Origin of the sequence: Priestia sp. JV24 (assembly GCF_025910025.1) — a bacterium.
GTDB classification, from domain to species: Bacteria; Bacillota; Bacilli; order Bacillales; family Bacillaceae_H; genus Priestia; species Priestia megaterium.
In genome coordinates this window covers 284,831-388,892 of the sequence record NZ_JAPCIN010000022.1, presented here as the reverse complement: position 1 = coordinate 388,892, position 104,062 = coordinate 284,831, and the positions used below count along the sequence as shown (strand labels likewise).

114 protein-coding genes, 1 pseudogene and 2 riboswitches are annotated in these 104,062 nt (G+C 38.4%); of the genes and pseudogenes, 90 read left to right on the top strand and 25 right to left on the bottom strand.

Going from position 1 to position 104,062, the window contains the following annotated elements; all coding sequences use genetic code 11:
* The 13 genes and pseudogenes from OK414_RS21285 to OK414_RS21225 form a co-directional block, all read left to right on the top strand.
* Positions 1-220, top strand: a pseudogene (locus tag OK414_RS21285) (hypothetical protein); the annotation flags it as partial.
* 251 nt (positions 221-471) lie between these two features.
* Entirely contained in the window at positions 472-1,164 is a 693-nt protein-coding gene (locus tag OK414_RS21280) for a copper homeostasis protein CutC (protein ID WP_014458532.1), read from the top strand.
* 262 nt (positions 1,165-1,426) lie between these two features.
* On the top strand, positions 1,427-2,791 hold the full coding sequence (locus tag OK414_RS21275; protein WP_016765332.1) for an aspartate aminotransferase family protein: 1,365 nt from the start codon (positions 1,427-1,429) through the stop codon (positions 2,789-2,791).
* Position 2,792: 1 nt separating this feature from the next.
* A complete protein-coding gene (locus OK414_RS21270; protein WP_263045031.1) occupies positions 2,793-4,313 on the top strand; it encodes a pyridoxal phosphate-dependent decarboxylase family protein in 1,521 nt (506 codons plus the stop codon).
* Complete coding sequence (locus OK414_RS21265; RefSeq protein WP_263045030.1) at positions 4,291-6,045, top strand: IucA/IucC family protein; 1,755 nt, start codon at positions 4,291-4,293, stop codon at positions 6,043-6,045. The genes OK414_RS21270 and OK414_RS21265 overlap by 23 nt, the downstream gene beginning before the upstream one ends.
* Positions 6,042-6,635 (top strand): GNAT family N-acetyltransferase, encoded by a 594-nt coding sequence (locus OK414_RS21260; protein WP_095378698.1) that lies wholly within the window; start codon positions 6,042-6,044, stop codon positions 6,633-6,635. The genes OK414_RS21265 and OK414_RS21260 overlap by 4 nt, the downstream gene beginning before the upstream one ends.
* Positions 6,614-7,903, top strand: coding sequence for a lysine N(6)-hydroxylase/L-ornithine N(5)-oxygenase family protein (locus OK414_RS21255; protein WP_263045029.1), 1,290 nt, complete (start codon positions 6,614-6,616; stop codon positions 7,901-7,903). Before OK414_RS21260 ends, OK414_RS21255 begins: the two co-directional genes overlap by 22 nt.
* Before the next feature lie 3 nt (positions 7,904-7,906).
* A complete protein-coding gene (locus OK414_RS21250) occupies positions 7,907-9,064 on the top strand; it encodes an MFS transporter (protein WP_205661884.1) in 1,158 nt (385 codons plus the stop codon).
* Positions 9,061-10,866, top strand: a complete 1,806-nt coding sequence (locus OK414_RS21245) for an IucA/IucC family protein (protein WP_263045028.1) — start codon at positions 9,061-9,063, stop codon at positions 10,864-10,866. The genes OK414_RS21250 and OK414_RS21245 overlap by 4 nt, the downstream gene beginning before the upstream one ends.
* Before the next feature lie 131 nt (positions 10,867-10,997).
* Positions 10,998-11,156 (top strand): hypothetical protein, encoded by a 159-nt coding sequence (locus OK414_RS21240; protein ID WP_013084700.1) that lies wholly within the window; start codon positions 10,998-11,000, stop codon positions 11,154-11,156.
* On the top strand, positions 11,153-12,055 hold the full coding sequence (gene purU, locus OK414_RS21235) for a formyltetrahydrofolate deformylase (protein WP_013084699.1): 903 nt from the start codon (positions 11,153-11,155) through the stop codon (positions 12,053-12,055). Before OK414_RS21240 ends, purU begins: the two co-directional genes overlap by 4 nt.
* A gap of 457 nt (positions 12,056-12,512) precedes the next feature.
* On the top strand, positions 12,513-13,307 hold the full coding sequence (locus OK414_RS21230; protein WP_013058746.1) for a thymidylate synthase: 795 nt from the start codon (positions 12,513-12,515) through the stop codon (positions 13,305-13,307).
* Entirely contained in the window at positions 13,304-13,789 is a 486-nt protein-coding gene (locus OK414_RS21225; RefSeq protein WP_016765324.1) for a dihydrofolate reductase, read from the top strand. The genes OK414_RS21230 and OK414_RS21225 overlap by 4 nt, the downstream gene beginning before the upstream one ends.
* Positions 13,790-14,065: 276 nt before the next feature.
* Here the strand turns inward: OK414_RS21225 and OK414_RS21220 are convergent, their stop codons facing one another.
* A complete protein-coding gene (locus OK414_RS21220; RefSeq protein ID WP_034649345.1) occupies positions 14,066-14,284 on the bottom strand; it encodes a hypothetical protein in 219 nt (72 codons plus the stop codon).
* Between the two features lie 231 nt (positions 14,285-14,515).
* Between OK414_RS21220 and ilvA the strand changes: the two genes are divergently transcribed.
* The 8 genes from ilvA (at position 14,516) to OK414_RS21180 (ending at position 21,284) form a co-directional block, all read left to right on the top strand.
* Positions 14,516-15,787, top strand: coding sequence for a threonine ammonia-lyase IlvA (gene ilvA / locus OK414_RS21215; RefSeq protein WP_013084697.1), 1,272 nt, complete (start codon positions 14,516-14,518; stop codon positions 15,785-15,787).
* 161 nt (positions 15,788-15,948) lie between these two features.
* The gene (locus tag OK414_RS21210) at positions 15,949-16,200 is read left to right on the top strand and encodes a YpmP family protein (protein WP_013058743.1); all 252 of its coding nucleotides are present in this window, start codon (positions 15,949-15,951) and stop codon (positions 16,198-16,200) included.
* Positions 16,201-16,369: 169 nt separating this feature from the next.
* A complete protein-coding gene (locus OK414_RS21205; RefSeq protein ID WP_013058742.1) occupies positions 16,370-17,212 on the top strand; it encodes a DegV family protein in 843 nt (280 codons plus the stop codon).
* Between the two features lie 150 nt (positions 17,213-17,362).
* Positions 17,363-18,511: a histidine kinase dimerization/phospho-acceptor domain-containing protein gene (locus OK414_RS21200; protein WP_263045027.1), complete on the top strand. Its 1,149-nt coding sequence runs from the start codon at positions 17,363-17,365 to the stop codon at positions 18,509-18,511.
* 38 nt (positions 18,512-18,549) lie between these two features.
* Positions 18,550-18,975 carry an ATP-binding protein gene (locus tag OK414_RS21195; RefSeq protein ID WP_263045026.1) on the top strand — a complete coding sequence of 142 codons (426 nt, stop codon included), beginning with the start codon at positions 18,550-18,552 and terminating at the stop codon, positions 18,973-18,975.
* 24 nt (positions 18,976-18,999) lie between these two features.
* Entirely contained in the window at positions 19,000-19,578 is a 579-nt protein-coding gene (locus tag OK414_RS21190) for an SCO family protein (RefSeq protein WP_034649347.1), read from the top strand.
* A 233-nt stretch (positions 19,579-19,811) separates the two neighbouring features.
* Positions 19,812-20,699 (top strand): SGNH/GDSL hydrolase family protein, encoded by an 888-nt coding sequence (locus OK414_RS21185; RefSeq protein ID WP_234943464.1) that lies wholly within the window; start codon positions 19,812-19,814, stop codon positions 20,697-20,699.
* Positions 20,700-20,711: 12 nt separating this feature from the next.
* Positions 20,712-21,284 (top strand): YpmS family protein, encoded by a 573-nt coding sequence (locus OK414_RS21180; RefSeq protein ID WP_013058738.1) that lies wholly within the window; start codon positions 20,712-20,714, stop codon positions 21,282-21,284.
* 31 nt (positions 21,285-21,315) lie between these two features.
* Here the strand turns inward: OK414_RS21180 and OK414_RS21175 are convergent, their stop codons facing one another.
* Positions 21,316-22,071, bottom strand: a complete 756-nt coding sequence (locus OK414_RS21175) for a DUF4397 domain-containing protein (RefSeq protein WP_034649350.1) — start codon at positions 22,069-22,071, stop codon at positions 21,316-21,318.
* A 214-nt stretch (positions 22,072-22,285) separates the two neighbouring features.
* Here OK414_RS21175 and OK414_RS21170 point away from each other — a divergent pair, with 214 nt between their 5' ends.
* The 13 genes from OK414_RS21170 to OK414_RS21110 all read left to right on the top strand — a co-directional run bounded on the left by OK414_RS21170 (position 22,286) and on the right by OK414_RS21110 (position 35,290).
* On the top strand, positions 22,286-22,447 hold the full coding sequence (locus OK414_RS21170; RefSeq protein ID WP_013084692.1) for a hypothetical protein: 162 nt from the start codon (positions 22,286-22,288) through the stop codon (positions 22,445-22,447).
* On the top strand, positions 22,437-22,862 hold the full coding sequence (locus OK414_RS21165) for a hypothetical protein (protein ID WP_016765317.1): 426 nt from the start codon (positions 22,437-22,439) through the stop codon (positions 22,860-22,862). Before OK414_RS21170 ends, OK414_RS21165 begins: the two co-directional genes overlap by 11 nt.
* Before the next feature lie 91 nt (positions 22,863-22,953).
* A complete protein-coding gene (locus OK414_RS21160) occupies positions 22,954-23,139 on the top strand; it encodes a YjcZ family sporulation protein (RefSeq protein ID WP_075419415.1) in 186 nt (61 codons plus the stop codon).
* A 153-nt stretch (positions 23,140-23,292) separates the two neighbouring features.
* Entirely contained in the window at positions 23,293-24,693 is a 1,401-nt protein-coding gene (locus OK414_RS21155) for an ATP-binding protein (protein WP_013058734.1), read from the top strand.
* 218 nt (positions 24,694-24,911) lie between these two features.
* Entirely contained in the window at positions 24,912-26,381 is a 1,470-nt protein-coding gene (locus OK414_RS21150; RefSeq protein WP_013084690.1) for an NAD(P)/FAD-dependent oxidoreductase, read from the top strand.
* A gap of 605 nt (positions 26,382-26,986) precedes the next feature.
* A riboswitch (cyclic di-AMP (ydaO/yuaA leader) is annotated at positions 26,987-27,141 on the top strand.
* A gap of 180 nt (positions 27,142-27,321) precedes the next feature.
* A complete protein-coding gene (locus OK414_RS21145) occupies positions 27,322-28,557 on the top strand; it encodes a dicarboxylate/amino acid:cation symporter (protein WP_263045025.1) in 1,236 nt (411 codons plus the stop codon).
* Positions 28,558-28,665: 108 nt separating this feature from the next.
* A complete protein-coding gene (locus tag OK414_RS21140; RefSeq protein WP_016765316.1) occupies positions 28,666-30,015 on the top strand; it encodes an aspartate aminotransferase family protein in 1,350 nt (449 codons plus the stop codon).
* On the top strand, positions 30,016-30,717 hold the full coding sequence (locus OK414_RS21135) for a CoA transferase subunit A (RefSeq protein ID WP_016765315.1): 702 nt from the start codon (positions 30,016-30,018) through the stop codon (positions 30,715-30,717).
* Entirely contained in the window at positions 30,702-31,364 is a 663-nt protein-coding gene (locus tag OK414_RS21130; protein ID WP_034649363.1) for a 3-oxoacid CoA-transferase subunit B, read from the top strand. The genes OK414_RS21135 and OK414_RS21130 overlap by 16 nt, the downstream gene beginning before the upstream one ends.
* 13 nt (positions 31,365-31,377) lie before the next feature.
* Positions 31,378-32,643 (top strand): peptidase, encoded by a 1,266-nt coding sequence (locus tag OK414_RS21125; RefSeq protein WP_013084685.1) that lies wholly within the window; start codon positions 31,378-31,380, stop codon positions 32,641-32,643.
* Between the two features lie 25 nt (positions 32,644-32,668).
* Positions 32,669-33,517 carry a putative beta-lysine N-acetyltransferase gene (gene ablB, locus OK414_RS21120; RefSeq protein ID WP_047930734.1) on the top strand — a complete coding sequence of 283 codons (849 nt, stop codon included), beginning with the start codon at positions 32,669-32,671 and terminating at the stop codon, positions 33,515-33,517.
* Between the two features lie 67 nt (positions 33,518-33,584).
* Positions 33,585-34,997 carry a lysine 2,3-aminomutase gene (gene ablA, locus OK414_RS21115; RefSeq protein WP_025750203.1) on the top strand — a complete coding sequence of 471 codons (1,413 nt, stop codon included), beginning with the start codon at positions 33,585-33,587 and terminating at the stop codon, positions 34,995-34,997.
* A gap of 14 nt (positions 34,998-35,011) precedes the next feature.
* Complete coding sequence (locus tag OK414_RS21110; protein WP_013058725.1) at positions 35,012-35,290, top strand: YokU family protein; 279 nt, start codon at positions 35,012-35,014, stop codon at positions 35,288-35,290.
* Between the two features lie 35 nt (positions 35,291-35,325).
* On the opposite strand, the gene dat is transcribed toward OK414_RS21110, so the two are convergent.
* The gene (dat, locus tag OK414_RS21105; protein WP_013084681.1) at positions 35,326-36,171 is read right to left on the bottom strand and encodes a D-amino-acid transaminase; all 846 of its coding nucleotides are present in this window, start codon (positions 36,169-36,171) and stop codon (positions 35,326-35,328) included.
* 121 nt (positions 36,172-36,292) lie between these two features.
* On the bottom strand, positions 36,293-37,330 hold the full coding sequence (locus OK414_RS21100) for an acyltransferase family protein (RefSeq protein ID WP_263045024.1): 1,038 nt from the start codon (positions 37,328-37,330) through the stop codon (positions 36,293-36,295).
* Positions 37,331-37,738: 408 nt separating this feature from the next.
* On the opposite strand from OK414_RS21100, the gene OK414_RS21095 reads away from it, so the two are divergent.
* The 3 genes from OK414_RS21095 to OK414_RS21085 all read left to right on the top strand — a co-directional run bounded on the left by OK414_RS21095 (position 37,739) and on the right by OK414_RS21085 (position 39,279).
* Positions 37,739-37,954, top strand: coding sequence for a YozE family protein (locus tag OK414_RS21095; protein WP_263045023.1), 216 nt, complete (start codon positions 37,739-37,741; stop codon positions 37,952-37,954).
* A gap of 202 nt (positions 37,955-38,156) precedes the next feature.
* Entirely contained in the window at positions 38,157-38,843 is a 687-nt protein-coding gene (locus OK414_RS21090; RefSeq protein WP_013058721.1) for a hypothetical protein, read from the top strand.
* Between the two features lie 265 nt (positions 38,844-39,108).
* Complete coding sequence (locus OK414_RS21085) at positions 39,109-39,279, top strand: YozD family protein (protein ID WP_013058720.1); 171 nt, start codon at positions 39,109-39,111, stop codon at positions 39,277-39,279.
* A gap of 58 nt (positions 39,280-39,337) precedes the next feature.
* Here OK414_RS21085 and OK414_RS21080 read toward each other — a convergent pair whose 3' ends face one another.
* Positions 39,338-40,399 carry a DUF2515 family protein gene (locus tag OK414_RS21080; protein WP_216874390.1) on the bottom strand — a complete coding sequence of 354 codons (1,062 nt, stop codon included), beginning with the start codon at positions 40,397-40,399 and terminating at the stop codon, positions 39,338-39,340.
* Positions 40,400-40,516: 117 nt separating this feature from the next.
* On the opposite strand from OK414_RS21080, the gene OK414_RS21075 reads away from it, so the two are divergent.
* The 5 genes from OK414_RS21075 (at position 40,517) to OK414_RS21055 (ending at position 43,800) form a co-directional block, all read left to right on the top strand.
* A complete protein-coding gene (locus OK414_RS21075; RefSeq protein WP_263045022.1) occupies positions 40,517-40,771 on the top strand; it encodes a hypothetical protein in 255 nt (84 codons plus the stop codon).
* Positions 40,772-40,774: 3 nt separating this feature from the next.
* Positions 40,775-41,611 carry a serine/threonine protein kinase gene (locus tag OK414_RS21070; protein WP_263045021.1) on the top strand — a complete coding sequence of 279 codons (837 nt, stop codon included), beginning with the start codon at positions 40,775-40,777 and terminating at the stop codon, positions 41,609-41,611.
* Positions 41,598-42,368, top strand: a complete 771-nt coding sequence (locus OK414_RS21065; protein WP_016765306.1) for a sporulation protein — start codon at positions 41,598-41,600, stop codon at positions 42,366-42,368. The genes OK414_RS21070 and OK414_RS21065 overlap by 14 nt, the downstream gene beginning before the upstream one ends.
* 235 nt (positions 42,369-42,603) lie before the next feature.
* Positions 42,604-43,230, top strand: a complete 627-nt coding sequence (locus OK414_RS21060; protein WP_013084675.1) for a phosphatase PAP2 family protein — start codon at positions 42,604-42,606, stop codon at positions 43,228-43,230.
* Positions 43,231-43,476: 246 nt separating this feature from the next.
* Positions 43,477-43,800 (top strand): hypothetical protein, encoded by a 324-nt coding sequence (locus OK414_RS21055; protein ID WP_013058713.1) that lies wholly within the window; start codon positions 43,477-43,479, stop codon positions 43,798-43,800.
* Positions 43,801-43,851: 51 nt separating this feature from the next.
* Here the strand turns inward: OK414_RS21055 and OK414_RS21050 are convergent, their stop codons facing one another.
* Complete coding sequence (locus tag OK414_RS21050; RefSeq protein ID WP_013058712.1) at positions 43,852-44,004, bottom strand: hypothetical protein; 153 nt, start codon at positions 44,002-44,004, stop codon at positions 43,852-43,854.
* A gap of 194 nt (positions 44,005-44,198) precedes the next feature.
* Between OK414_RS21050 and deoD the strand changes: the two genes are divergently transcribed.
* Complete coding sequence (gene deoD, locus OK414_RS21045) at positions 44,199-44,903, top strand: purine-nucleoside phosphorylase (RefSeq protein ID WP_013058711.1); 705 nt, start codon at positions 44,199-44,201, stop codon at positions 44,901-44,903.
* Between the two features lie 214 nt (positions 44,904-45,117).
* A complete protein-coding gene (locus tag OK414_RS21040; RefSeq protein WP_263045020.1) occupies positions 45,118-46,566 on the top strand; it encodes a SulP family inorganic anion transporter in 1,449 nt (482 codons plus the stop codon).
* Between the two features lie 243 nt (positions 46,567-46,809).
* Here the strand turns inward: OK414_RS21040 and OK414_RS21035 are convergent, their stop codons facing one another.
* A complete protein-coding gene (locus tag OK414_RS21035; protein ID WP_013084672.1) occupies positions 46,810-47,976 on the bottom strand; it encodes an FtsW/RodA/SpoVE family cell cycle protein in 1,167 nt (388 codons plus the stop codon).
* Positions 47,977-48,682: 706 nt separating this feature from the next.
* On the opposite strand from OK414_RS21035, the gene OK414_RS21030 reads away from it, so the two are divergent.
* From OK414_RS21030 to OK414_RS20970, 13 genes are all read left to right on the top strand, one after another.
* Positions 48,683-49,210 carry a hypothetical protein gene (locus tag OK414_RS21030; protein ID WP_228459496.1) on the top strand — a complete coding sequence of 176 codons (528 nt, stop codon included), beginning with the start codon at positions 48,683-48,685 and terminating at the stop codon, positions 49,208-49,210.
* Between the two features lie 159 nt (positions 49,211-49,369).
* Complete coding sequence (locus tag OK414_RS21025; protein WP_016765303.1) at positions 49,370-49,825, top strand: hypothetical protein; 456 nt, start codon at positions 49,370-49,372, stop codon at positions 49,823-49,825.
* Between the two features lie 140 nt (positions 49,826-49,965).
* Positions 49,966-50,592: an FMN-dependent NADH-azoreductase gene (locus OK414_RS21020; RefSeq protein WP_016765302.1), complete on the top strand. Its 627-nt coding sequence runs from the start codon at positions 49,966-49,968 to the stop codon at positions 50,590-50,592.
* Between the two features lie 130 nt (positions 50,593-50,722).
* Entirely contained in the window at positions 50,723-50,935 is a 213-nt protein-coding gene (locus tag OK414_RS21015; RefSeq protein ID WP_095378684.1) for a hypothetical protein, read from the top strand.
* A gap of 222 nt (positions 50,936-51,157) precedes the next feature.
* Positions 51,158-51,655 carry a PTS glucose transporter subunit IIA gene (locus tag OK414_RS21010; RefSeq protein WP_013084668.1) on the top strand — a complete coding sequence of 166 codons (498 nt, stop codon included), beginning with the start codon at positions 51,158-51,160 and terminating at the stop codon, positions 51,653-51,655.
* A 37-nt stretch (positions 51,656-51,692) separates the two neighbouring features.
* On the top strand, positions 51,693-52,520 hold the full coding sequence (locus tag OK414_RS21005) for a PRD domain-containing protein (RefSeq protein ID WP_034649389.1): 828 nt from the start codon (positions 51,693-51,695) through the stop codon (positions 52,518-52,520).
* A 180-nt stretch (positions 52,521-52,700) separates the two neighbouring features.
* On the top strand, positions 52,701-54,080 hold the full coding sequence (locus OK414_RS21000; RefSeq protein ID WP_034649390.1) for a sucrose-specific PTS transporter subunit IIBC: 1,380 nt from the start codon (positions 52,701-52,703) through the stop codon (positions 54,078-54,080).
* Positions 54,081-54,291: 211 nt separating this feature from the next.
* Positions 54,292-54,564: a hypothetical protein gene (locus OK414_RS20995; RefSeq protein ID WP_013058702.1), complete on the top strand. Its 273-nt coding sequence runs from the start codon at positions 54,292-54,294 to the stop codon at positions 54,562-54,564.
* Positions 54,565-54,585: 21 nt separating this feature from the next.
* On the top strand, positions 54,586-55,404 hold the full coding sequence (gene yidC, locus OK414_RS20990; protein WP_013058701.1) for a membrane protein insertase YidC: 819 nt from the start codon (positions 54,586-54,588) through the stop codon (positions 55,402-55,404).
* 101 nt (positions 55,405-55,505) lie between these two features.
* Entirely contained in the window at positions 55,506-56,711 is a 1,206-nt protein-coding gene (locus OK414_RS20985) for a TolB family protein (protein ID WP_263045019.1), read from the top strand.
* Between the two features lie 35 nt (positions 56,712-56,746).
* On the top strand, positions 56,747-57,256 hold the full coding sequence (locus tag OK414_RS20980) for a GNAT family N-acetyltransferase (protein WP_034649397.1): 510 nt from the start codon (positions 56,747-56,749) through the stop codon (positions 57,254-57,256).
* Positions 57,257-57,376: 120 nt separating this feature from the next.
* A complete protein-coding gene (locus OK414_RS20975) occupies positions 57,377-58,219 on the top strand; it encodes an ATP-binding cassette domain-containing protein (RefSeq protein ID WP_016765297.1) in 843 nt (280 codons plus the stop codon).
* 1 nt (position 58,220) lies between these two features.
* Positions 58,221-58,907, top strand: a complete 687-nt coding sequence (locus OK414_RS20970) for a hypothetical protein (protein WP_034649400.1) — start codon at positions 58,221-58,223, stop codon at positions 58,905-58,907.
* Positions 58,908-58,934: 27 nt separating this feature from the next.
* On the opposite strand, the gene OK414_RS20965 is transcribed toward OK414_RS20970, so the two are convergent.
* From OK414_RS20965 to OK414_RS20955, 3 genes are all read right to left on the bottom strand, one after another.
* The gene (locus tag OK414_RS20965) at positions 58,935-59,753 is read right to left on the bottom strand and encodes a glycerophosphodiester phosphodiesterase family protein (RefSeq protein ID WP_263045018.1); all 819 of its coding nucleotides are present in this window, start codon (positions 59,751-59,753) and stop codon (positions 58,935-58,937) included.
* A gap of 128 nt (positions 59,754-59,881) precedes the next feature.
* Entirely contained in the window at positions 59,882-60,505 is a 624-nt protein-coding gene (locus OK414_RS20960) for a class F sortase (protein ID WP_013084660.1), read from the bottom strand.
* Positions 60,502-61,311, bottom strand: a complete 810-nt coding sequence (locus tag OK414_RS20955) for a DUF4397 domain-containing protein (RefSeq protein WP_095378679.1) — start codon at positions 61,309-61,311, stop codon at positions 60,502-60,504. Before OK414_RS20955 ends, OK414_RS20960 begins: the two co-directional genes overlap by 4 nt.
* A 258-nt stretch (positions 61,312-61,569) precedes the next feature.
* On the opposite strand from OK414_RS20955, the gene OK414_RS20950 reads away from it, so the two are divergent.
* The 5 genes from OK414_RS20950 (at position 61,570) to OK414_RS20930 (ending at position 65,473) form a co-directional block, all read left to right on the top strand.
* Positions 61,570-62,460 (top strand): YitT family protein, encoded by an 891-nt coding sequence (locus tag OK414_RS20950; RefSeq protein WP_263045017.1) that lies wholly within the window; start codon positions 61,570-61,572, stop codon positions 62,458-62,460.
* A 222-nt stretch (positions 62,461-62,682) separates the two neighbouring features.
* A complete protein-coding gene (locus tag OK414_RS20945) occupies positions 62,683-63,438 on the top strand; it encodes an alpha/beta family hydrolase (RefSeq protein ID WP_034649411.1) in 756 nt (251 codons plus the stop codon).
* Positions 63,439-63,543: 105 nt separating this feature from the next.
* Positions 63,544-63,912 carry a GntR family transcriptional regulator gene (locus OK414_RS20940; RefSeq protein ID WP_034649413.1) on the top strand — a complete coding sequence of 123 codons (369 nt, stop codon included), beginning with the start codon at positions 63,544-63,546 and terminating at the stop codon, positions 63,910-63,912.
* A complete protein-coding gene (locus tag OK414_RS20935) occupies positions 63,909-64,778 on the top strand; it encodes an ABC transporter ATP-binding protein (protein ID WP_034649416.1) in 870 nt (289 codons plus the stop codon). Before OK414_RS20940 ends, OK414_RS20935 begins: the two co-directional genes overlap by 4 nt.
* Positions 64,778-65,473, top strand: coding sequence for a hypothetical protein (locus tag OK414_RS20930; protein ID WP_263045016.1), 696 nt, complete (start codon positions 64,778-64,780; stop codon positions 65,471-65,473). Before OK414_RS20935 ends, OK414_RS20930 begins: the two co-directional genes overlap by 1 nt.
* A gap of 40 nt (positions 65,474-65,513) precedes the next feature.
* On the opposite strand, the gene OK414_RS20925 is transcribed toward OK414_RS20930, so the two are convergent.
* Positions 65,514-66,116 (bottom strand): DUF3885 domain-containing protein, encoded by a 603-nt coding sequence (locus OK414_RS20925; protein ID WP_013058688.1) that lies wholly within the window; start codon positions 66,114-66,116, stop codon positions 65,514-65,516.
* A 230-nt stretch (positions 66,117-66,346) separates the two neighbouring features.
* Between OK414_RS20925 and OK414_RS20920 the strand changes: the two genes are divergently transcribed.
* Complete coding sequence (locus tag OK414_RS20920) at positions 66,347-66,715, top strand: hypothetical protein (RefSeq protein WP_013084654.1); 369 nt, start codon at positions 66,347-66,349, stop codon at positions 66,713-66,715.
* Between the two features lie 6 nt (positions 66,716-66,721).
* Here the strand turns inward: OK414_RS20920 and OK414_RS20915 are convergent, their stop codons facing one another.
* Genes OK414_RS20915 through OK414_RS20905 form a run of 3 tightly spaced genes read right to left on the bottom strand, consistent with a single transcriptional unit; the run spans position 66,722 to position 70,401 of the window.
* Positions 66,722-67,849: a Ger(x)C family spore germination protein gene (locus OK414_RS20915; protein WP_263045015.1), complete on the bottom strand. Its 1,128-nt coding sequence runs from the start codon at positions 67,847-67,849 to the stop codon at positions 66,722-66,724.
* Positions 67,846-68,949 (bottom strand): GerAB/ArcD/ProY family transporter, encoded by a 1,104-nt coding sequence (locus tag OK414_RS20910; protein WP_016765286.1) that lies wholly within the window; start codon positions 68,947-68,949, stop codon positions 67,846-67,848. The genes OK414_RS20915 and OK414_RS20910 overlap by 4 nt, the downstream gene beginning before the upstream one ends.
* A gap of 21 nt (positions 68,950-68,970) precedes the next feature.
* Positions 68,971-70,401 carry a spore germination protein gene (locus tag OK414_RS20905; RefSeq protein ID WP_016765285.1) on the bottom strand — a complete coding sequence of 477 codons (1,431 nt, stop codon included), beginning with the start codon at positions 70,399-70,401 and terminating at the stop codon, positions 68,971-68,973.
* 118 nt (positions 70,402-70,519) lie between these two features.
* On the opposite strand from OK414_RS20905, the gene OK414_RS20900 reads away from it, so the two are divergent.
* From OK414_RS20900 to OK414_RS20890, 3 genes are all read left to right on the top strand, one after another.
* Entirely contained in the window at positions 70,520-70,924 is a 405-nt protein-coding gene (locus OK414_RS20900; RefSeq protein ID WP_016765284.1) for a secondary thiamine-phosphate synthase enzyme YjbQ, read from the top strand.
* 102 nt (positions 70,925-71,026) lie between these two features.
* Complete coding sequence (locus tag OK414_RS20895) at positions 71,027-71,152, top strand: hypothetical protein (RefSeq protein ID WP_016765283.1); 126 nt, start codon at positions 71,027-71,029, stop codon at positions 71,150-71,152.
* 447 nt (positions 71,153-71,599) lie between these two features.
* Complete coding sequence (locus tag OK414_RS20890; protein WP_013058681.1) at positions 71,600-71,725, top strand: hypothetical protein; 126 nt, start codon at positions 71,600-71,602, stop codon at positions 71,723-71,725.
* Between the two features lie 150 nt (positions 71,726-71,875).
* On the opposite strand, the gene OK414_RS20885 is transcribed toward OK414_RS20890, so the two are convergent.
* Positions 71,876-72,418 (bottom strand): 5' nucleotidase, NT5C type, encoded by a 543-nt coding sequence (locus tag OK414_RS20885; protein WP_016765282.1) that lies wholly within the window; start codon positions 72,416-72,418, stop codon positions 71,876-71,878.
* A gap of 139 nt (positions 72,419-72,557) precedes the next feature.
* Positions 72,558-73,235: a C40 family peptidase gene (locus OK414_RS20880; RefSeq protein WP_016765281.1), complete on the bottom strand. Its 678-nt coding sequence runs from the start codon at positions 73,233-73,235 to the stop codon at positions 72,558-72,560.
* 345 nt (positions 73,236-73,580) lie between these two features.
* Here OK414_RS20880 and pfkA point away from each other — a divergent pair, with 345 nt between their 5' ends.
* Positions 73,581-74,540 carry a 6-phosphofructokinase gene (gene pfkA / locus OK414_RS20875; protein WP_013058678.1) on the top strand — a complete coding sequence of 320 codons (960 nt, stop codon included), beginning with the start codon at positions 73,581-73,583 and terminating at the stop codon, positions 74,538-74,540.
* A gap of 26 nt (positions 74,541-74,566) precedes the next feature.
* Here the strand turns inward: pfkA and OK414_RS20870 are convergent, their stop codons facing one another.
* Complete coding sequence (locus OK414_RS20870; RefSeq protein ID WP_013058677.1) at positions 74,567-74,710, bottom strand: hypothetical protein; 144 nt, start codon at positions 74,708-74,710, stop codon at positions 74,567-74,569.
* 158 nt (positions 74,711-74,868) lie between these two features.
* Between OK414_RS20870 and OK414_RS20865 the strand changes: the two genes are divergently transcribed.
* From OK414_RS20865 to safA, 5 genes are all read left to right on the top strand, one after another.
* Positions 74,869-75,267, top strand: coding sequence for a universal stress protein (locus OK414_RS20865; protein WP_013058676.1), 399 nt, complete (start codon positions 74,869-74,871; stop codon positions 75,265-75,267).
* Positions 75,268-75,279: 12 nt separating this feature from the next.
* Positions 75,280-75,999 (top strand): NAD-dependent protein deacylase, encoded by a 720-nt coding sequence (locus OK414_RS20860; RefSeq protein ID WP_034649430.1) that lies wholly within the window; start codon positions 75,280-75,282, stop codon positions 75,997-75,999.
* Between the two features lie 114 nt (positions 76,000-76,113).
* The gene (locus OK414_RS20855) at positions 76,114-76,344 is read left to right on the top strand and encodes a hypothetical protein (protein ID WP_034649433.1); all 231 of its coding nucleotides are present in this window, start codon (positions 76,114-76,116) and stop codon (positions 76,342-76,344) included.
* Positions 76,345-76,956: 612 nt separating this feature from the next.
* Positions 76,957-78,321: a hemolysin family protein gene (locus tag OK414_RS20850; RefSeq protein WP_028415084.1), complete on the top strand. Its 1,365-nt coding sequence runs from the start codon at positions 76,957-76,959 to the stop codon at positions 78,319-78,321.
* A gap of 137 nt (positions 78,322-78,458) precedes the next feature.
* A complete protein-coding gene (gene safA / locus OK414_RS20845) occupies positions 78,459-79,082 on the top strand; it encodes a SafA/ExsA family spore coat assembly protein (protein ID WP_080621473.1) in 624 nt (207 codons plus the stop codon).
* Positions 79,083-79,122: 40 nt separating this feature from the next.
* On the opposite strand, the gene OK414_RS20840 is transcribed toward safA, so the two are convergent.
* Entirely contained in the window at positions 79,123-80,229 is a 1,107-nt protein-coding gene (locus OK414_RS20840) for a mechanosensitive ion channel family protein (RefSeq protein ID WP_034649436.1), read from the bottom strand.
* Positions 80,230-80,519: 290 nt separating this feature from the next.
* On the opposite strand from OK414_RS20840, the gene OK414_RS20835 reads away from it, so the two are divergent.
* Complete coding sequence (locus OK414_RS20835) at positions 80,520-81,485, top strand: bile acid:sodium symporter family protein (protein ID WP_034649437.1); 966 nt, start codon at positions 80,520-80,522, stop codon at positions 81,483-81,485.
* Between the two features lie 157 nt (positions 81,486-81,642).
* Complete coding sequence (locus tag OK414_RS20830) at positions 81,643-82,095, top strand: CBO0543 family protein (protein WP_034649439.1); 453 nt, start codon at positions 81,643-81,645, stop codon at positions 82,093-82,095.
* A gap of 62 nt (positions 82,096-82,157) precedes the next feature.
* On the opposite strand, the gene OK414_RS20825 is transcribed toward OK414_RS20830, so the two are convergent.
* Both OK414_RS20825 and OK414_RS20820 read right to left on the bottom strand, forming a co-directional pair.
* The gene (locus OK414_RS20825; RefSeq protein WP_034649440.1) at positions 82,158-83,591 is read right to left on the bottom strand and encodes an alanine/glycine:cation symporter family protein; all 1,434 of its coding nucleotides are present in this window, start codon (positions 83,589-83,591) and stop codon (positions 82,158-82,160) included.
* A gap of 277 nt (positions 83,592-83,868) precedes the next feature.
* Positions 83,869-84,489 carry a LysE family translocator gene (locus tag OK414_RS20820; RefSeq protein ID WP_034649441.1) on the bottom strand — a complete coding sequence of 207 codons (621 nt, stop codon included), beginning with the start codon at positions 84,487-84,489 and terminating at the stop codon, positions 83,869-83,871.
* A gap of 220 nt (positions 84,490-84,709) precedes the next feature.
* On the opposite strand from OK414_RS20820, the gene OK414_RS20815 reads away from it, so the two are divergent.
* The 4 genes from OK414_RS20815 (at position 84,710) to OK414_RS20800 (ending at position 88,132) form a co-directional block, all read left to right on the top strand.
* Positions 84,710-85,192, top strand: a complete 483-nt coding sequence (locus OK414_RS20815) for a GNAT family N-acetyltransferase (protein ID WP_263045014.1) — start codon at positions 84,710-84,712, stop codon at positions 85,190-85,192.
* Entirely contained in the window at positions 85,189-86,115 is a 927-nt protein-coding gene (locus OK414_RS20810) for a DMT family transporter (RefSeq protein WP_034649442.1), read from the top strand. Before OK414_RS20815 ends, OK414_RS20810 begins: the two co-directional genes overlap by 4 nt.
* A gap of 24 nt (positions 86,116-86,139) precedes the next feature.
* Positions 86,140-87,078: an MBL fold metallo-hydrolase gene (locus OK414_RS20805; protein ID WP_034649444.1), complete on the top strand. Its 939-nt coding sequence runs from the start codon at positions 86,140-86,142 to the stop codon at positions 87,076-87,078.
* A 202-nt stretch (positions 87,079-87,280) separates the two neighbouring features.
* Positions 87,281-88,132, top strand: a complete 852-nt coding sequence (locus OK414_RS20800; RefSeq protein WP_016765267.1) for a VOC family protein — start codon at positions 87,281-87,283, stop codon at positions 88,130-88,132.
* 473 nt (positions 88,133-88,605) lie between these two features.
* Here OK414_RS20800 and OK414_RS20795 read toward each other — a convergent pair whose 3' ends face one another.
* Positions 88,606-89,991 (bottom strand): protoporphyrinogen oxidase, encoded by a 1,386-nt coding sequence (locus OK414_RS20795; RefSeq protein WP_034649449.1) that lies wholly within the window; start codon positions 89,989-89,991, stop codon positions 88,606-88,608.
* Between the two features lie 221 nt (positions 89,992-90,212).
* Between OK414_RS20795 and OK414_RS20790 the strand changes: the two genes are divergently transcribed.
* The 6 genes from OK414_RS20790 (at position 90,213) to OK414_RS20765 (ending at position 95,920) form a co-directional block, all read left to right on the top strand.
* Complete coding sequence (locus OK414_RS20790; protein WP_263045013.1) at positions 90,213-91,538, top strand: metallophosphoesterase; 1,326 nt, start codon at positions 90,213-90,215, stop codon at positions 91,536-91,538.
* Between the two features lie 159 nt (positions 91,539-91,697).
* Positions 91,698-92,120 carry a GtrA family protein gene (locus tag OK414_RS20785; protein WP_034649452.1) on the top strand — a complete coding sequence of 141 codons (423 nt, stop codon included), beginning with the start codon at positions 91,698-91,700 and terminating at the stop codon, positions 92,118-92,120.
* 37 nt (positions 92,121-92,157) lie between these two features.
* Positions 92,158-93,843 (top strand): DUF6044 family protein, encoded by a 1,686-nt coding sequence (locus OK414_RS20780; protein ID WP_263045012.1) that lies wholly within the window; start codon positions 92,158-92,160, stop codon positions 93,841-93,843.
* A gap of 12 nt (positions 93,844-93,855) precedes the next feature.
* On the top strand, positions 93,856-94,845 hold the full coding sequence (locus tag OK414_RS20775; protein WP_016765263.1) for a glycosyltransferase family 2 protein: 990 nt from the start codon (positions 93,856-93,858) through the stop codon (positions 94,843-94,845).
* 107 nt (positions 94,846-94,952) lie between these two features.
* Entirely contained in the window at positions 94,953-95,393 is a 441-nt protein-coding gene (locus tag OK414_RS20770; RefSeq protein WP_013084629.1) for a hypothetical protein, read from the top strand.
* 80 nt (positions 95,394-95,473) lie between these two features.
* A complete protein-coding gene (locus tag OK414_RS20765) occupies positions 95,474-95,920 on the top strand; it encodes a GNAT family N-acetyltransferase (RefSeq protein WP_095378670.1) in 447 nt (148 codons plus the stop codon).
* 12 nt (positions 95,921-95,932) lie between these two features.
* Here OK414_RS20765 and OK414_RS20760 read toward each other — a convergent pair whose 3' ends face one another.
* Positions 95,933-96,229, bottom strand: a complete 297-nt coding sequence (locus OK414_RS20760) for a hypothetical protein (RefSeq protein ID WP_016765260.1) — start codon at positions 96,227-96,229, stop codon at positions 95,933-95,935.
* Between the two features lie 121 nt (positions 96,230-96,350).
* A riboswitch (SAM riboswitch) is annotated at positions 96,351-96,452 on the top strand.
* Between the two features lie 69 nt (positions 96,453-96,521).
* Between OK414_RS20760 and OK414_RS20755 the strand changes: the two genes are divergently transcribed.
* The 4 genes from OK414_RS20755 (at position 96,522) to OK414_RS20740 (ending at position 99,919) form a co-directional block, all read left to right on the top strand.
* The gene (locus OK414_RS20755; protein WP_013084626.1) at positions 96,522-96,860 is read left to right on the top strand and encodes a hypothetical protein; all 339 of its coding nucleotides are present in this window, start codon (positions 96,522-96,524) and stop codon (positions 96,858-96,860) included.
* Between the two features lie 100 nt (positions 96,861-96,960).
* The gene (locus tag OK414_RS20750) at positions 96,961-97,119 is read left to right on the top strand and encodes a DUF1540 domain-containing protein (protein WP_016765258.1); all 159 of its coding nucleotides are present in this window, start codon (positions 96,961-96,963) and stop codon (positions 97,117-97,119) included.
* Between the two features lie 315 nt (positions 97,120-97,434).
* Entirely contained in the window at positions 97,435-98,838 is a 1,404-nt protein-coding gene (gene alaP, locus OK414_RS20745) for an alanine permease AlaP (protein WP_013058652.1), read from the top strand.
* A 241-nt stretch (positions 98,839-99,079) separates the two neighbouring features.
* Positions 99,080-99,919, top strand: a complete 840-nt coding sequence (locus OK414_RS20740) for a GNAT family N-acetyltransferase (RefSeq protein WP_263045011.1) — start codon at positions 99,080-99,082, stop codon at positions 99,917-99,919.
* Positions 99,920-99,948: 29 nt separating this feature from the next.
* Here the strand turns inward: OK414_RS20740 and OK414_RS20735 are convergent, their stop codons facing one another.
* Positions 99,949-100,347 carry a GNAT family N-acetyltransferase gene (locus tag OK414_RS20735; RefSeq protein ID WP_034649463.1) on the bottom strand — a complete coding sequence of 133 codons (399 nt, stop codon included), beginning with the start codon at positions 100,345-100,347 and terminating at the stop codon, positions 99,949-99,951.
* 112 nt (positions 100,348-100,459) lie between these two features.
* Between OK414_RS20735 and OK414_RS20730 the strand changes: the two genes are divergently transcribed.
* Positions 100,460-101,863, top strand: coding sequence for a PLP-dependent aminotransferase family protein (locus OK414_RS20730; protein WP_034649466.1), 1,404 nt, complete (start codon positions 100,460-100,462; stop codon positions 101,861-101,863).
* Between the two features lie 28 nt (positions 101,864-101,891).
* Positions 101,892-102,401, top strand: coding sequence for a hypothetical protein (locus OK414_RS20725; RefSeq protein ID WP_263045010.1), 510 nt, complete (start codon positions 101,892-101,894; stop codon positions 102,399-102,401).
* A gap of 60 nt (positions 102,402-102,461) precedes the next feature.
* Here the strand turns inward: OK414_RS20725 and OK414_RS20720 are convergent, their stop codons facing one another.
* Both OK414_RS20720 and OK414_RS20715 read right to left on the bottom strand, forming a co-directional pair.
* Positions 102,462-103,181, bottom strand: coding sequence for a poly-gamma-glutamate hydrolase family protein (locus OK414_RS20720; RefSeq protein ID WP_263045009.1), 720 nt, complete (start codon positions 103,179-103,181; stop codon positions 102,462-102,464).
* 43 nt (positions 103,182-103,224) lie between these two features.
* Complete coding sequence (locus tag OK414_RS20715) at positions 103,225-104,034, bottom strand: class I SAM-dependent methyltransferase (RefSeq protein ID WP_016765251.1); 810 nt, start codon at positions 104,032-104,034, stop codon at positions 103,225-103,227.
* Positions 104,035-104,062 lie beyond the last annotated feature (28 nt).

Sequence of the window (104,062 nt, the reverse complement as noted above, 5' to 3'; positions counted from 1 at the left end):
AATGGGTCAGATGCCGATGCAAGGAGGAATGCCGCCAATGTACGGAGGGATGGGTCAAATGCCGATGCAAGGAGGAATGCCGCCAATGCAAGGAGGAATGGGTCAAATGCCGATGCATGATTGCGGATGTCGCGATTTCTCAGCACCCGTTGGTCATCAGCAGCCTCATTCTTTAAATGAGTGGATGTTCATGCAACAAACAAATCCACGCTCTTTTTAATAAATCCTTTACCCTAGATAAAAGGGATGTATTTTTGGATCTTTAGTATAAATATAGAATTTTATTAATTGAAACGTCATGAGAAAAAGAATAGTTCTTACTCTTTTTCCATGACATTCAATTTTTTGCAAATATTAATCACATCTTTTGGGTGTTTTCTTACATAAGAGAGTTTGGTAGAGTTTTTTAAGTATAAATACAGGGAAAAGAAGGCAAAAGCTCTATATTAAAGGGGAAAGGGTGTTTTTAGAATGATATTAGAAGTCACAGCTGCAACCTTACATGATGCTAAAGTTGCCCAGGAACATGGTGCCGATCGTATAAGTCTTGTAACTGGAATCGGAGAAGGCGGCTTAACCCCAAGCTACGGTTTGATGAAAAAAGTGAAAGAAACGATACATATCCCAATATTTGTGATGATTCGTCCACATAATCAATCTTTTCAATATGATGAAGACGATTTGCAAACAATGATTGAAGATATTCACTATGCAAGAGAAATTGGCATTGATGGAATTGAAATTGGCTGTTTAACAGAGGACAAAATTATCGATGAGCAAGCTTTAAAGCGACTGCTGGATGCGGCAGGAGAAATGAACGTAACGTTCCACTTAGCATTTGATGAAATCAGTGATCAAGAAAAGGCGCTTGAAACGCTTTTAAGCTATAAGCAAATTCAGCGTGTCATGACTTCAGGAGCGGATAAAAGTGCACTAAACGGTATTCCTCATATTAAAAAACTGTTAAGAAGAATGAAAGATAAAGATATTATTTTAATCGGGACAAAAGGGCTGAAACCTGAAAATCTTCAAGCGTTCTTATCCGTTACTCCCGTGAAAGAAATTCGTATCGGTTCAGGGGTTCGAGTGAATTGTCAATATACGAAACCGCTTGACCCAAGGAGTGTAAAAGCTGCAAAAGAAACGATGAATAAGCAAAAGTAACAGAAGTGCTACAAGGAATTGTAGCACTTTTTTATTTGGAAACAGAAAGGGACTTATTACATAGTTTTCCCTAAATGGAAAACATCATAAAACCCTGTGAATCCTTGATACATAAGAGAAATGCTGTGTTTTTTCGACTTTAGAGTGAAATAGGAATAATTTCATATTTTCAGAATAATCATTGACAGTGATAATCATTATCATTTATTGTTGTAATTGTTAATGAAAATCATTATCAATTGAATAAACAGGAGGATATGATATGTCAACGTCAACGAAACAACTTACATCAAACGAAATGCTGCTTGCTATGCAAAATGAACGTGAATCCAATGCAAGGTCTTATCCTAGACGCCTTCCTATTGCAATTAAACAAGCAAAAGGCGCCGTAATCACGGATATGGATGGAAAAGAGTATATTGATTGTTTAGCAGGAGCCGGCACGCTTGCTCTTGGTCATAACCATTACGTAGTCCATGAAGCAATACAAGACGTTTTAGCAAAATCTATTCCTTTACATACATTAGATTTAACAACGCCTGTGAAAGAAGCTTTTATCGATGAAGTATTTGCTAGTTTGCCAGAACAATTTGCAAACAAAGCGAAAATACAGTTTTGCGGTCCAACTGGAGGAGACGCAATTGAAGCGGCTTTGAAGCTTGTAAAAACAGCAACCGGCAACCGAACGATTTTATCTTTTCAAGGGGGATATCACGGCTCCACGCACGGAACGTTAAGCATCAGCGGTACAACGAGTCCCAAAAAGCACATTCATGCGCTAGTGCCCGATACACATTTTCTACCTTATCCATATGAATACCGCTGCCCGTTTGGCGTAGGTGCTGAAGGTCACACTTACATTAGTACATACATTGAAAATATGCTGGATGATCCTGAAAGCGGAATTGTTACTCCGGCGGGTGTTGTAGTAGAAATTGTGCAAGGAGAAGGAGGCTCTGTTCCGGCGCCGATTCCATGGTTAAAAGAGCTTCGCAGAATCACAAAAGAACGAAACATTCCGCTTATTGTCGATGAAGTTCAAACTGGAATTGGACGAACAGGAAAGCTGTATGCATTCGAGCACGCTGATATTCAACCGGATGTATTAGTGCTATCTAAAGCAATTGGAGGCAGCCTTCCTTTATCAGTCGTTCTATATGATAAAAAGCTGGATCAATGGGAAGCGGGTGCACATATCGGCACCTTTAGAGGAAATCAGCTTGCGATGGCTACAGGACAAGCCACTCTGCAATTTATAAAACAAGAAAACTTACCTGCACATGCTCATGAATTAGGAGCTTATATTCAGAGTCAGCTAAAACATATTCAAAAGCAAGTATTCTCAATTGGTGATGTACGCGGAAGAGGTTTGATGCTGGGCATTGAAATCATAGACGCAACAAAGCCGGCTAATAAAATCGGCAGTCATCCTGCAAACGGTGAGTTAGCTAAGCTGATTCAAAAAGAATGTTTCGACAGAGGCGTCATTTTAGAAGTGGGTGGAAGACATGGTGCTGTTATTCGTCTGCTTCCTCCATTAATTTTAACGAAACAACAAACCGACGAAGTGTTGACAAGATTTGAAGAAGCGATAAAAGCAGCAGAAGAGAAGTGGGTGAATAAATAAAATGGCGCCGTTTGAAAAGTGGTTTTTATCATCATCCAAAGAAAGCCTCGAGAATTATGAAGCCATGATGGGCGGAATGACAGAGATGATTAAACGTCACTACCATACACTAAAATCCCCTTATACTCACATAGACGTTGACGAACTATCGAACTTAGTCAATCGTGCGGTCTATTTTAGCGAACACGAACAGCCGCTAGAAGATCTGTTTGATGACGTACAAGCCGTAGTGATGGATCATTCGCTTCATGTTTCGCATCCCGGGGCAATGGCACACTTGCATTGTCCTCCGATTATACCGGCCCTTGCTGCGGAAGTGATGATTTCTGCTTTGAATCAATCTATGGACTCGTGGGATCAAAGTCCGGCAGCTACGTATATAGAAGATCAAGTGATTGATGAGTTAACACAACAAATTGGTTATCCAAGCTCTTCTTCCGGCGTTTTTACAAGCGGAGGGACTCAGTCGAATTATATGGGCCTTCTGCTTGCTCGTAATGAATATTGTCATGCTGCATTTTCAATTGATGTTAGTGAAGAAGGTTTACCGCTCCAAGCTAAAAAACTGCGGATTTTCTGCTCCGAAAAAGCCCACTTTACGGTGCAGCAATCTGCAGCTCAGCTTGGGCTGGGCATGAATGTAGTGGTGAGTGTAAAGTGCAATGAAAGGCACGAGATGGACATAGAAAATTTAGAAGAAGCAATACGGGAAGTTAAAGCAGAGGGAAACCTTCCCTTTGCTGTTGTAGCAACGGCAGGCACGACGGATTTTGGAAGCGTAGATCCTCTTTTTGAAATGAGTAAGCTAGCTAAAAAAGAAGGACTTTGGCTTCATGCTGACGCCGCTTATGGAGGAGCGCTGCTATTTTCACATAAATATCGTGAACGCTTAAAAGCTCTTGAACGGGCAGATTCTATTACGATGGATTTTCATAAGTGGTTTTATCAGCCGGTAAGCTGCGGGGCATTTCTAGTGAAGAATTCAGCTATGTTCAAACACATTCAGCTTCATGCAGATTATTTAAATCCTGAAGAAGATGAGCATGTACATTTGGTAGATCGCAGTATTCAAACGACCAAACGATTTGACGCCTTGAAGCTATGGCTGACTTTCCGTGCAGTAGGTACAAATGAGTATGGAAAAATGGTTGATCATACGATTGAAACGGCTAAGCAGACAGCTGAACATTTACGAAAGCAGAGGAATATTACGGTGTTAAATGATCCTTATATGAACGCGGTTGTATTTCGCTATGTGCCAGATACTTTATATAGTGATTGTCAAAAACAGCAGCACTATGAAAATAAGTTAAATCAGCGTATTCAGCAGCATTTATATGAAAAAGGCACTTTTATCATGGCAAAAACAAAGCATAAAGAGCAAGCTTATTTAAAGCTAACGATGTTAAATCCTATGATTACAGTTGATTCTGTTGCCACTCAGTTAGAGGAAGTCGTGGCTTTAGGAAAAGAGTTGGAGAAAAAGGAGGAGGGATTACGTGAACGCTCAGTTATCGGCTAATTTTATTACAATGCAAAATATTATTAATTGCTATATTCGAGAAACAGGTAAGGGAGTATGGCAGTCCGTTTCAGAAATGAAAAGCGAAGAAACGCTCGTTCTTAGGCTAGAAAAACAGCCGGTAACTCTTTACTTTCCAGTAAAGTACCGTTCAGCTACCGGACGTCACTTGTTCTTTCCGGTCTTTTATTATCGCATTCAGAAAGAGGAGCTCAAGGAGTTAGATGTCGTCACTCTTTTAGCCTTTCTTTTAAAAGAAGTAACAGATCATTTACTACAGGTAAATGAGCTGATTGTACGTGTGCTATTAAGCTACGAAAATATGAAATTGTTCATTGAAAAAAGACAGAAAGAGTTAGAAACGTGCTATAAATGGGACAAAACGTTCTTAGAATCTGAGCAGTCATTGCTTATTGGCCACCAGCTGCATCCGACACCTAAAAGCCGTCAAGGGATATTACCTGAAGAAGAAGAGGTGTTTGGGCCTGAAGTGAACGGCAGATTTCAGCTTCATTATTTTAGAGCACATAAATCGCTTGTTGCAGAACAGTCCGCCGAGAGTCAAACCGCTTCACAGCTTATTAAAGAGCAGTTGAAAAAAGATAAGAAGGCTTCTGAAGAATTCATACAGTCGTATTGCCAAGCGGATGATTATTCACTTATACCTATGCATCCGCTGCAAGCTCGTTATCTTTTAGGAAAAGAAGAAGTGTGTGAATGGATTCAAAAAGGCCGGCTTGCTTATCTAGGGCCACACGGTCAGCCGTTTTATCCGACTTCGTCTGTTCGAACCGTATACAGTGAAGATGCAGATGTGATGTACAAATTTTCTATTCCGGTGAAGATTACGAATTCACTGAGAGTGAATAAACGCAAAGAATTAAGCAGAGGTGTAGAAGTGAGTCGTTTATTGCAAGAAGGATTACAGGCGGAGCTTCAAGAAAATCATCCGGCTTTTCAAGTGATTGAAGATCCTGCTTACATCACGATCGGAAAAAAGGAGTTTGGGTTTGAAGTCATGATTCGAAGCAACCCTTTTCAAGGTGAGCAAGGGAACCGTACAACACTCCTAGCAAGTTTGTGTCAAGATCATGTGTTTGGGAAAGCTTCTCAAATTGAAAATATTATTAATCATATTGTTTCAAGTGAAAATAGTACGAATGAAGACATAAGCAAGCGCTGGTTTAAACGCTATTTAGATGTCTCTTTTCATCCTATGATGTGGCTTTACACTCAAAAAGGAATTGCGCTGGAAGCTCATCAGCAAAATTCCGTTATTAAACTTGATGAAAACGGATATCCATCGGTGTTTTACTACCGTGACAACCAAGGCTATTACTTTATGAAATCAAAGGAACAAGAGCTTCGCAAGCTGCTTCCTTCCTTAAACGGAGAAAGCGATACGGTATGTGATGATGCTGTAGCAGAAGAAAGATTTCGTTATTACGTATTTTTTAATCATATTTTAGGATTAGTTAATGCTTTTGGTGCAGCTGGCCTCGTTCAAGAGTCAGATCTGCTATTGATTCTGCGACAAGAAATAGAGAGGTACAAAGAAAAAGATCATACGGGGCTTGTTTCATCGATGTTAGAAGAGAAAGTGCTTCCTTGCAAAGCCAATTTCTTAACGCGCGTTCATGATATGGATGAGCTGGTAGGCTCTCTTGAAACGCAGTCTGTTTATGTAAATGTTGAAAATCCTCTGTACGAATCTGCAGGTGTACGGGTATGAAATCGGCATTACAAACGCAGTATCCATTTATGATGCAGCAAAAGGAGCAGAGCATCACCTTTCGCTCTGTTTCTTTTGCAAAAGATTTCGAACGGCTGTACAAGTGGATGCATGAACCGCATGTTATTCCGTACTGGAATTTAAATATTTCAAAACAGGCGTATGAACAGCATTTAAAAATATTTCTAGCTGATTCCCATCAAAAACTGCTAATTGGAGAAATTGACGGTGTGCCTATGAGCTATTGGGAATCTTATACGGTTGACGGCGATATTATCAGTAACTATTACCCTTATGAAAAAGGAGACCAAGGGATTCATTTATTAATTGGAGACCCTGCTTTTTTAGGAAAAGGCTATATTTATCCGCTCCTTCTTAGTTTACTAAAGCACAAGTTCGAGGTAGCAGATACTGCTAAAGTAATAGCGGAACCAGATATACGAAATGAAAAGATGATTGCAGTATTTAAAAAATGCGGGTTTCAATTTATGAAAGAAGTGTCGCTGCCTGATAAAACAGGCGTACTGCTGAAATGTGAAAGAACAGTATTTGAAAGAAGGTGGAGCGAATGGAACAACGGGACATTTTAGACGTAATTGGAGTAGGAGTTGGTCCATTTAATTTAGGATTAGCAGCTTTAATTGATAAAACAGATTGTACATATAAATGTTTTGAACAAAAAAAGGAGTTTAATTGGCATCAAGGAATGCTTTTAGAAGGGACAACTCTTCAAGTTCCGTTTATGGCAGACGTGGTCACGATGGTGGATCCGAAGAGTCCGTACACGTTCTTAAATTATTTGCATGAGCATGAGCGCTTGTATCAGTTTTATTTCTTTGAGAAGTTTCACATTCCGAGAAATGAATACAATCATTATTGCCGCTGGGTAGCGAGCCAGCTGAGTGGGCTTGAATTTAACAGCACAGTAAAAGAAGTAAAAATGCATGAAGACGCTAAACCTTTTTATGAAGTAACGGTTGAAAAAGAAGGAAAGCTTCATACCTATTACAGCTATCATCTTGTAACCGGAGTAGGTACACAGCCCGTAGTGCCAAGAGACTTTCAATCAGTAGCCAGCGATACGTTCTATCACTCCGCTCAGTACAAAATGAATCGTGAACAAACGCTGAAGGCTAAAAGTATTACCGTAATTGGCTCTGGTCAAAGCGCAGCTGAAATTGTCTATGACTTACTTCAACAGCAGCCTCAGTTTGACTATAAGCTGAATTGGTATACGCGCTCAAAAGGGTTTTATCCGATGGAATATTCAAAGCTTGGCCTTGAACATTTTTCGCCTGATTATACCCGCTATTTTTACAGATTGCCCCAAGAGAAAAAAGAGAGCGTTTTACGAAATCAAGCTCTTTTATACAAAGGAATAAGCTTTGAAACGATCGGTGATATTTATGATTTGATTTACGAACGAACAATTGGAGGAAAAGAAGTGCCGCTAACGATGCGCGCGCTTACGGAACTTGCAGGCGTTGAAAAGACAAACGATACACATCTTCTTACTCTTCACCAATACGAGCAGGACTCGTTTGAAAAAGAAGAAAGTGAAATTGTCATTATGGCCACGGGCTATCATGCAAAAGAGCCTTCTTTTATGGAAGGTTTAAAAGAACATTTGCTGTTTGATGAAAAAGGACAGCTGAAAATTAACGAACTCTATCAAGTTGAGATGAAGAAAAAAGGCGCCCCGCTATTCGTTCAAAACCGAGAACTTCATACACACGGGGTTGGAGCACCAGACTTAGGTTTAGGCGCTTATCGCAATGCTGTCTTGATTAATCAAATTGCAGGTAAAAACGTGTATAAAATATATAAAAATACTGTTTTCCAAAAGTTTGGGTTTTAAGAGATGATTTCTCCGCGCTTTGTTTTTATCTGTTTATTTATGACCATGACGTCGGAAGTGTTATTATCACCATTTTATCCGCAGTATTTTACAAGTGCTTTCCATGTGGATGGAGTTGCAATGACGTCTTTTTTTATTATTTGCTGCCGGATTGTGGTCATTGTTATGACTCCTTTATGGGGAATGCTGCTTAAGAAGTGGAAAGTAAAACATATAATCGTAGCGTCACTTCTAATGACAGCCTTAGTTAAAGTCATTCTGAGTGAAGTTTCTACTTTTTATGGGTTTTTAGCCACTTCGTTAGTATTACTTGTGTTTCAAAGCAGTTTATATCTTTTATACCCATATTTAGTAGGCGGCATGAAAAATGGACAGAAAAAGGCAGGTGCTGCAACAACCTATGTATTTATTGTTCATACGGCTATTATTGTCGCTAGCTTGTTTGGAAGTGCGATTATTGCATGGGAAATGCCGCTTAAAGTATATCAATACTTTGCTTTAGCTGATATGGTACTGGCCGTATGGCTCGTAACAAGAAAAGCTTCATCTTTAAAAAAAGAAAAAACACCAGCATACACTCAAAGTATAAACGAGCCTATTTTTTTCTATTTGCTGGCTATTTTCTTTTTTCACCTTGGACACAATGTCATTCGCCCTTATTTTACATTGTTTACAAGTGACACATATGGCATGAGCAGTCAAGGCAGCGCTTTGTTATATGTGATGCCGAGTATTATGGCGATCGTCTTAAAGCTTGCGGTACCTACAAAGCTATTTAATAGAAAAGTTATACCGCTTTTTTATAGCGTAACGGGTGCTAGTGCTTTACTGCTATGTTTGCAAGCATATGCCGATCATCTCAGCATGTTTATTATAAGTCGAATTTTATATGGAGCCGGGTTTTATCTCAGCATGGTTATACTTGATATCTACTTATTTCAAAAAAGCAAAGAAGGAGCTGCTTACTATTACAGCTGGCTTATTGCTGTTCAAAATATTGCCCTGCTGATTGCACCGCTTTTAGCACTAGAAATCAGCAAAGTAAATTTAGCGCTTCCTTTAGCAGTTGGTGCCGTTGCTTTGCTAGCTGCTAGCGCTGTAATGCCGTTGCGTAATAAAACAATCCCTATTCTAAGACAAGTAAAGGAGAATGAAGGATGAAAATCAAAGAAACGAATCTTTCCGTATTTAATAAGCAATCATGGGAAAAAGCAAATCGCCAGCTTTTAGCTAAAATGCTGCGGGAATTCATGTATGAAAATATTATTGAGCCAAAACAGCTGCAAAAGCAGGGTGCGCTTGCCACGTATCGATGGGAAGACCACCGAGGCGTTACGTATACATATCAAGCGAAACAGCGATTGTTTGACAGTTTTTCTGTACTGCCAGAAAGTATTAAGCTGACATCTAAAGCGTCAACCCCTACATTTTCAGAAGCGCTGCAGCTGTTAATTAGCTTATCTGAAGACAAAGGAATGTCTAGCTCAACTGCAGGTCACTTAGCAAAAGAATATTTTCATACACTAGTAGCAGATTTGCATTTGCAAAATCGAAAATCAGCGGATGAATTAGCAGATATGGATTATGCAGAGCTAGAAGGTGAAATGACGGGACATCCTTGGATTACGTATAATAAAGGGCGCATTGGGTTTGGCTATGATGACTATCTTCGGTTTGCGCCCGACCAAAAACAAAAAATTCAGCTTTCATGGATTGCTGTAGCGAAGCAAATTGCTTCTTTTCATTCATTAGATAACCTCGGCTTTGATGATGTTATGAAACAGGAGATAAGCGGTGAGACGCTAGCTGAATTTGAAAAAGAATTAACAAGCCAAGACCTTTTAGCAGCGGACTATTACTATATTCCCGTCCATGAATGGCAGTGGATGAACGTGATTGTTCCTTTATTCGCTGAATACATTGCAAATGATTTAATTGTTCCGTTAGGAGAAGGTGAAGATCAATACTTGCCTCAGCAGTCGATTCGGACATTTGTGAATACAACAAATCGAGATAAGTATCACGTGAAGCTTCCCATGAGTATATTAAATACGCTTGTGTACAGAGGCCTTCCAAGTGAGCGGACGGTAATTGCTCCTCAAGTCACTCAGCATATAAAAGGCATAAGAGATCGCGACACGTTTTTAAAAGATACGTGCAAAGTAGGGCTTTTAGGCGAAGTGGCTACGTTAAACGTATCTCAGCCAACGTTTGCTTCTATTAAAAACGCACCTTATCAGTATTTAGAAATGCTTGGAGTCGTTTGGCGTGAAAGCATTTATCAAGAGTTAGAAGAAGGCGAGCGTGCGATTACGCTAGCTGCGTTATTACATGTTGACAGTGAAGGACAAGCTTTAGTTTCGTCATATATAAAAAGGTCGGGCCTGACTCCTAACGAGTGGATTGATGCGCTAACCAGCGCTGTTTTGCCGCCGCTACTTCACTACTTGTATCAATACGGAACTGTATTCTCCCCCCACGGGCAAAATACGGTACTGGTTCTCAAAAATAACAAGCCGGTTCGAATTATTATGAAAGATTTTGTAGACGACGTGAATATTAGTGATCAGCCGTTTGAAGAACTGCAGCAGTTATCTTTTGAATTAAAAGAAGTGCTGCGCAGCGAAGAGCCAGAAGGATTGACGCAGTTTATTTTAACAGGGTTATTTATTTGTCACTTCCGCTATTTAGCGACTATTTTAGAAGAGCATGAAGGTGTAGAAGAAGAGGACTTTTGGAAAAGTGTACGAGCAGAAATTTTACATTATCAGGCATCATTTCCACATTTACAGAAAAGATTTGAATTATTTGATTTATTGCGTCCAACTATTACTAAGTTAACGTTAAATCGAAATCGAATGTTTGATTACGGATACGAAGACGACGGAGATCGTCCTCACGCAAGTGAATATGGAAAGGTACGGAATGCCTTGCATGAAGTTAGTGAAAAAGCTGTTCAATAATAAGGAAAAGCCGCTGGTGTTGTGCCAGCGGCTTTTTTATGGTTAATTCAAAAGCAGGAAGCGAAGGGGATGAGCTGTAGCACTTTAGGAAACACTCATTTTAGGTATGTGTAGAACGTAAAGGTGAGTGAATGAACGATTTAATGGGAGTGGATGTTAAAACAACAAGTACACAAGCTGAAGCAAACGTTTCAGCTTTCTTTTGTCAAAGCACTATTTCAATGTCGCATCGCTACAAGGATAATGGTACAATTGTCTGTATATTTAAAAAAAGAGAGGGAATTACATGAAATCGCATATTCAAAAACATTTAACTTCATATAAAGAGAAATATAAAAATCGCGGTCGGCTGCTAATTAGCTGTCCGGACAAACCGGGTATTGTATCGGCAGTATCTACGTTTTTACATGAGCACGGTGCAAATATTGTAGAATCAAGTCAACATTCAACGAACCACGAAGGGGGGATGTTTTTTATCCGTTTCGAATTTGAATGTGAGGATTTATTAGCTAAAGAAGCAAAACTAGAAGAAAGTTTCAAAAAAATTGCCAATACATTTTCAATGAACTGGCAGTTTACATATGCTCATAATTTGAAAAAAACAGCTATTTTTGTGTCAAAAGAGCCTCATTGTCTGCTAGAGCTGCTGTGGGCATGGGAAAGCGGAGATTTGATGACAGACATTGCTGTCGTTGTGAGCAATCACGAAGATGCGCGCGAAGTGGTTGAATCATTCGGTATACCGTTTAAGCATATACCTGCGACAAAAGACATTCGCCAAGAAGCAGAAGCCAAACAGCTGCAGGTATTAAAAGATTATAATATTGACGTGATTATCTTGGCGCGTTATATGCAAATTTTAACGCCGACTTTTGTGGCTGAAAATCCGTATCGTATCATTAATATTCACCATTCATTCTTACCGGCATTCATTGGAGCACGTCCATATGAACGCGCATATCAACGAGGTGTAAAGTTAATTGGTGCTACGTCTCACTATGTAACAGACGACTTGGATGAAGGACCAATTATTGAACAAGATATTGAACGCGTGAACCACCGTGATGATGCGGATGACTTAAAGAAAAAAGGCCGCTTAATTGAACGCACGGTGCTCGCACGTGCTGTAAAATGGCATTTAGAAGACCGCATTTTAGTGCATGAAAACCGCACAATTGTATTTAATTAACAAAGACTAAGCTGTTAAAAAAGTAGTTTAGCCGAAGGAAGATCCGAACGATGAATCGAGATTCTTGGCAGAGAATCTAACTCGTTCGGATCTTTTTATTTTGATAGTGAACGTAGATTTAATCTATTTAGTTGCTTCTAGCGGTTGATTGGAGGGCAAGGCGAAGACTCCTGCGGGGAAAGCGGAACAGATGAGATCCCCCAAGTGTAAGCGACGAGTAGGCTCATCAGCCGCCCGCGGAAAGCAAAGCCTTGCACGGAGAGCAACCGCGGTGTCATAAGCGATTCATACTCGATTATTTAATTGATTTTGTTAGGTCTCATTCTCGTTTTTTTAGGGGGAATTGCGTATCTAAATGATAAAAAACTTTTCTGCATGAGCTGAGATTTAGTTGTTTACTTAGCTCGTGAACACTTATACAATAGAAAAGGACTTTTTAATAAAGGAAGTGTCGGAAGTGAAACAATATCTTGAACTTTGCGAGCATGTGTTAGCAAATGGAACAAAAAAAGAAGATCGGACAGGAACAGGTACAATTAGCACATTTGGCTATCAAATGCGTTTTAATTTACAAGAAGGTTTCCCGGTATTAACGACAAAAAAACTTCATTTAAAATCAATTATTCATGAACTGCTTTGGTTTTTACAAGGAGATACAAACGTTAAGTATTTACAAGATAACGGCGTGCGCATTTGGAATGAATGGGCGGATGAAAACGGCGAGCTTGGCCCTGTGTATGGGCATCAGTGGCGTTCATGGCCAACGCCGGACGGAGAAAAAATTGATCAGATTACCAATGTTATCAATCAAATTAAAAACAACCCTGATTCTCGCCGCTTAATGGTAAGCGCCTGGAATGTGTCTGATGTAGACAATATGGCTTTACCGCCGTGTCACTGCTTATTTCAGTTTTACGTAGCGGACGGCAAATTGTCTTGTCAATTGTATCAGCGTTCAGCTGATATTTTCCTAGGCGTACCGTTTAACATTGCTTCATATGCGCTACTTACAATGATGGTGGCACAAGTGTGTGATTTAGAGCCGGGTGATTTTGTTCATACGTTTGGCGATGCGCATATTTACAGCAATCACATTGAACAAGTAAACCTGCAGTTGACGCGTGAGCCTCATGCTTTGCCAAAAATGAAAATCAATCCAGACGTAAAATCAATTTTTGACTTTAAATTTGAAGACTTTGAGTTAGTAGACTATAATGCGCATCCTCACATCAAAGGAGCTGTGAGCGTATGATTTCCCTCATTGTCGCAATGGATCAAAACAGGCTGATCGGTAAAGAGAATGATTTGCCATGGCGTCTTCCGGAAGATTTAAAGTATTTCAAGCGCATCACAACGAGTCATACGATTGTAATGGGAAGAAAAACATTTGAATCAATTGGACGACCGCTTCCTAATCGCGAAAATGTGGTTCTTACGCGTCAAAAAGATTATCAGCAAGAAGGAGCAACCGTTATTCATTCAGTTGAGGAACTAGAAGCATTAGATGCTGAAAAAGAAGACGAGCTCTTCGTGATTGGCGGAGCTACTCTGTATGAACAAACATTAGACGTTGCAAACCGACTTTATATTACGCATATTGAAGAATCCTTTGAAGGAGATACACATTTTCCTGCGATTGATCTGAGCGAATGGAAAGTTATTTCGAAGCAGCAAGGAATTAAAGATGAAAAAAATCCCTACACGTATTATTTTACCGTATACGAGCGAAGCTGATCTCTTTTGTTTATAAAAAACGCGAGTCTGGGACAAAGTATGTTAGTCGAAGAAAGATCCGAACGTTGAATCGTTCGGATCTTTTCATTATAAGGATGAAGGTAGATTTCATGTATGTAGGTGCTTTTAGCAGTTGAGTGGAGGCTCACCGGCCGCCCGCGGAAAGCAAAGTCTCGCATGGAAATCAAATGCGGTGTAACAAGCACCCCTTACTAGCTAGCTTCTATACTCCATTTATTCGTCTTTAGATTGATTTCGTTATGTTTCAATCTCTTTTTATATTGATTTTAATTGCTTCATCATTTCGTGAAAAGCCGCTGGGCTCACAAACTGTTCAGGGCTCCAGTTAGCTTCAATCCATTGAATCAGCTCGCTTGGTGTATTAAAAATTTCTCCGCTCGTATCTGCTTTGCGAAGCATGTATCTATCGTTTTCTTCATCTGCAACTATTTCGCACGGAACGGCACTTTCAAGACTTTGAAGTGAAAACTCCATCTATTCCACAACCTTTCTTAATTTATACCTGTTATCGCATCAGCTGCATGTAGAAAGTATGGGCAATTTTGTAAGTCTATTTAGCGTTTGCTAAACATATGTAAAGTATGTGGACAGTAAAATAGTTGGAAAAGTTTTTTTAGTTATTATTAATGAAAAATAATGATTTTTCTAAATTTTTTGTGATATAATGTACAAATTAATAATGGTAGAAGAGGAAGGAAGTTGGTTATGAAACAACAAGTAGATAATCGAACAAAACACGTACATTTAGAGGACATCATGATTGCAAATCAATTGATTAAAGATGTTGTTGTGCATACACCACTACAGCGTAATGACGTTTTGTCTGAACGATATGAATGTAATATCTATTTAAAACGTGAGGATTTACAGGTGGTGCGCTCATTTAAAATTCGCGGTGCGTACAATCGAATCAAAAAGTTATCCCCAGAAGAATTAGAAAATGGAATTGCCTGTGCAAGTGCAGGAAACCACGCACAAGGTGTAGCATATGCGTGCCGTCATTTAAACATCGATGGTAAAATCTTTATGCCGAGCACAACGCCGCGCCAAAAAATTAATCAAGTGAAATTTTTAGGCAAAGATAACGTAAAGGTCGTACTAATCGGAGATACGTTTGATGATTCTTATGAACAAGCTATTGCATGCAGTGAAGAGGAACATCGAACATTTATTCACCCATTTAATGATGTAGACGTTATTGCAGGACAGGGTACAGTAGCCGTTGAAATGTTCAATGATTGTGAAGATGAAATTGACTACGTATTTGCGGGTATCGGCGGGGGCGGATTAATTTCCGGTGTCGGCACATACGTAAAAAGCATCTCGCCTCAAACAGCTGTGATTGGGGTAGAACCAGCAGGCGCGCCTGGTATGCAGACATCTTTAGCAAATGGAAATGTAGTGACGCTACCGGCAATCGATCCATTTGTAGACGGAGCAGCTGTTAAAACAGTTGGAACGCTTCCGTATGACATCAGTAAAGAACTTGTGGATGATATTGTAGTTGTTCCTGAAGGCAAGGTTTGTACAACCATTTTATCTCTATACAATGAAAATGCGATTGTAGCAGAACCAGCAGGAGCTCTTTCGATTGCTGCTCTTGACTCATACCGTGAGCAAATTAAAGGAAAAACGGTTGTTTGCGTCATCAGCGGAGGAAACAATGACATTGGACGTATGCAAGAAATCAAAGAACGTTCAATGATTTATGAAGGATTACAGCATTATTTTATCGTTAATTTTCCTCAGCGCGCAGGAGCTCTTCGTGAGTTTCTAGACGAAGTGCTTGGACCGACAGACGATATTTCGCGCTTTGAGTATACGAAAAAGAATAACAAAGACAGCGGACCGGCACTTGTGGGAATTGAGCTCAAGCATAAAGAAGATTATTATCCACTGATTAATCGTATGGACAAAAAAGGATTCCCTTACACAGAAATTAATAAAGAAAGCAACTTGTTTCACTTATTTATTTAAATAGAAGGTCGTTTTAAAAAGGAATGCTTCATCAACTGTCGAATAAGTTGATGAAGCATTTTTATTTTAAAAAATATTTGTGTTTTCTTTTTATTTTATCAAGACAGAAAGTGCCTGAAGCATTATAATAAAATAAACGGGTAAAAAGAGGGTTGATCGCCTTGCTATTAAAAAGCCTTGAATTTAAACATGTCAGTGGTCAAAAAGTAAAAATTACTGAAATTCCAGTTTTAGAGGAAAATAGCACGTTTCGGTTCATGTTATCTGCAAAACTTGATTTATTTATTAGACAAATCACGAACGAATCAGTTCCGAAGCAAACCTACTCGTTTCAAGAATATTTAAAACGCGTGTTGAAATGGAAAGATTACGAACAGCTCTTTAAGTCTCATGTATTAAAACATAATGCATAAACGTAAAAGTTGACTTTTCTGAATATTTCAGCGGAGTCAACTTTTTTTGTTAATATAAAAGGTTGAACATGCGTTTTACGAATTAGCAAAACTTGCATTCTATTATAACTATATTGTTGTAAGTGTTCATGTTATACTAGTCTGCAATGCATCTTATAGGGGTGAACACATGGCGAAAATTAAAGTGGTAACGGATTCAACAATTGATTTAACGTTGGAAGAAGCTGAAAAATACGGTATTGAGATGATACCTTTATGTATTAACATTGATAATGAAACGTATTTAGATCGCGTAGAATTAACGCCGACAGATTTTATTGAAAAAATGAAAAATTCAAAAGAATTACCAAAAAGCTCTCAGCCAGCTATTGGTTCTTTTGTTGAAGTATATGAACGATTAGTTAGTGAAGGGTATGACGTCATTTCGATTCATATGACTGGAGGAATGAGCGGAACTGTTCGAGCAGCTGAAAGCGCGGCTCAAATGGTAGAAGGAAACATCACCGTTGTTGATTCTATGTACATTACAAAAGCTCTTTCGTTTCAAGTCTTTGAAGCGGTGAAAATGATTGAAGATGGGCATACAGTAGAAGAAATTATCACGCGCTTGGAAGAGGTGCGTCAAAATACGAATCTTTTTGTCGTAGTTGATACACTTGAAAATTTGGTTAAAGGTGGACGTATTGGACGAGGAAAAGGATTGATCGGTTCTCTTTTAAATATTAAGCCAATTGCTTCTCTAGCTGACGGAGTATATACTCCTGTTGCTAAAGTGCGCAGCCATTCTCAAATTGTTAAGTTTTTAACGAAACAGTTCGAAGAGCATACAGAAGGAAAAAGTATTAAAGGAGTAGGGCTTGTACATGCAGATGGATTTGGACTCGCCTCTAAGTTAAAAGAATCAATTGTGAAGGCAAGGGGCTATACGCAATTTTCGATTGAAGATACGACGCCTATTATTTCAACGCATACAGGTATTGGTGCAATTGGTTTTATGTATTTTGCTGAATAAAGTGGGTTGCTTTTTGCAAGTCACTTTTTTGGCTTTCTCTTTTTTGGAAAAAGAGGAAAGAGAAGTGGACCAACGTGTGATATAATAGAATCAACTTTCTACCAGCGAATGCTGTGCTGGTTACTATTCTTTTGAATCCGGAGTATACCGATGAAAAAATATATTCGAAATTTGAGTGTGTTTAACAAAACGGTTTTATTTTCTACTTTAATTGTAGTTGCCCTTGGAGTCATTTCTTTAGCCATTAGCTATCAAGTTCAAAAAAAGATGGCAAAAGAGACACTAACGCAGCACGCGTTAATTATGGCCGATTTATGGAGGGAGTCTTTATCTAAACAAGACGTAATAGCAGCAGTGGATTCAAGGAACGGGACGATTCCTGAAAAAGACGAGCTAGAAAAGCAGTTCAGAAAGATTTACGAATTGCATCCGTCGTACTTGCAGGGATATATTATGACGACCGAAAAATTCCAGTCGCATGGAAATAAGATTATCGTAACAGCGAATAAGAAAATTAAGCAATCACTAGAGCCATCCATGATTTATTATGGAGGAGAAGAATTTTACAAATCATTTAAGCAAGCAGAACAAGAAAAGAAAAATATCGTAACATCTACATACAAAGACGAATTCGGGACGTGGATAACCGTTTTATCGCCTATTACAAACAGCTCCGGAAAAGTCGTGGCTATTCTTGGTGTAGATATAGATGCAAGCGCTATCTATATCTACCAAAAACGTTTAATTGTGGCTTTGGCCGTTGCGTTTACGATTTTGTTTACCTTCATTATTGTTATTCAAGACTGGGGACTAAGGCGATTAATGTCGCCCCTAGGAGAATTAGTAGAAGGAATTCAAGCAGTAAGTCAAGGGAAGTTTGATGTGAAGCTGACATACGAAGATGATTCTGAGTTAGGGAATGTACACACAAGATTTAATGAAATGACCGAGCGGCTTCAGCAGCTTTTTCAACAAGTGTCAGCAACAAAAGAACAGCTGAACGTAGAAACGAATTTCAATCATTCAAAAGATGGAATTGCTAAAGCGATTGATGAATTGGAAGTTATTATGGAAAAAACGAGAATGCAAAAGGAATTGCAGCGAGCAGAGAAAATGAATGCAATTGGTCAATTAGCTGCTTCTGTAGCCCATGAAATTCGAAATCCTATGACGGTGGTAAAAGGGTTTTTACAGCTTTTTCAAGATAACACAAAGCTTTCAAACACTGAATTAAGTTACATTCATCTTATGATTAACGAAATGGACAGAGCGGAAGCGATTATTCATATTTATCTTTAGCCAAGCCGGATGTTCATCAGCATCGTTTTATTAACTGCTTGGAGTGTATTACAAGCTTAGTAGACTTATTATCTTCTTATGCTTTGTTAACAAATAATATACTCATAGAATTAGACGCAAAAGAAGAGATGTATGTTCGCGGCAGCCGAAACGAATTGAATCAAATTCTGCTTAATATTATGAAAAATGGAATTGAAGCCATGAGAGCTGGAGGAACGCTTCGAGTAGGGCTTTACAAGCGAGAAGGACAGGTACATATTCAAATTGAAGATACTGGTATAGGCATGACCAGTGAACAAGTGAACCGGCTGGGAACAGCATTTTATTCTTTAAAAGAAAAAGGAACAGGGATTGGTCTGATGGTGTCTTATCAACTGGTCGAACAAATGAATGGAAGAATTGAAGTGGAAAGCATACCAGGAAAAGGTTCAACGTTTACCTTGATTTTCCCTAGCTATGACTAAACTTTAACCGTGCAGGAGGAACATATGAAAAGCTGGTCTTATAAATTGTTTTTTTTACTGCTTATTAGTTGTATGATGTTAACAGCCTGTGGTTCCAAAATAGAAAATCCTCTCAATTGGAAGATGGACTCTTTTTCTTATGTTAACCAAGATCAAAAGAAAGTAGGGCTAAGTCAGCTGAAAGGGAACGTTTGGGTAGCTAACTTTATCTTCACAAGCTGTGAAACCGTATGTCCCCCAATGACGGCTCATATGGCTAAATTACAAAAAATGGCCAAGGATGAAGGGCTGGACGTTCGCTTTGTTTCATTTAGCGTAGACCCTGAAGTGGACACTCCACCGAAAATGAAGGACTATGCGACTAAATTTGGCGCTGATTTTTCGAATTGGGATTTCTTAACGGGTTATAAACAAGCGGAAATTGAAAAGTTTGCTCTGGACCAATTTAAAACGATTGTGAAAAAGCCGCAAGAAAATCCGCAGGTTATTCACGGTACGGATTTTTTTCTAATTGACAAAGATGGAGTCATTCAAAAATCTTATCAGGGAGTGACTGATCCTCCTTATGAAGATATGATAAAAGATATCAAAACCCTTCAGTAAGAGCTATAAATCCGTCAAATCTATCCGCCAAACACAGCTATCTTTATAGTGATGTGTTAGCGGATATTTTTATGAAAGAAACATGCTTATCCTTTTTTTTACATATACTATATATAAGAAACGTAGTAAAATATCAACTTGACATAGTATGATAAGATATAAAGATATAGTTATTCAGAGCGGTAAGCAGTATTGCTTGTGACAGCGAGAATACAGCATAGTTAGTAGGTGTTATGATGAGAAAATGGAAAAGTATAGTGATAAGCAGTATGAGTGCGGTGGTGTTAGCGAGCTGTTCGACGACGACTTTTTTGCCGACGGACAATAAAGAAGAAGCCGTTCAGAAAGAAGTGGATTTAACACCTAAAAAGCATATTCCGAAAGGCTTTTTTCCTGTAGATTTAGATATTGTAGCCATTGGTGACTCATTAACAGAAGGAGTAGGAGATGAGTCTAAAAAAGGCGGTTATGTACCATACTTAACTAAATACCTTTCTAAACAAAATGAAGTGCAAAATGTACGAACAGAGAATCTAGGCAAAAGAGGAAACCGGACGGATCAGCTATTAGCGAGGTTAAATCAGCCGGGAGTAGCAGCTGAAGTATCAAGAGCAGACATCGTTTTCTTGACGATTGGCGGCAATGACGTGATGAAAGTGGTAAGAGATTACTTTTACAATATCTCAATTAAAACGTTTGAATCACAGCAGTCAAAATATGAAAGACGTCTAAATGACGTGTTTTCACGTATACGTAAGCTTAATCCTAATGCTCATATTTATTTAATTGGTTTTTATAATCCATTCTTTAAATCATTAAGTGATGTGAAAGAAATTAATGTCGTTATTAATGAATGGAATGCGGCAAGCGAGAAAATTGCTTCTCAATATGATAATGTAAGTTATGTAAAAATTGATGATATTTTTTATGATTCTGACGTAAATTTATTAGGGAAAGACGAGTTTCACCCTAATAAAAAAGGGTACAAACTAATGGCTGAACGCATTAGTAAATCAATGGAGGAAGAAGATCCTCTCGTTGGAGATCAGAAAAAGGAAACAGTAAAAGAAGTTACATCTGATGAAAAAGAGAAAAACACGAAAGAGAGTGGGAACGAGTAAGGAGATTGTTATATGAAGAAGTGGAAAACCCTATTTATCGCGTTATTAGGGATTAATGTTCTAGGGGCTATCCTTATTATTGCGTTTATTTTTCAACCGGTTGACAAGGCCAATCCAACTCCCTCTGAAAAAGTAGAAGGAGACGCAGAACTAACTATTTTGGCTAAAAAAGCGGACTTAAATGTACTGATTGATAAATATTTAAAGAAAGAATTTAAGAATCAGCCGCTTAACTACAAAATTACTCTCACCGATGTAGTAAGAGTAGACGGTACGATTCAAGTATTCGGCGATGACATTAATATTCGAATGACATTTGATCCAATCGTACAAAAAAATGGAGATATTGTGCTTGAACAGCAGTCACTTTCTGTTGGAAAGCTGCAGCTTCCTGTCCGCACAGTGCTTCGATACGTAAATAATAACTTTGCGCTACCAGAATGGGTAACGATTGATCCAAAGAATGAATCAGTATACGTAGCGTTACAGCAGATGAAGTTAGAGAGTGATTTTGCTGTAAAAGTACAAAAGTTTGATTTGAAAAATGATGATATTCGCGTACGTTTAATTTCGCGCAGTGAATAAAAAAACCTTCCAATTTGGAAGGTTTTTTTTGTTAACGATCTTGGGAGATCAGCGCTTCTAATGCAGGACGGCTCTTAGCAAATCCGACGGCATATACCGTATATGTTCGATTCGGACGAAGGTTCAGTGCAGGGATTTCGAGTACTACATTTTTGGTTCCTGCTATGCGTACGCTAAGTTGAACATGCATGGGGGACAAAGGCAAATATTTTGTGACTTCTTTAAACTGCACTCCGGAAAAAATGACGTCTCCGCCTCTAGCCGCAATATCTACAGCAGGAGCATCAGGAGAAAGGTGCACAAACCGAAGCTTTGTTTCTCCACTTGGTACATCCGTATTGTCATAGATAAACAATAAATCAAGCTTGTTTAGTTCATCTACCGCCGCTACCGTGTAATTTTGGTTTCCTTCAAATGTAAATGATTCCGTTAAAACAGGTCTTCCGGTTTCTCCAGCGGGATAAATAGAAATTGTATATCTTCCAGGTTCTTGTAATTCAATATAATCTGTTTCTTGTTTATAAGTTAAGTTGCGAATCACTCGTTTGTTGTTAATATAAATATCTACAGATGGAGAATCTGGAGAAGCGTGAAGTATACGAATTTGCGGCGGATTTACGCGCAGATTCGTATTTTCAGAAGAAGTTAAGATGGCCTGCTGGATATAGTACAAATGCTTTTGATAATAATGAATATGCTTAGATGGATCACTATACTTATAGTAGTTAGCTAGAAAATCGTATTTCATTGCTTTTTTAATATATTGATCAAAGGAATAATTAGCCATATGTTCAGCTCCCTTATTGTCGGAGTATAAAAACATTTCCATACGTAACCAAACATATGCTAAAATTCATAATTTATGCCGATCACTGATCACTCCCGAGACCTCCAAGAAGAAACAATGAGCCAAATGCCCTCTATGTGCATATACTGAATCAAATTATTGACTGAAGGCTTATTGTACGACCGAAATTAGTATAGAAAAAAGGAGTGAGAGCATGCGCGATTTTTATGCTCGGATGCTACGGTTAATTATGTTAAGTTTTTTACTGCTGCTACTTTTAATTCAATTTACAGAGCGCTCTACTTCATTTATTCACATTACCCCCGCGCTAAATAAAGTAACCGAGCGAATTGAGCTGATTACCTATGATGAATAAATGTATGTTTTCTGCGTTTCGATATGTACTTGTTCTTTATGCTATCTGCTTTACATTTTTATTTGTTAGTACAGTTCCAAGCCTATTTGGTTTCACCGTGACCGTTCAAGAAACGGATTATCACCATCTGCATCGCGGAGATATAGTTGTCTTTAGAGACGAATTATCTTCTTCAAAGAATGAACTTGTACTGGCCCATAATCCAGAGCTTGATGTACTGGTTACAGCTCAAAGAGATTCTTTGCCTGCTTCTTTTAAAGTGATTGGAAGCTACGCATACCATCTCCCGTATATAGGGGTCATTATTGAGTTTCTGAAAGATTTTACTACGTTACTGGTAATGGGAAGTATTTTACTTTTGTTGTTTTCGTATACGCTGCAGCCCAAAAGGCGAATATGGCGTAAGAGAAAGTAAAAAATGGGCGAATGCACATACAGGACAATCAACTAACGCATATAAAGTACAGTGTACGAAATGAATAAAAAAAACAAGAGGAGAGATTGCTATGTATAACTACGATTGTTACGACCCATGCCATCACGGAGGCTATCACCACCTATATGATACTTGCCACTATCCAATTAGCTATCCAATTGGCGGTTATCATCATTGCGGAACGGGTCAGTCATTTGCATTAATTGTTGTGCTATTTATTTTATTAATCATCATTGGCTGCACCTGTTTTTGCTGATTAGGCCTCATTTGCTCGCATGTGCGAGCTTTTTATAACAGATAGAAAAGGACAAACTTATATATAAATTGTTTAAATAATAAAAAAATTTTGCCAAATCAACATTTACCATATTATACTATAGCTAGTAACTCAATAAGCGAAGGTGAATATATGGAAAAGGAAAAAGTATTTCAACAGCTATTTTCAATGTCATTTACACCAATGCTCGTAATGAATATGGATGGAGATATTCAAATTTTAAATGAAGCGTGCTGCCATCTTTTTAAAACGACGGAAGAACGACTTCTTTCCTGTAATGTATTTGAAGAGCCAAATCGCTTTTTTATTGAAAAGCATGAAGTGGAACCGTTAAGAAAGCAAGAGGAAGAAGTTGTTTTACTTAAGAAAAAAGTAGATCAGCAGTTTCCGATGCACATCCATATTCAACGCACGGAAGGGGATATTCCGCTCTTAGTTGTTCAGTGGAAAGAGTTTTCCTCAAGTATTGAAAAGCAAGAGGAAGTCATTCGAAAAATGAAGCAATATAAGCAGTTTGTCCAGCAAAGTCAAGATGCATTTATTGTAACAAGAGAAGGCAGAATTCAATATTTGAATCCCGCTGGTGTTAAACTTCTTGGCGGCGAGAAAAAAGAAGAGTATATCGGGCGTCCTTGGCTTCATTTTATTCACCCCGAACATTTAGAAATCGTAAAAGAACGAATGGTTCAGCTGATGAATGGAATGTCCGTGAGGCCGCGTGTTGATGTGAAACTATTGACTAAAAAAGGAGTCGTCATTATTGAATCTTCGGCAACCAAAATTAAGTTTGAAGGACAGGATGCCATTCAGTATATTATTCGCGACGTAACGGATCGAAAAAAATATGATGAAATGGCAAGCAAATCTGAAAAGCTTACAATGGTGAGCAAGTTAGCGGCAGGAGTAGCACATGAAATTCGTAATCCAATGACGGCGATTAAAGGGTTTATTCAGCTGTTAAAAGCATCGAAACAGTACAACGAAGAATACAATGATATTATGCTTGAAGAATTGAATCGCGTCGAATCCATTATTCAAGAATTTTTAACGCTGGCCAAGCCTAAAATTGAAAATTCATACCACCCCAAAAGTCTCAATCAAATCATACGTCATGTGACATTATTATTAGATACACACGCCAATTATAAAAACTGTCGTATTATTAATGAGATTAGTGATGAGATTACAATCTTTTGTGAAGAAAATGCGCTTAAACAAGTTTTTATTAATTTAATTCAAAATGCGCTTGAGTCAATGAGCAAAGGGACAGTTAAAGTCACCGTTGAGAAAAGAAATGAATACGGCATGGTCATTATCGAGGATGAAGGCTGTGGAATTGATGAGCAATCTTTAGCTCGGCTAGGTGAACCGTTTTATTCCACTAAACAAACAGGAACGGGGCTAGGGTTAATGATTAGCTACCGAATAATCGAACAGCATCAAGGGCATATTTCATTTGCGAGTAAAGTAGGAGTAGGAACAAAAGTAGAAATTGCTCTTCCGTACATTAAAGAACCAGTGAACATTTCATAGCGCTTGCTATTCGTTCACTGGTTTTTATTTACTTAGAATAAAAACGAATGTTTTTTAAAAATTTTATTTTAATGTTCGTGTATATTGTTGACTAAAGGGTTTGTTTTTGATATATTATCAAATGGCTAGAAAATAACCGAATGATAATAAAAAAAGAAAATTCGGTCAATAACTTTTATCTTTTACCCAAAGAAAAAAAGATGATGGGAGAATGTACAATGAACTCAAATTATGATGTTATTGTGGTAGGGGCAGGACCCGCTGGGATTTTTACTTGCTATGAGTTAACGTTAAAATTACCGGAAGCAACTATTTTATTAATCGATAAAGGACACGATATCTATCGACGTAATTGTCCGATTCTTCAGAAAAAAATTGAAAAATGTCCGCCTGCGGTTGGCAAAAAAGAGTTTGCTGGCTGTTTGCCCGCTTGTTCTATTACAAATGGTTTCGGTGGAGCCGGCGCATATTCAGACGGGAAATTTAATATCACCAGTGAATTTGGAGGTTGGATGACGGATTATCTGTCTGAATCACAGGTGGTAGATTTAATTAAATATGTGGATGAAATTAATTTAAAACACGGAGCAACCGATACGATTACGGATCCGTTAACTGATAAAGTTCGTGAAATTGAAAAACGCGGATACGCAGCAGGATTAAAGCTATTGCGTGCCCAGGTGCGTCATTTAGGAACAGAGCAAAATTTAGAAATTTTAAAAAGCATTTATGAATACTTAAAAGAAAAAATTGATATGCAGTATAAAACGGAAGTAGCCGATTTAATAACAGAAAAAGAAGACGGTCAGCATATCGTGCGCGGTATCGAATTGAAGAATGGTGAAAGAATTACGGCTGATAAAGTGGTTGTTTCACCAGGTCGAGACGGCTCGAAGTGGATGAGCGACTTACTAAAAAAACGCCGTTTAAAAATGATTAACAATCAAGTGGACATCGGAGTTCGAGTCGAAACATCGAACGTTGTTATGGAAGAAATCAACAAGCACTTGTACGAAGGGAAATTCATTTATAATACGTCTGTAGGTACAAGAGTCAGAACGTTCTGCAGCAATCCTTCAGGACATGTGGTAGTAGAGAATCATTCAGGTATTATGTTAGCAAATGGACACGCATACAAAGATCCGAAGCTTGGAAGTCAAAATACGAACTTTGCGCTGCTTGTTTCTCATAAATTTTCGGATCCATTTGATCAGCCGAACGAATATGCGCATGAAGTATCAAGATTAGCTAATATGCTGTCAAACGGGGGCCTAGTTGTTCAAAAGTATGGAGATATTTTAAAGGGCCGTCGTTCAACAGCGACTCGAATTAAAGAGGGCTTTTTAGAACCAACGTTAAAAGAAGCTGTACCGGGTGACTTAGGCTTAGTGCTTCCTTACAATACGATGAAAAGCTTAATTGAAATGACAGAAGCACTGGATCATGTAACGCCTGGGTTAGCATCTGAACATACGCTGTTTTACGGTGTGGAAGCGAAATTTTACTCCGCCCGTCCGAAGTTAAATGATAAGTTTGAAACTGAAATTTCCGGTTTATACGTGGGAGGAGACGGAGCTGGTATTACGCGAGGACTCGCGCAGGCAAGTGCGTGCGGTGTGTGGGTAGCACGTGACATTGTTGAAAAATTAAAGAATCGCAAAGCAAGTTCTGAACCTGTTACTGTATAAAAAAAGAGGCCGTCACGGCCTCTTTTTTTATATGTGTTAAATAACGAAAGCGACTAAGTAAAAAGTAAAGAACTTGTACCGCTCCAACTCCGATAGTTTTATATGATAATTACCCGCTCTTTTTTAAAAAGTATGACGGAATACATCCTTCTATCGTGAGCAGAATTAAATAGAATAAGGCGAATTGACAATGTCCATTTCTTTGCATCAATAAATTCAGTGAAATTTTAGGGAGGGTATATCAAGCAGTACAATAAGGATAAAATCAACAGTTGGAAAGAGTTATTCTTTGATGAATAAAATATTTATGAAAGCAGTAAAGTACGCGAACGTTAGAATAATTATGCAAATTTATGAATGTAATTTAATGAGAAGAAAGTTCACTTTACAAACTATTTTTTGAATTAATTTTTTATCCATTAGATTTTAAGTCTTGTTAAATAACTGTTTGTGGTTTATTGAAATATGATGTAGATATTTTAAAATATAACAATTCTCAACTTTTTATGATAAAATCCTGCATTATTTTTGAATAAAAACTTGACAGAAACATATAAAATGAATTTTAATTAAAGTAAGAATTATTATCATGCAAAAATATTAAAGAAAATTATTTGCTTAATCTCTTTTGTTTTATAAGAGAACGGGGGACCCATATTTGTGCGTAGTGTACTTGGGGTGAATCTTGAATAAATCAAGTAGGGTAACTCACGTACCCGAATCCGACAGCTAACTCCGTAAGCATTCAGTGAGGGAATAACAGGTCTATGAAACCATGATATTCTCATGGTTTTTTGTATAGCTAAAAATATTCCTAAACTATTAATCTGAAAATTTTTAATATATTGTATATTTAGAGTGTTATCGCTCTCAATGCATGGTAAAATAAGTATGGTAGTTAGAATCATTCTAATATAATTTATTTATGGGAGGTAAATCTATGAAGCTATCGACAAAGATTATTATCGCGCTAATTGCTGGTGCTGTTGTAGGAGTGTTGATCAATGCTTTTGCTCCAAGTGCTTTTGCTCCGCTGGACAAGTACTTGTTTACACCGCTTGGCCAAATTTTCTTAAGCTTAATTAAAATGCTTGTTGTACCAATTGTGTTTTTCTCTATCACGTTAGGTGTAGCAGGTTTAGGAGATCCTAAAAAACTAGGAAGAATCGGGGCTAAAACAGTTTCCTACTTCCTAGTTACAACAACCGTTGCGATTATTATTGGTTTAGTTTTAGCATATGCAATTAAACCGGGTACGTTTGGATCTTTTGATACAAAAAACGCTTCTTTTGAAGCCGAAAAAGCACCGCCGGTTGGAGAGACATTCTTAAATATGATTCCAGTCAACCCAATTCAAGCGATGGCTGAAGGGAATATGCTTCAACTTATCGTTTTCTCTATCTTTATCGGTTTTGGTATTACGATGCTTGGAAGTAAAACAAAAGGGCTTTACAATTTACTTGAGCAAGGCAATGAATTGATGATGTATCTTGTAAATCTAGTGATGAAGTTTGCTCCTTACGGAACATTTGGGCTTCTTGCAACCGCGGTTGGAAGTCAAGGCTGGGAGGCAATTAAAGCGATGGGGCTGTACATGATTGTAGTCGTGCTCGCACTGTTTATCCATTCGATCGTAACATATGGGGGATCAGTCGCTCTTATGGCCAGACGTAATCCTATTGAATTTTTTAAAGGTTTTGCTCCTGCGATGACAGTTGGATTCAGTACATCAAGCAGTAATGCAACGCTTCCGATTTCAATGAATGTGGCTCAAAAAAATCTTCGTGTCCCGGAGTCCATCAGCAGTTTTGTCCAGCCATTAGGTGCTACCATTAACATGGATGGAACGGCAATTATGCAAGGTGTAGCGACTATTTTTATTGCACAAGTATACGGCGTTGACCTGTCGCTGGGTGCTCTTGTGACGGTTGTATTGACAGCGGTGCTTGCTAGTATTGGTACAGCAGGTGTGCCGGGAGTTGGTCTCATTATGCTAGCAATGGTATTGAGTTCGGTTGGCTTGCCTGTAGCAGGTATCGGATTGATTATTGGAATTGATCGCTTGCTTGACATGCTTCGTACATCTGTAAATATTACGGGAGACGCTGCGTGTGCCGTTATTGTGGCTGAGTCAGAAGCAAAACGTATCGATAAATCTGTAACGCAATCAGCTTAATAAGCGTAAAAGCTCTAGCTATATGCTAGGGCTTTTTTTATTGGCAAGAAACTCTTCGTTTCAGCATACAGTTTAATAAGAGTGTATGTTTGAAAGGAGAGTGCGGAAATGAATAAAACTCATGTAATAAAGCCGCTGCTCGACGACGACTACCCAGTTATTTCATATGGAAAAGGAATTTATTTGTACGACCAAGATGGAAAAAGGTACATAGATGCTTCGTCGGGGGCAGTTACAGCAAGTATCGGACACGGCGTAAAAGAAATTATTGATGCGATGACCGATCAGGCACAGAAAGTTGCGTTTGTATATCGGTCGCAGTTTACAAGTGATCCAACAGAAGCCTTAGCTAAGAAACTATGTGAATTAAGCAGCAATCATTTCCAGTGGAGCTTTTTTGTTAACAGCGGGACAGAAGCGACTGAAACGGCTATGAAAACGGCAATTCAGCATTTTCAAGAGCAAGGGAAGCCAACCAAAACAAAGGTTTTGTCACGCTGGATGAGCTATCACGGTATTACAATAGGAGCTCTGTCTATGTCAGGGCACGTTGGAAGACGAAAACGCTTCTCGTCTTTGCTTGAAGATTATCCTTCGGTTTCGCCTCCTTATTGCTATCGATGTCCGTTTCATCAAACCTATCCATCCTGTAATCTTGCTTGCGCAAACGAATTGGAAACAGTTATCAAACGAACCGGCCCTGAACATATTGCTGCTTTTATTACAGAGCCCATTGTAGGAGCAGCCGGAGCAGCGCTTACACCTCCTCCCGGTTATTATGAAGTGATAAGAGAAATTTGCGATAAATATGATGTGTTATGGATTGCGGATGAAGTCATGACTGGAGTTGGGCGTACAGGCGTAATGTTTGCGTATGAGCACTGGGGAGTTAAACCAGACATCATGACGCTTGGAAAAGGAGTGGGAGCAGGATATACGCCAATAGCCGTTACGTTGGCTAGCAGCAAAACGATTGAACCTATCATGAACGGATCCAAATTAATTATGAGCGGACATACGCTAAGCGCTAATCCGCTGTCATCCGCTGTAGGGATAGCTGTTTTAACCTATATTGAAAAGCATGATCTTGTTCAAGAAGCAGCGCTGAAAGGAGACTATTTAGTAGGGGAATTGAAGAAGCTTCAACTTCTTTACCCTATTATTGGTGATATACGTGGCAAAGGCTTACTAGTTGGTCTTGAGCTTGTGCAAAATCCAAAGACGAAGGAGCCTTTTTCATCTTCGGAAAATATGACGGCGCGCGTAATAAGTAAAGCCCAAAAAAATGGTCTTCTCCTTTATCCTTCACAAGCAGGAACAGACGGAGTAGAAGGAGACGGTATTATTATTGCGCCGCCATTTACGATTACTCATCGTCAGCTTGATGAAGTGGTCGATCTGCTTTCGAAAACATTGCATGAAGTGCAAAATGAAAAACAGAGAAATGAGGTGAAATGAGTGACAAAGGTCGAAAACTCATTTCAAAAGATCACAACTGTGGAACAAGCGATTGAATACGTGGATCATGCGGCTACGCTGATGATAGGAGGATTTGGAGGAGTAGGCAGCCCGCCTTCTCTCATTGATGGTCTGATTGAAAGCGGAAAATCAAATTTTACATTGATATGTAATGATTCAGGCTTTCCTCATATTGGTGCGGGAAAATTGGTAAGCCAAGGAAGAATTCAAAAGCTCATTGCTTCTCATATTGGATCGAACCCAGTGGCTGGAACGCTGATGACAGAAGAAAAGCTGGAAGTTGAGTTTTCTCCTCAAGGAACGCTTGCTGAACGGATTCGAGCGGGAGGAGTTGGACTCGGAGGAGTACTGATTGATGTAGGAATAGAAAATGACATTATTCAATTTGGAAAAGAAAAAGTGGAAATAGACGGCAAGACATTTTTAGTGGAAAAGCCGCTCACAGCCGACGTTGCTTTTGTGTATGCAAAAAAAGCAGATCCATTCGGCAACTTGCTTTATGATAAAAGCGCTCGAAACACTAATCCGTTAATGGCAATGGCAGGTCGTATAACTATCGCTGAAGTGGATGAAATTGTTCCTCTTGGGGACATTGACCCAGAGAACGTGATGACGTCAGGTGTATTTGTGGATTATATTGTCCCTTCAAAAGGAGTGAATTGGAAATGGGTTTGGGAATAGATATTCGTCATCGTATTGCAAAACGTGCTGCGGCTGAAATCAAAAACGGCATGATTGTTAATTTAGGGATTGGCATTCCTTCTCTTATTCCTAATTACGTACCAAGCGCTGTTCATGTGATGTTTCATGCTGAAAATGGAATTTTAGGGTTAGGATCTTCCCCTCCTTTAGGTGAAGAAGATGAGAATGTTTGCAATGCAGCAGGCTATCCAACAACTACCGTTCAAGGGGCTTCATACTGTGACAGTGCTACAGCCTTCGCGATGATTCGAAAAGGATACGTCGATATGACCATTCTTGGTGCGTTGGAAGTGAGTGAAAAAGGGGATTTAGCTAATTGGATTGTGCCAGGTAAGCGAGTTCCTGGGATAGGAGGAGCGATGGAATTAGCTCAAAAAGCGAAAAAAGTCATTGTGCTAATGAATCATACGAGCAAGACAGGAGAACCGAAGCTGGTTAAGACGTGTTCTTTACCTCTGACTGCTTCGGGCTGTGTGGGATTAGTTATTACAGATCGGGCGGTTTTTAAAGTAGAAAAAGATGCGCTTCTTCTAACAGAGTTAATGTCTCCTTATACTGTAGAGGATATTTTGAGTTCAACAGAAGCGACAGTTCGCCTGAGTGATCAATTGATTACGATACCATAAGGAGGACCATTATATGAACATACAGCAATCTATTCATAACTGGATGACAGAGCATCGTCAAAGTGCAGTGCGTTTACTCAAGCGTTTCGTAGAAGAAGCAAGCGTACAAGGTTCTGAAAAGCATGCGCAGGCAATTGTCATTGAACGCCTTCGACAGCTGCAGTTAGATATTGATATATGGGAACCGGACGAAAAAATACTTCGCAGCCATGAAGCTTTTGCCTCCAACCGTTCTACTTTTCGAGACAGTCCGAATGTGGTAGGCGTGTTAAAAGGGAAAGGCGGAGGGAAATCCATTATTTTGAATGGCCACATTGATGTAGTGCCACCCGGAGATCTTTCACAGTGGACGGAAGACCCTTATACGGCTGTTGTAAAAGATGGAAACTTATATGGACGCGGAGCAACGGATATGAAAGGAGGAAATGTGTCGTTACTTTTAGCTATTCAAGCGTTGAAAGAGCTAGATATTTCACTAAAAGGAGATGTTATTTTTCAAAGCGTAGTAGAAGAGGAAAGCGGAGGTGCAGGAACACTTTCCTGTGTACTTAGAGGGTATAAAGCAGATGGTGCCATTATTCCAGAACCAACCAACATGAAGATCTTCCCTAAGCAGCAAGGCTCCATGTGGTTTCGAGTGACCGTGCATGGAGTAGCAGCACATGGAGGGACTCGGTATGAAGGCGTGAGTGCGATTGAAAAAGCAGCTGTTGTGCTTAAACACATTGAGGGTCTTGAAAAAGAGAGAAACAGCCGAATTACGGATCCGCTCTATAATAAAATCCCCATTCCTGTGCCGATTAATATCGGAAATATACAAGGCGGAACGTGGCCTTCTTCAGTCGCTGATCAAGTAATATTAGAAGGCAGGATAGGAGTTGCTCCGCATGAAAAAATGAAAAATGTCAGAGCAGAAATGAAATCCTGGCTTGAACTTTTGCCTCAGCGTGATGAGTGGTTTGCTGAGCATCCTGTCGACTTGGAATGGTTTGGGGCCCACTGGCTTCCCGGTGAAATTGAATTGGAGCATCCGCTTATGACCTCTCTTTCGTCCTCTTTTTATCAAGTGAAACAGAATCAGCCGATCATTGAAGCATCTCCTTGGGGAACGGACGGAGGGATACTGTCACAAGTAGGGGATATTCCAACAGTTGTTTTTGGACCGGGAGTAACAGAAGTGGCCCACTTTCCGAATGAGTATATTTGTATTCAAACGATGCTTGACGCAGCAGAAATTATTGCTCTCACTGTAGCAGACTGGTGCAGTATTGCGGACTAAGCTAAAAAGGAGAGGATACAAACAAATGGGGAAACAAGAAAATATTTGTCAACCAACCTTTGCTATGACTCTTTTTTTAGATGAACGTAACAAGCGTCTGAGAATAGATGATTACCGGGGAAATGTGAACGATATTTACAGCTATATATATAAAGAAATTGATAAGAAAACGTACGAAAAGTGGATTATAAAAGCACGTGCTGAACATCTGCTGGACTGGATAAGCTTGGGATTTTCTTTAGAAGCAACTGTTCCCTACTATTTTAACGGAAGCGACGCGTATCTTTTATGCTACTATACGTCTCAATCCCGCCGAGACAGCGGGGAGACGTTAAAAGAAACAGAGCTGCTTCAAGATGTGTTGAATTTGCCGACATCTGATTATTCTTCTTTATCGAATCAACTGATCATGCGCCGAGCCATTTCATCTGACGCTAAACAACTTTCTCAGCTCTACCGTCAAATCTTCACAGTGTATCCTACTCCCCTCTACGAAGAAGAGTATCTCTCTAATTTGCTTCAAGAAGATAGCTTGTTTTATATCATAGTTGACAAGAACGATATCGTTAGCGCTGCTTCTGCTGAAATTGACTATGTCTATCACAATGCTGAACTAACGGATTGTGCGACTCTCCCTGCTTACCGAAAGTATGGATTCATGAAGCATTTATTAAACGCACTAGAGGCGGAGCTAAAACAGCGGCATATTTTTTGTGCATATACAATAGCGAGAGCGCTTTCATTTGGGATGAACGCCGCCTTTCAGCAGCTTGGCTATACCTATACGGGAAGGTTAACGAATAATTGTTACATTTATAAATCGTTAGAAGATATGAACGTATGGGTGAAGGATCTGTCAAAAAGTAAAGGGTGAGAAATAATTAACCAATTTATGGGCTGTAACATATAACAATAGTAAATCTTCATAAAGGAGCGATTGTATGTTATATGATTTATATAAGCCGTCCCGACACTGGAAAGATATTGAGTTATGGAAAGATGTTCCTGAAGAAAAATGGAATGACTGGATTTGGCAATTAACAAACACAATTCGAACATTAGATGATTTAAAAAAGGTTATTAACTTAACTCCTGAGGAAGAAGAAGGAGTACGCATTTCAACCAAAACCATTCCGCTCAATATTACGCCTTACTATGCATCTTTGATGAATCCAGATGATCCTCGCTGCCCCGTCCGTATGCAGTCTGTTCCGGTTGGCAAAGAACTTCATAAAACAAAATATGATCTAGAAGATCCCCTAGATGAAGACGAAGATTCTCCAGTGCCAGGGTTGACTCATCGCTATCCTGATCGCGTTTTGTTCTTAGTCACCAATCAATGTTCCATGTACTGCAGGTACTGTACTCGAAGAAGGTTTTCAGGACAAATCGGAATGGGCGTTCCAAAAAAGCAGTTAGATGCTGCGATTGCTTATATCGCCAAAACACCTGAAGTACGAGATGTACTCATTTCAGGCGGTGATGGCTTGCTGATTAATGACAACATTTTAGAATATATTTTGAAGAATTTACGAGCTATTCCCCATGTGGAAATTATTCGGATTGGCACAAGAGCACCCGTTGTGTTTCCACAGCGAATAACAGAAAATTTATGTGCCATTTTAAGAAAATATCATCCAGTATGGTTAAATACTCACTTTAATACATCCATTGAAATTACTGAAGAGACAAAAAAAGCATGTGAAATGCTTGTCGATGCAGGCGTTCCAGTTGGCAATCAAGCGGTTATTTTAGCTGGGATTAATGACAGCGTAGCTATCATGAAAAAGCTTATGCACGATTTAGTGAAAATACGCGTTCGTCCTTACTATATTTATCAATGTGATTTGTCAGAAGGAATTGGGCATTTCCGCGCACCTGTTTCCAAAGGGCTTGAAATTATGGAAGGGCTGCGAGGTCATACTTCTGGCTATGCTGTTCCAACGTTTGTTATTGATGCGCCAGGAGGAGGAGGAAAGATTGCAGTTCAGCCAAACTATATTATTAGTCAAAGCGCAAGTAAAGTTGTTCTGCGAAACTTTGAAGGAGTGATTACGACGTATCCGGAGCCAGAAAGCTATGTGCCTGGGCGTGCAGATGATTATTTTCGAGCTGTTTATCCAGCATCGGATGCTAAAGATTCTTCCATCGGCATCTCGGGTCTTATGAATGATGCTCAATTCAACCTTGTACCGGAAGGGTTAGGGAGAGTAAAAAGACGTAAAACATATGAAAGTGACAGTGCTCACGAAAGTCTAAAAGATAAACGTGAAAAAAGAGATGAATTAAAAGATAAAAAGTTTAAAGCTCAATTGAAAAAAGACGTTAAAAGCGACGATGCTCCATCATCTTAAGGAGGTCCTGTAATATGACTGTTCAATGCGCATGGTGCGAAGAAGAAAAAGCGGTAGAAACAACCAATACCGCATACTGGGAATTGCCAGATGGAACGAGAAGTATTGAAATTACTCATATGCCATGTATCAGCTGTTCAGGTTGCGGGATGTCATATCAAGAAGAAGAGATCATAGAAGAAGTGGAAACACAGCTGCTTCTTGTCGATACAAAAAAACTTGATGAATCCATTCGGTATGATGAGCTATTAAAAGTGCCAAGATTATTAAAGCGCAACTACTTTAAATTCTAAAAAGCCGCCCCTTATTTTGTAAGGGGCGGCTTTGCTTATTGATAAGCCTTTGTTCCAGCAGTGCGCAGGCTGTAGGCGTGTTTTAAAGCCACTGTAACAGGACGGAAAGTTGGAAGTTCGACTTCGTCTATTTTCGAAACGGGCAAGAGACCAACAGACGTGCTCGTAATAAAAACTTCATCCGCGTCTTTTAAAAAGGAAGGAGTCATATTTTGTTCGCGGATTTGAATGGCTTGTTCCTGCGCACATTCCAGCACGTTAGCGCGCGTAATACCGGATAGAATTTTTCTTGTGGCAGGAGTCGTGAACAAGACGTTGTCTTTTATCGCAAATACATTGCTGCTCGACCCTTCGGTTATGTATCCGTCTTTTACTAAAATAGCTTCTTTACATCCTTTAGAAGCCGCAGCTTGTTTGGCAAGAAGGTTAGGAAGAAGGTTCAATGATTTGATATAGCAATTAGCCCATCGTTCGTCTTCCAAAAGAAGCGTGGAAATGCCTTTTTCATAGGCTTCTTCAGGTGTTTGGCGAGGGTGGCGTATTGTGAGTGCTAATTGTGCAGGTACATCGGGAAATAAATGATTTCGAGGAGCAATCCCGCGCGTAACTTGAATATAAATATCAGCGTCTTTTAACGTTGATTTTTCCATTGCTTGATGAATGATGTCCTTTAGTTCTTGTCTTGAAACCGGCAGCTCGATAAAGATTGCCTTTGCACTTCTTTCTAAGCGGTCTAAGTGACGTTCAATTGAAAACGGAACTCCTTTGTATACGCGAATAAATTCATAAACACCGTCTCCAAATTGGTGACCGCGTTCATCAATTGGAATAACAGCCTCATTAATATCTCTAAACTCTCCAGCATAATATGCTAATTCCATCTTGAAAAACTCCCTTCCTTTAGATATTAAAACGTTAACATAAAATTCAGCAAAATGAAATTATTTACTTGGCTTCTCCAAAGAAAATGAAAAAAGTCATACTCCTTTAGGAGTATGACTTTTATGAAAACGTACGTTTGAAAGCTAATGAAAATTTCTGAATGGCTTTTTTAGGTGTAACAAACTGGACGATGAGCTTAGTACCGGTGATGAACCAATCGACGATACGGCTGCCGAGAAGCATCGTTACTAAAATGGACAGTGCGATTAAGATGATAATTCCCCATGAGGTTGGCTCTAGACTTTTTGAGAAGTCAGTTGTAAAGAACCATTTTAAAATGAAGCCGTGCAATAAATACACGTATAGGGATCGCTGTCCAATGCTTGTTAAAGCAAAACCGCGCGTTGGAATTAAAGCCATAAAGGCAAAAGATACAAGAAAAGCAATTCCATAGTGAGAAACGCGCATTAAAAATTCGGCCACATTGTCGTACGTGTTCGTTCCATACAGCATATCTGTGTAAGCCGTGTCGTCTAAGAAAGAATAGCTTCCAATTAATGTCACTAGCAATACGATGGATGCAATGATTCGATTTCGCGCTGTCAAAAGATTTGTAAAAGGCTCTTGTCGCTGCGACAAATAGTAGCCTAAAAGGAAAAACGGGAAGAAGACAAACATTCGGCTAATGCTTAGAATTTTATCAAATCCGTCAATATCAATGAAGCCCATTGCAAGTCCAAGCGAAATAGAGACAGTTAAGCTAATCCACATCGGGAATTTCGCAAAGAAAGGAAGCATTAATTTCCAAAAAATTAAGCTCAGTAGGAACCACATTGCCCATCTAGGAACCAAATATTGAAGCGTGTACGTTTCATCTGTATAAAGCACACTATAATAAAGGGTATAGATAGTTTGGAAAGCTAAGTAAGGAAGAGCCACCTTTGTAAATATTTTTTTGTAATAGCCTTTTTTATGAAAATTTTTTGAGAAATAACCTGCTAGTAAAATAAAGACAGGCATATGGAAAATAAAGATAAAGTGATAAATGGACAGCATTCCGCTGCTATCTGTTCGGTACGGAGAAATCATGTGCCCAAATACAACCAAAAAAATTAATACAAATTTAGCATTATCAAAGTAAGCATTTCGAGTATTCATAGTATTATTTTTCCTCAACATATGCTGATGTAAACCTCCCACCAACAAAATTTATTTAAATGGCGATTATTGTTAGAATAACCTTTCACTACGGAATTAAAACATGAATTCTTCTTTTTTGCAATTACATAAAGGTTTGAGAAACCTGTCGAATCAATGCTTTTGTTATAAAAACGATGTGTTTTTGTTACAAATGTCTTTTTGAAAAAAGAAAAATATTGATATAACAATATTTATTCGTTACGCTAATAGTGAAATTTGTTTTGCAACTGTAACATGAATTTAATATTTTTTGTCCAGTAAACCACTTATATTGCAGTGTTCGACATCTACATATCAAAGAAGAAAGTTGTAGATTTCTTGAAAAAATGATAGAAAAGATACACATACCGCTGGAGGGGGAGTACGATGAAATCCTTTTATCACTATATAATGAAATTCCGATCAAATAAAAAACCTGATCGAATGGGAGAGTTTGCGCGAAGTGCTTATGATGATCACAGCTTCCCGAAATCTTCAACAGATTATGACGAACTGAGTTCTTATTTAGAGCTCAACGGACATTATTTATCAAGTATGACCGTATTTGATGAAGCATGGGAGCTTTATCAAAATAATGCGTGAGGAATAAAAAAGCAGGCTGATGGATATCCATCAGCCTGCTTTTTTATTTTCTTTAGCTCATGCAATCAGCAGGGGTAAAAATGATAGAGGGTAATAGATAATAAAGGCTTGGTTCTAAAGATGTTATACTTCCCCTTTTTTAGTTACTGCATATAATATTGTAACTTTTCAGTAGGTGTATGTTTACTAAGGAGGTGCGACGATGGCAGGGAAGAAAAAACCTAAATACGGAATTGGTGAAACAGTCGTTGTAACAATATACGGGACCGTTGGCACTATTACCGATATAAAAGTGATGGATGGGATTTTTGTATACGAAATCAACCATAGTGAAGGTCTTTTTTTAGAAGATACAATTGAGCTTCTAGAAGAATATGAAGGTCAAATATTAGTACAGGAAAGAGTAGAGCTTGAGTATAAATTTTTCTTCGGCGATATCGTCCAGGTTTTTAATTATGGAAAAGAGTTATTTAAAATCATTGGTATTCGAACAGAAATATGGCGTTATAAAGAGGATTCATGGGAAGATATTGTCTATGAATTGTCACGTGTAACAGATGGAGAATGGCTTGAGGCTAGTGAAGAAGAACTCATTCTCGTAACTCCTCATGAGGAAACAGAAAATTACGCTCAAAGTGTTGATATGTTGTATTTAGGTAAAGAAATTAAAAAGACGGAGTTGCTACCAAAGATGAAAAAACAAAACGGTTCTGAAAAAGAAGAAGTGAGGTTAACTAAAGAAAAGCATGAGATTATAAACGGTCTTTTAGATGTGTACAATGATTATAAATTTTTGTATGAGCTTTTTGAAGATGAAGAATACGCTGAAGTCATGAACTTAGTGCTGAAACATTTAAAAAAGATAGCAAAATCCGAACAAGGAAAATAGCAGGTAGATGCCTAATAAATAAAAGATAGCCGAGATAGATCATTACATCTCTCTTAGCTATCTTTTATTGTGTATACGGCAATGGTAATGAAAAAAGAATGGGTATAATTACCTCTCTATTTAAACTGCTGAAATTTTAGACATACTATTGCCGAATTGTTCATAAATGTGTATAAGGTAAAACTTCAAGCAGAAGATGGAGTGAACCTATTTTTAAGAAAAATAAGGTACGCTAATCCGTTCAAACGGGATAAGGAGTGATATTGTGAAAGAAATCGAAGTGGTCATTGATACGGAAGAAATTGCGGAGTTCTTTTACAATGAACTAGTCAAGCGAGGCTATGTTCCCGCTGAAGAAGAGCTAGGCGAATTAGCGGATATAACTTTTGATTATCTCATTGATAAATGTATTATTGATGAGCAAGATGAAGAATAAAAAGATAGATACATCTGTAACGACGGGGAAACTCGTCGTTTTGTTTATGAGACAGCGGCTATGAAAAAGGGTTAGCAGCTTTAATAGCGGATTGCACTTTTATATGATGCTGAAGTGGAATTTTTTTAACGGAAGAAGCGGGAATAGACTCAAGGAGAGAAAATGTGATTTCGTCTTCAAACCACTCATCTTTTCTTAAAAAAAGGTGTACGCGGTCTCCCCAGCTCATAGTTAAAGTCGGGCTATACAGCTTTTTGGAATCAGTTCGATTCTTTGTAAATATATCCGAATTATAATCGCTTCGAGACCCTGTGTGGGAGTGTTTAAGGCTAAATGTATAGATAGAATCATGCAAGTTTGAATAAAAAAGAAGAACGTATAAAGTTTTTCCCACTTCAATCCGTTTTAAGACAGACTCGAAATGATACACTTTTGTTCCACATAAATCAATGTTATTACCTGAATAATAGGGAAAGACGATTTGAGTCATACCGAGAAAGTTTTGAGTGTGAAACTGCCAAGAGTGAAGAACATCCCGCTGAAACTCTTTTTTAAAGAGAACATTTTTTTCAATATGATACTGTTCGTTCACAATCAGAGCCATTGATAAGAGCGTTTTGTTTCTATGCTGCCAAAAGTCATCCCAAACAGCTTTCATAAAAGAAGATATGTGAAAAGCGGGGAGTAAATGAAACAGATTGCTGTTTTGCTCTTTGCTTTTTTCATAGAGTAACAGCTGAGCGTAAGCATCATGAAAAATGGCGGAATTGGAATGTTCTAAAAACAAGAAGTACGCGTGCTGTTTTTCTGGAGAAAGCAGGGATTTTATTAAGGTAGTGGAGAGATCTGTCATGTAATAGCCGCCGTTCCGCGAAACCAAGTGTGCTAAAAAAGCCCAGTGAATTTCGGGGTGTTTTTGATAATAGTCTAAATAAGCTTGGGTACGTGTAACATTGTTTTGATTAGCTTTTTTTACTTTTTTTCGAATCTCTTTAATCAATTTTACGTCTTCTCCAATAAAAGACAGCGGGAGGGTAGCAGGAGGTTTGAGCTGCATCATCTGCTGCAGGCGAAGAACATCCTCCAATCTAATGAGGGGATTTGTGTTAGTAGAAGTCATGTTAAGCCTCCTTTGAAACGTTTAACTATATAAAAAAAGGGTAAGGGACTTTTTGAAACCTTTATAACATTTCGTACGTATAAAGGGTAACAAATGTTAAGAAAAGAGGTTTTCTTTATGTTCAGAAAAATTTTTGAATCATTAACTGGATCTAAACATCGACGCTACAGCAGCAGCGCTCGACACTACAGACGTGCTCGTCACTACAGCAGCAGTGATCATCATTACAGACGTCCTCGTCACCATAGCAGCAGTAGCGATTATAAGCGAAGCAAATATTATGACAGCCACAGTCATTCAAAATATGGACACCACCACTATAAGCGCAAGCGTAAAAGCGGAAGTTTCTTCTCAAGCTTTTTCTCAAGTTGATTTATGATGAAAAATCGAATGTTCAAATATTTTTATCGCTGGCTAGTTGACCGCCCTTTTAAAAAAGGAAAAGTCATTTGCAGGCGCTATGAAATCATAGATGTACTGGGAATGGGAAGCTATGGTATAACATATGTTGCTAACGACATTGTGCAACAAAAAAAGGTAGTCGTAAAACAGCTCCGTAAAACGAAGCAGCGCACGTCCCAGGGGCTGAAGTGTTATCATTATGAAGCAAAATTGCTGTCTCAATTAAACCACCCTCAAATTCCTTCACTGTATGAAGCTATCGAAACAGATGAAGGCTGTTTCTTAGTGATGGAGTTGATTCAAGGGAAAACGTTTGAAGATTTAATTTTTGAAGAGAAGTGCGTATATACGGAAGAACAAGCGCTTAACATTTTACTTAATATTCTAGACGTAGTTTCTGCTATTCATGAGCAAGGAATCGTTCACCGTGATCTTCGTATTCCAAATATTATTGATGTTAACGGAACCATCTATGTTATTGACTTTGGTCTTGCTAGATTTTTAGGAGACCATGAAGAAACAAGCACCCTTATAGAAGAACAGCAGTTTATGAGACAAACATCTGCTGCAAGCGATATCTATGCACTTGGTCATTTTCTTTTATTTTTATTATACTCTGGTTATGAGCCGACGGAACAACAAGAAAGAAGCTGGGAACAAGAGTTACATTTGTCGGCGCCTATTAAGACAATCATTCAAAAAATGCTGAGAACAGATGAATCGTATGAAAGCATTAAAAGTTTACAAAAAGATATTTATGACTATATAAATAGTAAGAACTCAGGGAGGGGAAAGTATGGCGCTATTTAATAAAGCGTTAGCCCGCATTGGAATTGGTGCAGCGCGAGTGGACGCTAAGCTTGTCAATGATGAATTTCGTGCTGGTGAAAAGATTGAAGGAATTGTTGAAGTGTACGGAGGCAATGTTGAGCAGAAAATTGACAGCATCTATCTGCGTCTATTCACAACTTATGTAAAAGAAAGAGACGATAAAAAATACAAGCAGGATATTGAGCTTAATACGTTTAAGATTAACGACCCGTTCACGATTCAACCATCTGAAACGAAGTCTATTCCTTTTACCTTTCAGCTGCCTGATGATACGCCTGTTACATTAGGGAGAACCCGGGTTTGGGTGGCGACGAGCCTTGATATTAAAGACGCCGTTGATCCGTCAGATATTGATCATGTAAAAGTGCTTCCTAACCTTATGGTAACAAGCACAATTGAAGCTATGGAACAGCTTGGCTTTCGCTTGCGCCAAGTCGAGTGCGAAGAAGCCCCTCGCCGGATGAGAAAAAGACTTCCTTTTGTTCAAGAATTTGAATTTGTTCCAAGTGGTGGAGTGTACGCTGGGAAAGTAGATGAAATTGAAATCATCGTGCAGCCGAGCGGCTTACATGACTACAATTTATTTATAGAAGTAGATCGACGTGCCAGAGGGTTTGGCGGCTTTCTATCTGAAATGCTGGATGCAGATGAGTCGCTCGTTCATGTTCATGTTTCTGAAAAAGAAATTCCTCAGTTAAAAAATATATTAACCAGTATTATTTCACGCTATAGCTAATGTGCATAGCTCTCCTTTATTTTTCGTATATTAAAGACAGTAAAAAGAAAGGAGAGAGGTATATGCCGCAATCAAAGCAAACGAAAAAAATAAATGCAAAAGAGGAATTTTCGGCTGAATTTGTCGTTCATCAAGCTCCTAAGCCAGAAGACTATATTCAGCCAAAACGTGTGAATAAGTAAAGCATGTAGAACGCTACATGCTTTTTCTTTTAATAGGTTGGAGGAAATAAAAAATGGTAAATCGCACTACAAAATATTCTCTATTTATTGTATCGCTTTTAGCTTTCTTTTTACTGATTTTATTTACATTTAATACACCTTGGGTGAAACAGCTTGACTTTAATGTGCTTCATACCATTGAAGGATGGAGGACGGACACGTTAACCCCCATCATCATATTTATAACAACCGTAGGATCTTGGTATGTTACTGCGCCAATATGGTTTGCAATTATAGTACTTCTTCTTTATAAACGAAAAGGGTTGCTCGTTTTATATATCACGCTCGTCTTTTGGGGAGTTCGCGCTTTAAATTGGGGATTGAAGGAGATTTTTGCAAGACCAAGACCTGATTGGAGTCAAGTCGTTCCCGCCTCTCACTATAGTTTTCCGAGCGGACATGCCATGAACTCAATGGCGTTTTACAGCGGAGTACTTTTGTTGATATGGATGTATACAAGAAGCAGGGCTGTCAAAACGGCAGCTGCATGCGTAATTGCTATTGTTATTTTATTAATTGGATTTAGCCGTTTGTATTTAGGCGTACACTTTTTAACGGATATACTAGCAGGATATTGTTTAGGACTTGCTTGGTCCTTAGGGGTCTACCTCCTTTCTAAACGCCTATATAACCAAAAATAGGAGCAATGGTTACATTTTTTTCGTTAATATTTCATTTTGTTTAAGTAGGCCTATTGATTCATCCATTCAAAAACAACTAATGATAAAATGGGAAACAAATATTTTATGTACATGTTTAATAAGAAAAAACTAGTAATTTCGACAAAAAACGTTTTGATTCGATAAAGGATTTTCGGATTTTATCACTAATTATATAAGAATACATGACGTAAAAGAGTAAATACTTGCTTTTGGGTGGAGGGAAGAATGTTGAGTGTGTGGACCACAATAAAAAAACAATTTAATATTAGCACAGAATATGATGTAACCATTATGCAAACAGAAGAAAAAGGCGAAAAGCGCGGATATAAGCCTGTCCATCGTCTAACGATTACAGCATTCGATCATCAAGACGCAGCAACACAAGTATTTCAGATGTTTAATATTGCTGATAATTTGCCAAAAGATTGTGATGCAAGGTTTATCAGCACAGGCGATATTTTGTTAATTGATGAAGGTACTCGAGGAAAGTATTACTACAAGCTATGGACAGACGGCTGGCAAAAAGTGAATCGCCTGCACGTACGTTAAATATAAGGTGAAAGCGACCTATCTGGCCGCTTTTTATTTATATGTTGACCCTTAGTAATCACGAGTATGATGGCCAGGGCCATTTTTTCGGTTTGTTGCTGAATATTCATCTCCATGGGCTTCATGTTCTGCTATAATTGCTTCTTTTGGAATATGATTATTCTTTTTAGGCGAATTAATTCGATTGCGATGTTTTTTTCCCATACATATCACCTCAGCTAACGTTAGTAAATCCCTTGCGCTATTAGCGTACCCTTATATAAAAAGACATACTACGCCATTTTTTGGGCCGTATGTCTTTTTATTTTTGTCGCATAATGTTAGAAGGAAATAGACATGCAAGGGATACAATATGGTATAGTGAAAGCGTAAGATTTTTTACATATAGGAGGTACGAAATGAGCGTACATATTGGAGCAAAACAAGGTGATATTGCAGAAACGATTTTACTTCCAGGTGATCCACTTCGTGCAAAATACATTGCAGAAACATTTTTAGAAGATGTAACTTGCTATAACGAAGTGCGCGGTATGCTTGGATTTACAGGAACATATAAAGGAAAACGCGTTTCTGTTCAAGGAACAGGAATGGGTGTACCATCAATTGCTATTTATGTAAATGAACTAATGAATGAATATGGTGTCCAAAATCTAATTCGCGTTGGTACATGCGGAGCAATTCAAAAAGATGTAAAAGTACGTGACGTTATCTTGGCCATGTCTTCGTCAAGTGATTCACAAATGAACCGCGTTAAATTTGGTCCTATCGACTATGCACCGACAGCTAACTTTGATTTATTAAAGCGCGCTTACGATGCAGGTGTTGAAAAAGGCCTTCAGTTAAAAGTAGGAAGTGTATTTACATCTGATCAATTTTACAATGAAGACGGCCAGCTAGAAAAATTGGCAGCTCACGGCGTATTGGCAGTTGAAATGGAAACAACGGCTTTGTATACGCTAGCTGCTAAATACGGCCGTAATGCTTTATCGGTTTTAACAGTAAGTGATCACATTTTCACTGGTGAAGAAACAACGTCAGAAGAGCGTCAAACGACGTTTAACGATATGATTGTTGTTGCGCTTGAAGCAGCAATTAATGAATGAACATAAAGTCGTTTATTTGCTGAATGGCAGCGAAAAGCTGCGGCGTAACAAATAAAAAGACGAGAAGCAATCAAGCTTCTCGTCTTTTTATTTGTGAAAATTAATTGTTTCCAAACAGGAAATTGTATGGTACGATTTGATACGTTAAAAACGGCTTTGATTTTCGTGAAAGTCGAAAATCGTATAAAAAATTCATAAGAGGTGATAAACCATCATGGTGGCAAGTATTAAACAGCAGTGGTTTTCAAACGTTCGAGCAGATATTTTGTCTGGGATGACAGTTGCTCTTGCGCTTATTCCAGAAGCCCTTGCTTTTTCCATTATCGCCGGTGTCGATCCCATGGTTGGCCTGTATGCATCTTTTTGTATGGCAATTGTGATTGCTTTTACAGGCGGAAGACCAGCTATGATTTCAGCTGCAACAGGAGCAATGTCTTTATTGATGATTAACTTAGTCAAAGATCACGGCATTGAGTATTTATTTGCAGCTACTGTTTTAACCGGAATTATTCAAATTTTACTTGGTGTTTTGAAAGTAGGAAGGTTTTTATCATTTCTTCCTCAAACAGTTATGATTGGATTTGTAAATGCGCTAGGTATTTTAATTTTTACAGCACAGCTTCCGCATTTTCAAGGAGCAAACTGGATGATGTACGCAATGGTAGCCGGAACGCTGCTCATCGTCTATTTGTTTCCGCTCATGACCAAAGCAATACCATCTCCGCTTGTTGCCATTGTCTTGATGACGATTGTAGCAATTGTCTTTCATTTAGATTTAAAAACGGTAGGAGATATGGGGAATATTACGCGTTCGCTGCCGGTTCTTCACTTTCCAAAGGTTGATTTATCAGTGGAGATGCTGCTTATCATTTTACCTTATTCGCTTCCTCTCGCGATTGTAGGCCTACTTGAATCTATGCTAACGGCAACGGTACTGGACGAAATTACAGATACGCCTTCGAATAAAAATAAAGAAGCACGCGGTCAAGGCATTGCTAATATGGTAACAGGCTTCTTTGGAGGAATGGCTGGCTGTGCCATGATTGGACAATCTATGATTAATGTAAAATCAGGGGGACGTGGAAGGTTATCTACCTTAGTCGCCGGAGTCTTTTTATTGTTCTTAATTATGGTGCTTGGCGATGTTGTTAAACAAATTCCAATGGCTGCTCTTGTAGGCGTTATGTTTATGGTAGCTGCTGGTACATTTGATTGGCAGTCCCTTAAAGGCTTAACGAAATATCCGCTATCGGATGCTATTGTAATGGTTGTTACGGTGGTTATCGTATTGTTTACACATAACTTAGCATTAGGAGTAATGGTAGGTATTGTTTTAAGCACCATTGTATTTGGCTGGAAGATGGCTAAAATCAAAACAACTTCACAAACAGAAGGCAATATGAAGCAATACAGGGTTTCAGGGCAATTATTTTTTGCCACGATCAGCTTCTTCATGGATGAATTTCAGTATGAAACAGACCCGGATACCATCATTATTGATTTTAGTTCTTCTCATATATGGGATCAATCGGCCGTGATCGGCATCTCAAAAATTATCGATAAGTACGAGCGATTGAATAAAAAGGTTATTGTAAAAGGACTAAATGAAGACAGTAAAAAAATCGTAAGGCAAATTGGCATAACGTCGCTGTCGAACAAATAAAAGGTGTGCAGTAGCACACCTTTTTTACTTGTTTCGTTTTAGTAGCTGTATGAGCCAGGTGGAAAAAGAAGTTGTAGATGAAGGTACGGATGTCTGTTTTAACAAAATAGCATAGGCTTTGCGCCGATATTGGTAATCAAGCATGCATATCTACTCCTTTTAAAACAGGATTTGGAAGCGTTTTTTTTATTGTAGCATGCTTAATAGGGAGATAAAAGAAAAAAGAGAGACCATCGTCTCTCTTTAATCATTTCCAAACATATAGCGTTTGTGATGCCATGAGATTCCAAACATCAGACCCATTGCAAACATGTTCCCCATCAGTGAACTACCTCCATATGAAATAAAAGGAAGTGGAATTCCGGTAATAGGCAAGACTTGAATGGTCATACCGATATTTTGAAATACGTGGAACGTAAGCATTGAAATAACGCCTACACATAAGTAAGAATTGAATTCATTTTTTGTTTCAAGGCCTAGCTTGATCAAGTAATAAACGAGTACGAAGAAAAGACTAATAACAATGCTGGCGCCGATAAAGCCAAACTCTTCTCCAATAACCGCAAAAATAAAGTCGGTCTGCCCCTCTGGCAAATAGACAACTCCATTTCCGATTCCTTTACCGTTTACCATTCCTGATCCAATTGCATCTAACGATTTCTTTAAATGATAGCCCTCTCCCGAACTATATGACTCAGGATCAAGCCAAGAATAAATACGTCCAAATTGGTATTGCTTAACCCCTAGATACTTTTCTAATAGGCTAGGTGCATAAACAACAAGTCCCAAAATGACAGAACCAACCGCTGTAATACCTAAAAATGCAGGCGCGATGATTTTCCAGCTTACGCCTGAAACAAATACAAGTCCAACCGTGATTGCTAAGAACACAAGAGCGGTACCTAAGTCAGGCTGCTGCATGATTAACAATAAAGGTAAAGCAAGTACAGCGCCTAGTTTACCAAGCAGTAAAAAGTCTTCTCTTACTGTTCGGATACGATATTTTTCATTGTGTTTAACAATGACCGTACTCAGCGTGATAATCAAAAACACTTTCATAAACTCTGATGGCTGCAACGAGAAGCCGGGAAGTGTGAACCAACTTTTTGCCCCGTTAATTTCTCTGGCAATGCTTGACGGAGCCACTAGTAAAAGAAGCAATAAAAAGTTCCCAAATCCATAAAAAACCCACGTTAGCTTTTGAAGCTGATCGGAGTCAAAACGCATGACAAATCCTATAATCACCATTCCAATAATATAAAAAACAACTTGTTGCGCTACGAAGTTCTTATCATACTGCCCAATTTTTTCAGCACTATGGATTGCCACAACGCTTACGCAAAACAATAGGAAGATTAGGAAAGCCAAGTTCCAGTCAAATCTACTAACATTTCTTTGATTTTCACCCATATTATTCACCTGTCACTATTAAATCTCATTCTTTCTTTATGATAAAAGAAAAATGCTGGTTTTTAATGCAAAGTCGATTAATGAAGAGTCGCACTAACCCCACTTTGCAGTTTTTGCTTTGAATATAGACTTGCTAAAAGTAAGAAAAGATATGTCGCAAGCTGCGTTACCATACAGCCTTTTATTATACATGAATTATTCTATAACATAAATAGGAGAAATGATAACAATTTCTTTTTTCTAAAAACTCTATTTGTAGGGATTTATTCAATTCATCTTCTTTATCTCCTTAAAGGTTAATATGAAAACATATTATAGGAATTTATCTTTTTTTGCACGTGAAAAGATAAAGAAACGTGTATATATATAACGAAAGAAAGGGCAAATAGTTTCATATGAACGACTGAAAAATTCTAAACTGCGAGGACTAAATCTAGCAAGCTATACATATGAATAATAGTAAAGATAAGAGAAAGTGTTCTACACTATCTTTTTCTACATGCAGACATTCAACTTCTTAGCAGTCCCACAAGTAAACAGTTGAGACAAGAATATAGTTACATTCGACTTTCTTGCTGATGAACGAACGTATGGAAGGTATATGGATAGATTACCGAATCAAAGACATAGGATATTAGGAAAATAATAGATAGAGATTAATAGAATCATAACGTAGAGAGGTGTGTTTATGATTATAGGGGCAAGTGTGACAGCATTATTATTATTATGGTGGACAATTTTTTATAGCGGGCGCTACTATCATTATGTTTCAGAGCCTGTTGGCAAAAGAATTTCCCTTCACGTAGGAATACATGTCACCTTAGTGGTTGGAGTGAATGCATGTCTCTGGCTTGAGCAGCCGCTGCTTTTTTCTAGTATTTTAGCAGGGTGTGCAGGACTAGGAGCCGGATGGTTTGTAGGGATTCCTTTTTCGGTAAAAAGTATTTTAAGTGGAATAATGGGGGGCATAGGAACCGGTGTTAGTTTTTATATCTCTATGAGCATGTGGATGGATCAATTTAACTGGCTATCTTTTTTATTGATAGGAACGAGCGTTATTTTTAGCGGAAGCTCGTTATTTCAAGTGTTAAAATCGATTCCGTCATTTGAAAAGGTACTGGTGAAAATGTGGATTCAACATCCTTTTCTGATAGCTCCTATTTTGATTACCGTATTTTGGCTGTATAATTTTATTGAAAAATATTTTCCGCAAGCAGATCCAACACGCAAGTAGTTTCCGTGTTGGATTTATTATTTCCTCTGATAAGACTCCCCTTTAAGTTTACCAAGTTTAACATCGTTCAATTAGTCTATAGAAGATAAAAGTAGACATTCACCTATCTTCATTATGATGCATATTGTAACGTAGCAAGCATTATAAAGGGGAGTGCGTATGTATCCATATCAATACGATCCACGTTTTCAAAATTTGTTTCCACCTGGAGGAGGCCAAGGGTTTCCATCGTTTCCACCTGGAGGAGGAGGCCAAGGATTTCCACCGCCGCCACCTGGAGGAGGAGGTCAAGGATTTCCACCACCACCACCTGGAGGAGGGGGCCAAGGGTTTCCGCCGCAGGGAGGAGCGCAGCCGCCTTCAAGTCCGCCGCCAGCTTTTACACCTACACCAAAGCTAGGTTCAGGAGGTCCATCGCTTTATGCTGTTGATCCAGGCGCTATTTCAGGGTGCTTATACCGATATACTTATATATGGCCGAGAAATGGTCGACCTTACTGGTTTTACCCAACCTTTGTAGGCAGACGCTCAGTTGCAGGATATCGCTGGACAGGATCTTTCTGGGTGTATGCTGGGGTAGATGTAAATCAAATTCGAGAATTTCAATGTGTATAAAACTCCGCTTGCGGAGTTTTTTTGTGCGAAAAGGTTGACGCATAAAAAATGGCGTTATATAATAAATCTCGAATTAAAGATAATTTGTTTAGTAATATCTTGAATTAATGATAATATACACTTTTTAGGAGATGACATTTATGGCAAATGTATTATATGTAAAAGTAAATCCGCAGGTTGATGAAGCATCATTTTCAACTCGTTTAGCACAGGTTTTCTTAGATGAGTATAAAACAGCAAACCCGACTGATACAGTGACAACGCTTGATTTGTATAAAGAAACAGTTCCATTCATTGATGGAGATGTTTTAGCGGCATGGGGAAAAGCTGGAGCTGGTGAAGAATTATCAGCTGTTGAATTAGAAAAAGTAACGCGTATGGGTGAATTAGTAGAGCAGTTTTTACAAGCTGACAAAGTTATTTTCTCAGCTCCAATGTGGAACTTAAGCTTCCCTCCACTAATGAAAGCGTATATTGATAACATTTTAATTGCAGGAAAAACGTTTAAATATACTGAAAACGGTCCAGTAGGATTAGCTTCAGATAAAAAAGTAGTATTACTAGAAGCTCGTGGAGGCGTGTACTCAGAAGGCCCAGCAGCAGAGCTAGAATTTACTCAAAGCTATTTACGTACAGTGATGAGCTTCATTGGGGTTCAAGATTTCCACCTGGTTGTTGCAGAAGGCATGGCTTACACACCAGCAGAAGCAGACAATATTCTAGCAAAAGCATCTGAAAAAGCAAAAGAAGTTGCGTCAACGTTCTAATCTCAAGAGGCTGGGACAAAAGAATTTTAGACGAAGTGAAAAACGAACCACTGATCAAGATGTTTGATTAGTGGTTCGTTTTTTTTGTTACGGTAAACGTAGGTTTCATGTTTGTAAGTCTTTCTAGCAGTTGATTGGAGGGCAAGCCGAAGACTCCTGCGGGAAAAGCGGAATAGGTGAGACCCCACAGGAGCGTATGCGACGAGGAGGCTCAGCGACCGCCCGCGGAAAGCGAAGTCTTGCACGGAAATCAACTGCGGTGTCAAAAGCGGTTCGGCTCATGTATACGAGTTGTTCGTCTTTAGATTGGATTCATTTTTTTATGTCTCAATCTCTTTTTTAGGTTTAAAATTCAATATTCCTCCTTCAGAAAATGTGCAAAGGGTTACATAAAATGCAGCATAGAGAACGTGCTTCTTATAAAAGCGCTTATACATTTTTATTTACAAGACCAAAAAAGCATGGTTAAATAATGACCATGTTAACGTAACATCGGGATAGGGGAAGTTTTTCTGCAGAATCATTGGGGTATGCTACAAGTACAATCTAAAAAAGGGTGATTGAGATGTTTAAAAAATTATTTGGTAATAAGACAAAATCAAAAGAAACAACCGTTCTAGCTCCGCTTTCAGGTAATATCCTGCCAATCAGCGAAGTGCCAGATCCAGTGTTCGCACAGAAGATGATGGGAGACGGTTTTGCAATCGAACCTTCAGAAGGACAAGTTGTTTCACCTGTTGCTGGGGAAGTCGTTCAGCTTTTCCATACAAAACACGCGGTAGGCTTAAAAACAGAAGCCGGTACGGAAGTATTAATACATATCGGCCTTGAAACAGTGGCAATGGAAGGCGAAGGATTCGAAGCTCACGTGGCACAAGGTGACAAAGTAAGCGTAGGAACACCTCTTATCACATTTGATTTAGCGCTTATTCAAGAAAAAGCGAAAAGCATTATCACACCAATCGTTATTACAAACAGTGATGCAAGTGAAAGTTTCGAAATTTTGGCTCAAGGGACGGTTCAAAAAGGCGAAACGGCTTGTGCAAAAGTAACGATGAAGTAATTAGCAAGGCCTTTTCCTTTAAGAAAGGAGAGCGCATTTGAAGATTTTAAAAGTGTTAAATAACAACGCCGTTGTCTTTAAAGAAGGCGGAGTTGAAAAAATTGCGATGGGTCCCGGTATTGCTTTTCAAAAAGGTAAAAATGATCTTATTAATGCTGCAAAAGTGGAGAAAGTCTTTGTCATGAAAGAAGAGCAGGAAAAGTTTCAAGAACTATTAAAAAACCTTCCTGAAGAGCATATTCAAGTGGCGGAAGAAATCATTTCTTATGCTGAACAGCAGCTTTCTGCTACATTAAGTCATCATGTGCATATTACTTTGAGCGATCATTTATCCTTTGCTGTCGAAAGGATAGCCCGCGGAATTTCCATACAAAATAAATTGCTTAATGAAATTAAATCTCTCTATCAGCCTGAGTATGCAATAGGAGTATGGGCTCTTAAGCATATCAAAAAGAGACTAGATATCACGATGCCGATTGACGAAGCGGGATATATTGCGCTTCATATTCATACGGCGAAACTGAATTCACCGGGAATGCAGCAGCTCATGATGAATACAACGATTATTAATGAAATGGTTACGATTATAAAAAAAGAGCTGAATATGGAGATTGATGAAAACAGCATGTCCTATCAGCGGCTGCTGACTCACTTGCGCTTTGCGTTAAACCGTTTAGCGCAAAATGAACCCTTTCATGAGATGGATGAAGAGATGCTTAACGTATTAAAAGTCAAATATAAAAAATCGTATCAGTGTGCTGAAACGATCAAGCAATTTGTCAAAGATGAGTACGAAATTAATTTTCCAGAAGCGGAGTTAGGATATATCACGCTTCACATTTGCCGAATAGAGCAAAGAATATAGAAAAAAACATTGACGAATATTGTTGCTTTGAGTACAATGAAAGCGTATTAATTGAATAATCGGGATTGTGACTGGTAAAGCAGGCAAGACCTAGAATGCGCATGAAGGACAAGTGTGTCTTTTATAAGTGTGTTTTAGGTCTTGCTTTTTTTTTATGACATACAAAAAGGAGGAAGTAAGATGGACGTAAAAGAAATTGCTGAAAAACTTGTTCCGCTTTTAGGAGGAAAAGGAAATATTGCTAGTGCGCAGCACTGTGCTACGCGTTTGCGCCTCGTTATTCGAGATGAAAGCAAAATCGATCAAAAAGGTTTAGATGAAATAGAAGATGTAAAAGGGGCTTTTTCAAATTCAGGACAGTTTCAAATCATTTTTGGAACCGGTCTCGTTAATAAAATCCATGCTGCTTTTGTGAAAGAATTAGGTGATGACGAGGCTGCTGCCCCAGCGGATCATCAAGAAGAAATGAAAAAGAAAATGAACCCATTTGCCCGTTTTGCCCGCATGCTTTCCAATATTTTTGTTCCGATTATTCCAGCCATTGTAGCCAGTGGTTTACTAATGGGACTGCTCGGGATGATGAAAGCGTTCCACTGGGTCTCAGAAGATAGCGCGTTATTTGTGTTGTTGGATATGTTCTCAGGCGCAGCATTTATCATTTTACCGATTTTAATCGGGTTTTCAGCTGCAAAAGAATTTGGTTCAAATCCTTATCTAGGAGCGGTTATAGGAGGGATCTTAACGCATCCGATGTTATTAAATCCGTGGACATTAGCAGATGCTAAGCCAGAATATATGGATTTGTTTGGCTTAAGTATTCCGCTGATTGGCTACCAAGGTACGGTCGTTCCGATTTTATTGGCTATCTACGTTATGAGTAAAATTGAAAAGGGACTCCGGAAAATTGTGCCGAATTCGGTTGATTTACTTGTTACGCCTTTTTTAACTGTTATTATCACAGGCTTTGTATCACTTGTGTTTATTGGTCCTTTCGGTCGCTATATTGGAGACTTAATTTCGATCAGCCTTCAGTCTTTATACGATGTAGCCGGAGTGTTTGCAGGAATTTTGTTTGGCGGCTTATATTCGACCATTGTATTAACAGGCTTGCAGCATAGTTTTCATGCTATTGAAGCAGGACTGCTTGCTAATCCGAAGATTGGCGTTAACTTCCTACTTCCTATTTGGGCCTGCGCGAACGTGGCGCAAGGAGGAGCAGGGCTGGCTGTTTACTTTAAGACGAAAAATGCCAAAACGAAAAAAATTGCGATTCCAGCGGCTATTTCTTCCTTCTTAGGAATTACAGAACCGATTATTTTCGGCGTCAATTTAAGACTTCGCAAGCCATTTATTGCTGCGGCTATAGGCGGAGCAGCCGGAGGAGGCTATGTTGTACTTATGCACGTAGTAGCCAATGCCTACGGACTTACAGGTATTCCAATGATGGCCATTGCTGCGCCGCTTGGTATGAGTAATTTAATTCACTATATCATTGGTATGATTATTTCTGTAGGTGTTGCATTCGGTGTTACGTGGTTCATGAAACTAAAAGAAGACTGAGAACCATCGGTAAGTATACGAGAATAGAGAATGGTATTAGATTTGCTCATCATATTTTATGGTGAGCAAATTTTGTGTCGTAAATATGAAACTTTTTAAAAAGTAATACGTAGAACAGTCAAAGAGATAAGTTGATGTTGTGTAACAGGAACGTAAATGCTACACTACATATATTGGATTGTACTATTATAGTCAGAAAGAGAGCTGGCACATGGAATTTTATCACGATCTTTTTCTATATGCGCCGTATTTATCTGCTTTCGTTTTATACATCCTTTGTTATTATATGCTTCGTGAAGCTAGGTTTACGGCTTTTCATGCGGAACCTGTCACCGACCATGTGAATGCAGGGATTGATCCTTCAGTATTAACAATATGGAAAAGACGAAATGTATTTATACATGTGTATAGAAAAACACCAGTTAAAGAGAAGAATAATGATGAAGAAGATCCTTTCCTTCTGAAAAACACTTCATACATTTAGTCATTATTAGGAGGAAAGAATATGAAAAGAAATAAAAAATTATTATTGCTTGGTTTAATGGGAGCGCTTCTTTTAGCTCTAGCCGGCTGTAGCAGCACAAAAACACCAGTAACCGCAACAAGCGGCGGGTTCTGGGATCATTATTTTGTTTACCCTTTATCAATGGCATTAACGAAAATTGCTGAGTGGGCAGGCGGAAGCTATGGTCTGTCTATTATTATTGCGACGGTTATCATTCGTTTAGTTCTATTGCCGCTTATTTTAAAACAGCAAAAGAGCACGATGGCTATGCAAGCACTTCGTCCAGAGATGGAAAAGATTCAAAAGAAATATGCTGGTAAAAAAGATCCTGAAACACAGCAAAAGCAGCAAAAAGAAATGATGCAGCTTTACCAAACGCATAAAATTAATCCGGTTGGCGGATGTTTGCCAATCTTTATTCAAATGCCTATTATTATCGCATTTTATAATGCCATTGCACGAACGCATGAAATTGCACAGCATTCATTCTTATGGGTAAGTTTAGGAAAGCCAGATCCTTACTTCATTTTACCGGTAGTTGCAGCGATTACGACATTCTTACAAATTCGTGTAAGTATGACGGATGAAATTCAACCTCCAATGAAAATGATGATGAACATTATGCCAATCTTCATCTTAGTAGCGGGAATTTCACTTCCATCTGCTCTTGCATTATATTGGGTAATTGGTAACTTATTCGGAATTGGACAAGGTTACTACTTGAAAAAACGTATGAGCTTATTAAAAGAAAAAGATGCAGCTAATAATACAGCACAAGCTAAAACAAAACCATCACCAAAATCTAAGTCAAAATCATAATATACAAAAAGCGCAGCTATTCGCTGCGCTTTTTTATTTTTTCAAAAAAGTGATGAGATGAGGAGATTTGTGTAACGCTATAAAAAAAGACAGGAGTGAACATGGTGAAAAAAATAGCGTTATGTCTGCTTTTTCTTATGTTGTTCCCTATGCAAATAAATGCTGCCAATACAGTGAAGGTCAGTTTTATAAGGCAAGGAAACCTATGGGTATATGATAACGGTACCGAAAGGCAGTTATCCTATGCCCGTCATGCCTCTATGCCTCAATGGTCATCACATGGAGATATAGTTGCTTATGCAGAAAATGATTCTTTAATGATTGCACCGTTAAAAGGAAAACCGCTACTTGTTGAACATGATGTGACTCATTATCAATGGTCACCGGCTGCTGAGGAACTTGCGTATATTTCGAATGGAATCTTAGTATATTACAACGTTAAAACGCATGAAAAGAAGCGTGTAGCCGTAGGGGTTGATCAGTTTTCATGGTTTCCAGAAGGAGATCGATTTTTAATTACGTCAGCTGCTGCGCTGGCGCCGACGGGATGGGGACCGGTAAAGCTATATACAGTGAGCAAATATGCAGGGTTAGATGTAAAAAAAGTGGAGGCTTTTACGACGCTCCCGGCAGAAAATGATTCGTTTTTTGCGTATACAACAAGCAGCTTCAAATGGTCTCCTAACGGTCAATGGATTAGTTTTATCGCTATTCCAACGGCTTCGATGTCTGCAGATGCAAATAAGCTGTGCATCATTACAAAAGAAGGGAAAGCTTTTCAAGTAGTGGGAGATATGCTTAATGTACCTAATTGGTTTAAGTGGAGTAATGAAGAGCAAGTACTGGCATTTATTGATGGGGAAGGAAGGTTTGCCACTGAAAATAAAAAGTTCACTTTAAAAGAGATGCCGGTTTTTAAAGAACATGTGTTTACTCCAAAAGGCTTCGCAGATTGGGATTTTACTTGGACAGAAAAAGATAACATCATCATTTCACGTGTGCCCGAAGCAGGGTGGTCGAATGATGAAAAAAAGAGGCCGCTGCCTTTTTTGTATAGCATGGACGTAAAGACCAATAAGCAAAGTCAGTTCACATTTCCACAAAAAGGCTTAGGAGATTATGCGCCTGTTTATCATAAAGCAACGAATCAAACAATGTGGATTCGTACAAATCGAAAACAAGCAAATCTTTTAACACGCGTAAAAGATACGAAAAATGATAAGGTACTTATTTCAGGCTTAGACCTGCCGGGAAATTATTATGAGCTGTATCGGTGGAATGAAGTATTTAGCGTGTACAACCCTTAATAGCTAATTAAAACATAAGAAACTAAGGTGAAAACATGAATATACGATTGTTGGTAAAAGAAGACGCTGACATGTACTTTGAACTCCGTCTTCGTGCTTTAAAAGATCATCCCGAAAGTTTTATTTTAAGTTATGAAGAAGAATATGAAAAAGAAATTGCTGACATCCGAAATTATTTTCCAAGCAGCCAATCAGAATTTGTAGTAGGAGCTTTTATGGAAAAACAGCTTGTGGGGATCGTAGGGTTTCAGCAGCAAAAGCCTTTAAAAGTTCAGCATAAGGGAGATATTTGGGGGATGTACGTAGCCCCTGAAGCAAGGGGGAAGGGTCTTGGAAAGAAGTTGTTAAAAACCGCTGTTGAACAAGCTTTTTCAAAAACAAATGTTTTGCAAATCTACCTGGCCGTCGCTGCTAAAAATGAAGGAGTAAAAGCCCTATACAAAAGCCTCGGTTTTACTTCTTATGCGTATGAAAAAAGAGCTCTTCAAGTAGATGGTGAATTTATCGATGAAGAGCATATGGTATTGTCTATAAAAAGCCTTTGATCATATCAAAGGCTTTTTTTGTGAGGGAAAAATTTAGCTGAAACGTATAGAGATGGAAGCACATTCCCCATAAATATGCTATGATTTAACATATAGGATTATGGAGAGGCGAGGCAGCAGATGGAAAAACTGATTGAATTAAAAAATGTTGCAAAAGTATACAAAAAACATACCGTATTAGAAAACGTTCATACGACCCTTTATAAAGGAGAGACTGTGGCGATTGTTGGAAAAAACGGTGCGGGAAAAAGTACGTTTTTAAAGCTGATTGGCGGATTATCTAAACCGACTAAAGGGACAGTTCACCTTCATAAAGAAACCGGTACGCCTGGATTTGTGGTGGAACAATTTCCTCAGGAGCTGCGTTTTACGCTAGCAGGTTATTTGCAGCACATGGGACGAATTCAAGGATTGTCTAAGAAAAAGCGCAGCTCTAGAATTGAAGAGCTGCTCGAAACTTTCGAAATGGTAGAGTTTAGACATGAAGAAATCATTTCTTTTTCAAAAGGAATGAAGCAAAAAGTCAACATGATGCAAGCACTGCTGAGTTCTTCTAAGCTGCTATTGCTTGATGAACCTCTATCAGGATTAGATGCTCGTGCTCAGCTAGAAGTAGAACGAATTTTTACAAAGCTCAAAGAACGAGGGATGACCATTGTATTTACGTGTCATGAAGAAAGGCTCATTCATGCTGTAGCCGATCGTGTTATCACCATTGGCTCACAGCGCATTTTAAAAAATGAGCGCGTTCAACTCATTGAGCATTTAACGGTTATTGAGGCAAATGTCATTCTCAATAAGCCGCTTCGCTTATTAAAAGAAAAGTGCACGAAAATTGAACAGCATGGAAACTACTGGATTTTTTATATAGATAAAAAATATGTAAACGAGTTTCTTGCAGAATTGCTTGCTGTTCAAGCTGAAGTTGTAAAGCTATATCATATGGAAAGGGAAGAAATTTAAGATGGGTGCATTGATCCGCTATCATTTTATTACATACATTAAATCGTATCGATATATTCCGCCGCTTGCACTTTATATTATTTCGCTGTGTATGAACTATACATATAGACCGAACCCGGTGCTTGATAGCTTTTTTAATACGGCACTTTTCCTCTTTTTTCTAACCACTTGGTTTACGATGTCGCTGTTTCATGCGGAAGATTCCGGTCAAGAAGTTATTACAAAACTTCATGTAGGGAAAAAGAACAAGTACTTTATGAGCAAGCTTATTAGCTGTACGCTGCTGTTTACATTTTTATCAGCGGTTTCCATTGCTTATCCTGTGCTCCTTGATATGTTTGAAGTGGACATATCCACTAGGCAAATGGTGTTTGGGTTTATTATTCACTGGACGTTTAGTTTGCTTGGTATGAGCATAGGCCTTGTTTTCACAAGAGATGTTGTAAGAGAAGGCAGCTTATCGTGGTTTGGACCTCTATTTATTTTAATCGTTACGCTTGCAGCAGCAGGCGTTTCATTTCCGTATCAAGGAGGCGGACTGCTGCTGTATGTATTGCCACCCGTATCTGCAATCATTCAATTTATTAACGAAGGATTAAATAAATTTTTGGTGTTTGGCTGGGCTTTGCTTTATGCCATAGCATTAATTAGCCTGTACTTGTGGAGAGCGAATAGAAGAGATGTATAAAGAATAAACACTTGCCGCGGCAAGTGTTTATTTATTATGAAGCACGTTATAAAGACGATCGGGGTAATTAGTAAACATACCGGTTACGCCCCACTCGATAAGTATTCTCATTTGTTTTTCGTCATTTACTGTATAAGGATGAACGTCTAAATCGTAAGAGCGAGCTTTTTGTACATATGGTTTTGTCAGCGTGTTTGCGTTCGGACCGATGCCGTTCGCGTACGTTTTGATTTGTCTGAACTGCTGATCTGTTAACATATTGGTTTGCTTAGAACGAATCAGTTGAATTAGTTTCATAGTAGGTCGGTATCGATGGACGGTTTTTAAGCTTTCAGGACTAAATGATTGTACAATGACGTGATTGGTATGAATGTTGTACTTAGCCATCAGCGTCAACAATTCCTTTTCCATACCTGGATATTCATGAGGAGATTTTGTTTCAATATAATAGTTTGTTCGATTGCCAAACGTACGGAATATTTCTTCTAAAGTTGGAATGACGGCTTTTTTATTACCTTTTCCTGCGTTCAAACGCTGAAGCTGTTTCACTGTATACTGTTTTACATATCCTGTTCCATTTGTCGTTCGGTCAACTTTGTAGTCATGAATTGCTACAAGCTGCTGATCTTTAGACATATGAAGATCAAGTTCAATGTAATCCGCTTTTTGCTGAACGGCTGCTAGATAAGATTGCATCGTATGCTCTGGCTCATAACCTGATGCGCCTCGATGAGCAATAATGGCTACTTTTTCTGCTTGAGTAGAAGCTGCCTGCGTATGTATAAACATAAAAATACCGCATAAACAAAGAGTGAGTGAGCTTACAAACCACCATTTTCGTCTCATATCAAAACTCCTTTTTATTGAGGGGTCGTGCATTAGTTTACTAGCGAGATGTTGTGTTCATATTAAGGCTGTGTAAATATTTAAATAAAACGAACGAGTATGTAATTAAAAGTAATAAACGCCGATGTTTAGTGAGAAACATCGGCTGTTTTTTCCGGGCGGAGGCTTGTATAAATAACGAGCCTGCGCTCATGAGTTTTCTGTTTATGATCAAATGTTCCCGTACAGGTGATTAAATTAAGCTGGTGTTGAAAAGTTGGGCCGAAAATCTCTCTGATAGGAGCAGAATCTCGGGGGTAAGAAGCTTTATTGGTAACAACAAAAGTCAGCTGATCCCCTTGCTGATCGGTTACCAGAATTTCGTCTCCTTTTGTAAGCTTGTCGAGATGATAGAAGATAGCGGGTCCTTTTTGATCATCAACATGTCCTGCAATGACCGCATTTCCTTCCTCTCCGGGTCTTGCTCCAAGCTTAAACCAAGCTACATCATGACCATTATCAGGAACGCTCATTTCACCTTGGTTAGTAAGGCCCATTCCTTTTATAAAAGCCTTGATATGAAGCTTCGGAATAATAAGCTGAGATGGAAGAGGCGTAGAAGCAGTTCCTGAAGATTTCAAGGATTGAGCCGATTTTGTTTCAGCCATCTTCACAACAAAATCCGTCGAGCTGTTTGCGATTGCTGATTGGGCAAACCAGCTGCTCATGAATAGTATAAAAGAAAAGGTGAAAACCCCTCCTATCCATTTCATTCGCTTTCGTATCCTCTGTGACGACGAACAACAAATATAGCGACCGCTCCAATTCCTAATAAAGTAAGAACCGGCACAATTGAATTATAATTATCCTGTGAAGCACCGCCCATACCTGTTTTGGGCATTTCAGAAGGCATAGCCGTATTATCTTTTAATAAAAGCGTTTCAAGACTGTCAGCTTTGTTAATAGCAAGCACTGTGTAGACCGTGTTAGCTTCTAAATTAAGGTTTGGAATGTCCAGTACTTTTTTCTTGTCTTGACTAGTTGTAATGGTCAAATCATAGGTTCCGGCATCTACTTCAGAATAATTTGTCATTTGTTTAAAAGCAGTGTCTTTAAACAAAGTAGGGCCGTGATTAATACCTACATCAACAGCGGGAGCATCTGGAGAAAAGTGAGCAATTCGGATTTTACTCTTTCCTTTAGCTACGTTCATATCATCTTGAGCTACTTTTAATTCCAAGTGTGCAACTTGGTTAATAGCAGCAAGGGTATAGGCTTTGTTTGCTTCGACGGTTACATTAGTGGAAATGACAGGTTTTTCTTTTCCTTTTGTACCTATGGCATATACCTCTATTTTATGAGACCCCGCAGGTACTTTAAGGTAATCCGTCACATCTTTAAACGATGCGCCGACTACGATGCTTTGATTGTCCACATATATATCTACTTCAGGTGCATCAGGTGACGCATGCACAACTCGTATCATCGCCTCCTGCACAGCTGCAGAAGTGAAATTATCTGAAAAAGCTAGCAATAAAACTGCGAGTAAAGAAGCAGCAATAATCTTTACACGGTTCATAACGTTTTACTCTCCTTTTAATCTAAGTTTGTCCTGTTAGTCCCGTATGAAAAGTGGTGGGCATGCATTCACTTTTGAACGTACTCGGGCATTTATTCACTTGTTATCATCTACAATTTTATCCAATATATGCATAATTTATTTCATTAGATGGAATTTTTGTAAAAGAGCAGATAAATAGTTTGAATTTTGTGATAATATTAAAATAAGGGTTTGGTTAGTAGTTGATGTCTCTATCGCAAAAGGAGGGGAAGATATGTGCTGCAAACGAATCATGAAATAAAAAAGGTTGTTCATCGTTCGCTATCAGCTAAAATGATTGTAAAGCGCATGCTGTTTATTTTAGTGGGAGCCCTTTTAATGGCCGTCGGGCTAGAATTTTTTCTTGTCCCTAATGAGGTTATTGACGGTGGAATTGTAGGTATATCTATTATTTTATCCCACTTAACGGATGTTCAAATCGGCTTTTATATCTTCGTATTAAATCTTCCATTCTTTTTTATTGGCTACAAGCAAATTGGAAAAACATTTGCGCTATCTACGCTTTTAGGTGTTATCATTCTATCCATTGCTACCTCTATTTTTCACGACTTACCGGTCTTAACAGGTGACCCTCTTTTAGCCACTGTGTTTGGCGGAATTGTTCTTGGTGTGGGAGTAGGAATTGTTATTCGGTACGGAGGTTCGCTAGACGGCACCGAGATATTAGCTATTTTATTTAATAAGCGTACGCCTTTCTCCGTAGGTGAGACGATTATGTTTTTTAATTTATTTATTTTGGGAAGTGCCGGTTTTGTATTTGGCTGGGATCGCGCTATGTATTCTTTAATGGCTTACTTCATTGCTGTTAAAACGATTGATATTGTGATTCAAGGTTTAGATGAGTCTAAGTCAGCTTGGATTATCAGCGAACAATATGAACAAATTGGCGAAGCAATTCTTGCTCGTTTAGGGAGAGGCGTCACGTATTTAAATGGGGAAGGGGCGTATACGGGAGATGATAAAAAAGTCATTTTTTGTGTGATTACCAGGCTTGAAGAAGCAAAGCTAAAAGCGATTATCGATGAGATAGATCCATCTGCTTTTTTTGCTGTAGCCGCTATTGCTGAAGTCAGGGGAGGAAGGTTTAAGAAACGAGATATTCATTAGTGAAGGTTGTCTGCTAATGAGGCTGTCCCGTTATTACATGCAGCAGCCTTTTTATTTTCTCTCTTTGTTTCGAGTATATGGAATGGTTTATGTCGCTTCTGCTGCGTCCTGCTTTGGGCATATCGAACCTCTCTTTTTTCTTGTATATCTTTAAAACAAACATGTAAAATGTCTAAAAGATATAAAAAGAGTACATAGTAAAAAACAGAAAGAGGGAGTGACATGAAAAAAACGTTAAAAATAGTAGGAGTCAGTCTTGCTGTTCTTGTTGCAGTAACCGTGGTTTTTTTTGTCATATGGTCAGGTTTTGATTATGAACCTTCAAAGCAGCTTCACTCACTAGTAGATGAGAAAAAAGTAGTGAAGAAAGACGATTATTACGTATTCAAGCCTCAAACGAACAAAGAGATAAAAGCCGGCTATATTATTTATCAAGGTGCTAAAGTAGAGCCGTTAGCATATGGCTATTATGCTCAGCAAATTGCAAATGAAGGATATCTTGTTGCTGTTGTAGATTCTCCGTTTAATATGAGTTTTTTTAGTCAAAACAAAGCGACGGATATTGTGAAGAGCTATCCGAAGATTTCCGCATGGTTTATCGGAGGGCATTCCCTTGGCGGAGTGAGTGCAGCCTCTTATGCGTATGATCATCAAAACTCAATAAAAGGCTTAGTTCTTTTAGCATCGTATCCGATGAATAAAAATAATTTTTCAATTTCCACTTATCCTATTTTGTCTTTAACCGGTGAGAAAGATGGTTTGTCGACGCCTGAAAAAATTAAAGAAACCAAGCATTTACTTTCAAAAAATACGGAGCTGGTCCAAGTAAAAGGAGCTAATCACGCACAGTTTGGAATGTACGGGAAACAAAAAGGCGACAACAAAGCCAGTATTTCCCCTAAAGAGCAGCAGGATGAGCTAGTAAAAAGAACGGTCAAGTGGTTAAACAGTCAAATGAAAAAGTCCGTCAGTAACTAACTGACGGACTTTTTTTCTTTTTTTGGAAATAACACTTGAAAAAATAACCAGTTAGTTATATAGTTAGTTACATGAGTAATGAACCACTTAAGTGAGGTAGTCAAAATGAAACAATCATTAGATCATCAGCGACCAATTTTTCAACAAATCAAAGAAACCATCGAAGAGAATATTTTGAATGATGCTTTTCCAGAAGAAGAAAGAGTACCGTCTACGAATGAATTTGCCAAAATGTATCGCATTAACCCTGCAACAGCAGCTAAAGGAATTAATCAGCTAGTTGACCACGGAATATTGTATAAAAAGAGAGGGATAGGGATGTTTGTATGTGCGGGCGCCAAAGAAGTATTGCTTACACAAAGAAAAGAAGAATTTTATAACCGTTTTATTGTTCCCCTGAAAAAAGAAGCACAGCATTTGGGGATTACGGTAAAAGAGTTAAAAGAGCTGTTAGACAAGGGGGAAATAAAATGAATATAGAAGCGCAGCTGTTAAATAAATGCTATGGATCTAAACACGTATTAAAAGACATTTCACTTACACTAGCAAAAAATAAGATATACGGGTTGCTAGGTAGAAACGGAGCGGGCAAAACGACTTTGATGCAAATTGTAGCCGGGCATATTCCAGTTACGACAGGAGAGGTAAAAGTGGGCAATCAATCTCCATTTGAAAACCGCTCTGTTTTGCAAAACATCTGCTTAATTAACGAAAGCGGAAATTTCAAAAAAACATTAAAAGTCAAAGACGTGTTAAAAATTGCGTCACTTTTTTATCCTTACTGGAGCGAAGAAGCTGCTGAGAGGCTTATGGAAGAGTTCGATTTAGATTGTAATATGAAAGTGAAAGCATTATCTAAAGGTATGGAATCAGCATTAGGAATTATTGTTGGGCTATCTTCCCGAACGAGCATCACAATCTTTGATGAACCTTATATTGGACTTGATGCTGCGATGCGAGCGCGTTTTTATGAGCTTCTATTGGATGAATATGAAGAATATCCACGCACGTTCATTATTTCAACGCATCTAATTGATGAGGTAAGTAATTTATTTGAAGAAGTACTCATTATGCAAAAAGGAAAGCTGATTCTTCAGGATACGGCAGAAAATTTGCAGCAGCGCTGTGTAAGTGTGAAAGGACCTAAAAGTCAAATTGAAGAATATGAAAAAGGAAAGCAAGTAATCCATGAACAAGTATTCGGAGGAGAGAAAAAAATAGTGCTCTTTAATGAAGATATTTATGCTGAGGAGCTTGTCGACAGTTCATTTCATATAGAAGCTGTTCATATACAGGATATTATGATTTATCTTACAGCAAATCGTGGAGGTGTAGCGTAATGAAAGGACAGTTTGCCGCCATTAGTTATTCGCTCTACGTTGAACTAAAGTATTTAATGATTCGCTTTTGGACGATTCTGTTAGCCTTTGTTGTAGTAGATATTTTCGTTTTCAGTCAGGTGAATGAGCATCTTCTATTAGTAACAAGTATGCCGCAGTACATCTTTTCAGGTATTGTAAGTTTTATTATCATTCGAAAAAGTTTTTCCTTTTGCTTAAAGTTAGGAGCTACTCGTAAAGCATATCTTTTAACGATGACCAGTGTTTTTGCTTTATTTGCAATTGTAATGTCCCTTATCAATGTTGTCATCATGAGCATTTCAATAAAGGTGATTAATAGTTTGAATTTAATGAATATTCAACTTTATTATGCGAGCGATTTTATCTTTCATGGCTCCACTGTCACTGTTCACTTTTTAACGGACGCTGTATTTATCTTTTTTATTACAGCAGCATCGTGTTTGCTCGGCAGCATCGTTTACAAATTCGGGCAAACAGGAGGGATGATCACAGGTGCTGTTTTAATTTTATTGTTTACGATTCCAGTGACAAAAGAACCAGTTATTCATTTTATAAAAAGCTTTTCGAATGGGTCGTTATTACTTACATTCGGAACAATGGTTATCGCAAGCTTCCTATTCTTTCTTATCAACTGGCTGTTTTTAAAAAAAGCGTCTCCTGTCCATCAAGCCTAATAAAAAAAGCAATCATTTCTTTACTGAATGATTGCTTTTTTTATTGTACTTTTTTAGAGCAAGCTGCATCAATATCTAGAATCCAGTCGTGAAACTTTTGCTGAAGAAGTTGAAGAGAAGACTGATTGTTCGATACAATGTCCAGCCCGCGCTCGTCGTATAGGTGGAAGATGGTTTCTTTATTCAAATTCACAATATAACACTCTTCTTCAATAGCCGGATGAATATGAAGATCGCGGTTGGCAATTGATTGCAAAAGAAGCTTTTCTTTCACATCATTGGTTTTACACGCAATAATATACTCAGCGTTATTTAATAATGCTACGGATTGAACTTCTTGTTTCTTCAGGCGAGAGCGAATGAATTTTTTAATAGCTGTTTCTTTTTTCTTTTTTAAAAGTAAATCATCCTGTGCAGCATTCGCTTTGAAAACAAGTAACAGCTCATCGTTTTTTTCATGGAGTGTCTCAAAAATTTCGTAAGCGCGTGCGTACACATTTTTCATATATTCTCGTTCCCACACACCTTTTTGATTGGTAAGCGTAAAGCGGATACCTGCGGGCGCGTTATAAAAAAGAGGTCTTTTCATTTGAACATTTGGAAACATTGTTGTTAAGTATGATTGAAGCCGCATTGTAGTCATACGCAACACCTCATTTAGTTTAGTCCTGACTTAATATGTTGAGTTTAGTCTATCACGTGATTAGCTAAATTTGTAAAGAAGTAATGTTATTTAATCAAAAGGTAACCAAACTGTTATATTTTGTTGATTTTGCATTATTTCTTTACACAACCTTTGCGGATGAACAGGTTTTTTCATACGCCTGTCGTATTACTTAACGTAGTAACGACGTGAAGAAAGGATGATATACGGTGAAAAAACAGCTTGTTCTTATTTCAATTATTACAGCTGCTTTCTTTGTGCTCATTTTTCACAAAACGATCTTTCAAGAAGGTAATCCTCTTCCCATTGCATGGAGTATTGTAAAATTAAAATCTTCGGGTGAAGACGTTGTGCAAATATCGGATAAGCCTAAAAGGTATCTCATTCATTCAGATGACTACTTAACGTTTATTAAACAAATGAAAAAGAAAAAAGTGAATTTTCAATATCAAGATGATAAAAAATTTTATTTTAATAACGACAATGAACGCCAGCTGTTCGTCAGCAAAAACTATACCGATAAGTTCACGATTATGGAACTAAAGAAAAAAGAGCTGACTGAAGCTGGCGTTGAGTGATAAGAGCTAATCCCTGCCCTGTGTCCCGAAATCTTTAATTTGAACATGAACATGATAGTCGATGGTCGACTGGCTAAATATTTCATCCCATTCATGCTGATGTTTTTTCCAAAAATGAGGATAATGAATTCGTACGTAATCATGCAGGTCAATCACATCAGCTTTGTAGTTGTTTTGCAGTAAGCGGAGTGTTTTTTCTGCGTCTTTTCGAATGATTTTTTCTATTTTTTTTTCGGTGTTCTTTACATTAGAGGCGGCAAGAGCCTGTTTTGAAGTCTCCCAATCTTCTGATAGCCTGCCGCTTGTTTGAACGTTGATGTCAAAATGAACGGAGTGACTTGAATCAATCCGAGCCTTCACATCTTGCTGAACATCTCCAATTTCATAGGAAAAGGGGTATGGCCCGTGTTTGCCGTAAATAATTCCGCCTTTAATATTCCCCGTTAACCACGTTAAAGCCTCCACTTGGTGCTGAGTTAAGATGAATTTTGCTTTTTTATCTTTGATGATCGCGGCACCGTCTAGTTCAACACTATTTTTAATTTTAGAAAGCCGCTGTATTAAAAAGCTTTGATCGGTTTTTAACTTGGCCGATAGCTCTCCCATTGTTAGGGGATTTAAAATTTTATTCGTTTTGAATTTATTGGAAACAAGCTCGTAAATTAAGTTTACAGGCGGTACAGACATTCCTTGAATCGTTAAAACGTTTTTAGCATCGCCCTTTGTAACAAACGCAAGGCTGCTGCGCCGTATTTCATTATCACGGACAAACTGATTGATAAGCGCATCCAGAGGGATGGTCTTGCTCGCTTTTTCTCCTATTAAAAGTGCTCGCTGATGCTGGCTGTATATAGGATCAGATTTCAGCGAAATATTTCGCGTGATTTCATGAATAGTAGGACCAGCTGTTGTAATGTTTTTGTATGGAATGGAAGAAGACATATTTCCGGATTCCGTTTCGGTTAACGTTTGATGAGTCAGCACAAGTTGATTTTTTCCCGTTTTTGGTTCGATTTTCGATGTAATATCCATTGCCACTCCTATAACAAGAGCAAGTTGTTCAATATTTCGATGGCTCACACAGCCGCATAATAAAAAAATGGTCATCATGACAGGAAGACATTTTTTCGTCATTTGAACACAACCTTTTTTATTTTCATTAACATGCTGAAAAAAAGAGGGATAACTAAAAATGTCACTAAAAATGCCCAGCCTAATACCGTTGAAAAATGTGACACGTCGCTTGCTGTTTTGGGCGCTAAAGAGCTCATAAATAAAACGGGCACAAGAAAGATAATATTAGTAGTTGATCGGTTTTTGAAAATCTTTTTAAATCCTGAAACAGCTAAAAAGAAATACATTACAAAGGTTAAAAAAAACTGAAGAAGCCAGACAATAAGTAAAAATAATTCAAGCCTCTCAAAGAAAATTCCTTTTACTTCATGCGTCTGAACAAATTCAATCGTAGGCCAAACGGTTGTTTTTACCTCCGGAACGGATAACGCGCCGACAACTAATACGTAAGTGATAATATATAAAAGTAAAGGAATGGAAAATCCGATGATAGAAACTTTTCGTAAATGATTTTTGTTTTTCATATGTTTTGGAAGAAATACAATCGTTTCAATCCCTAAAAAGGAAACAGAGACGGTTGTAAAAGCAGCAAGAAGCGGGCTGAATCCATCGGCTAACACGGGCTGTAAGTTTTTTAAATCGACCATTCCGATACTAAGAAGATATAAGATAAGAAGAATGATGACCGTTACAGGAAAACATAGGGCCATTACTTTTCCAATAGAATTAATACCGCCAGTGATTAAATAGACGCCTGTCAAAATAAACGAAAGGATAATTAACTCAATGGGCATCGTTTCCAGTAAATAGAAATGGATCATTTCTGCCATAGCTCTTACTTCAAAACTTGCTACAGATGTGAAATAAACGACTATAGCGAAGTTGAAGATATTTCCAATCAGCTTGCCGGTTACTTCTTGCGTGAAGTCAAACATACAGCTAATCGTAAAATATTTAACCATCCAGACTAAAAAAAGAACAATTCCAATAAACAAAAGGCCGTCCATAATAAGTACAATCCATCCGTCTGCATTATTTGTCTGGTTTGTAATGCTGCTTGGCAGTGTTAATAAACCGACGCCCAGCATGGTTGAAGAGATAATTGAAATGGCATAAAAGTCTGAAAGAAGCTTGCTTGATTGTGACTGTGATTGTTCCATATGGTCCTCCTTTTGTCAGTTTTATTTGGCTTTATTTTTAGACTGTTTTAGACTTTTGTTTGGCAGACGAATATAAGAATCTTTCCACGCTTTTTTATTTAACGCAAAAAACGGTTTGAAGTAAGCCATGCCAAAACTTTCGAGCTTGGTTAGATGAATGACGAGAACAAGAAAAAACATGGTAACTCCGTATAATCCAAAGATTGCTGCAATCATCATAGAGACGAAACGCAAAATTCGAAACGAAAGGCCAATTCCGTACTGAGGAACGGTAAAGGACGCAATTGCCGATACAGATACAACAATAATCATAACGGAGCTAACGATATGGGCTTCCACTGCTGCTTGACCAATCACAACCCCGCCTACAAGTCCAACTGTTTGTCCCACAGGAGTAGGGAGACGCAGACCGGCTTCGCGTAATAATTCAAGCGTCACTTCCATAACCACTGCTTCGATAAAAGGAGAAAAAGGAACGTTTTCTCGTGTGGCCGCAATAGTAATAGCAAGCTCCGTCGGAAGCAGACCTTGGTTAAACGAAACGAGTGAAATATAAATAGCTGAAAAGAATAGGGTAATAAAAATAGACAAGTACCTTAGTAATCTTAGCAACGAACCAGCTATCCATCTTTCGTAATAATCGTCGGGTGATTTCATAATCATATCGAAAGTTGTAGGCACTAAAAGAGCAAAAGGAGAGCCATCTACTAAAATGGCTACTCGCCCTTCATTCACCGCAGCGAGAACACGATCCGGTCTTTCTGTATTTTGTACTTGAGGGAACGGTGAGTAAGGTGCTTCTTCTAAAAATTCTTCAATCATTCCTGAATCTTGAATGTTATCTAAAGGAATGTCTAATAATTTCTCTCGGACTTGATTCACGATGTGAGTTTGACAGTGTTTATTATGAAAAACGATACTTGTTCGATGTTCCTTTGTATTTCCAATATAAATGTCTTCAATAACCATTTCTTCTTCGGTAGAACGCTGTCTTAAAAGACCAAGGTTTTCATCTAAGTTTTCGATAAGAGCAATTTTAGGGCCACGCACTACTTTTTCTGTTGTAGGTTCACTTAAAGAGCGCTGTTTGGTCATAGACATATTCAATGAGTATGCCGTGGTGCTCTCGCTAATAAACAGCAAGGGCTGACCTTTAAAAAAACACGAGATCGCTTGCTTGTATGTATAAACTTCTTTGTCTTTAATGACAGAAATAAACGAATCGATGTCATCGAGTGTTTGCGTTTCACTTTTTGCTTTTGTCTCAACAACATGCTGAGTAAGATTATCAAGTTTTTCTCCGTCTACTAATCCTTGGAGATAAATAATGCATATATATTTTGTGGGAGACAGCCATAATTTTTTGGAACCAACATCTGTATTTTGACCCACCAAATCTAGAAACGTTTGAACGGTGTAGTCTGCATTGGGCTGAAATTTTGAATCGAGCATAAGTAAACTCACCGCCTGTTGTGTTAATGAGCTTAGTGTTTACGATGTAAAAACGAGTTATGCGAAAAATGTGGAAGAAGAGAAAAGATATGTTATGGTAAAGAAAAGAGGTGATGGCATGCTGCATTCATTTACGTTAAAAACGAATAAGCGCGACGAAATGATCGACGTCACGAGTCAGGTACAAGCAGTAATAAGAACAGAAGGATTAAAAGAAGGGGCTGTAGTTGTTTACTGTCCTCATACAACCGCTGGTATAACAATTAATGAAAATGCGGATCCGGATGTAAAAACCGATATGATCCGACGCTTCGATGAAGTATATCCTTGGGAACATAAGTTAGATCTTCATATGGAAGGAAATACGGCGGCGCATCTCAAAGCGAGCACGGTCGGCTCCTCTCAGCATATAATCATTCACGACGGGCAGCTACTGCTAGGAACGTGGCAAGGAATTTATTTTTGCGAGTTTGATGGACCAAGGACTCGTACGTATTATGTGAAAATTTTATCCCTACAATAACTTTTTTTCATACGCATTGTCCAATTTTCTTTTTAAAGTTGTTATAAAACAAAATTTATTTAATATAAATGTTATATAACAGTTAAAGGGAGAGATTGAACAATGGAAAAGATCGGTGCAGAACAAGAAACAGTGAAAAAAGAAAACGAAAAAACAAATTTTACATGGGTGGAAGAATACCCAACTATTTTAGACATTGTCAACGAGTATTACAGTACGTGTCGATAAAATGGGGAAGGCCGGAACAAAAGTATTTCAGTTGAAAGAGGATCCGAACGATGAATCGTTCGGATTTTTTTCATTGTGAGGGTGAACGCAGGTTTACTGTATATAGCTATGTCTTACTATCTTTTTTATAAAAAAGATATAATAGTAGCAATTTTCTTAAAAAGTTTAATATAATAAATATTAGGGTACTGAATTGTATGAAATAAAGATAAAACGCATCGTTTCATACTATTTCCTTTTTTACCGCTAGTATAACCTTGAAGAAAAAGTTTCATTTGATATACTAACTATACGCTTAGTCTTTAAGAGAAAGATGAAGATTCATTGTCATTGTTACACGCAGTGAATGAGCTGCCTTTGCTTGGCGAAAACGTCGTACAAACAAAGACAGATAGCGAATTGTTTTGGGTGCGTTCATTTAGTTCAAAACAGGGAGGCGATTAGTCTATGTTACTTGTACGTATGGCCATGATTGGTTTCTTTTCATTAACAGCCATATCATTGTTTTCTTTTCAGTCCGTTGAAATTATCCATGCTATTATGGACTTTTTCTCATCAGCTGATAAGTACTAAAAAACGATATCTTTTTTAAATAAAAAGCGGATAACCCTTAGGGGGCTATCCGTCAAAAACCGCCCAAAAGGCGGTTTTTTTATGCTTATAGCTATGCTAACAGACGCACTGCATACGTTCTCTGATGACAAAGTCCACGTGTTTTTTAGCTTAACATTCGTTAAAATAAGTATTTACGTACTGTTCAAACTGAAGCCAATCGTCCACGCGAGGGACATTTACTTCTTCGTTATACGGGTAGTTCATGGCAACAGCATGGCGACCTGTAGCTTGAAAAGCCTTCAAATTATGCGGTGCATCATCAAATAGCAAGTCTCCGTATATTTTATCTTTTTGGTGTGTAAACACGATATTGTATTTTCCGATAAACGGAAGGTGTTTTTCAACCCACTGCTCTTTTTCTGTATAAGCATAGGTACGGCTGCTTGTGACAATTAAAATGGAAAATCTTTCATAAAGTCGTTTAAGAACCTCAACAGCATGAGGCAGAGGTTGTAAATGTAAAAAAAGCCCCGGCTGATCGAGGTAGTCATAAATTTTTGTCCCGCATTCCGGCTTTACATACTTTTCTGATTCCCAGCATTTTAACTTTTCAACCGATAAGCTGTCGCAATAATCTTTGTTATATTGGTTATGCCAATCTGTCATAAGATCACAAATGACAGAATCCATGTCAATTAAAAGGGTGTACATTTATTCAACTTCCTTTACATTATTCATCTACACGCTTGGTTTTGCAATGTAATGTGCTGCTTCTACTATACCAAATCTTTTACATGCAGAAAAAGAGCAAGCCGCATCAAAATCGCACAGCTTGCCCCATTTATAGAAACTACATTCTTTTAGCACCTAAATAGCGTTTGCTCCAATAGCTCTCTTTTAGAGAAGAGATGCTCACACCTTTAGATGAAGAGCAGTGAAGAAACTGGTTATTTCCTAAATAAATTCCTGCATGAGAAGGCCCTTTTGTATAGGTTTGGAAGAACACAATATCTCCGGCTTTTGGACTTGAGACGCGCGTTCCTTTTTGATAAATTTGAGCTACTGTTCGAGGAAGTTGAACCCCGCCTCCATGTTTGAACGCATAGCCAATAAAACCGCTGCAGTCAAAGCCGCTTGGCGTTGTTCCGCCCCAGCGATATCGAACGCCCATATACTGTTTTCCTTTGTTAATCACTGCGTTAGGGTTATAGCGCGCTGAGCTAGAAGGCGATTTACCCTTTGCTGAAACGCCTAGTTTAGCATACGTTCCCTTTCCGACAATACCATCTGCTGCTAGTCCATTTTTGCGCTGAAATGATTTTACAGCAGAAGTTGTAACAGTCCCAAAGTATGTAGTCGTATTCCCTTTAAAATAACCTTTATTTTTCAACGTTTGTTGTAGTTGTTTAACATCTTGGTGATTCATGCCTTGGCGAAGCGTTTGGTCGCCTAGAGCCGCTTGGCTGACAATCGGGCTAGTAGAAACAATAACGCCAGCAAGCGTAAGAGCTGCTATTACTTTTTTCATAAAACTAGTACCCCCTGAAAATTTTTCCTGATTTGAGTAAATTCATCATATCATCTTTCGACAGTGTTCTACGTTACAATTTCATTACATATATGAAAAAAATGAAATATAAAGGTGAATATAGTCTTATAAAAGCTGTAACTAAAAGGGTTCTTTAGATGTGCAATATTGCTAGAAAAACTTTGAATATTTGACGGTAAATAACTAAAAGATATGAAAAAGTATGTACATTTAAAATTTAACAAAGAAATATGTTGTGAATTACTACACAAAAAGTTCGAACTCGGGTAAAATGTAGAACTATAATATAGTAGTCATGTATGTGACTTTGATGAGGTGAAAGTAATGAAAAGAATAGGTGTATTAACAAGCGGCGGAGATTCTCCAGGTATGAATCCTGCGGTTCGTGCTGTTGTGCGTAAAGCAATTCATGAAGGTATGGAAGTTTACGGTATCTATCAAGGATATCAAGGGTTAATAGAAGGAAATATTAAAAAGCTAGAAGTTGGAGATGTTGGTGACATCATTCAACGCGGCGGAACTATGCTTTATTCTGCAAGATGTCCAGAATTCAAAACAGAAGAAGGGCGTTTAAAAGGTATTGAAAACCTTAAGAAGCACGGTATTGAAGGCTTAGTAGTTATTGGTGGAGACGGATCATATATGGGAGCTGTAAAACTAACAGAGCTTGGTTTCCCTTGTATCGGTATCCCAGGAACAATTGATAACGACATTCCAGGAACAGATTTTACATTAGGATTTGATACGGCTCTTCATACGGTTATCGATGCTATTGATAAAATCCGTGATACGGCAACTTCTCATGAACGTACGTTTATTATTGAAGTTATGGGTCGTAATGCAGGAGACATTGCTCTTTGGTCAGGTCTTGCTGGCGGGGCGGAAACAATCCTTATTCCAGAAGCAAAAGATGAGTTCCAAGAAATGGTTGACCGTTTGAGAAAAGGACAAGAGCGCGGTAAAAAGCACAGCATTATCGTAGTAGCTGAAGGTGTAGCCAATGGTAATGAAGTAGCGAAGCAGCTGCATGAAGCAGCAGGTATTGAAACGCGTGTAACAGTATTAGGACACATTCAGCGCGGTGGTTCCCCAACTGCTCAAGATCGTGTGCTAGGAAGCCGTTTCGGCGGTCGTGCAGTCGAGCTTCTGCTAGAAGGTAAAGGCGGTCGTGCAATCGGTATCCGTAAAAATGAAATTGTAGATTATGATATTATGGAAATTTTAGGTGAACCTCACCATATCAATGCTGATATGTACCGTTTATCTAAAGAGCTTTCAATCTAATCACAGTATGGCTGAGGCGAAACTTCTTATATGGAAGGAGTTTCGTCTTTTTTTGATTGCATCCCTGTCCCTTCGCAGTGTTTGCATGTTTTCATGTAACCGATACCAGGAATAACGGCTAGCTTTCCGAGTCCTTTGCAAAAAGTGCAAATTAATTCAAAACCAAACATCGTTCCATCCCCTCTGTACAAGTTTTCTTTCAGTTTATCATAAAAGTAGACAAATAATTTTAAAAATTATAGAAATAATCAAAAAAATGATTACATTTGAACAGCGAGTGATATAGTAAAGAGAGAAGAACATTTTACAAAAGAGGAGAGGAAGCGTGATGTTTAAACGAATTTTACTTGCCTCAGATGGCTCAGAGCATGCAGCTAAAGCAACAGAAAAAGCCGTTCAGCTGGCTCAGCTGACGGAAAACAGTTTTATTCAGGTTATTTATGCAGTAGAGGGTGATTCAAGATTAAAATCACTTAGCCGCGATGAGGAACGGGAAAGCCGGATACATACAACAGATGAAATTTTAAAGCAAGGAAACGTGGAGTATGAGATTACGTTTATGCACGGAGACGCGGCTAAAACAGTGATTCAATTTGCTAATCAAAATTCATTTGACCTTGTAGTAATAGGAAGCAGAGGTTTAAATCCTGTAAAAGGCATGCTGCTTGGAAGCGTGAGTTCTAAGATTGCACAGCAAGTAACGATTCCTGTGCTAATTGTTAAATAGGAGAGAAATGCAATGGTAAAACAGTACAAAGAATTAAAACAGCTCATTGATGATGCTAAACACATTTGTTTTTTTACGGGAGCAGGAATGAGCACAGAGTCGGGCATACCGGACTTTCGCTCTCAAAATGGCTTATATCGCCAAAATAAAAGCTTTGTGGACATAGTAGCTGCTGACTTCTATGAGCAATATCCTCATGAATTTTGGCCGCTGTTTAAAGAAATTTTTCATATTAAAATGCTGCATCAGTATAAAGCAAATACGGGCCATCGCTTTATTGCTGAACTAGAAGAAGCCAAAACCGTGCATGTGATTACGCAAAATATTGATGGCTTGCATCAAGATGCAGGAAGCACGAACGTTTTTGAAATTCATGGGTCCATTAAGAGAGCTCATTGTCCGAGCTGTAAAAAAGAGTATGACTTAGCGTATTTAAATCAGTCAGCTCTCCCACAGTGTACAGCGTGTGAGCGCCTTTTAAAGCCAAATGTTGTTCTCTTTGGAGATGCCATTCATCAGTTCGATGAAGCAGTTACAGCAGCGCTGTCATCTGATTTATTCATCGTGCTTGGTTCATCGCTTGAAGTAGCACCGATTAATCAAATTCCGCTGCTTGTGAGCCGGTACAATCGTCCAAATATGGTGATGATTAATAAAGAACCTACCCATTACGATTATTTGTTTGATTTGGTTATCTATGATTCCATTGGACAAGTGGTCGCAAATTTATAAGCGTCTATGCATGGACATAGCGCTTTTTTAGCATTTAGTGATAAAGTGTAGGGATGTATCATATGGTGTAGTACATCATCCATTCGCTAATGGATAGAAGGGATGTTTGCGCATATGAGTGGAGGCTTGAGAGTTTGTCTATTCATTGTTGGTATTGCACTCAAAGTGACAGCTGTTTTGACTTTGATTTTTGAAATGAATCTTGCCCCTATCCACGGAAGGAGTCTCACTTATTATGCTGAAGCGATAGGTATGAAACTCCCCATTATCTGTTTTGTTCTTGGTTTTTTTTGTGTAGCAGCAAGCTTTTATTTACCTGCTAAAAATCGCCGCACCAGTAAATAGCAAGGGCAGGAGACTAACTAAAACGTTTGACTGCAAAGTTTTTAACATTTAAAATAAAGTCAATAAGTTTAAAAAGAAATAGGATAATTATTCCTTATTCTTTTTAGATATACGGAAATAGAGGTGATTGGATGGGGCAGTGTACCACGTTGGCGAAGTAGCATTATATGCACCAGTGTCAAAGCGTACAATACAGTATTATATAAACCTACATTTGCTTCACGCATATCGCTCTTTATCACATAATCGCTCTTTTAAGACGTTAACAGACTTTAACTTTATAAAGATTGTAAACTACTAAATTTTTTATAAATGAATGGAAGAGAGAATCAGCGCTGAAGCAACATCATGAAATGAAGCGATGTGAGCCATTGCTTCACATCTAGAACAGCTGAATAAAGAATGACCTGCTACATTAACGAGTGAAACGTGAGATAAGGAAGAAAGACTGGCAGTTTTGCTCCATATAAAAATGTTTATACATTTATCATGTGATTCCTCCTTATATGCACTTTTCCAAGTGATCAGTACAGGGATAGAGTTCTTTATCCAAATTTTTTATTTTTTAGGAGGTGAGTCCTTACTCGTTTTTAAACGAGCTAAGGAACTTGATTGGACATATTTAACTTGATTTTACTAGCGGTACTGATTGCATTAACTGCTTTTTTCGTTGCTACCGAGTTTGCGATTATTCGCGTGAGGAGTTCCAAAGTGGATCAGCTTATAGCAGAAGGGAGCAGCAATGCAAAAGCTGCGAAGCAAGTTATTTCAAATTTAGATGAATACTTATCTGCGTGTCAGCTTGGTATTACGATTACTGCGCTGGGAATTGGTTGGTTAGGAGAGCCTACACTTTCGCATCTCCTCTCCCCATTACTTGATCAACTAGGGATAAGCGGAGCTTTAACAAAAGTACTATCTGTTGCGATTTCTTTTGCGGTTGTTACATTTATAAACGTTGTGGTCGGAGAGCTTGCTCCGAAAACATTTGCAATTCAAAAAGCAGAGAAAGTCACTTTATTATTTGTTCGTCCGCTTATACTCTTTTATAAAGTAACCTATCCTTTCATTTGGCTATTAAACAGTTCTTCTCGTTTAATAACAGGGTTATTTGGTCTAAAGCCTGCTTCAGAAAATGAGCTTGCACACAGTGAAGAAGAGCTTCGCATCTTGTTATCAGAAAGCTATAAAAGCGGTGAAATCAATCAATCGGAGTTTAAATATGTAAGTAAAATTTTTGACTTTGATGATCGCGTTGCCAAGGAGATTATGGTGCCGCGTACGGAAGTCGTTTCGATTGACCAGGAAGATACGGTCGAATACATCCTTGAGATGGTCCAAGAAGAGCGGTTTACCCGCTATCCGGTCATCGATGGAGATAAAGACCATATTATTGGAATGGTCAATATGAAAGAGATTTTAACCGAGATTGTCATGAACAACAGCAAGGAAAAAATAGATTTAAAACAGTATATCCGTCCTGTTATTGAAGTAATTGAATCGATTCCTATTCATGATTTATTGCTTAAGATGCAGCGTGAACGCATCCATATGGCTATTTTAATTGATGAATACGGAGGAACAGCAGGGATTGTAACAGTAGAGGATATTTTAGAGGAAATTGTCGGTGAAATTCGTGATGAATTTGATGCGGATGAACTTCCATTAATTCAGAAAGTCAAACCCGATCATTATATTGTAGATGGAAAATTATTAGTAAGTGAGCTTAACGAGCTGCTTGGCACAACAATTGATGATACGGATGTTGATACAATTGGAGGCTGGGTCTTGACGGAAAAATATGACGTCAAGCAAGGAGAAAGCCTTAGCTTTGATCAGTATGACTTTACCGTTACGAAAATGGAAGGCCATCACATTCAATATATTGATGTGATCAAAAAACGTCAGGTGCATCAAAGCACGGATGAAGCGGTTAATGTGTCAGACATGAATCAGTCACAGGCTTTATCTTCGTAACAAAAAGGCGCATTGCAAAAGAGCAATGCGCCTTTCTTATGGAAAAAGCGTGCTGGGAAGATGACAAAGTCATATGATGGAACTATGGGATAATATTACCGCTATGAATCTTGAAATCAATTTGCTTTAATAAAAGTATGAAAACTCTATCAAAACTTTTATTAGTAACATTGTTGTCTGTCACTCTAGCTTTTGGTCTTAATAACACTGCGCAAGCAGCAACCGTACATACCGTTCAATCGGGCGATACGATGTGGAAAATAGCAGTAAAATATCAGGTTGGCGTTTCCGAGCTGATTGAAGCGAACTCTGCTATTAAAAATCCTAATTCGATCTACCCGGGACAAAAAATTACCATACCAACAGATAAAGCGGGAAGTTCATACGAAGAGCAAGTGGTTCAGCTAGTGAATCAAGAACGTGCTAAAGTAGGGCTTAAACCTTTAAAATCTAATTGGGAAGTAGCTCGCGTTGCTCGCTATAAATCGCAGGATATGATTGATAAAAACTATTTCAGTCATACATCGCCTACATATGGAAGTCCGTTCGACATGATGAAAAAATTTGGTATTACATACAGTACAGCAGGTGAAAATATCGCTGCTGGACAAGCAACTCCAAAAGAAGTGGTTAACGCATGGATGAATAGCGAAGGTCACCGTAAAAACATACTATCAAGTCAATTTACCGAAATCGGAGTAGGTTACGCTAAAGGCGGAAACTACGGTCATTACTGGACTCAAATGTTCATTTCAAACTAAAAAAGAAAGGAAAAAAAGCTGACTATTAAGTCAGCTTTTTTTAGCTTCGAGCACTTTCTAGAAATTCTTTTGGATTGCCAGAGAGCTTTCCGTCCTGTTCAACGATGAGTGTGCGCGTAGGGAAAGCAAATTCTACGCCTTCTTCTTCGAGAATGTCCATAATTTCGAAGTTTATATTTTCTTTTACATCTAAATAATCAGCGAAAACGGTTGTATTTGTAAAGAAATACAGATAGATATTTAGACTGGATTCATAAAAACCGTCAAAGTTAACCAGAATCGTTTCATTGTGAATTTCTTCGTGCTCAGTCAGCATCTTTTTAATTCTTGCCACTACGGTTTCTAACTTTTCTTTTGGTGTATTATAATTCAAGTTTAAATGAAAGGCAATTTGACGTTTTCCCATCTTAGCCCAGTTAATAATAGGCTCATTAGAAAGAGTAGCATTTGGAACCGTTACCACTGCTTGAGCGAACGTTCGAACTTTGGTGCTTCGAAACGTAATATCTTCTACAACACCTTCAACACTCGGTGTTTTAATCCAATCTCCAATGGTAAAAGGCTTTTCGGTAATAATCACAATTCCGCCGAATAAATTACTAACGGTGTCTTTTGCGGCTAGGGCAAAAGCAAGACCACCTAAGCCAAGACCTGCTACAAAGCCGTTTACGTTAAAACCCCATTCTTCTGCGATGATGGAGATAGAAAGCATAACAACAACGATGCGGATGAACTTTTCAATAAAAGGAATGATGATTCGATCCACTTGGATATCAAAATTTTTGGCAAACGTTGCAAAAAATAAATTGGTAGAAGCAGCTAAATTATACAAGCCCCATCCTGCAAGGCCAACAGAAGCTGAACGAACTAAATGTCTTTCCGTATCGGCTGTTAAAACATCAAAGGGAAGATAGGGAAGAGCAAGCTTGAAACCAATAATGACAAAAACCCAGCGCAGCGGCTTTTCAAAAGCTTCTAAAACGCTCGTAATTAAATTGATTTTTTTATTTTTGACAAAACCAATAATAAACTTAAACAAATAAGTCGTGAACAGCTTGCGAAGAATCAAAAAGATCAAAAAGATCCCAATCGCAATCACGATTTTTTTCCAATCATCCAACGATGACAGAGACTTTAAAAAATCCATACAATCCTCCTAATTACCAAAACTGTGCTACAGTTCATTTATATCCGTCAATTGAAGCATGTCTATGTAGAATGTACTGTACCCTAAATTCATGCTTTTTAAAAGCTTCTTCCCTATTAAAATAGCATAAAAATACCCGTAAATCTATTTAAGTGATAATTATGAATATATCTCTTTTTAATAAAAGAGACAGACAACAGTCTGAAAATAAGTTGTATAATAAATAGATAATATTATAAACGTTAATGTATCTTATTATTTATTGAAAACGTTCGTTGGAGGGAGAAGTTTTGTTAAGTCAATTAAATAAAATGCTAGAAAAATTGATGCCGTTTATTACGCCGGTCAGCTTGCTCATAGGAGTTCTTATCGGTTCGTCATTAAGTCAGTATGCCTTCTTAATTCCCTGGCTTTTTGCATTAATGACGTTTGCCGGAAGTTTGAATTCAAACTTTCACCAGTTAAATGCCACGATACACCGTCCATTTCCAATCATTATGGCCCTGTTTGTTTTACATATTTTTATGCCAGCGTGGGCTTGGAGCGTTGGCCAAGTGATTTTTCCACATGATGTATTTACAAGCACGGGTCTTTTGCTAGCAGCGATTATTCCAACAGGCGTGACTAGTTTTATATGGGTCTCGATTTACAAAGGAAGTATTCCTCTTGCGCTATCCATCATTTTAATTGATACTCTTTTGGCGCCGCTTATCGTTCCTTATACGCTTTTATGGGTGGTTGGAGACACCGTGCATTTGGAAGCGCTAAAGTTAGTCAAAGATTTATGTTTTATGATTGTCCTTCCATCTTTGTTAGGGATGTGCTTAAATCAATATACAAAAGGAACAATTAAGCAGACATTAGGACCAAAGCTGGCACCTGTTTCGAAAATAGGGTTAAGTGTGATGGTTATGATAAATGGGGGAGTAATTGCACCTTATTTAAAACATATTGATAAAAAACTGCTGTTTATTATCCTGATCGTCTTTTTAATGAGTTCAGCTGGTTATTTCTTCAGCTGGATGATTGGCAAATGGCTAAGATGGGATCGAGCAAAAGTTGTGACGCTTACGTTTTGCGGAGGCATGAGAAATATTAGCGCCGGAGCCGTGTTAGCCGTATCTTATTTTCCGGCTCCCGTTGCTGTACCGGTTGTGCTGGGGATGTTATTTCAGCAGGTATTAGCTGCTTTATCAGGGCGTTTAGTTCAAAACTATTACGAGAAAAAAGACGCTGAGTTTATTTCGTTAAAATAAATGGAAGAAGCAAGGGACGAACCACAGTAATCATAAAGTAAGCACTCTGTTTTAATGAGGAGAGATAAGGGGCTTGTACGCTTGCTGCGTTCAAGGTAACGAGACGATTAGAAAAAGGAACGGTGTGGCATACTAGGAAGAAAAAGGTCGGATATTTGTGCTTATCAATATAGCGCTGGCGTTTGTTTTACCTTGGATTTTTGGCACACTCTATTTACATCCTAAAAATCGTCGTTTACTGCCTTTAGTAGGAACTGCTTTTTGCATTTTAGCAATCGTTATCAATGAATTAGGGAGCTATTATGGTTTTTGGAAACTCCGCACTTCTTTAGAAAATGAAGCATTAGAGGCGCTGCCTTTTAATTTAGGCGTCTATCCTGTATTGGCTAGCTATATGATTTTTTTAATTCAGCGAATCGGAAAGCCTCATTTTTTTATTCTGCTTATTACGCTGTTTACAACATTTTTAGAAGGAACGTATGTGCATATGGAAAGAGTAATATACGGAAACGGATGGAATCTCGTCTGGACATTTTTTTCCTACTGGATTCCGTACAGCGTGATTTATTTATACTATAGGTATTTGGTTAGTCTTAGACTGCTTCACTAGAAGAAAGAAAAAGAAGTAAATATGTACAATAAAAAAAGCCGTGAATATTCACGGCTTTTTTGTTAGATCGCTTTTTTCGAGCTAGATTTATCTTTTGAATGATCCCACGCTTCAATATTATCAAGTCCAGAAATGCTGTCTTGGTAGAAGACAGGGTCTTTTCCAGCTTTCTTTTGACCAAGATAATCTTTGAGTGCCGCAAAGGCTACTTTCGAGAGCAATAGAATGGCGATTAAATTGACTACTACCATAAAGCCCATAAACAGGTCTGCTAAATCCCATACAAGCTGAATTTGAGAAATAGAACCGAACACAATCATTGCAAGTACAGCAACACGATAAGTCATCAGCCAAGCTTTATTTGTGTTCAAGAACTCAATATTTGTTTCTCCGTAGTAGTAGTTACCAATTAATGTACTAAAAGCAAATAGGAAAATCATAATTGCAAGAGCACCTGTTGCCCAAGAACCAATGTGAGTGCTTAAAGCAGCTTGTGTTAACTCAATACCGCTTAAATTTTTATTTGTATAAGTACCTGAAAGCAAAATGATAAAGGCAGTACTGCTACAAATAATAAGCGTATCTGTTAATACACCAAATGCTTGAATCAATCCTTGCTTTACCGGGTGGCTTGTTGTTGCAGCTGCGGCTGCATTTGGAGCACTACCCATACCAGCTTCGTTTGAGAATAATCCGCGTTTAATTCCTTGCATAAGAGCTGCTCCAAGAGAACCGCCGGCAATTTGATCGAAACCAAATGCATTTTTAACGATTAATGCAATAAGAGAAGGCATCTCTTGAATGTTCATAATAATAATGAAGAGTGCTACTGCAATATAGGCAACAGCTAGTACCACAACAATGTATTCTGACATTTTTGCAATACGCTTAACTCCGCCAAAAATAATGGCAGCGAAAGCCACTGTCATAATAATTCCTAACACTAAACGATTTGTTCCGAACGCATTTTCAAACGCAAGGGTAATGGTGTTCGATTGTACAGCATTAAAAATTAAGCCGAATGATAAAGTGATTAAGACAGCAAACAGTCCGCCCATCCAGCGCTTCTTTAAACCTTTTTCCATATAGTAAGCCGGTCCGCCTCGGAAGCCGCCGTCTTTGTCTTTTACTTTGTATATTTGTGCTAATGTACTTTCGATAAATGCTGAAGCTGAACCAATAACCGCAAGCACCCACATCCAAAATACAGCACCAGGTCCCCCTAAAGCGATCGCAATCGCAATACCTGTAATATTCCCCGTACCAACGCGGGCTGCCATACTGATGCAAAACGCTTGGAATGGCGAAATTCCGTCTTTAGAAGAGCTATCCGCACCTTCTTTTAATACACGGATCATTTCTTTTAATAACCGAATTTGTAAAAACTTTGACCTAAAAGTAAAAAACAAACCAAATGCAATCAGCATCGCAATCAGTAAGTAGGACCAAAGAAATTCGTTGATTGAACTAACAAAACCTTGAACTACTTCTTGCATAGTTTCACCTCTTCATGAATTATAGTAGAATAATAATGAAAAACATGAATTTATAGAATTTTCCCTCTATTTAGATAGATCTCCCTATTTCCCCGCTGTTTTTCTTCATTATCCTTGTCGAATCTTGTTGCTAAATCTGAACCTTATATATATATAAAATAATAATTTTGGTCTTTTGTCAACTAACCTCACATGGAAAAATAGGGTGATATGACAAATGAAGCGGGTATGAAAAGGCTATAACAGCAGGGATGAAAGAAATTTCATTTTGTTTTACTTAATTGTTGCTAGAAAATAAAAGTTTTAGGCCCAGTACGCCAAAAACCGTTCCTTTTACATATTTTAATGTGTGCTGAAAGATGCGGCTTTTTTTGACTTTTTTTCCAAGGCCAGAAGCAAATAGCGCAATAAGTGAAAAGATGATGAGCGTTTCGGCGATAAAGATGATACCGAACAAAATCATCTGTAAGCTTACATGTCCAAGAGACGAATTAACAAACTGCGGTAAGAACGTGATGAAGAAAATAGCTACTTTTGGATTGGTTAAGTTGCTAACGAATCCTTTTCTAAAGTGATGGTGCTGCTGAACGTTTTCTGTTAATTCCAACGGACCGCTTTTTTCGCGAAACGATTGGTATGCTAAAAACAGCAGGTACAGAACGCCTACAACCTTTAGAATCGTAAAGGCTATAATTGATTTTTGAAAGATAATAGATAGCCCCACTGCGGCTAAAAGAGTATGTACAAATGTTCCCGTAATAGATCCCAATACGGTTTTGATGCCTGCTTTGATGCCTGAAGCAATACTTTGTGTCATTACAAAAATCATGTCTTGTCCTGGTATTAAGACAATGATAAGTGACACGGCTATGTAAGGTATAAGCCAAGAAAATGTCATGATGATTCCCTCCCAACAGAATTTTAACCATTTCGACAAAAAGTTCTCAAGAGTGTGTGCTAATGAATTAATAGATTAATGGAGTAAAGTTAAGAAGGCATAAAAGCATAAAAAGAGGTTATTTCTTCTAATAAAATTCAATAAAAGATGTAGGAAAAAAATAGGTGGTGTTGTATAATGATTCGATATACTTAATTTTTATAGAAAGAGGGTAAAATTTATGAAGTACTGTTTAGCACAGCCAGAGGACGCTGCTACAGTTCACGATCTTATGCTGCAAGCCTTCTCCGTATATCGCGATTCTGTCCCACCGTCCAGTGCTCTTGATGAAACGATAGAATCTATTATGCAATCGTTAAAGCACGGAAAAGAAGCTGTCATTTTATACGTCGAAAATAAGCCGGTAGCGATGGCGCGTTTTACGCTAGAAGAAACGAGCTTATATTTTTACCGTCTGTCTGTCATTCCTGCTTTTCAAGGAAAAGGAATGGCTAAGCAGCTTATTCAATGGCTAGAAACGTACGCCAAAGAGTGTGGCAAGAAAAGTTTATCATGCAAGGTGCGAATGAGCGTTTCTCGTAATATAGCTTTGTATGAATCAATGGGCTTTTACATAGAGGAAAAAGAAATCGTACATAGAGGGGGAGTGGATATTCCCGTAGTAAATATGAAAAAAGAGATTCTAAAAGGAGTAATGGCATGAATAAATCAACTCTTCCTTTACCGCCTCCTGTCTTTCTTTTAATCGGTGTATTAGCCGTTTCTTTTTCTTCTATTTTAATTAAATGGTCGGACGCACCTGCTTCTATTTTAGGAATGTATAGACTGCTGTTTACAGTCCTCTTATTTTTACCGTTTTTACCATGGAGGAAAATGAAAATTCTTTTTAAAAACAGCACGGTAAAAGAATGGCTAATGCTAACTGTATCAGGCGTATTTTTAGGACTTCACTTTCTGTTTTGGATGGAGTCTTTTTCACATACAACAGTTGCTAGCGCTATGATTTTAACTGCGCTTGAGCCGGTCTTCGTAGTGATAGGAGCTTATTTTTTATTTAAAGAAAAAACAAGCAAAGTAGGAATTATCAGCATTTTAATTGCTGTTAGCGGCTCAGTGATTATCGCATCGGGAGATATCGGACTATCCAAAACGGCTCTTTACGGAGACTTACTTTCTATTTTAGGTACAGTAGCTGTTTCTGTTCATATGCTTGCGGGGCAAGAATTATGCAGGAAAATGCCTTCAATCATCTATAGCTTCGCCGTTTTTTTAATCGGTGGCCTGGTTCTATTTGTCTACAATGTTTGGACACATATATCGCTCACTCAGTATGAATCAAAAGACTGGTGGATCTTTTTGCTTTTAGCGCTTATTCCTAATATTTTTGGTCATGCCTTATTTAACTGGCTGTTAAATTACGTAGGTGCTACAACGATTTCAATGGCTATTTTAGGAGAGCCAATTGGTGCCATCATTCTCGCTTATTTCTTGCTTGGAGAAATGACCACTGTTTCTCAGCTAGTGGGAGGGATGATTGTGATGATTAGTGTGATGATCTTCTTAAAGTACAAAGCAGAAGAGCCGAAAAAAGTCATAGCTCTTCAAGAAAAGTCCAATATCAGCTAATTGGATAGGCAAGCAGCACCGAGTATGATACAGTTTATTTATCATTATTTACCATTTAGTGAAGCGGTTTTTATTAAACTACATAAAGCGGGTGTAAATATGCTGAAAAAACTAACGGACCATGTTTATTACTTTCCTCATTCTGAAGAAACGGATCGGCCGGTGCTCGGGCTTATATGCGGGGAGAAGTATAGTTTCATCGTAGATGCCGGGAATTCTCCTGCGCATGCATCATTATTTTTAGAAGAAGTTGAAAAAATGGGCGTGCCTCCACTCAAAGGAGTAGCTATTACGCATTGGCACTGGGATCATACATTTGGCATTCATGCCATGAACAAGTATACAATCAGCCATCATCTAACGAAGAAAAAGCTGGCTTATTTAAAGACACTGCGCTGGGACGATGATGCCTTGGATAAACGCGTTCAGGAGGGGGAAGAAATCGAGTTTTGCCGGGATATGATCAAGAAAGAAATGCCGTGTCGAGACACGTTAATTTTACAGGAGCCGGATGTAACGTTTCATCATCATATGGAAGTTGACCTGGGTGGAATTACTTGTTGTATTCAGCATATTGGAGGGGTACACGCGCAGGACTCGTCCATTGTCTACATACCCCAAGAAAAAGTCCTGTTTTTAGGTGATTGTCTATGTCCAGATCTTTATAGCGGTGACTGGAGCTATGATAAAGAAGACTTTGAGCGGATTCAAAGAGAACTTAAAAAATATGATGCGCAGTATTATCTCTCATCTCATTTTGACCCTGAAACTTCTGAGGAACTTTGGCGAGATTTAGACCAATTGAGTGCGATTGGAGAAATTGTAGGAAATGAAGTCGATTTAGAAAAAGCATGTTTTCAGTTTGAATGTGAAACGTATAAGAAGCCAACAAATGAGCAAAAAGAGAGAATACAGTATTTTGTTAATGGAAATGTCAAGCGCAAAAGCAGAGAACTGTTTTGATAGTTTATGCATAATGATAAATAAGCCCGCCTGTTCATACTATGTTATGAGCAGGCGGGCTTATTCAACTGGTTGTGCAGTGATACAAGCTTTAAGTTATGATAGTAAAATAAATAACTTGACGAAATAAAGTTATAAAAATATAATCAGTTACACAAAGTAAGTTAATTAAAAAATAATATATTCAAAAGGAGAAATAATCATGAACTTTCACCGTGCTCCTCATATATTTGTTGGGAAAGTAAATTTAAAAGTAGAAAATTTAGAGCGTTCACTTGCTTTTTACCAGCAAATAATTGGGTTTAAACTTTTAGGGAGAAAAGAGAACAAAGCTCTGTTAACAGCTGATGGACGCACCGCGCTGTTATCGATTGAACAGCCGGAAAACGTTACAGCAAAACAGCCTCGTACAACAGGCTTATATCATTTTGCTCTATTGTTGCCGACTCGTTCTGATTTAGGAAGTATACTGCAGCATTTGTTAAATAGCGGTTATCCGCTTCAAGGGGCGTCTGATCATCTAGTGAGCGAAGCGCTGTACTTGGCAGATCCAGATGGAAACGGCATAGAGATTTATCGAGATCGTCCGTCAAGTACATGGGAATGGAATGACAGTGAAGTAGTAATGGCTACAAAACCTTTAGATGCAGAAGCGATATTAGCTGAAGGAAACGGTAAACCATGGACAGGATTACCTTCAGCTACCTTAATGGGACATATTCATCTTCACGTTTCTGAATTAGAGCAAACGGAAAACTTTTATCGAAATGGATTAGGTTTTGAGGTTGTGAGCAATTACCATAATCAAGCATTGTTTATTTCAACTGGGCGCTATCATCATCACATCGGACTAAACGTTTGGAATGGAATTGGAGCGCCTAGTCCTCTTGAAAGCAGCGTTGGTTTAGAGTCATTTACACTTGTTTTTCCAGCTGAAGAAGCAAGGGAGCAGGCAATAAATCAGCTTCGTGAAATCGGAGCAGCTGTGTCTAAAGAAAACCAAGATTTCATCACAAAAGATCCATCGGGCAATATAATTAGATTAGTCCTTTAACATAAAAGCTGCCGCAATTGGCAGCTTTTATTTATCGCAATGTTCGTCAAAATAGGAAAGAAATGTACACTTTTTTCTCAAATAGTAAGATGATAATGGCGAAAACGGTGTTATTTTCAGGGAAATAAACGAAGAGTCTTACGTTTGAAAAGTTTGTAAACAAGCGGGCGTGGGAATAAAATACATATCAAGCATCATTTCTTATCGTTATTGAATCTTTATATAAAGTCTTTTCATATAAAACCTTGAAAGAAGGGAGCGGAAACCTGTGAGATATAAAGTGAAACATTGGCTTAGATTAACTTCAGACGAGCGCTATCTTGTATTGTTTGCTACTGCTGCTTTGCAAAAAGAAAAGCGATAAAAGAGTTGTTAATAGTAAGGAAAGTAGCTTTATATGCTAACGAAAAGGTAATAAAAGGCCTGAAAATAATATATTTATTTTCAGGCCTTTTATTGTTTTCAAACCTTTTTTAAGTCAACTGTTGAGAGATAGCTTCAGCCGTTTGTTTGCCGTTTGTTATACACGCTGCAATGCCTACTCCATAGTAAGAACAGCCGGCTAATGTAATAGCGGGGTGCTTGTCATGCAATTTTTGAGTCAAGCTGCGTACAAGTTCACCGTGTTTAAGGTGATAGGTAGGCATCAATTTATCCCAATTGGTTACGTCGCTTTCAATGGGCTGCTCTTTGATTCCTAAGCTGTTTTCAATGTCCTTTTGTGCCACTGCTAGCAGCTCTGCTTTTGACATCGTCCGCAGGGTGTCAAAGTGGTGACTCGTGCTTTTATAAAATAAGCGAACTAACAAATTCCCTCGCTTAGAGGTGTGAGCCCATTTTTTGCTCGTCCACGTGCAGGCATTGGCGATTAAGTGGCTTGATTGAGAGGCAATAAACCCGGTGCCTTCAGCGGGAAGGTATTCGTCTGGAACGTCATAGCCGATGTACATGCTAATGAGAGAAGAATCTTTTAACTGCTCAAAGTCTTCGTTTAATTCGGGATCGTTCAACAGTTGCTGAGCAGCCGTGTGCGGTGTAGCTAACACCACGTAATCCGCTGAATGGGCTTGCCCCGGCGTACTGATTTGGTAACGTTCACCGTTCCGTTTTATGCTGGTGGTTGGCGTATCTTTTAAAATCGTTACATCAGAAAGCTCTTCTTCTAAGCGGTGAATAATCGTTGATAAACCTTGTTTAAACGAAATGAATTTTTTATTTCCTGCCGTTTTAAATTTTTTTTCATTGGCTCCCATTCCCTTGATGATGCTGCCGTACGTGTTTTTATAGTCGAGCAGATACGGGAGAGTCGAAGAAATCGTAAGTTTGTCTAAATCGCCAGAGTAGACGCCCGATAAAATAGGTGCAATTTGCTTTTCTACTAGCTCTTCTCCTAAAAAATGTTTTAAAAAGAGTCCGATTGAGCTGTCTTTCGTAAACGTTGTATTTTTAGTAATTAAGTCTTTTAAAGCTGTAATTTTAGCTTTTGAAGAAATCAGCTCGCTCTTAAAAAGAGATTCCACGCTTGTTGGAATACCGAACATGGTATCTTCAGGAATTGGAAGCAGCTCATTAGCAGAGTAAATAAACGATTTGCCCGTTTTGTTATAGACTAAATCGTTTGTTAAGTACAGCTCTTCTAGCAGGGGCATAACGTTTTCTTTTCGAGCTACAATAGAATCCGCCCCTGTTTCCATAATAAATTCCCCAGCTTCACGGGTATTGATTTTCCCTCCTAAATGGGCATGTTTCTCTAGTAATAATAATTTAAGCGGGAGATTACGTTCTCGTTTTAGTTTCTGCAAATAGTACAGAGTGGTTAAGCCCGTAATTCCTCCTCCAATAACAGCGACCGTTTTCAAAATATTCACTCCTACATTTTCAACAATTAGTCTGTAATATACGAAAATCATACCACTATGACTAGGAAAAGTGTAATGAATTGATTGTGAACATAGTGTGTGCAAACACGAAAAGAAATATTGAAACTATACGATTAGATATTTTGAAATTACATAAAATAAAAGCTCATACACGTAGAGAAAATGACTGAGACGCAGCAGTGAAGAAAGGAGGAAGCATCATGCTCGGCGGTTTTATGGAAACGCTGAAAAAAGACTGGCTCGCTTTAGTATTAATAAGTGTTCTTATATGCGGTATTACCTTAAACGTACGAGCCGAAGAGAAGAGCGGACGAAGCGGATACATCGAACCAAAGCTAGTTTTTCCTGTGATCAGTGATGTTCATATTAAGGAAACAGGAACGCTTGATTTGCGTACTTTTCAACATGCATTAACGCAGTTAAATGAACAGGCACCGAAACAAGATGCATTTGTAGTAGTAGGAGATTTGGCTGATACCGGCGCGTTAAAAGAATACGACCGCTTTTTTTCTATTTATAATCAAAATAAACAGCCGCAGGCCGTATCTCTTTTTACGATTGGTAATCATGAATACAGGGACAGCGTAACCAATCAGCAAGCGCAGCAGCGTTTTTTATCTAAAACTAAAATGAAAGCTCTTTATTTTCATCAAGTGATAAAAGGATATCATTTTATCATGCTTGGAACAGAAAGCCGTCTGACGACCGGTGATTATTCAGTCAAACAAATTAACTGGCTTGCTGAACAGTTGAAGATAGCAAAGCGAGACGATCCTAAAAAACCGATTTTTGTCTTTATTCATCAGCCTATTAACAATACACTGTACGGGAAAAACAGATGGGGGATAGAAGTGAATGAACAGCTTCTTTACAATACGTTAAAACCTTATCCGCAAGTCATTACATTTTCTGGTCATACCCACCATCCGTTGGACGATCCTCGTACTATTTTTCAAAGAGATTTTACATCTCTTGCAACGTCTTCTGTTCGGTATATTTGGCCTGGTGCTGGATATTTACAAGGTGAACTTCCTCCTGGCTACCGAGATGTGAGTCAAGGTCTTCTTGTAGAGGTTTATAATCGAAAAGTAGTCGTTAAAAGGCGGGATTTTCACGCAAATAAGTGGACAGGAGAAGCGTGGGAAATTAACATACCTGCAGATGCAAAAAAGTTTCACTACACGAATGAACGAGATTTAGTAAAACCGATTTTTCTGCCAAGCTCTACTATTTCTGTTATACAAGAAAAAGCTTCATCGAATCAGCTGTATATCCAGTTTACGCAAGCGGTGGATAATCTGATGGTTCATTCTTATCGCATTACCGTCAAAAATAAAGAAACTGGAGAAGTGGTCAAAACATATAATGCATTTTCTCAATACTACAGCGATCCCGTTCCGGATGTTCTAAGTCTTCCGTTATCAGGTTTACAGCCTCATACTGCGTATCAAATAGAAGTAGCGGCAGTGGATGCGTTTGACAATCAAAGCGACCAAAAATTAATCATTGAAGGCTCTACTAAATAGCTAAAAGAGTCCTAATTTTTATTGATTCTTTTAGCTTTTTTTCATCTGTTTTTAATGTTATTTTCATTAGATTTTTAAGTGGAGTTGCTACACTGAAACTGTATTTAAAGTCATAATATGTAATTTTCATGAAAGTATCAAAAATCAAAAGGAGTTTGTATGAAAGGATCTTTTGTACGTTTTTTAGTAGTGGGACTGGTCAATACAGCAGTAGGTCTTTCCATTATGTATGTGCTGCTTCATATTTTTCATCATTACTGGGCAGCAACGTTTATCGGAAACGCAACAGGAGCAGTCGTCAGCTACGTGTTAAATCGAATATTTACGTTTAAAAGCGGAGTTCATTTATCTACAAGCATACTGCGTTTTATTTTGCTTATCGGCGTTTGCTACGGCTTGTCTTACTATATTGGACTGCAGTTCTCCAGCTGGTTATTGCATCAACTTCCTGCTGCTGTGCGTCCGTTCAAAAAAGATGTCGGTATATTAATTGGAACAGGTCTGTATACGCTTTTAAATTATACGGGTCAAAAATACTTTGTATTTAATACAAAAAAAGAAGCAGTCGTCGTACACGATTAGCTTCTAGCAATTACGAAATGGAAATAGGTGTTAACAGATGAAGAAAGAAACAGCTATGAATAAAGAAAAAACATTGCTTATTATCGCTTTCCTTTTGCTGCTTGCGTATGTATCTCCTATGTTTTTGCTCGGGGAAAATTCACATATACGCGTGCACGATAATTTAGACTCAAATATTACGTGGTATAAAGTTCTGCATCGAAGCGGAGAGCTGTTTGGCTCCAGTCATGCCGTATTACCTCAAATTATTAACGGATTGCCGAGGAATACATTTGGAACAGAATTTAGCGGTATTCAGTGGCTGTATGGTTTATTCCCGACTATGCTTGCGTACAGTCTCAGCCAAACGATCACGCGCGTATTTGCTTTAATTGGAATGTACTTATTATTAAAAAAGCATTTTATTAAAAGCGAGGATGCTTATGCGATTCGAGTGCTTGTATCACTTGCTTTTGCACTTACTCCTTTTTGGCCTTCAGGCATGCTGAGTACATTAGGACAGCCGCTGGCGCTGTGGGCGTTTTTAACCATTCGAAACCGCGAAGGAACGTGGAAGGAATGGCTTACTCTTTTATTGCTTCCGTTTTACGCAAGTTTTGTGCTAGGGTTTTTCTTCTTTTTAACGGCGATGGGAATGCTGTGGCTAAGAGATGCAGTTAAAAAACGAGTGTGGAATATTCCTTTTTTAAGCAGTATTGCAGCGATGACCGCTGTCTTTCTACTCATTGAATACCGCCTTGTTGATTCTCTTTTATTTCCGGAGGCCCCGACGAGTCGAAATGAATTTTTAAGCTCTACTCTAAGTTTCGGACATTCCGTTCGCCTTGCTTTTAAGAACTATACGCTTGGGCATACACATGTAATGACACTTCATACCTTTGTCATTTTGCCGCTTTCTTTTATTGTACTATGGATTGTTGCTCGCAATCAGAAAGAAAAGCTTGAAAAAACGTTTTTGCAGTTATTTATTTTTAATCTCCTACTGTCGATGTGGTATGCATTTTGGTTTTATAAAGGATGGGAGCCGCTAAAAGAAAAATATCAGCTTTTTAATACGTTTAACTTTGCTAGATTTCATTTTTTACGCCCTCTCATTATTTATTTGATGTTTGCAGTTGGCAGCTATGTCTTATGGAAACGGGGCCAGGCGTGGAAAAAGTTTGTGTGGGTGTGTTTGGTTTTACAGCTGCTTGTGTTATTTATAGCGAACCCTGAGCTTTATTATCGCTACAATCACGAGCCGTCAGTCAAAGAATTTTATGCTGTCCACCAATTCGATGAAATCAGCAGATATATAGGGAAATCTAAATCATCTTATCGGGTAGCAAGCATTGGGCTTCATCCATCAATTGCTCAGTATAACGGCTTTTATACGCTAGATACGTATAACAACTTCTATCCGTTAACGTATAAACATGAGTTTCGCAAAATCATTGCCAAAGAGCTTGATAAAAATAAAAAGTTAGAAAGTTACTATGATCATTGGGGCAACCGCTGCTATGTGTTTGTTAGCGAGCTAGGGAAAAAATATGATTACCGAAAAGACTCAACGAAAAAAATCCGTCATTTGCAGCTTAATATCAGCCAATTTAAAAAAATGGGCGGTCGCTATATCTTTTCAGCTGTGCCAATCGAAAATGCTGAAAGGGACGGTTTGCACTTTTTAAAAGCGTTTAACGATAAACAGTCCGCTTGGAAAGTGTATGTATATGAAGCAAAGTAAGGGGGCAATAGCATGAACAGACCTATTTTAACGATTGTTGTTCCATGTTACAACGAAGAAGAAGTATTCACAGAAACATCTTTTCAATTAACTACTGTAGTAAAAGAACTGATAAATGAACGTCTTGTATCAAGTGAAAGTACCATTTTATTTGTAGACGATGGAAGCAAAGACAGCACGTGGTCGCTTATTGAAAAAGAAAGCTGCAGCAATTTGTTTGTAAAAGGGTTAAAGCTAGCGCGGAATGTAGGACATCAAAATGCTTTGCTCGCAGGACTAGAAGCAGCCCATAAGCAATCCGACTGCGTCATTTCCATTGACGCAGATTTGCAAGATGATATCAGTGTTATTCGTACTTTTATAGAGAAATATTGGCTCGGGTATGAAGTCGTATATGGTGTTCGAGACAGCAGAGAAACCGATACATTTTTTAAACGAACCACGGCAGTAGGGTTTTACCGTGTTATGAATAAGCTAGGAATTCAGCTCGTTCAAAATCACGCCGATTTTCGTCTCATGAGCAAACGTGCTCTTGGTGAACTTATGAAATATAAAGAAGGCAACGTCTTTTTGCGAGGCCTTGTACCATTAGTAGGATTTCGCTCCACGGAAGTCACATATGACCGCAAAGAACGGACAGCGGGCGAATCAAAATATCCGTTAAAGAAAATGCTTGCTTTTGCATTTGATGGAATTACATCTTTTAGCGTAGCGCCAATACGCCTATTAACGCTGCTTGGAGGAGCTTCTTTTCTCTTTAGTATTGCGTTTGGTATTTACGCGCTGATTCAAAAATATTTAGATCATACGCAAATTGGCTGGACGTCTCTTATTTTATCAATTTGGCTTGTAGGCGGCCTGCAGCTGATGGGAATGGGTCTTGTCGGAGAATACATTGGCAAGATTTTTAACGAAGTGAAACAGCGTCCTAAATATGCGATTGAAAGAGATTTATATACAAAACACTCATTAGACACACAAAAAGATTTGCTTATGCATTAATAAGAAGCTTCTCCTAAATGGAGAGGCTTTTTTTGTTAAAGCGTTTATCATAATTTTTAAGTGAACAGGAAATGCTACTACTAAAATTTCTAAGGAGATCAAAATCTATGAAAAGACTATTTTATACAGTCAGCACTTTTTGTTTTGTTTGGCTTGCTTTTGCAGCCATTCATGTCAACGCTCTTTCGATTGAGAAGCTTCCGATGAAGAAATCATCTGAACAATGGTCGGTTGAACTGACAAAAGCGAGCATGACGGGAGATAATCAGCTAAAGTGGAAAAATAATGTCTATCATACATATGGATTAACCGTTGAAAACATTGGAAAAGACGTAGAGCGCGTGCAGGTCCAAGCTTTTCGGCACGAAGGAAAAAATAAGGCGAAATACAGCTTGTTTTCTCCTATTGAAAGGTCTAACTTAAGCAAAAGCGGTCAGCGCTTTCGCTATGCGAATTTTGCTGTTCCTGGAAAAGCGGCAGGTTTAGACATTATGATTAACTGGACGGACGAACGAGGCAATCATCAAGAACATTTTGAATTTAAATAAAAGTCTTCGCTTAGGCGAAGACTTTTTTGCAGGAATTTATCCTCGCATGTGGAAAACGAACACGAAAGGAGAGATCTATAATGATTGCAAAAGCTACTGAAGAAGAATTACAGGAAATTCGGACGAAATCTGCTGATGCGCTGTTTGAAGGAACAATGAAGCAGTTTCATCCGTCAGCTGAACGCGTAAATGAACTAATTGGTAGTACCTTTGAAAAAGGCTGTTATTATTTAGTTTCAAGACAAGAAAATAAACTCGCAGGCTGGGTTCTTATCGGCCCCTCTACCGACTTCTTTTCAAAAGAAGAAATTGGCTTTATCTACGAATTATATGTTGTACCCGAATACCGCGGGCAAGGTTTGGCCAAGCCGTTAATGCAAAAAGCAATTGATGAATTGTCTATCAAAGGATACCGTGAAATCAGACTCAGCGTTCATGCTGGGAATTTTGCACAGCATGTGTACCGTGAACTTGGATTTGTAGATAAACAAATATCAATGAGCTTCCAAGTGGTGAAACGTCCGTAACGTTAGTGAATGTCAGCGAGTCCATAAAACATAAGATATTATACATGCGATGAGGTTCGGTAATGAAAGTAAAAGTAAATAAGTAGCCCAAACAGCGCCTTTATCTAGTACTTCAACGGCTCCTCCACCTGTATTGTCTGAGGAGGGGGGGTCTTCAAGCGCGTTCATAATTAAAGCCGCCGCTGCTAAAATAACCCCTCCGATGCTTCCAGTTGTTTTGACAATTGCAATATGGAAAGTAGATGAAAAGGCAATGCTGAGAAGCAGCAGCAAGCTTCCCAAAAAAGCAGATAACATATATCGTTTCATGTGCTCACCATCCTTTATGAAAGCATACCATATTTTACTTCTTTTTTCTTTTTATTGAAAATCTATTGACGTAACCTATAAAACATATTAGAATGGTCAGAAATAATTTAAAAACGAAATATTCTTATCTAGAGAGGTGGAGGGACTGGCCCTTTGAAGCCTCAGCAACCACAATTATTGAATGGTGCTAATTCCAGCATAGCCTAGCTCTGACAGATAAGAAGAGGAATCTTTTTCTATGATGAAATCCTCTTCTTAGGAAGAAACATTTCGTATAGAAAAGGTGATGACATTGAATAATACACAAACGGCTTTATGCATTGACGATTATTTAGATCTATACTTATTAGCAAAAGAAATAAACGACGAAACGTGGCAGCAAGAAATTTTAGCCGTGCTAAAAACGCAGCAAAATCGTTCATTTGAAGAAAAACAATCCGCCCTAGTTCAAGAGATATGGGAAGATTTTAAACAGTTAAATGAAGATATTTCTTTTACGTATCGCTTAATTCAAGAAGAGCCAACTAACGAACAATTTCAGGCTAAATTAAGGCACTTGAGAGAACGGCGGATCACGCTGAGCCGTGAGTTATATTTAGCTAAAAAACAGTATGTTGAACACACGCAATAAAAAGATCCGCTTGAGAAACAAGCGGTTTTTTTACGTGAAAATGTTAGAATCGTTATATTTCGGGTAGTAAATAGATAAGACAAGCAAAGGAGGGATAACAGTGGCCCAAGGTGTATTATGTGAAGTGAATGAGTGCATGTATTGGAAATCCGGAAATAAATGCAGTGCAGAGTCCATTTACGTTGTGAGTCCTGAAAGTAGTCACCATGTTTCTGAAACGGAAGAACCTGGCTGTAAAACTTTTGAACCCGCGAGATAAATGCTAGTTTTTATAAAAAAGCATAAAATGAACGATGCGCTGACGGAGTTGAGTCGGCGTTTTTCTATTTTTTTAAAATACTATTACTTAGGTGCAATACTAAATACATATTAAAAAAGCAGTGCCTATGTCTAATTGTGCGTTTAAACAAAATGATAAGATAATTTTTTTGTTTTTCGACAAAAGAAAAGTGAGAGAAAGGTGATAGAATACAAATATACAGCCTAGCTGTCTTTTAGCACAAACTTATATGAAAGCGCTAACAAAAGGCTGTGTTCATCTCGTTTTGACAGATTGGAAAAAGGGGAGACGTTTATGCAGGGGAAAACTCAGGGGAAAGAATTGAAACGCGGGTTAGAAGAAAGACATGTGACGCTGATGTCCTTAGGAGCAGCCATAGGGGTAGGACTGTTTCTTGGATCTGCATCTGCTATTAAATTAGCAGGGCCAGGAATATTATTGGCGTACGGATTTAGCGGAATGATTATGTTTTTTATTATGAGAGCACTTGGAGAAATGGCGATTCAAAAACCTGTTGCAGGTTCATTCAGCAAGTACGCACGCGACTACTTAGGGCCGCTTGCTGGTTATTTAACAGGTTGGAACTACTGGTTTTTATGGGTTGTAACATGTATGGCTGAAATTACAGCCGTTGGTATTTATATGGGGTATTGGTATCCGGATGTACCAAACTGGATTTGGGCGTTATCGGCGCTTGTCATCATGACAACGGTTAACTTCTTAGCTGTTAAGGCATATGGTGAACTGGAATTTTGGTTTGCACTTATTAAAATTTTAGCGATTGTATTAATGATTGCCGTTGGATTATTAATGATTGTGTTTGGAATCGGCAACGGCGGCGTTGCGACTGGTATCAAAAACTTGTGGGACAACGGCGGACTGTTCCCGAACGGATTCAAAGGTATTTTGCTGTCGCTGCAAATGGTTATGTTTGCGTATTTAGGAATTGAAATGATCGGCGTTACCGCGGGAGAAGTGAAAAATCCGGAAAAATCTCTAGCAAGAGCGATTGATTCTGTCTTTTGGCGTATTCTTATTTTCTACGTCGGAGCGTTATTTGTCATTATGTCGATTTATCCGTGGCAAGAAATCGGTTCACAGGGAAGCCCGTTTGTATTAACATTTGAAAAAATCGGCATTCCAGCGGCGGCTGGTATCATTAACTTTGTTGTACTAACAGCAGCTCTTTCTTCTTGTAACAGCGGTATTTTTAGTACAGGCCGTATGCTGTTTAACTTAGCAGAACATGGAGAAGCACCAAAAGGATACGGTCAGCTTACAAAAGGCGGCGTACCGGGAAAAGCTGTTTTAGCATCAGCGGGTGCGCTATTAGTCGGAGTAGCGTTAAACTACATTGTGCCTGCTAAAGTATTTACGTGGGTAACAAGTATTGCAACATTCGGTGCGATTTGGACATGGGGAATTATTTTGCTTTCTCAAATTAAATATCGCAAAACGTTAAAAACAGGTGAAGAGGCAAAACTGAAATATAAAATGCCTTTATTTCCGTTAACATCTTATGTGTCACTTGCGTTCCTAGCGCTAGTGGTGGTTTTGATGGCATATAATCCAGATACAAGAATTGCAGTTGTCATCGGACCATTATGGTTTATCGGTCTTATTATCGCGTACTACGCAAAAGGATTCCATAAACGAAGTCAAGGTTCAGCTGCAGCTGAGCAAAAGCTAGTAAAATAAAAGAAAAGACCTCTTTCTTGGAAAGAGGTCTTTTTTTTATTAGTTTATGTGCAAATGATTAGTTTGTTTTAAGCGATCATTGGTACGTATGAATAATGTAGAAAATATTCTATTTATTCTGTACTATTTAGTTAGAGAATTCGTTAACCGTTAAGTGGTGATTGAAAGTGGATAAGTATATTAGTTTTAAGCTTTTTAACGCCGTACAGTGCATCGAAAAGTTGGGAGGAAATAGGCAGAAATGATAGAAAGATTTAGTGAAAAAGACATAAAGGATTTGCTAGTGCTATCTAAGTTGGAAAAATGGGATTATAGCGAAGCAGATTTACATACGATTTTTTCATCTGGAGACGTATTTGGGCATAGAAATGAGAAAGGTAACATTGTATCAAGCTTAGCAGTAGTTTTGTATAAAAATCAGTCAGCTTTTATAGGAATGGTAATTGTGAGAAGAGATTACCGAAAACAAGGGTTAGCCTGGCAGCTCATGAAGCACTGTTTGCAAACTCTTTGCCCTGAAGTGAATGCCTACTTAATTGCGACAAAAGAAGGTGAGCACTTATATAAAAAAGCAGGGTTTAAAACTGTGGACTATGTAAGTAAATATATAAGCAGTGAATACATACCCAGAGCATTTAAAGCTTCAGATTTTTATACACGATCCTTAGCGAGAAGGGACTTCAAAGAGGTTGTAAATCTTGATGAAGAAGCATTTGGAGATAATAGAAAGTTATTTTTGAAAAGTAGGATTCAGCAAGCTGAAAAAGCAGTTGTCCTACAAAACGAACAAAATAAAATGACGGGTTATGGTTTAGCGGTTCGTACCCCGAGCAATATCGTGATTGGGCCGGTAGTTGCTCCAAACGCTGAAGCAGCAATGCTGATAATTGATGAACTAGCGAAGAATTACAAAGAAAAGCTGAGAATTGACCTGTCTTCTCCTGAGGAAACGTTAAAAAAACTTGTGGAAAATCACGGATTTCAGCTTCAAAATGAGCCTCCTGTTATGGCGTATGGTGTCAATCCCCTACCTGCTAGGCAGGGCAATCTTTTTGCTATAGCAGCTCAGGCATTTGGATAAAAAGAAAGGAGAAGCTCCTTTCTTCGCGTCTACCGAATTCTATCAATTTTAAACCCATTATCAATTTGATGAAATCCGACTTTTGGATAGTAGTTCATAGCAGAAGGAGCGGAAAGTAAAATAAGCGCGGTTTCTTCACCGATTTCTGATTGAACGTGCTTGATGAGCTGTGTGCCGATTCCTTGCTTTTGATAGTCTTTTACGACAGCTAAATCCGATAAATAGCAGCAGTAGCTAAAATCTGTTAACGCTCTGGCTATGCCAATGAGCTCGCTGTCGCTCCAAGCGGTGACAGTAAGAGAAGCGTGATCAAGCATTCTTTGAATCCGATCAAGATCTTGTGCAGGCCGTTTAATACCGGAATGTGCAAATACTTCAGCAGCTTGTTCCGCACGGATTAAGACGTTGGTTTTATAAGTGATAGTCATTGCGTCAGCTCCTTGATTTATAAGATATAGTTCAGTATATGAAGAAACTGAACTAAGAGTAAGTGTCAGAAACAGCGAATTTAATAGTATCAGTTAGAAAGGAAAGAACACTATGTTAGAGTTGATGCCTTTGCTTGATAAAAGAAAAGCAGATCCCTTATACATGCAGCTTTACACCTACATAAAAAAACAAATTCAAAAAGGTACCATTCCGCCTCATGAAAAACTGCCTTCTAAACGAAAGTTAGCTCTTCATTTAAGCATTAGCCAAAATACGGTTGAAGCAGCTTATATACAGTTAGAAGCAGAAGGCTATATTGAGATACTAGCCAGGAAAGGAGCGTTTGTAAAAGAGATAAAAAATGAAGTCGTGCTTCAAGAACTGCCTCCTATCTCTGTATCTCTGCAACAAGAAGATCAAAAATCAACTGCCCTTGATTTTAGCCATGGAAAGATAGACGTAGAAAAATTTCCGTATAATACGTGGAAAAAGCTAACGGTTCAAGCTATTTATCATGATGAAAGCCATCTTTTTTATAGCGGACATCCGCAGGGCGAACTGCTTCTTCGCCAAGAAATTGCAGCGTACCTTTACCACTCAAGGGGAGTGCGCTGCACAGCGGAGCAAATTGTGATAGGTGCAGGTACACAGTACCTCATGTGGCTGCTTTCTGTCATTCTGGGAAAAGAAAAGATAATTGGGTTCGAAAACCCAGGCTTTCACCGAACGAGGCACGTTTTTCAAGAACAAGGCATGTCGATCGTCCCTGTTTCTCTTGATAGTTCTGGCTTGAAAGTCAAGGAACTGAAAGAAAGCGAAGCGGATGCGGTGTACATTACGCCATCTCATCAATTTCCTATTGGTATGGTCATGCCGATAGCAAGAAGGCTTGAACTACTAGAGTGGGCGAAGGAAGCGAACGGCTATATTATAGAAGATGACTATGACGGAGAATTTCGCTATAAAGGAAAACCGATTCCGGCACTTCAAGGATTAGATCAAGACGATCGTGTTATTTATACGGGGACGTTTTCAAAATCATTGATGCCTTCTCTTCGAATAAGTTATGCCGTGCTGCCACACCGGCTTCTTACAAGATATGTGAAGCACTGTGGACTTTTTAAACAGCCTGTTTCAAGACTTCATCAGCATACGCTTTTTCTGTTTATGAAAGAAGGACACTGGGAACGTCACTTGAATAAAATGAGAACAGCATACCGCAAAAAACAATCGCTGCTGCTAGATTGTTTGACTACTATTATGGGAGGAAGTATAGATATTGTTGGAGAACATTCTGGCTTGCATATCCTTCTTAAGGTAAAAAACGGAATGAGTGAACAGAAACTAATTGAAGCAGCTGCCGAGCAAAAAGTAACGATTTATCCAACGTCTATTTATTATCATAGTGCCGATGAAAACAAGACGCCCTATGTATTGCTTGGATTTGCGGGATTGTCTGATGAAGAAATAAAAACAGGTGTAAACCTGCTGTTTAAAGCTTGGTTTGAACAGTAAGATTGAGAGATATGCTGGGGGAATTTCGATGAAAGTAAAGCGCAAATTATTTGGCTTATGGACAGGAGAGCTTACGTCAGCTTTACTGTTTGCTGCACTGTGGTTAGGGTACTTAAATGGGTTTTCTCATCTAGCTTTTTATTTAACAACGTTTTCAGGTGTGTATGCTTTTATTATACTTGAGTTTATCTTGTTTCAAGGAAGCTTGTACTGGTTTATGAAATGGAGGCAAGTGAGACGAAAAGAAGATTCTCATTTGCCCTCCAGCTACATTCAGTTGTTTCTGCTTTTAAAAAAAATGAATAAAATTCTTCTTGGGATAGGTCTAGGTGTATTCGTCTATCACTGTATAAACTACGGATTAAAAGGGCTGGTATTTTTTCTTGGCCTTTACGCGTTTGCTTGGATTGAATATATTAACTACTACGTGATTAGACTTTCTTATCAAAGTCCAAGTGAAATCAAAGAGTTTTTTGAGCAAAAAGGCTTTAAACGGTCTATTTTAGCGAGAGAAATAGATAAAAATCAGCGCGTTTGACTACACAGACTGCGCTGGTTTTTTTGTCTGGAAATCAAGGAACAGGCAAGAGTTGATAAGTTAGTGAACTTGAAAGTAAAGGAAAGTTTGATAGGAAGAAGATGCTTCTTGTAAGGAAGTCATAAATGTATGGAAAAGCGGCGTTACATTCATGCGGTTGTTTCTCGACCAGTCGTAGTTTACGAAAAATGATTTTCTTAGTTCGGCTGTGAGTTCAAGCTGTACCCCGGCTTTTAGCAGATTATCGTTCACAATATTTTGCTCGCTTGTTCCGGCTATATTAGAAGGGGCGTCACGGACTGTAAAGCCGTGTTTGCGCAGCGATTGCTTTACCAGCTCTTTATAAAGCTGATTTTTTCCGCCTACATATACGATAGGCTGACTACCACTATAGCCGTGAATCGTCATGACGGACATACTTTGCTGAGCCATTCCTCTAGCAATCGGTTCGTCAAAATTTTCTGAGGTTATGTGCAGAACTCCGTTGTTAGTGGACTTGATGCCTTCGAATAAATAATAAGAAGCGGAAAAGCGATCGGCGAGTTCTTTGGCGACTTCTGATGTGCCCGGTTCAATTCCTCCGCCGTGAATGGCCATAATGGATAGGTAGCTAAAGCGCTGTTCGTAGCGAATATCATAGTCTTGATGGAGAATCTCGTACTGCTGCAGTTCTGCATAGGAAGAGTAAGAGTCACCGCTTGCATAAGAAGGAAGGGGAATCAAAAAGCAGTACATCAAACATAGCAAAGTGCTCGCACTCCATTTGAATAAACGGTTCATTAATAATCACCTCTATCTATCCTATGATAGGTAGAGGTGATTATTAGTGCTTCCGTCCGATATAGAGTAAATGAGAAGAAAGTCCAAGGTGATAAGAACTTGATGCTTGTTGGATAAGCAGTTGAACGATGCTGTCCATTTCTTCAGGATACTTTTCTTTCCAGTAAGTCCATTCCTCAGAATTAACGGACGAAGCAACGTTAGAGGCAATCAGCTCAATGCATTGAAATCCATGCTTCTTTAAAAAAGGAATAATATCCTCAATATTAGCATAATAAGCGTGAGTAAACCGGCCTTCTTCGGCATGATCAAAGCAGCCTGATTCATAAAAATCATGAAGCGCTTTTGCCGTGTTGTTTGGTTTTAAACGCTCCGGGGATGTTAAAGAAGAAATGACGTGCTGGACGCGCGGCATAAACGAAATAAAGACAGTTCCGCCTGGCTTTGTGACTCGATACAGCTCTCGGACAGCTTGAATGCGATCTTGTTTCTTCTGCAAATGATACATTGGTCCAAGCATTAGTGCCGCATGAAATTGTTCATCCAGACAACATTGAAGATTCCGAGCATCTGCCACGTGAAAATCACGAAATGCATTGTATACTTGCCGTTCTAAAGCCTTTTCCTTAGCTGTTTGAACTAAATGAGGCGTCAAATCAGTTAGAGTTAATTCGTAGCCGTTTTCTGCTAGTTTTAAGGCATATCTTCCAGGTCCAGCACCGTTATCTAAGATATGTCCGCTGGGAGGAAGGTGTTTTTCGATAAAATGCCAGTTTACTTGAAACTCAATAGGCTCCCGTTCTAATCTTCCCCACTCATCAAATCTGCTGTAATAATCGATAATTTTATCCACTTTGATTAGCCTCCACTTCAAAAATTAG

What these genes read in the sequence shown, in the direction of transcription:
- OK414_RS21125 (WP_013084685.1), top strand. Translation starts at nt 31,378, where the DNA reads ATGAACATACAGCAATCTATTCATAACTGGATGACAGAGCATCGTCAA.
- OK414_RS21080 (WP_216874390.1), bottom strand. Translation starts at nt 40,399, where the DNA reads ATGACTTCTACTAACACAAATCCCCTCATTAGATTGGAGGATGTTCTT.
- OK414_RS20935 (WP_034649416.1), top strand. Translation starts at nt 63,909, where the DNA reads ATGAATATAGAAGCGCAGCTGTTAAATAAATGCTATGGATCTAAACAC.
- OK414_RS21220 (WP_034649345.1), bottom strand. Translation starts at nt 14,284, where the DNA reads ATGGAGTTTTCACTTCAAAGTCTTGAAAGTGCCGTTCCGTGCGAAATA.
- OK414_RS21050 (WP_013058712.1), bottom strand. Translation starts at nt 44,004, where the DNA reads ATGGGAAAAAAACATCGCAATCGAATTAATTCGCCTAAAAAGAATAAT.
- OK414_RS21140 (WP_016765316.1), top strand. Translation starts at nt 28,666, where the DNA reads ATGAATAAAACTCATGTAATAAAGCCGCTGCTCGACGACGACTACCCA.
- OK414_RS20770 (WP_013084629.1), top strand. Translation starts at nt 94,953, where the DNA reads ATGAAAAGACTATTTTATACAGTCAGCACTTTTTGTTTTGTTTGGCTT.
- OK414_RS20955 (WP_095378679.1), bottom strand. Translation starts at nt 61,311, where the DNA reads ATGAACCGTGTAAAGATTATTGCTGCTTCTTTACTCGCAGTTTTATTG.
- OK414_RS21150 (WP_013084690.1), top strand. Translation starts at nt 24,912, where the DNA reads ATGAACTCAAATTATGATGTTATTGTGGTAGGGGCAGGACCCGCTGGG.
- OK414_RS20820 (WP_034649441.1), bottom strand. Translation starts at nt 84,489, where the DNA reads ATGACATTTTCTTGGCTTATACCTTACATAGCCGTGTCACTTATCATT.
- OK414_RS20740 (WP_263045011.1), top strand. Translation starts at nt 99,080, where the DNA reads ATGATAGAAAGATTTAGTGAAAAAGACATAAAGGATTTGCTAGTGCTA.
- OK414_RS21185 (WP_234943464.1), top strand. Translation starts at nt 19,812, where the DNA reads ATGATGAGAAAATGGAAAAGTATAGTGATAAGCAGTATGAGTGCGGTG.
- OK414_RS21000 (WP_034649390.1), top strand. Translation starts at nt 52,701, where the DNA reads ATGGACGTAAAAGAAATTGCTGAAAAACTTGTTCCGCTTTTAGGAGGA.
- OK414_RS20765 (WP_095378670.1), top strand. Translation starts at nt 95,474, where the DNA reads ATGATTGCAAAAGCTACTGAAGAAGAATTACAGGAAATTCGGACGAAA.
- ablB (WP_047930734.1), top strand. Translation starts at nt 32,669, where the DNA reads ATGGGGAAACAAGAAAATATTTGTCAACCAACCTTTGCTATGACTCTT.
- purU (WP_013084699.1), top strand. Translation starts at nt 11,153, where the DNA reads ATGAAATCGCATATTCAAAAACATTTAACTTCATATAAAGAGAAATAT.
- OK414_RS21190 (WP_034649347.1), top strand. Translation starts at nt 19,000, where the DNA reads ATGAAAAGCTGGTCTTATAAATTGTTTTTTTTACTGCTTATTAGTTGT.
- OK414_RS20825 (WP_034649440.1), bottom strand. Translation starts at nt 83,591, where the DNA reads ATGCAAGAAGTAGTTCAAGGTTTTGTTAGTTCAATCAACGAATTTCTT.
- alaP (WP_013058652.1), top strand. Translation starts at nt 97,435, where the DNA reads ATGCAGGGGAAAACTCAGGGGAAAGAATTGAAACGCGGGTTAGAAGAA.
- OK414_RS20915 (WP_263045015.1), bottom strand. Translation starts at nt 67,849, where the DNA reads ATGACGAAAAAATGTCTTCCTGTCATGATGACCATTTTTTTATTATGC.
- OK414_RS20735 (WP_034649463.1), bottom strand. Translation starts at nt 100,347, where the DNA reads ATGACTATCACTTATAAAACCAACGTCTTAATCCGTGCGGAACAAGCT.
- OK414_RS20785 (WP_034649452.1), top strand. Translation starts at nt 91,698, where the DNA reads ATGAAAGGATCTTTTGTACGTTTTTTAGTAGTGGGACTGGTCAATACA.
- deoD (WP_013058711.1), top strand. Translation starts at nt 44,199, where the DNA reads ATGAGCGTACATATTGGAGCAAAACAAGGTGATATTGCAGAAACGATT.
- OK414_RS20810 (WP_034649442.1), top strand. Translation starts at nt 85,189, where the DNA reads ATGAATAAATCAACTCTTCCTTTACCGCCTCCTGTCTTTCTTTTAATC.
- OK414_RS20890 (WP_013058681.1), top strand. Translation starts at nt 71,600, where the DNA reads ATGTTACTTGTACGTATGGCCATGATTGGTTTCTTTTCATTAACAGCC.
- OK414_RS21070 (WP_263045021.1), top strand. Translation starts at nt 40,775, where the DNA reads ATGATGAAAAATCGAATGTTCAAATATTTTTATCGCTGGCTAGTTGAC.
- OK414_RS21245 (WP_263045028.1), top strand. Translation starts at nt 9,061, where the DNA reads ATGAAAATCAAAGAAACGAATCTTTCCGTATTTAATAAGCAATCATGG.
- OK414_RS20805 (WP_034649444.1), top strand. Translation starts at nt 86,140, where the DNA reads ATGATACAGTTTATTTATCATTATTTACCATTTAGTGAAGCGGTTTTT.
- OK414_RS21035 (WP_013084672.1), bottom strand. Translation starts at nt 47,976, where the DNA reads ATGGGTGAAAATCAAAGAAATGTTAGTAGATTTGACTGGAACTTGGCT.
- OK414_RS21225 (WP_016765324.1), top strand. Translation starts at nt 13,304, where the DNA reads ATGATTTCCCTCATTGTCGCAATGGATCAAAACAGGCTGATCGGTAAA.
- OK414_RS20980 (WP_034649397.1), top strand. Translation starts at nt 56,747, where the DNA reads ATGAATATACGATTGTTGGTAAAAGAAGACGCTGACATGTACTTTGAA.
- OK414_RS21255 (WP_263045029.1), top strand. Translation starts at nt 6,614, where the DNA reads ATGGAACAACGGGACATTTTAGACGTAATTGGAGTAGGAGTTGGTCCA.
- OK414_RS21110 (WP_013058725.1), top strand. Translation starts at nt 35,012, where the DNA reads ATGACTGTTCAATGCGCATGGTGCGAAGAAGAAAAAGCGGTAGAAACA.
- OK414_RS21090 (WP_013058721.1), top strand. Translation starts at nt 38,157, where the DNA reads ATGGCAGGGAAGAAAAAACCTAAATACGGAATTGGTGAAACAGTCGTT.
- OK414_RS21275 (WP_016765332.1), top strand. Translation starts at nt 1,427, where the DNA reads ATGTCAACGTCAACGAAACAACTTACATCAAACGAAATGCTGCTTGCT.
- OK414_RS20965 (WP_263045018.1), bottom strand. Translation starts at nt 59,753, where the DNA reads ATGAGACGAAAATGGTGGTTTGTAAGCTCACTCACTCTTTGTTTATGC.
- OK414_RS20790 (WP_263045013.1), top strand. Translation starts at nt 90,213, where the DNA reads ATGCTCGGCGGTTTTATGGAAACGCTGAAAAAAGACTGGCTCGCTTTA.
- OK414_RS21075 (WP_263045022.1), top strand. Translation starts at nt 40,517, where the DNA reads ATGTTCAGAAAAATTTTTGAATCATTAACTGGATCTAAACATCGACGC.
- OK414_RS20975 (WP_016765297.1), top strand. Translation starts at nt 57,377, where the DNA reads ATGGAAAAACTGATTGAATTAAAAAATGTTGCAAAAGTATACAAAAAA.
- OK414_RS21060 (WP_013084675.1), top strand. Translation starts at nt 42,604, where the DNA reads ATGGTAAATCGCACTACAAAATATTCTCTATTTATTGTATCGCTTTTA.
- OK414_RS21155 (WP_013058734.1), top strand. Translation starts at nt 23,293, where the DNA reads ATGGAAAAGGAAAAAGTATTTCAACAGCTATTTTCAATGTCATTTACA.
- OK414_RS21280 (WP_014458532.1), top strand. Translation starts at nt 472, where the DNA reads ATGATATTAGAAGTCACAGCTGCAACCTTACATGATGCTAAAGTTGCC.
- OK414_RS21020 (WP_016765302.1), top strand. Translation starts at nt 49,966, where the DNA reads ATGGCAAATGTATTATATGTAAAAGTAAATCCGCAGGTTGATGAAGCA.
- OK414_RS20815 (WP_263045014.1), top strand. Translation starts at nt 84,710, where the DNA reads ATGAAGTACTGTTTAGCACAGCCAGAGGACGCTGCTACAGTTCACGAT.
- OK414_RS20775 (WP_016765263.1), top strand. Translation starts at nt 93,856, where the DNA reads ATGAACAGACCTATTTTAACGATTGTTGTTCCATGTTACAACGAAGAA.
- OK414_RS21175 (WP_034649350.1), bottom strand. Translation starts at nt 22,071, where the DNA reads ATGGCTAATTATTCCTTTGATCAATATATTAAAAAAGCAATGAAATAC.
- OK414_RS20860 (WP_034649430.1), top strand. Translation starts at nt 75,280, where the DNA reads ATGGTAAAACAGTACAAAGAATTAAAACAGCTCATTGATGATGCTAAA.
- OK414_RS20895 (WP_016765283.1), top strand. Translation starts at nt 71,027, where the DNA reads ATGGAAAAGATCGGTGCAGAACAAGAAACAGTGAAAAAAGAAAACGAA.
- pfkA (WP_013058678.1), top strand. Translation starts at nt 73,581, where the DNA reads ATGAAAAGAATAGGTGTATTAACAAGCGGCGGAGATTCTCCAGGTATG.
- OK414_RS20930 (WP_263045016.1), top strand. Translation starts at nt 64,778, where the DNA reads ATGAAAGGACAGTTTGCCGCCATTAGTTATTCGCTCTACGTTGAACTA.
- OK414_RS21040 (WP_263045020.1), top strand. Translation starts at nt 45,118, where the DNA reads ATGGTGGCAAGTATTAAACAGCAGTGGTTTTCAAACGTTCGAGCAGAT.
- OK414_RS20865 (WP_013058676.1), top strand. Translation starts at nt 74,869, where the DNA reads ATGTTTAAACGAATTTTACTTGCCTCAGATGGCTCAGAGCATGCAGCT.
- OK414_RS21065 (WP_016765306.1), top strand. Translation starts at nt 41,598, where the DNA reads ATGGCGCTATTTAATAAAGCGTTAGCCCGCATTGGAATTGGTGCAGCG.
- OK414_RS20725 (WP_263045010.1), top strand. Translation starts at nt 101,892, where the DNA reads ATGAAAGTAAAGCGCAAATTATTTGGCTTATGGACAGGAGAGCTTACG.
- OK414_RS20800 (WP_016765267.1), top strand. Translation starts at nt 87,281, where the DNA reads ATGAACTTTCACCGTGCTCCTCATATATTTGTTGGGAAAGTAAATTTA.
- OK414_RS20880 (WP_016765281.1), bottom strand. Translation starts at nt 73,235, where the DNA reads ATGAAAAAAGTAATAGCAGCTCTTACGCTTGCTGGCGTTATTGTTTCT.
- OK414_RS21270 (WP_263045031.1), top strand. Translation starts at nt 2,793, where the DNA reads ATGGCGCCGTTTGAAAAGTGGTTTTTATCATCATCCAAAGAAAGCCTC.
- OK414_RS20760 (WP_016765260.1), bottom strand. Translation starts at nt 96,229, where the DNA reads ATGAAACGATATATGTTATCTGCTTTTTTGGGAAGCTTGCTGCTGCTT.
- OK414_RS20940 (WP_034649413.1), top strand. Translation starts at nt 63,544, where the DNA reads ATGAAACAATCATTAGATCATCAGCGACCAATTTTTCAACAAATCAAA.
- OK414_RS21055 (WP_013058713.1), top strand. Translation starts at nt 43,477, where the DNA reads ATGTTGAGTGTGTGGACCACAATAAAAAAACAATTTAATATTAGCACA.
- OK414_RS20840 (WP_034649436.1), bottom strand. Translation starts at nt 80,229, where the DNA reads ATGGATTTTTTAAAGTCTCTGTCATCGTTGGATGATTGGAAAAAAATC.
- safA (WP_080621473.1), top strand. Translation starts at nt 78,459, where the DNA reads ATGAAAACTCTATCAAAACTTTTATTAGTAACATTGTTGTCTGTCACT.
- OK414_RS20910 (WP_016765286.1), bottom strand. Translation starts at nt 68,949, where the DNA reads ATGGAACAATCACAGTCACAATCAAGCAAGCTTCTTTCAGACTTTTAT.
- OK414_RS20970 (WP_034649400.1), top strand. Translation starts at nt 58,221, where the DNA reads ATGGGTGCATTGATCCGCTATCATTTTATTACATACATTAAATCGTAT.
- OK414_RS20855 (WP_034649433.1), top strand. Translation starts at nt 76,114, where the DNA reads ATGAGTGGAGGCTTGAGAGTTTGTCTATTCATTGTTGGTATTGCACTC.
- OK414_RS21100 (WP_263045024.1), bottom strand. Translation starts at nt 37,330, where the DNA reads ATGAATACTCGAAATGCTTACTTTGATAATGCTAAATTTGTATTAATT.
- OK414_RS20960 (WP_013084660.1), bottom strand. Translation starts at nt 60,505, where the DNA reads ATGAAATGGATAGGAGGGGTTTTCACCTTTTCTTTTATACTATTCATG.
- OK414_RS21240 (WP_013084700.1), top strand. Translation starts at nt 10,998, where the DNA reads ATGAACGATTTAATGGGAGTGGATGTTAAAACAACAAGTACACAAGCT.
- OK414_RS21160 (WP_075419415.1), top strand. Translation starts at nt 22,954, where the DNA reads ATGTATAACTACGATTGTTACGACCCATGCCATCACGGAGGCTATCAC.
- OK414_RS21205 (WP_013058742.1), top strand. Translation starts at nt 16,370, where the DNA reads ATGGCGAAAATTAAAGTGGTAACGGATTCAACAATTGATTTAACGTTG.
- OK414_RS20905 (WP_016765285.1), bottom strand. Translation starts at nt 70,401, where the DNA reads ATGCTCGATTCAAAATTTCAGCCCAATGCAGACTACACCGTTCAAACG.
- OK414_RS21145 (WP_263045025.1), top strand. Translation starts at nt 27,322, where the DNA reads ATGAAGCTATCGACAAAGATTATTATCGCGCTAATTGCTGGTGCTGTT.
- OK414_RS21095 (WP_263045023.1), top strand. Translation starts at nt 37,739, where the DNA reads ATGAAATCCTTTTATCACTATATAATGAAATTCCGATCAAATAAAAAA.
- yidC (WP_013058701.1), top strand. Translation starts at nt 54,586, where the DNA reads ATGAAAAGAAATAAAAAATTATTATTGCTTGGTTTAATGGGAGCGCTT.
- OK414_RS21180 (WP_013058738.1), top strand. Translation starts at nt 20,712, where the DNA reads ATGAAGAAGTGGAAAACCCTATTTATCGCGTTATTAGGGATTAATGTT.
- OK414_RS21165 (WP_016765317.1), top strand. Translation starts at nt 22,437, where the DNA reads ATGATGAATAAATGTATGTTTTCTGCGTTTCGATATGTACTTGTTCTT.
- OK414_RS20870 (WP_013058677.1), bottom strand. Translation starts at nt 74,710, where the DNA reads ATGTTTGGTTTTGAATTAATTTGCACTTTTTGCAAAGGACTCGGAAAG.
- OK414_RS20730 (WP_034649466.1), top strand. Translation starts at nt 100,460, where the DNA reads ATGTTAGAGTTGATGCCTTTGCTTGATAAAAGAAAAGCAGATCCCTTA.
- OK414_RS21130 (WP_034649363.1), top strand. Translation starts at nt 30,702, where the DNA reads ATGGGTTTGGGAATAGATATTCGTCATCGTATTGCAAAACGTGCTGCG.
- OK414_RS21200 (WP_263045027.1), top strand. Translation starts at nt 17,363, where the DNA reads ATGAAAAAATATATTCGAAATTTGAGTGTGTTTAACAAAACGGTTTTA.
- OK414_RS21250 (WP_205661884.1), top strand. Translation starts at nt 7,907, where the DNA reads ATGATTTCTCCGCGCTTTGTTTTTATCTGTTTATTTATGACCATGACG.
- OK414_RS21260 (WP_095378698.1), top strand. Translation starts at nt 6,042, where the DNA reads ATGAAATCGGCATTACAAACGCAGTATCCATTTATGATGCAGCAAAAG.
- ablA (WP_025750203.1), top strand. Translation starts at nt 33,585, where the DNA reads ATGTTATATGATTTATATAAGCCGTCCCGACACTGGAAAGATATTGAG.
- OK414_RS20945 (WP_034649411.1), top strand. Translation starts at nt 62,683, where the DNA reads ATGAAAAAAACGTTAAAAATAGTAGGAGTCAGTCTTGCTGTTCTTGTT.
- OK414_RS20900 (WP_016765284.1), top strand. Translation starts at nt 70,520, where the DNA reads ATGCTGCATTCATTTACGTTAAAAACGAATAAGCGCGACGAAATGATC.
- dat (WP_013084681.1), bottom strand. Translation starts at nt 36,171, where the DNA reads ATGGAATTAGCATATTATGCTGGAGAGTTTAGAGATATTAATGAGGCT.
- OK414_RS20780 (WP_263045012.1), top strand. Translation starts at nt 92,158, where the DNA reads ATGAAGAAAGAAACAGCTATGAATAAAGAAAAAACATTGCTTATTATC.
- OK414_RS20720 (WP_263045009.1), bottom strand. Translation starts at nt 103,181, where the DNA reads ATGAACCGTTTATTCAAATGGAGTGCGAGCACTTTGCTATGTTTGATG.
- OK414_RS20995 (WP_013058702.1), top strand. Translation starts at nt 54,292, where the DNA reads ATGGAATTTTATCACGATCTTTTTCTATATGCGCCGTATTTATCTGCT.
- OK414_RS21010 (WP_013084668.1), top strand. Translation starts at nt 51,158, where the DNA reads ATGTTTAAAAAATTATTTGGTAATAAGACAAAATCAAAAGAAACAACC.
- ilvA (WP_013084697.1), top strand. Translation starts at nt 14,516, where the DNA reads ATGAAACAACAAGTAGATAATCGAACAAAACACGTACATTTAGAGGAC.
- OK414_RS21170 (WP_013084692.1), top strand. Translation starts at nt 22,286, where the DNA reads ATGCGCGATTTTTATGCTCGGATGCTACGGTTAATTATGTTAAGTTTT.
- OK414_RS21025 (WP_016765303.1), top strand. Translation starts at nt 49,370, where the DNA reads ATGTATCCATATCAATACGATCCACGTTTTCAAAATTTGTTTCCACCT.
- OK414_RS20925 (WP_013058688.1), bottom strand. Translation starts at nt 66,116, where the DNA reads ATGACTACAATGCGGCTTCAATCATACTTAACAACAATGTTTCCAAAT.
- OK414_RS20985 (WP_263045019.1), top strand. Translation starts at nt 55,506, where the DNA reads ATGGTGAAAAAAATAGCGTTATGTCTGCTTTTTCTTATGTTGTTCCCT.
- OK414_RS20885 (WP_016765282.1), bottom strand. Translation starts at nt 72,418, where the DNA reads ATGTACACCCTTTTAATTGACATGGATTCTGTCATTTGTGATCTTATG.